The organism is Pseudomonas putida (assembly GCF_009883635.2).
In the GTDB taxonomy this organism is placed as follows: Bacteria; Pseudomonadota; Gammaproteobacteria; order Pseudomonadales; family Pseudomonadaceae; genus Aquipseudomonas; species Aquipseudomonas putida_W.
The window spans coordinates 4537767-4652590 of the sequence record NZ_CP026115.2 but is presented as its reverse complement, the minus strand read 5'-3'; the positions used below and the strand labels follow the sequence as shown (position 1 = coordinate 4652590).

At 64.0% G+C, this 114824-nt stretch carries 95 protein-coding genes and 1 tRNA gene (2 of these 96 cut by a window edge); 47 read left to right on the top strand and 49 right to left on the bottom strand.

Translation table 11 applies throughout. The annotated features are described in order from the left end of the window. On the bottom strand, positions 1-895 hold the 5' portion of the coding sequence (locus C2H86_RS21125) for a Zn-dependent hydrolase (protein WP_159409661.1). Its footprint begins 389 nt before the window's first position; the window shows 895 of its 1284 coding nt (coding positions 1-895); its start codon is at positions 893-895; its stop codon lies off the left edge, out of view. 11 nt (positions 896-906) lie between these two features. Continuing rightward, complete coding sequence (locus tag C2H86_RS21120; protein WP_159409660.1) at positions 907-2406, bottom strand: NCS1 family nucleobase:cation symporter-1; 1500 nt, start codon at positions 2404-2406, stop codon at positions 907-909. Positions 2407-2763: 357 nt separating this feature from the next. Here C2H86_RS21120 and hydA point away from each other — a divergent pair, with 357 nt between their 5' ends. The 3 genes from hydA to preA all read left to right on the top strand — a co-directional run bounded on the left by hydA (position 2764) and on the right by preA (position 6986). Next, a complete protein-coding gene (gene hydA, locus C2H86_RS21115; RefSeq protein WP_159409659.1) occupies positions 2764-4203 on the top strand; it encodes a dihydropyrimidinase in 1440 nt (479 codons plus the stop codon). Positions 4204-4343: 140 nt separating this feature from the next. After that, positions 4344-5711, top strand: coding sequence for an NAD(P)-dependent oxidoreductase (locus tag C2H86_RS21110; RefSeq protein ID WP_159409658.1), 1368 nt, complete (start codon positions 4344-4346; stop codon positions 5709-5711). Then, the gene (gene preA / locus C2H86_RS21105; protein WP_159409657.1) at positions 5712-6986 is read left to right on the top strand and encodes an NAD-dependent dihydropyrimidine dehydrogenase subunit PreA; all 1275 of its coding nucleotides are present in this window, start codon (positions 5712-5714) and stop codon (positions 6984-6986) included. Between the two features lie 163 nt (positions 6987-7149). Here the strand turns inward: preA and C2H86_RS21100 are convergent, their stop codons facing one another. The 4 genes from C2H86_RS21100 to gnd all read right to left on the bottom strand — a co-directional run bounded on the left by C2H86_RS21100 (position 7150) and on the right by gnd (position 12262). Then, the gene (locus C2H86_RS21100; protein ID WP_159409656.1) at positions 7150-7770 is read right to left on the bottom strand and encodes a TetR/AcrR family transcriptional regulator; all 621 of its coding nucleotides are present in this window, start codon (positions 7768-7770) and stop codon (positions 7150-7152) included. A gap of 148 nt (positions 7771-7918) precedes the next feature. Beyond that, positions 7919-9715, bottom strand: a complete 1797-nt coding sequence (locus C2H86_RS21095; RefSeq protein WP_159409655.1) for a glycoside hydrolase family 15 protein — start codon at positions 9713-9715, stop codon at positions 7919-7921. Between the two features lie 61 nt (positions 9716-9776). Further along, positions 9777-11282 (bottom strand): glucose-6-phosphate dehydrogenase, encoded by a 1506-nt coding sequence (gene zwf / locus C2H86_RS21090; RefSeq protein ID WP_159409654.1) that lies wholly within the window; start codon positions 11280-11282, stop codon positions 9777-9779. Beyond that, positions 11282-12262 carry a phosphogluconate dehydrogenase (NAD(+)-dependent, decarboxylating) gene (gnd, locus tag C2H86_RS21085; RefSeq protein ID WP_159409653.1) on the bottom strand — a complete coding sequence of 327 codons (981 nt, stop codon included), beginning with the start codon at positions 12260-12262 and terminating at the stop codon, positions 11282-11284. The genes zwf and gnd overlap by 1 nt, the downstream gene beginning before the upstream one ends. A gap of 204 nt (positions 12263-12466) precedes the next feature. Between gnd and C2H86_RS21080 the strand changes: the two genes are divergently transcribed. The 11 genes from C2H86_RS21080 to glgX all read left to right on the top strand — a co-directional run bounded on the left by C2H86_RS21080 (position 12467) and on the right by glgX (position 28768). Next, positions 12467-12634, top strand: coding sequence for a DUF6026 family protein (locus tag C2H86_RS21080; protein WP_240349617.1), 168 nt, complete (start codon positions 12467-12469; stop codon positions 12632-12634). Positions 12635-12766: 132 nt separating this feature from the next. Further along, positions 12767-13276, top strand: a complete 510-nt coding sequence (locus C2H86_RS21075; RefSeq protein ID WP_159409652.1) for a sigma-70 family RNA polymerase sigma factor — start codon at positions 12767-12769, stop codon at positions 13274-13276. Continuing rightward, entirely contained in the window at positions 13273-14199 is a 927-nt protein-coding gene (locus tag C2H86_RS21070) for a DUF4880 domain-containing protein (protein ID WP_159409651.1), read from the top strand. Before C2H86_RS21075 ends, C2H86_RS21070 begins: the two co-directional genes overlap by 4 nt. Positions 14200-14265: 66 nt before the next feature. Further along, positions 14266-16593, top strand: coding sequence for a TonB-dependent siderophore receptor (locus tag C2H86_RS21065; RefSeq protein ID WP_240349616.1), 2328 nt, complete (start codon positions 14266-14268; stop codon positions 16591-16593). Between the two features lie 10 nt (positions 16594-16603). Beyond that, the gene (locus tag C2H86_RS21060) at positions 16604-17437 is read left to right on the top strand and encodes an alpha/beta hydrolase (protein WP_159409649.1); all 834 of its coding nucleotides are present in this window, start codon (positions 16604-16606) and stop codon (positions 17435-17437) included. Positions 17438-18038: 601 nt separating this feature from the next. Then, positions 18039-19598: a glycogen synthase GlgA gene (gene glgA, locus C2H86_RS21055; RefSeq protein ID WP_159409648.1), complete on the top strand. Its 1560-nt coding sequence runs from the start codon at positions 18039-18041 to the stop codon at positions 19596-19598. 13 nt (positions 19599-19611) lie between these two features. Beyond that, on the top strand, positions 19612-21354 hold the full coding sequence (treZ, locus tag C2H86_RS21050) for a malto-oligosyltrehalose trehalohydrolase (protein ID WP_159409647.1): 1743 nt from the start codon (positions 19612-19614) through the stop codon (positions 21352-21354). Continuing rightward, entirely contained in the window at positions 21351-23420 is a 2070-nt protein-coding gene (malQ, locus tag C2H86_RS21045; RefSeq protein WP_159409646.1) for a 4-alpha-glucanotransferase, read from the top strand. Before treZ ends, malQ begins: the two co-directional genes overlap by 4 nt. After that, entirely contained in the window at positions 23417-26191 is a 2775-nt protein-coding gene (locus C2H86_RS21040; RefSeq protein ID WP_159409645.1) for a malto-oligosyltrehalose synthase, read from the top strand. The genes malQ and C2H86_RS21040 overlap by 4 nt, the downstream gene beginning before the upstream one ends. A 14-nt stretch (positions 26192-26205) precedes the next feature. Continuing rightward, the gene (locus tag C2H86_RS21035; RefSeq protein WP_159409644.1) at positions 26206-26472 is read left to right on the top strand and encodes a DUF2934 domain-containing protein; all 267 of its coding nucleotides are present in this window, start codon (positions 26206-26208) and stop codon (positions 26470-26472) included. Between the two features lie 142 nt (positions 26473-26614). Then, entirely contained in the window at positions 26615-28768 is a 2154-nt protein-coding gene (gene glgX / locus C2H86_RS21030; RefSeq protein WP_159409643.1) for a glycogen debranching protein GlgX, read from the top strand. Between the two features lie 116 nt (positions 28769-28884). On the opposite strand, the gene C2H86_RS21025 is transcribed toward glgX, so the two are convergent. Continuing rightward, a complete protein-coding gene (locus tag C2H86_RS21025) occupies positions 28885-31824 on the bottom strand; it encodes an RHS repeat-associated core domain-containing protein (protein WP_159409642.1) in 2940 nt (979 codons plus the stop codon). 203 nt (positions 31825-32027) lie between these two features. Here C2H86_RS21025 and C2H86_RS21020 point away from each other — a divergent pair, with 203 nt between their 5' ends. Further along, complete coding sequence (locus tag C2H86_RS21020) at positions 32028-32822, top strand: endonuclease/exonuclease/phosphatase family protein (RefSeq protein WP_159409641.1); 795 nt, start codon at positions 32028-32030, stop codon at positions 32820-32822. A gap of 320 nt (positions 32823-33142) precedes the next feature. Continuing rightward, a complete protein-coding gene (locus tag C2H86_RS21015) occupies positions 33143-34222 on the top strand; it encodes an autotransporter outer membrane beta-barrel domain-containing protein (RefSeq protein WP_159409640.1) in 1080 nt (359 codons plus the stop codon). A 101-nt stretch (positions 34223-34323) separates the two neighbouring features. Here the strand turns inward: C2H86_RS21015 and glgB are convergent, their stop codons facing one another. The 3 genes from glgB to C2H86_RS21000 all read right to left on the bottom strand — a co-directional run bounded on the left by glgB (position 34324) and on the right by C2H86_RS21000 (position 42043). Then, on the bottom strand, positions 34324-36534 hold the full coding sequence (gene glgB / locus C2H86_RS21010; RefSeq protein ID WP_159409639.1) for a 1,4-alpha-glucan branching protein GlgB: 2211 nt from the start codon (positions 36532-36534) through the stop codon (positions 34324-34326). Further along, positions 36531-39851 carry a maltose alpha-D-glucosyltransferase gene (gene treS, locus C2H86_RS21005; protein ID WP_159409638.1) on the bottom strand — a complete coding sequence of 1107 codons (3321 nt, stop codon included), beginning with the start codon at positions 39849-39851 and terminating at the stop codon, positions 36531-36533. The genes glgB and treS overlap by 4 nt, the downstream gene beginning before the upstream one ends. 173 nt (positions 39852-40024) lie before the next feature. Beyond that, positions 40025-42043: an alpha-1,4-glucan--maltose-1-phosphate maltosyltransferase gene (locus C2H86_RS21000; protein WP_159409637.1), complete on the bottom strand. Its 2019-nt coding sequence runs from the start codon at positions 42041-42043 to the stop codon at positions 40025-40027. A gap of 140 nt (positions 42044-42183) precedes the next feature. Here C2H86_RS21000 and C2H86_RS28225 point away from each other — a divergent pair, with 140 nt between their 5' ends. Further along, a complete protein-coding gene (locus C2H86_RS28225) occupies positions 42184-42345 on the top strand; it encodes a hypothetical protein (RefSeq protein ID WP_162838450.1) in 162 nt (53 codons plus the stop codon). A 95-nt stretch (positions 42346-42440) separates the two neighbouring features. Then, positions 42441-42677, top strand: a complete 237-nt coding sequence (locus tag C2H86_RS20995; RefSeq protein WP_159409636.1) for a hypothetical protein — start codon at positions 42441-42443, stop codon at positions 42675-42677. Positions 42678-42714: 37 nt separating this feature from the next. On the opposite strand, the gene C2H86_RS20990 is transcribed toward C2H86_RS20995, so the two are convergent. Then, complete coding sequence (locus C2H86_RS20990; protein WP_159409635.1) at positions 42715-44397, bottom strand: AMP-binding protein; 1683 nt, start codon at positions 44395-44397, stop codon at positions 42715-42717. 206 nt (positions 44398-44603) lie between these two features. On the opposite strand from C2H86_RS20990, the gene C2H86_RS20985 reads away from it, so the two are divergent. From C2H86_RS20985 to C2H86_RS20970, 4 genes are read left to right on the top strand one after another with little or no spacing between them, the layout of a single operon-like run. Then, entirely contained in the window at positions 44604-45767 is a 1164-nt protein-coding gene (locus C2H86_RS20985; RefSeq protein WP_159409634.1) for an isovaleryl-CoA dehydrogenase, read from the top strand. A 19-nt stretch (positions 45768-45786) separates the two neighbouring features. Beyond that, the gene (locus C2H86_RS20980) at positions 45787-47394 is read left to right on the top strand and encodes a carboxyl transferase domain-containing protein (protein ID WP_159409633.1); all 1608 of its coding nucleotides are present in this window, start codon (positions 45787-45789) and stop codon (positions 47392-47394) included. A gap of 3 nt (positions 47395-47397) precedes the next feature. Next, positions 47398-48213, top strand: a complete 816-nt coding sequence (locus C2H86_RS20975) for a gamma-carboxygeranoyl-CoA hydratase (protein ID WP_159409632.1) — start codon at positions 47398-47400, stop codon at positions 48211-48213. After that, entirely contained in the window at positions 48210-50162 is a 1953-nt protein-coding gene (locus C2H86_RS20970; RefSeq protein ID WP_159409631.1) for an acetyl/propionyl/methylcrotonyl-CoA carboxylase subunit alpha, read from the top strand. Before C2H86_RS20975 ends, C2H86_RS20970 begins: the two co-directional genes overlap by 4 nt. A 33-nt stretch (positions 50163-50195) precedes the next feature. On the opposite strand, the gene C2H86_RS20965 is transcribed toward C2H86_RS20970, so the two are convergent. After that, entirely contained in the window at positions 50196-50849 is a 654-nt protein-coding gene (locus C2H86_RS20965) for an XRE family transcriptional regulator (RefSeq protein ID WP_159409630.1), read from the bottom strand. Between the two features lie 130 nt (positions 50850-50979). On the opposite strand from C2H86_RS20965, the gene C2H86_RS20960 reads away from it, so the two are divergent. Both C2H86_RS20960 and C2H86_RS20955 read left to right on the top strand, forming a co-directional pair. Beyond that, the gene (locus C2H86_RS20960; protein WP_159409629.1) at positions 50980-51291 is read left to right on the top strand and encodes a DUF6124 family protein; all 312 of its coding nucleotides are present in this window, start codon (positions 50980-50982) and stop codon (positions 51289-51291) included. Between the two features lie 446 nt (positions 51292-51737). After that, positions 51738-52253: a DUF4880 domain-containing protein gene (locus C2H86_RS20955; protein ID WP_159409628.1), complete on the top strand. Its 516-nt coding sequence runs from the start codon at positions 51738-51740 to the stop codon at positions 52251-52253. On the opposite strand, the gene C2H86_RS20950 is transcribed toward C2H86_RS20955, so the two are convergent. After that, positions 52233-53447, bottom strand: coding sequence for an MFS transporter (locus C2H86_RS20950; RefSeq protein ID WP_159412967.1), 1215 nt, complete (start codon positions 53445-53447; stop codon positions 52233-52235). The two genes, C2H86_RS20955 and C2H86_RS20950, sit on opposite strands and share 21 nt — an antisense overlap. Before the next feature lie 196 nt (positions 53448-53643). Between C2H86_RS20950 and C2H86_RS20945 the strand changes: the two genes are divergently transcribed. After that, positions 53644-54792 carry a M14 family metallopeptidase gene (locus C2H86_RS20945; RefSeq protein WP_159409627.1) on the top strand — a complete coding sequence of 383 codons (1149 nt, stop codon included), beginning with the start codon at positions 53644-53646 and terminating at the stop codon, positions 54790-54792. 108 nt (positions 54793-54900) lie between these two features. Here the strand turns inward: C2H86_RS20945 and C2H86_RS20940 are convergent, their stop codons facing one another. Genes C2H86_RS20940 through C2H86_RS20910 form a run of 7 tightly spaced genes read right to left on the bottom strand, consistent with a single transcriptional unit; the run spans position 54901 to position 61246 of the window. Then, the gene (locus C2H86_RS20940) at positions 54901-55866 is read right to left on the bottom strand and encodes a Csu type fimbrial protein (protein ID WP_159409626.1); all 966 of its coding nucleotides are present in this window, start codon (positions 55864-55866) and stop codon (positions 54901-54903) included. Beyond that, on the bottom strand, positions 55857-58250 hold the full coding sequence (locus C2H86_RS20935) for a fimbria/pilus outer membrane usher protein (RefSeq protein ID WP_430738560.1): 2394 nt from the start codon (positions 58248-58250) through the stop codon (positions 55857-55859). Before C2H86_RS20935 ends, C2H86_RS20940 begins: the two co-directional genes overlap by 10 nt. Positions 58251-58262: 12 nt before the next feature. Then, positions 58263-59039: a fimbrial biogenesis chaperone gene (locus C2H86_RS20930; protein WP_159409625.1), complete on the bottom strand. Its 777-nt coding sequence runs from the start codon at positions 59037-59039 to the stop codon at positions 58263-58265. Positions 59040-59079: 40 nt separating this feature from the next. After that, positions 59080-59583, bottom strand: coding sequence for a Csu type fimbrial protein (locus C2H86_RS20925; protein ID WP_159409624.1), 504 nt, complete (start codon positions 59581-59583; stop codon positions 59080-59082). Between the two features lie 15 nt (positions 59584-59598). Continuing rightward, complete coding sequence (locus C2H86_RS20920; RefSeq protein WP_159409623.1) at positions 59599-60132, bottom strand: Csu type fimbrial protein; 534 nt, start codon at positions 60130-60132, stop codon at positions 59599-59601. Between the two features lie 19 nt (positions 60133-60151). Beyond that, positions 60152-60688 (bottom strand): Csu type fimbrial protein, encoded by a 537-nt coding sequence (locus C2H86_RS20915; RefSeq protein WP_159409622.1) that lies wholly within the window; start codon positions 60686-60688, stop codon positions 60152-60154. A gap of 30 nt (positions 60689-60718) precedes the next feature. After that, positions 60719-61246 (bottom strand): Csu type fimbrial protein, encoded by a 528-nt coding sequence (locus C2H86_RS20910; RefSeq protein ID WP_159409621.1) that lies wholly within the window; start codon positions 61244-61246, stop codon positions 60719-60721. 217 nt (positions 61247-61463) lie between these two features. On the opposite strand from C2H86_RS20910, the gene C2H86_RS20905 reads away from it, so the two are divergent. Genes C2H86_RS20905 through C2H86_RS20895 form a run of 3 tightly spaced genes read left to right on the top strand, consistent with a single transcriptional unit; the run spans position 61464 to position 66591 of the window. Then, a complete protein-coding gene (locus tag C2H86_RS20905; protein ID WP_159409620.1) occupies positions 61464-63713 on the top strand; it encodes an ATP-binding protein in 2250 nt (749 codons plus the stop codon). Positions 63714-63728: 15 nt separating this feature from the next. Beyond that, a complete protein-coding gene (locus C2H86_RS20900) occupies positions 63729-64190 on the top strand; it encodes a response regulator (protein ID WP_159409619.1) in 462 nt (153 codons plus the stop codon). Positions 64191-64203: 13 nt separating this feature from the next. Next, positions 64204-66591: a hybrid sensor histidine kinase/response regulator gene (locus C2H86_RS20895; protein WP_159409618.1), complete on the top strand. Its 2388-nt coding sequence runs from the start codon at positions 64204-64206 to the stop codon at positions 66589-66591. 111 nt (positions 66592-66702) lie between these two features. Here the strand turns inward: C2H86_RS20895 and C2H86_RS20890 are convergent. After that, a tRNA-Gln gene (locus C2H86_RS20890) sits at positions 66703-66777 on the bottom strand. 270 nt (positions 66778-67047) lie between these two features. Between C2H86_RS20890 and C2H86_RS20885 the strand changes: the two genes are divergently transcribed. Together C2H86_RS20885 and zapE are read left to right on the top strand one after the other, a co-directional pair. Further along, a complete protein-coding gene (locus C2H86_RS20885; RefSeq protein ID WP_159409617.1) occupies positions 67048-67290 on the top strand; it encodes a hypothetical protein in 243 nt (80 codons plus the stop codon). Positions 67291-67395: 105 nt separating this feature from the next. After that, positions 67396-68484, top strand: coding sequence for a cell division protein ZapE (gene zapE, locus C2H86_RS20880; protein ID WP_159409616.1), 1089 nt, complete (start codon positions 67396-67398; stop codon positions 68482-68484). 95 nt (positions 68485-68579) lie between these two features. Here zapE and C2H86_RS20875 read toward each other — a convergent pair whose 3' ends face one another. After that, positions 68580-70469: a propionyl-CoA synthetase gene (locus C2H86_RS20875; RefSeq protein ID WP_159409615.1), complete on the bottom strand. Its 1890-nt coding sequence runs from the start codon at positions 70467-70469 to the stop codon at positions 68580-68582. 180 nt (positions 70470-70649) lie between these two features. Here C2H86_RS20875 and C2H86_RS20870 point away from each other — a divergent pair, with 180 nt between their 5' ends. Next, positions 70650-71516 (top strand): LysR family transcriptional regulator, encoded by an 867-nt coding sequence (locus tag C2H86_RS20870; protein WP_103448131.1) that lies wholly within the window; start codon positions 70650-70652, stop codon positions 71514-71516. Here the strand turns inward: C2H86_RS20870 and C2H86_RS20865 are convergent. From C2H86_RS20865 to C2H86_RS20845, 5 genes are all read right to left on the bottom strand, one after another. Beyond that, positions 71490-72638, bottom strand: a complete 1149-nt coding sequence (locus C2H86_RS20865) for an HPP family protein (protein WP_159409614.1) — start codon at positions 72636-72638, stop codon at positions 71490-71492. The two genes, C2H86_RS20870 and C2H86_RS20865, sit on opposite strands and share 27 nt — an antisense overlap. 242 nt (positions 72639-72880) lie before the next feature. Further along, positions 72881-74200 carry an ATP-binding protein gene (locus tag C2H86_RS20860; protein ID WP_159409613.1) on the bottom strand — a complete coding sequence of 440 codons (1320 nt, stop codon included), beginning with the start codon at positions 74198-74200 and terminating at the stop codon, positions 72881-72883. Further along, positions 74197-74865: a response regulator transcription factor gene (locus tag C2H86_RS20855; RefSeq protein ID WP_159409612.1), complete on the bottom strand. Its 669-nt coding sequence runs from the start codon at positions 74863-74865 to the stop codon at positions 74197-74199. Before C2H86_RS20855 ends, C2H86_RS20860 begins: the two co-directional genes overlap by 4 nt. A 1-nt stretch (position 74866) precedes the next feature. Further along, positions 74867-75181 (bottom strand): PepSY domain-containing protein, encoded by a 315-nt coding sequence (locus C2H86_RS20850; protein WP_159409611.1) that lies wholly within the window; start codon positions 75179-75181, stop codon positions 74867-74869. Continuing rightward, positions 75181-75489, bottom strand: a complete 309-nt coding sequence (locus C2H86_RS20845) for a PepSY domain-containing protein (protein WP_159409610.1) — start codon at positions 75487-75489, stop codon at positions 75181-75183. Before C2H86_RS20845 ends, C2H86_RS20850 begins: the two co-directional genes overlap by 1 nt. Positions 75490-75641: 152 nt before the next feature. Here C2H86_RS20845 and C2H86_RS20840 point away from each other — a divergent pair, with 152 nt between their 5' ends. Both C2H86_RS20840 and queD read left to right on the top strand, forming a co-directional pair. Then, positions 75642-76721, top strand: a complete 1080-nt coding sequence (locus C2H86_RS20840; RefSeq protein WP_159409609.1) for a patatin-like phospholipase family protein — start codon at positions 75642-75644, stop codon at positions 76719-76721. A gap of 51 nt (positions 76722-76772) precedes the next feature. Further along, positions 76773-77129, top strand: coding sequence for a 6-carboxytetrahydropterin synthase QueD (queD, locus tag C2H86_RS20835; protein WP_012271598.1), 357 nt, complete (start codon positions 76773-76775; stop codon positions 77127-77129). Between the two features lie 3 nt (positions 77130-77132). Here the strand turns inward: queD and C2H86_RS20830 are convergent, their stop codons facing one another. Further along, positions 77133-77756 carry a hypothetical protein gene (locus C2H86_RS20830; protein ID WP_159409608.1) on the bottom strand — a complete coding sequence of 208 codons (624 nt, stop codon included), beginning with the start codon at positions 77754-77756 and terminating at the stop codon, positions 77133-77135. 73 nt (positions 77757-77829) lie between these two features. Further along, positions 77830-78297: a DUF1289 domain-containing protein gene (locus C2H86_RS20825; RefSeq protein WP_163986041.1), complete on the bottom strand. Its 468-nt coding sequence runs from the start codon at positions 78295-78297 to the stop codon at positions 77830-77832. A 404-nt stretch (positions 78298-78701) separates the two neighbouring features. On the opposite strand from C2H86_RS20825, the gene acnB reads away from it, so the two are divergent. Next, a complete protein-coding gene (gene acnB, locus C2H86_RS20820; RefSeq protein ID WP_159412965.1) occupies positions 78702-81311 on the top strand; it encodes a bifunctional aconitate hydratase 2/2-methylisocitrate dehydratase in 2610 nt (869 codons plus the stop codon). A gap of 72 nt (positions 81312-81383) precedes the next feature. Here the strand turns inward: acnB and prpD are convergent, their stop codons facing one another. From prpD to C2H86_RS20790, 6 genes are all read right to left on the bottom strand, one after another. Beyond that, positions 81384-82868: a 2-methylcitrate dehydratase gene (prpD, locus tag C2H86_RS20815; protein WP_159409606.1), complete on the bottom strand. Its 1485-nt coding sequence runs from the start codon at positions 82866-82868 to the stop codon at positions 81384-81386. A 72-nt stretch (positions 82869-82940) separates the two neighbouring features. Then, on the bottom strand, positions 82941-84131 hold the full coding sequence (prpF, locus tag C2H86_RS20810) for a 2-methylaconitate cis-trans isomerase PrpF (protein ID WP_159409605.1): 1191 nt from the start codon (positions 84129-84131) through the stop codon (positions 82941-82943). Positions 84132-84144: 13 nt separating this feature from the next. Further along, positions 84145-86733: a Fe/S-dependent 2-methylisocitrate dehydratase AcnD gene (gene acnD / locus C2H86_RS20805; protein ID WP_159409604.1), complete on the bottom strand. Its 2589-nt coding sequence runs from the start codon at positions 86731-86733 to the stop codon at positions 84145-84147. A 79-nt stretch (positions 86734-86812) separates the two neighbouring features. Next, positions 86813-87940 (bottom strand): bifunctional 2-methylcitrate synthase/citrate synthase, encoded by a 1128-nt coding sequence (prpC, locus tag C2H86_RS20800; protein WP_159409603.1) that lies wholly within the window; start codon positions 87938-87940, stop codon positions 86813-86815. A 62-nt stretch (positions 87941-88002) separates the two neighbouring features. Continuing rightward, complete coding sequence (gene prpB / locus C2H86_RS20795) at positions 88003-88893, bottom strand: methylisocitrate lyase (protein WP_027919649.1); 891 nt, start codon at positions 88891-88893, stop codon at positions 88003-88005. Next, positions 88890-89606, bottom strand: coding sequence for a GntR family transcriptional regulator (locus C2H86_RS20790; protein WP_103448145.1), 717 nt, complete (start codon positions 89604-89606; stop codon positions 88890-88892). Before C2H86_RS20790 ends, prpB begins: the two co-directional genes overlap by 4 nt. Before the next feature lie 299 nt (positions 89607-89905). Here C2H86_RS20790 and C2H86_RS20785 point away from each other — a divergent pair, with 299 nt between their 5' ends. The 5 genes from C2H86_RS20785 to C2H86_RS20765 all read left to right on the top strand — a co-directional run bounded on the left by C2H86_RS20785 (position 89906) and on the right by C2H86_RS20765 (position 95248). After that, the gene (locus tag C2H86_RS20785; protein ID WP_027919647.1) at positions 89906-90442 is read left to right on the top strand and encodes an ATP-dependent zinc protease family protein; all 537 of its coding nucleotides are present in this window, start codon (positions 89906-89908) and stop codon (positions 90440-90442) included. Between the two features lie 5 nt (positions 90443-90447). Next, complete coding sequence (locus C2H86_RS20780; RefSeq protein ID WP_159409602.1) at positions 90448-91983, top strand: inactive transglutaminase family protein; 1536 nt, start codon at positions 90448-90450, stop codon at positions 91981-91983. After that, a complete protein-coding gene (locus tag C2H86_RS20775) occupies positions 91983-92963 on the top strand; it encodes an alpha-L-glutamate ligase-like protein (protein ID WP_079227226.1) in 981 nt (326 codons plus the stop codon). Before C2H86_RS20780 ends, C2H86_RS20775 begins: the two co-directional genes overlap by 1 nt. A 116-nt stretch (positions 92964-93079) precedes the next feature. Further along, positions 93080-94423 (top strand): aminodeoxychorismate synthase component I, encoded by a 1344-nt coding sequence (pabB, locus tag C2H86_RS20770; protein WP_159409601.1) that lies wholly within the window; start codon positions 93080-93082, stop codon positions 94421-94423. A 90-nt stretch (positions 94424-94513) separates the two neighbouring features. Then, positions 94514-95248 (top strand): phosphoadenylyl-sulfate reductase, encoded by a 735-nt coding sequence (locus C2H86_RS20765; RefSeq protein ID WP_103448148.1) that lies wholly within the window; start codon positions 94514-94516, stop codon positions 95246-95248. Positions 95249-95302: 54 nt separating this feature from the next. On the opposite strand, the gene cysB is transcribed toward C2H86_RS20765, so the two are convergent. The 3 genes from cysB to C2H86_RS20750 form a co-directional block, all read right to left on the bottom strand. Further along, positions 95303-96277: an HTH-type transcriptional regulator CysB gene (cysB, locus tag C2H86_RS20760; protein ID WP_027593928.1), complete on the bottom strand. Its 975-nt coding sequence runs from the start codon at positions 96275-96277 to the stop codon at positions 95303-95305. A 129-nt stretch (positions 96278-96406) separates the two neighbouring features. Further along, complete coding sequence (locus tag C2H86_RS20755) at positions 96407-96904, bottom strand: universal stress protein (RefSeq protein WP_159409600.1); 498 nt, start codon at positions 96902-96904, stop codon at positions 96407-96409. Between the two features lie 104 nt (positions 96905-97008). Next, complete coding sequence (locus C2H86_RS20750; RefSeq protein WP_159409599.1) at positions 97009-97956, bottom strand: putative 2-dehydropantoate 2-reductase; 948 nt, start codon at positions 97954-97956, stop codon at positions 97009-97011. A 234-nt stretch (positions 97957-98190) separates the two neighbouring features. Between C2H86_RS20750 and C2H86_RS20745 the strand changes: the two genes are divergently transcribed. Beyond that, on the top strand, positions 98191-99267 hold the full coding sequence (locus C2H86_RS20745) for a 3-deoxy-7-phosphoheptulonate synthase (RefSeq protein WP_159409598.1): 1077 nt from the start codon (positions 98191-98193) through the stop codon (positions 99265-99267). A gap of 65 nt (positions 99268-99332) precedes the next feature. On the opposite strand, the gene C2H86_RS20740 is transcribed toward C2H86_RS20745, so the two are convergent. Next, a complete protein-coding gene (locus C2H86_RS20740) occupies positions 99333-99614 on the bottom strand; it encodes a GNAT family N-acetyltransferase (protein WP_008095521.1) in 282 nt (93 codons plus the stop codon). Positions 99615-100122: 508 nt separating this feature from the next. Here C2H86_RS20740 and C2H86_RS20735 point away from each other — a divergent pair. After that, positions 100123-100374, top strand: coding sequence for an Lpp/OprI family alanine-zipper lipoprotein (locus tag C2H86_RS20735; RefSeq protein ID WP_003250288.1), 252 nt, complete (start codon positions 100123-100125; stop codon positions 100372-100374). A 139-nt stretch (positions 100375-100513) separates the two neighbouring features. Here the strand turns inward: C2H86_RS20735 and C2H86_RS20730 are convergent, their stop codons facing one another. From C2H86_RS20730 to C2H86_RS20720, 3 genes are all read right to left on the bottom strand, one after another. Next, entirely contained in the window at positions 100514-101491 is a 978-nt protein-coding gene (locus tag C2H86_RS20730) for a L,D-transpeptidase family protein (protein ID WP_159409597.1), read from the bottom strand. Between the two features lie 131 nt (positions 101492-101622). Continuing rightward, a complete protein-coding gene (locus tag C2H86_RS20725; protein ID WP_027919636.1) occupies positions 101623-101904 on the bottom strand; it encodes a hypothetical protein in 282 nt (93 codons plus the stop codon). Positions 101905-101962: 58 nt separating this feature from the next. Then, a complete protein-coding gene (locus C2H86_RS20720; RefSeq protein ID WP_159409596.1) occupies positions 101963-102568 on the bottom strand; it encodes an arylesterase in 606 nt (201 codons plus the stop codon). A gap of 10 nt (positions 102569-102578) precedes the next feature. Here C2H86_RS20720 and C2H86_RS20715 point away from each other — a divergent pair, with 10 nt between their 5' ends. Together C2H86_RS20715 and C2H86_RS20710 are read left to right on the top strand one after the other, a co-directional pair. Then, positions 102579-103262: an ABC transporter ATP-binding protein gene (locus C2H86_RS20715; RefSeq protein WP_159409595.1), complete on the top strand. Its 684-nt coding sequence runs from the start codon at positions 102579-102581 to the stop codon at positions 103260-103262. Further along, positions 103262-105769: an ABC transporter permease gene (locus C2H86_RS20710; RefSeq protein ID WP_159409594.1), complete on the top strand. Its 2508-nt coding sequence runs from the start codon at positions 103262-103264 to the stop codon at positions 105767-105769. Before C2H86_RS20715 ends, C2H86_RS20710 begins: the two co-directional genes overlap by 1 nt. A gap of 109 nt (positions 105770-105878) precedes the next feature. On the opposite strand, the gene greB is transcribed toward C2H86_RS20710, so the two are convergent. From greB to C2H86_RS20690, 4 genes are all read right to left on the bottom strand, one after another. Beyond that, a complete protein-coding gene (gene greB, locus C2H86_RS20705) occupies positions 105879-106352 on the bottom strand; it encodes a transcription elongation factor GreB (RefSeq protein ID WP_159409593.1) in 474 nt (157 codons plus the stop codon). Between the two features lie 11 nt (positions 106353-106363). Further along, on the bottom strand, positions 106364-106672 hold the full coding sequence (locus C2H86_RS20700) for a hypothetical protein (protein WP_159409592.1): 309 nt from the start codon (positions 106670-106672) through the stop codon (positions 106364-106366). A gap of 226 nt (positions 106673-106898) precedes the next feature. Beyond that, on the bottom strand, positions 106899-107333 hold the full coding sequence (locus C2H86_RS20695) for a DoxX family protein (RefSeq protein ID WP_159409591.1): 435 nt from the start codon (positions 107331-107333) through the stop codon (positions 106899-106901). 113 nt (positions 107334-107446) lie between these two features. Beyond that, positions 107447-108853 (bottom strand): transglycosylase SLT domain-containing protein, encoded by a 1407-nt coding sequence (locus tag C2H86_RS20690; RefSeq protein ID WP_159409590.1) that lies wholly within the window; start codon positions 108851-108853, stop codon positions 107447-107449. A 158-nt stretch (positions 108854-109011) separates the two neighbouring features. Here C2H86_RS20690 and C2H86_RS20685 point away from each other — a divergent pair, with 158 nt between their 5' ends. The 3 genes from C2H86_RS20685 to C2H86_RS20675 all read left to right on the top strand — a co-directional run bounded on the left by C2H86_RS20685 (position 109012) and on the right by C2H86_RS20675 (position 111844). Next, on the top strand, positions 109012-109809 hold the full coding sequence (locus tag C2H86_RS20685) for a TatD family hydrolase (RefSeq protein WP_159409589.1): 798 nt from the start codon (positions 109012-109014) through the stop codon (positions 109807-109809). Positions 109810-109897: 88 nt separating this feature from the next. Continuing rightward, entirely contained in the window at positions 109898-111376 is a 1479-nt protein-coding gene (locus tag C2H86_RS20680; protein ID WP_159409588.1) for a methyl-accepting chemotaxis protein, read from the top strand. 99 nt (positions 111377-111475) lie between these two features. Beyond that, entirely contained in the window at positions 111476-111844 is a 369-nt protein-coding gene (locus C2H86_RS20675) for an Mpo1-like protein (protein ID WP_159409587.1), read from the top strand. 3 nt (positions 111845-111847) lie between these two features. On the opposite strand, the gene C2H86_RS20670 is transcribed toward C2H86_RS20675, so the two are convergent. The 3 genes from C2H86_RS20670 to C2H86_RS20660 all read right to left on the bottom strand — a co-directional run bounded on the left by C2H86_RS20670 (position 111848) and on the right by C2H86_RS20660 (position 113793). Next, the gene (locus tag C2H86_RS20670; RefSeq protein WP_159409586.1) at positions 111848-112645 is read right to left on the bottom strand and encodes an acyl-CoA thioesterase; all 798 of its coding nucleotides are present in this window, start codon (positions 112643-112645) and stop codon (positions 111848-111850) included. 75 nt (positions 112646-112720) lie between these two features. Further along, complete coding sequence (locus C2H86_RS20665; RefSeq protein WP_159409585.1) at positions 112721-113500, bottom strand: CHAD domain-containing protein; 780 nt, start codon at positions 113498-113500, stop codon at positions 112721-112723. A gap of 14 nt (positions 113501-113514) precedes the next feature. Next, complete coding sequence (locus C2H86_RS20660; protein ID WP_056800193.1) at positions 113515-113793, bottom strand: hypothetical protein; 279 nt, start codon at positions 113791-113793, stop codon at positions 113515-113517. A gap of 154 nt (positions 113794-113947) precedes the next feature. Between C2H86_RS20660 and C2H86_RS20655 the strand changes: the two genes are divergently transcribed. Continuing rightward, positions 113948-114824: the 5' portion of a patatin-like phospholipase family protein gene (locus C2H86_RS20655; protein ID WP_159409584.1), read on the top strand. The gene runs 164 nt beyond the window's last position; 877 of the gene's 1041 nt are visible here — the first part of the coding sequence; the start codon lies at positions 113948-113950; the stop codon falls past the right edge of the window.

Here is a 114824-nt window from a genome sequence, read left to right as displayed (position 1 = left end):
GGTGACGGAAGTCCAGGGTCATGCGCACCTCGCCCGGGATCACGTTGCGCGAGCCGGGGTAGGCTTGCAGGCAACCGACCGTGCCGCAGGCGTGTGGCTGATGCGCGTGGGCGGTGCGGTTGACTGCTTCGACGACGGCCGCGGCGCCTACCAGGGCGTCCTTGCGCAGGTGCATCGGCGTCGGCCCGGCGTGGGCTTCGACGCCGCGCAGGGTCAGGTCGAACCATTTCTGCCCCAGGGCGCCGAGCACTACGCCGATGGTCTTGGCCTGGTCTTCAAGGATCGGCCCCTGTTCGATATGCGCTTCGAAGTACGCACCCACCGGGTGGCCGAGCACCGCGCGCTGGCCGGCATAACCGATGGCGTTCAGCGCCTCGCCGACCGACACGCCTTGGGCATCGCGCTTGGCCAGGGTTTCTTCCAGGGTGAATTTGCCGGCGAACACGCCCGATCCCATCATGCAGGGCGCGAAGCGCGAGCCTTCTTCGTTGGTCCACACCACCACCTCCAGCGGTGCCTCGGTCTCGATGCCCAGGTCGTTGAGGGTGCGCAGCACCTCCAGCCCGGCCATTACGCCGAAACAGCCATCGAACTTGCCGCCGGTTGGCTGGGTGTCGATGTGGCTGCCGGTCATCACCGGTGGCAACTTGGGGTTACGCCCTGGGCGACGGGCGAAGATGTTGCCCATCGCATCGACGCTGACGGAGCAACCGGCGGCCTCGGTCCATTGTACGAACAGGTCGCGGGCCTGGCGGTCGAGGTCGGTCAATGCCAGCCGGCATACGCCACCCTTGGGCGTGGCGCCGAGACGGGCAAGGTCCATCAGCGATTGCCACAGGCGCTCGCTGTCGACATGGCGTTCGGTGGATTTCAGCACAGGCTGGGATGGGCTCATGGTGTTTCTCCTCAGGCATTTTTATTGGTTTGTACTGGCGCGATCGCCGGCCCGCGCACCGCCAGGCCACCCAGGGCGTAGTACAGCGCCCCGCCCAGCAGCGACCCGGTGAACCAGCCGTAGTCGTAGAACCAGCTGAAACGGCTGTTGCCGATGGCGAGCACGGTCAGCGCCACCGGCAAGGCAAAGGCGGCAAAACCCGCCCAGTTCCACGCCGGGTACACGTCGTCGCGGTACAGCCCGGCCAGGTCCAGGCCTTGACGGCGGATCAGGAAGTAGTCCACCACCATGATCCCGGCGATCGGCCCGAGCAGGCTGGAGTAGCCCAGCAACCAGTTGGAATAGACGCTCTCCAGGCTCAGGTCGGAAACGATCCAGCCGAGCTTCTTCAGCAGTTCGTGGCTCATCAACGCCAGGCCGATGAAACCGGTCAGCCACACCGCACGGCTGCGTCCGATCAGCCGCGGGGCGATGTTCTGGAAGTCATTGGTTGGCGAGACGATGTTGGCGGCGGTGTTGGTCGACAGGGTGGCGATCACGATCAGCGCCATGGCCAGCGCCACCCAGCCGGGGCTGTGGATCTTGCCGATCAGGCTGACCGGGTCGGACACCGTCTCGCCCACCAGCGAGGCGGAAGCCGCCGTCATGATCACGCCCAGCGAGGCGAACAGGAACATGGTCAGCGGCAGTCCGAAGATCTGCCCGAGAATCTGGTCCTTCTGGCTTTTCGCATAACGGCTGAAGTCCGGAATGTTCAGCGACAACGTGGCCCAGAAACCGACCATGGCCGTGAGCCCGGCGCAGAAGTAACCGACCACGCTGGCCCCTTCCGGGCGCTTGGGTGGCTGGGCCAGCAGCTCGGTCATCGACATGTGCGGCAAGGCCCAGAACAGCAGGCCGAAGCCGACCGCCACCAACAGCGGTGCCGACAGGGTTTCCAGCCACTTGATCGACTCGGCACCGCGCAGCACCACCCACAAGTTCAACGCCCAGAAGATCATGAAACCGATCACCTCGCCGGTACCGGCCAGTGCCTTCCAGCCGTCGAAGATCGAGCCAAGGAACAGGTGGATGGCCAGGCCGCCGAACATCGTCTGGATGCCGAACCAGCCACAGGCCACCACCGCGCGGATCAGGCACGGCACGTTGGAGCCAAGGATGCCGAACGACGAGCGCAGCAGCACCGGGAAAGGGATGCCGTACTTGGTGCCGGGGAACGCGTTGAGGGTCAGCGGGATCAGCACGATGAGGTTGGCCAGCAGAATCGCCAGCAGCGCCTCACCCACGCTCAGGCCGAAGTAGGCCGTGAGCACGCCGCCTAGGGTGTAGGTGGGCACGCAGATGGACATGCCCACCCATAGCGCGGTGATGTGCCACTTGTTCCAGGTGCGCTGGTGCACCTTGGTCGGTGCGATATCGTGGTTGTAGCGCGGGCTGTCGAGAACGTCACTGCCCGCAGACAGCTCGAACAGGCCTGCCTGCTCGATCACTTCCGATCTGCTCTGTTGCATGGGGCCTTCTCCAGATTTCTTGTATTTGTATGCTCATCGGGCTAATGCGATGGCCGGAGTAAACGCACGCTGGAAACTGCTGGATTCGCGTAGAAAATCTTGCTTATTTTTTGATCCTGTCAAGTCCGACAGCATGCATGGATGGCACCGCGCGCTTCACGTTTTTTTAATTTATTCATATTTATCAGCAACATAATGACCACAAGGTTTATCTGGAATATTTTCTTGCTCAAATACCAATCAGCAACTAGCCTCGATTCTTGTCAGGCCTGACAGGATTGAACCCGCCTTCAGGCACTGACCAATAAAACAATTCCAAGAACCGGCCAAGACCGGTCAGCCTGCGAGGAAGACGGCATGTCCCTGTTGATCCGTGGCGCCACCGTGGTTACCCATGAAGAGAGCTATCCCGCCGATGTCCTGTGTGTCGATGGCCAGATCCGCGCCATTGGCAAAGACCTCGAAGCCCCTACCGACTGCGAGATCCTCGACGGCAGCGGCCAGTACCTGATGCCCGGCGGCATCGACCCGCACACCCATATGCAGCTGCCCTTCATGGGCACGGTCGCCAGCGAGGACTTCTTCAGCGGCACCGCCGCAGGGCTGGCCGGTGGCACCACCTCGATCATCGACTTCGTCATCCCCAACCCGCAGCAGTCGTTGCTGGAGGCCTTCCACACCTGGCGCGGCTGGGCGCAGAAGAGTGCGTCCGACTATGGTTTCCACGTAGCCATCACCTGGTGGAGCGAGCAGGTCGCCGAGGAGATGGGCCAGCTGGTGAACGAGCATGGGGTCAACAGCTTCAAGCACTTCATGGCCTACAAGAACGCCATCATGGCGGCCGACGACACCCTGGTGGCCAGCTTCGAACGCTGCCTGCAGTTGGGCGCCGTGCCCACGGTGCATGCCGAGAACGGCGAGCTGGTCTACCACCTGCAACAGAAGCTGCTGGCCCAGGGCCTGACCGGGCCTGAGGCGCACCCGCTGTCGCGCCCGTCACAAGTCGAAGGCGAAGCCGCCAGCCGCGCCATCCGCATTGCCGAGACCATCGGCACGCCGTTGTACGTGGTGCACATCTCCAGCCGTGAAGCGCTGGACGAAATCACCTATGCCCGGGCCAAGGGCCAGCCGGTGTACGGCGAAGTGCTGCCGGGCCACCTGCTGATCGACGACAGCGTCTACCGCCACCCGGACTGGGCGACCGCCGCCGGTTACGTGATGAGCCCGCCGTTCCGCCCGCGCGAGCATCAGGAGGCGCTGTGGCGCGGCCTGCAATCGGGCAACCTGCACACCACCGCCACCGACCACTGCTGCTTCTGCGCCGAGCAGAAGGCCATGGGCCGCAACGATTTCAGCCGCATCCCCAACGGTACCGCCGGCATCGAGGACCGCATGGCGGTGCTGTGGGACGCCGGGGTCAATAGCGGGCGCCTGTCGATGCACGAGTTCGTCGCGCTGACCTCGACCAATACCGCGAAGATCTTCAACCTGTTCCCGCGCAAGGGCGCCATTCGCGTCGGCGCCGACGCCGACCTGGTGCTGTGGGACCCGCAGGGCACGCGCACCATTTCCGCCCAGACCCACCACCAGCGGGTCGACTTCAACATCTTCGAAGGCCGCACCGTGCGCGGCATCCCCAGCCACACCATCAGCCAAGGCAAGGTGCTCTGGGCCGATGGCGACCTGCGCGCCGAGCCTGGCGCTGGTCGTTACGTGGAGCGCCCGGCCTACCCCTCGGTGTACGAGGTGCTGGGCCGACGCGCCGAGCAACAGCGCCCGACACCCGTTCAGCGCTGAGGCTATCTGGGCTAAGCCAGCTTCCACAGGGACAGCATTTTCCTCAAGGACACCACCGTACCTGTGGGAGCCGGCTTGCCGGCGATAGGGCGCGCAGCGCCCTCGTTCCAAGCCCCATATAAAAAAGAGAGGCTACAACCGTGATCGATGCCCTGAACCATCTGCCGCGCCCGCGCGCCGGCAGCGACCAGCTGGCCGAGCGCTTCACCGACCTGGCCCCACCCCTCACCGCCCGCCAGGCGGCCGTCGAGAGCGCCCGCTGCCTGTACTGCTACGACGCCCCCTGCGTAAACGCCTGCCCGAGCGAAATCGACATCCCCTCGTTCATCCACCGCATCAGCGACGAGAACCTGCAAGGCGCCGCCGAGCGCATCCTGTCGGCCAACATCCTCGGCGGCAGCTGCGCCCGCGTGTGCCCTACCGAAATCCTCTGCCAGCAGGCCTGTGTGCGTAACAACGCCGAGGAATGCGCCCCGGTGCTGATCGGCCAGCTGCAGCGCTACGCCCTGGACAATGCCCATTTCAGCGAACACCCGTTCCAGCGCTCGCCCAGCACCGGCAAGCGCATCGCCGTGGTCGGTGCCGGCCCCGCCGGGCTGTCGTGCGCCCATCGGCTCGCCATGCACGGCCATGACGTGGTGGTGTTCGAGGCCTGCGAGAAAGCCGGTGGCCTCAATGAATACGGCATCGCCCGCTACAAACTGGTGGACGACTATGCCCAGCGCGAAGTGGAATTCCTGCTCGGCATCGGTGGTATCGAAATCCGTCAGGGCCAACGCCTGGGCGCCAACCTCGGCCTCGGCGAGTTGCGCGACCAGTTCGACGCGGTGTTCCTCGGCCTGGGCCTGAACGCCGTGCGCCAACTCGGCCTGCCAGACGAAGAAGCCCCCGGCCTGCTCGCCGCCACCGCGTACATCCGCGAATTGCGCCAGGCCGACGACCTGACGCAACTGCCGCTGGCCGACCGCTGCCTGGTGATCGGCGCCGGCAACACCGCCATCGACATGGCTGTGCAGATGAGCCGCCTGGGCGCCCGCGACGTCAACCTGGTGTACCGCCGCGGCCACGCCGACATGGGTGCCACCGGCCATGAGCAGGACATCGCCAAGGCCAACCAGGTACGCCTGCACACCTGGGCCCGCCCCGACGCCGTGTTGCTCGATGACGACGGCCGCGTACGCGGCATGCGCTTCATGCGCACCGAACTGGCCGACGGCCGCCTGCGCGACACTGGCGAAACGTTCGAGCTGCCCGCCGACGCCATCTTCAAGGCCATCGGCCAACGCTTCGACGATGCCAGCCTCGGCGACCCGGTCGCCGCGCAACTGGCCCGCGACGGCGAGCGTATCCGCGTCGACGACCACATGCGCACCAGCCTCCCGGGTGTGTACGCCGGTGGCGACTGTACCGCCCTGGGCCAGGACCTCACCGTCCAGGCCGTGCAACACGGCAAGCTGGCCGCCGAAGCCATCCATGCCCAACTCATGCTCAACGTGGAGGCAGCGTAAATGGCCGACTTGTCCATCGAATTCGCCGGCATCAAGGCGCCCAACCCTTTCTGGCTGGCCTCCGCGCCACCGACCGACAAGGCCTACAACGTGGTCCGTGCCTTCGAGGCGGGCTGGGGCGGCGTAGTCTGGAAGACCCTGGGCGAGGACCCGGCGGCAGTCAACGTGTCGTCACGTTATTCCGCGCACTACGGGCCCAATCGCCAGGTGCAGGGCATCAACAACATCGAGCTGATCACCGACCGTTCGCTGGAGATCAACCTGCGGGAAATCACCCAGGTGAAGAAGGACTGGCCCGACCGCGCACTGGTCGTGTCGCTGATGGTGCCGTGCGTGGAGGAGTCGTGGAAATTCATCCTGCCGCTGGTGGAAGCCACCGGCGCCGATGGCATCGAGCTGAACTTCGGCTGCCCCCACGGCATGCCTGAGCGTGGTATGGGTGCGGCGGTCGGCCAGGTGCCGGAGTACGTGGAGATGGTCACCCGCTGGTGCAAGCTGCACTGTTCGCTGCCGGTGATCGTCAAGCTCACGCCGAATATCACCGACATACGCCAGTCGGCCCGCGCGGCCCATCGCGGTGGTGCGGATGCGGTGTCACTGATCAACACCATCAACTCGATCACCAGCGTCGACCTGGACCGCATGGTCGCCCACCCCATCGTTGGCGACCAGAGCACCCACGGCGGTTACTGCGGCTCGGCGGTCAAGCCGATCGCCCTGAACATGGTTGCCGAAATCGCTCGCGACCCGGAAACCCGAGGCTTACCGATCTGCGGCATCGGCGGAATCGGCAACTGGCGCGATGCTGCCGAATTCATCGCCCTGGGCAGCGGTGCGGTGCAGGTGTGCACGGCGGCGATGCTGCATGGTTTTCGGATTGTCGAAGACATGAAAGATGGCCTGGAGCGCTGGATGGACCAGCGCGGCCACCGCAATCTGGAGGCCTTCCGCGGCCAGGCCGTGGGGCACACCACCGACTGGAAATACCTGGACATCAACTACAAGTCGGTGGCGCAGATCGACCAGGAGGCGTGCATCGGTTGCGGGCGTTGCCACATTGCCTGTGAGGATACCTCGCACCAGGCGATTGCCAGCACCTTGAAGGCTGACGGGACCCATGCCTACAGCGTGATCGAGGACGAATGCGTGGGCTGCAACCTGTGCCAGATTACCTGCCCGGTGGAGAACTGCATCGAAATGGTGGCGCAGGATACCGGCAAGCCTTACCTGAACTGGACCCAGGATCCGCGCAACCCCTACCGCGAGGCCAGCTGAGGAGTTTGCTGCCTGGCCTTGTGGGAGCGGCCTTGTGTCGCGAAAGGGCCGCAACGCGGCCCCAAGGTTCGGCGGTATCGCACAAATTGCCGGGGCCGCTCTGCGGCCCTTTCGCGACACAAGGCCGCTCCCACAAAAGATCGCGTCAGCCTGCAACACCGCTTCAGGGTTCCAGGCCTATTCCGCGCAAGATCACGCAGGTCACCGTCTGCACCGCACTTTCAAACGCCAGGTCCGACAAGGGCTCACCCTCGTTCAGCAACGTCACCTGATAACCAAAATCGGCATAGTGCTGGGTCGAGGCCCAGATCATGTAAAGCAGCGCCGAAGGCTCCACCGGCAGAATGCGCCCTTCCGCCACCCAACGACGAATCTTGTCTTCCTTGAGCTTCGCCCAAGGCACCAGGCTCTCAGCGAGGTTCACCCCCAGCACCGGCGCCCCATGCAGCATTTCCTCGGCCCAGATCTTCGAACCCAGCGGCCGTGACCGCGAATGGCCCATCTTGGCGCGGATGTAGCTGGTCAGCACCACCCTCGGGTCATCGAAGTTCTCGAAGCACAGCGCGTCCTGCTTCCACACATCCAGCAGGTCCTGCAGTACCGCGCGGAACAGTTCGTCCTTGGTGCTGAAGTAGTAATGCAGGTTGGAGCGCGGCAGCTCGGCCTGTTCGGCGATGTCGCCCATCGAGGTAGCGCCATAGCCCTTTTCGGCGAATACCTTTTCCGCAGCGACGAGGATCTTCTCGATATTGCGACGGCGGATTTCGATCTTGTGGTTGGCCATCAGGCTTGGGCCTTCCACATTTCCCGTCGTGCGATGTCGCGGACGTTGAACTCGATGTTGTCGATCTGCCGAACGTGGCCACGAAGGCTCATGCGTACTCCTTGCCGAATGGGGGTTGCCCTAGTCTACTCCGGTACTGGATGCGCCCCTAGCCACAACGTGCCCTGTCCCGCACCGGGCACTGCGCCCGGTGCAGGTTCAGCGCCGTGTTGATGATGCCGATATGGCTGAATGCCTGGGGGAAGTTGCCGAGCATGCGCTTGCCGGCAGGGTCGTACTGCTCGGCCAGCAGGCCGACGTCGTTGCACAGCCCGGTGAGCTTTTCGTACAGCGCCTGGGCCTCGGCCTCGCGCCCCAGCAGCACGTACACATCGGCCAGCCAGAACGAGCACACCAGGAACGTGCCCTCCCCCGGCGTCAGCCCGTCGCTGCAGCTGTCGCTGTCGTAGCGCAGCAGCAGGCCGTTCTTTAGCAGGCGCTGCTCGATCTGCGCCAGGGTGCGCTGAAAGCGCGGGTCTTCGGCCGGCAAGAAGCCGGTCAGGGCGATCTGCAACAGGCTGGCATCCATCTCGGCCGAGCCATAAGCCTGGACGAAGTGCTGGCCGCCGGCATCAAGGCCGCGCGCGCAGACCTCCCGATGAATCTCGTCAGCCACCTGCCGATAGTGGCGGCCATGCTCGCGGCCTTCCTCGGTGGTGTCGGCCAGCCCCGCCGCACGGTCGAAGGCGACCCAGGCCATGACTTTGGAATGGACGAAATGCTGACGGCCACCGCGTACTTCCCAGAGCCCTTCGTCAGGGTCGCGCCAGATGCGCTCGACATAAGGCAGGATCAGCCGGGAGATCGCCGCACTGCGTGGGTGGCGCGGCAGGCCACCCTTGATCGCCTGGGACATGGCGTCGGCCAGTTCGCCATAGATGTCCAGCTGCACCTGTTCCGACGCCGCATTACCGACCCGCACCGGCTGTGAGTGTTCGTAGCCGGCCAGCCAGGGCAAGGTGTACTCGGTGAGGTCGCGCTCGCCCGCCAGGCCATACATGATCTGCATCTGTTCAGGGTTGCCGGCCACCGAGCGCAGCAGCCATTCGCGCCAGGCCTGGGCTTCGTCGAAATAGCCAAGGTTCATGAACGCCAGCAAGGTCATGGTGGCGTCGCGCAGCCAGCAGAAGCGGTAGTCCCAGTTGCGCTCGTGGCCGATGCGTTCGGGCAGCGAGGTGGTGACCGCAGCGACGATGCCGCCGGTGGGCGCGTAGGTCATGGCCTTGAGGGTGAGCAGCGAGCGGCGCACCAGGGCGGTGTAGGGACCCACCTCAGGGCAGCGGTCGGCAAACGCCTGCCAGTGCGTGAGGGTGTGTTGCAGCGCCTGATCGATGTCGCAGTCGGGCTGCACCGGCAAGTGCGAGGGCTGGTGACGCAGGCTGAAGAGCTGGCGCTCACCAGCCCCCACGCGAAAACGGGCGACGGTGTGGTGGTCGAGGCCGTGGGGTACCACGCTGCTGCGCAGGATCACACGATCGGGGCCAGCCACCGCGCTGAGTGTCAGCGGGTCGATTTTCTCTACCCAAGGCACGCTGCGACCGTAGTCGAAGCGCAGCACCAAGTCCATTTCAAAGTTGGTTTCGCCCGACAGCCCCTCGACGATGCGCACCACCGAGTTGACCTCGTCCAGCGGCATGAAGTCGAGCACCCGAGCGCGGCCGCTGGCGGTGACCCAGGTGGTTTCCAGCACCAGGGTGTCACCCAGGTACTGGCGGCTGCAGTGCTCGACGGGGTCGCTGGGTGCCAGGCGCCAGCGGCCGTTCTCCTCGTTGCCCAGCAGCGCGGCGAACACGGCCGGGGCGTCGAAGCGCGGCAGGCATAACCAGTCGAGCGAACCATCGCGGCTGACCAGGGCGGCGCTGCGGCAGTTGCCGAGCAGGGCGTAGTCTTCGATGTGGGCGGGCATTCAACCTCCTTTATGAGGTTGCCTGTCCCGCGAAGAGGCCCGGGCAGGCAACAAAGCACTTTCATCCCAGCTTGTGCCACTCGCGCTTGTCGCGAGTCAGCAGCTCATTGCCTTCTTCGGGGCCGTCCTCACCTGCCCGGTATTCATGCACCTCACCCACCTGGGCCCAGGCATCGAGGAATGGCTGTACCGCACGCCAGCCGTTTTCGATGTTGTCGGCCCGCTGGAACAACGTCTGGTCGCCGGTCAGGCAGTCATAGATCAGCGTTTCGTAACCCGTGGCCGGGGTCATCTTGAAGAAGTCCTTGTAGGCAAAGCCCAGCTCGACGTTCTCCATCACCAGCTCCGGCCCTGGCCGCTTGGCCTGCAGGTCGAACCACATGCCTTCGTTGGGCTGGATCTGGATCTTCAGGTAATTGGGCTTGGGCCGTTCCAGCTCCGACTCGCGAAACTGCGCGTAGGGCGCCGGCTTGAAGCAGATGGCGATCTCGGTGTCACGCACGCTCATGCGCTTGCCGGTGCGCAAGTAAAACGGCACCCCGGCCCAGCGCCAGTTGTCGATCATCACCTTGAGCGCCACGTAGGTTTCGGTCTGGCTGTCGGCTGCGACGTTGCTTTCCTGGCGATACCCCGGCAGCGGCTTGCGGCCCTGCTTGCCCGCCACGTATTGGCCACGCACAGAGTTCTTCAGGGCCATCTTCGCCGACCAGGGGCGGATGGCACCGATCACCTTGGCCTTCTCGCCACGCACGGCATCGGCGGCAAACGCCGCCGGTGGTTCCATGGCCACCATCGCCAGCAGCTGGAACAGGTGGTTGGGTACCATGTCGCGCAGGGCACCGGTGGTGTCATAGAACGCGCCACGGGTTTCGACGCCGACTGTCTCGGCGGCGGTGATCTGCACATGGTCGATGTAGTGGTTGTTCCAGAATGACTCGAACAGGCCGTTGGAGAAACGGCTGACCAGAATGTTCTGCACCGTTTCCTTGCCCAGGTAATGGTCGATACGGTAGATCTGCCGCTCGCTCATCACCTTCAACAGGCAGGTATTGAGCGCCTCGGCACTGGCCAGGTCGGTGCCGAAGGGCTTTTCCACCACCACACGCCGGAAGCCACCGGCAGACTCGTCGAGCAGGCCGGCATCGCCCAGGCGCTGAGCCACCTCGGGGAAAAAGCGCGGCGAAGTGGCCAGGTAGAAGATGGCGTTGCCGTGGCTGGTTTTTTCGATGCGCTTGGCCAGGGCCGCATAGGTCGCAGGGTCGAGGAAGTCGCCAGTCTGGTAGTCCAGGCGCTTGGCCAGCCGTGCCCAGAGCTTTTCGTCCAGGCACTTGGCAGCGCCCTCGCCGCCTTTGTCGCGTTCCTGCATGAAGGCATGCAGGCGCCCGGCGAATTCATCGGCCGTGGCCGGGTTGTGGTCGACGCCGACGATGCGCAGGTTGCGGTCCAGCAAACCGTCACGGCTGAGGTTGTAAAGCGCCGGCATCAGCAGGCGCTTGACCAGGTCACCGTTGGCGCCAAACAGGAATAGCGTGCAGGGCGGAGCAGCAGGAATGGTCTGTTTGGTCATCAGTCTTTTTTCTCGACGTGGCCACCGAAGCCCAGGCGCATGGCCGACAGGATCTTGTCGCCATAGGTACCTTGCTGCTGGCGCGAGCGGAAGCGGGCGAACAGCGCGCTGGACAGCACGGGCACCGGCACCGCCTGTTCAACGGCGGCGTCGATGGTCCAGCGGCCCTCACCGCTGTCGGACACCGAGCCACTGAACTGCGCCAGCTGCGGGTCGGCCACCAGCGCATCGGCGGTGAGGTCGAGAAGCCACGAGGTAACCACGCTGCCACGGCGCCAGACCTCGGCGATCTCGGCCACGTTCAGGTCGAAACGCTGGTCTTCCGGCAGCTCGTTGCCGCCCTTGCTGCGCAGCAGGTCGAAGCCTTCGGCGTAGGCCTGCATCAGGCCGTACTCGATACCGTTGTGTACCATTTTCACGTAATGCCCGGCGCCCGGTGGGCCGGCATGGATGTAGCCGTGCTCGGCACGCTGATGCTCACCGTTGCGGCCGTGGGTACGCGGAATATCGCCGACACCCGGTGCCAGCGCCTTGAACAGCGGCTCCAGGCGCTCGAAGACCTCCTTCTCGCCACCGATCATCATGCAGTAGCCACGGTCCAGGCCCCAGACGCCGCCAGAGGTGCCGACGTCCAGGTAATGCAGGCCGCGCTTGCTCAGCTCGGCCGCACGGCGCATGTCGTCCTTATAGAAGGTGTTGCCGCCGTCGATGATGGCATCGCCCGGCTCCAGCAGTTCGGACAGCTGGGCGATGGTCTGCTCGGTCGGCTCGCCAGCCGGCAGCATCACCCACACCGCGCGCGGTGCCTTGAGCTTCTGTACCAGCGCACCGAGGTCATGGGCGCCCAGCGCGCCCTCGCGATGCAAGGTATCGACGGCATCACGGTTACGATCGTGCACTACGGTTTGGTGGCCGGCGCGCATCAGCCGCCTTGCGATATTGCCGCCCATGCGGCCCAGCCCGACGATTCCCAATTGCATGAGCCGTTGCTCCCCTTTCGAAATGGATGACAAACACAGTTCAACTTTTCAGATTAGTCCAGCACGACGCCCGAGGGTTCAGCGACGAACGGCGCGACAACGTTAAACAAAAAAGTTCCCATGAGCAGAGAAAGAATTCAAAATGCGCGCCGCGTGAAGCGTCTACGCTTTAACTGTCACCAGCCAAAACCGCGAGGTGTGCTCATGGGTACCTTGATGCCTGCTACTCCAACCCAGACCCTCTATGTCTCCATGCGCCGCGATGAGCTGCGTAAACTGAAGGACGAACGTGACCAGCTGCGCCAGCAGGTCGCTCAGTTGCACATGTTGCTGGAGCAGGCGCGTAGCGACGGCAAAACCGTCAGCCTCTGATTCATCCCCTCCTCTGGTGGGAGCTTCGCGCTCCCACATTGCTGCTCCCGGCGAAAGAAAAAGTTTGAATTGGGAACGATTCGCGTTTATGGTGCGCGCTTTTCTCCCACAACCTTGCTCCCGGGGCGCTGCATGGCCACGCCTGAAACCGATGCGATCATACCGCTCGAGGTGCTTTATCACACCGAGCGCAGCTGGCTGCACGCCTGGCTGAGGCGATCGCTGGGCTGCTCGCAGCAAGCGGCGGATCTGGCCCAGGACACCTTCGTGCGCCTGCTGGTGCGCAACCAGCCGATCAGCGCCCAGGCCCCTAGGGCCCTGCTGGCCCGCATCGCCCGAGGCCTGGTGGTCGACCACTGGCGCCGCGACGCCCTGCAGCGCGCCTACCTGCAAGCCCTGGCGCAGCTGCCCGCAGCCAGCTACCCCTCGCCGGAAGTGCGCCACGAGGCGTTGCAGTGCCTGGAGCGTATCGCACAGTTGCTCGAGGGCCTGAAACCTGCGGTCCGCGAAGCGTTTCTGCTTTATCAGCTGGCAGGCCTGAGCCACGGCCAGATCGCCGAACAGCTCGGCGTTTCCAGCCGCACGGTCGAGCGCCATGTCGCCAGTGCCCTGCTGCATTGCTACCGGGTCTGCTTCGAGTGACCGCCACGGCCGAGCGCCTGCCCGAAGCCATCGTGCGCATGGCCATCGAATGGCAGATGCGCCTGCGCGCCAACCCGGGCAATGTCGAACTGTTCAGCCAGTGTCAGGCGTGGCGCCTGCGTGATACCCGTCACGAACTGGCCTGGCAGCGCATGCAGCAGGTCAGTGGGCATTTCCATGACAACCACCTTCCCGACGCCACCCGCACCGCCGCCCTGCTGCGCCAGGCCGAGGTCGACCTGAACCGCCGTCGTACCCTCAAGCTGCTCGGCCTGGGGCTGGCCGCTGGCAGCGCCACACTGTTGATCGACAGCGCGCCGCCAGCCTGGCGCAGCGACCTTGCCACCGGCGTTGGCGAGCGCCGCCTGTGGAAGCTGGACGGCCTGCAGTTGCAACTGAATACCGACAGTGCCGTGGACGTGCACGGCCGCGAGGTCCTCCTGCGCAGTGGCGAAGTGCTGGTGGATGGCGCCGACTGGCAAGTGCGCTGCAAGCACGGCGTGTGCGACGCCAGCCAGGCGCGCGCGGTGCTGCGCGAACGCCACGGGTACAGCGAACTGCATGTCGAACGCGGTGAAGTGCGGGTCAGCGCCGCTGCAGGCACCCTGCGCGTGCAGGCGGGTAGCGGCCTGTCGCTTTACCCCGAGCAACTGTCAGCCCTGGCCGTCGGCGCCCTCGACCCGTTCGCCTGGGCACGCGGCCTGTTGATCGTCAATGACATGCGCCTGGCCGAGTTCCTTGCCGAGGCCGGCCGCTACCGCCGTGGCTGGCTGCGTTGCGACCCACAGATTGCCGACCTGCGGCTGTCCGGGGTGTTCCGCCTGGATGAACCCGCCACGCTGCTGGGCAACATCACTCATCTGCTGCCGGTGCGTATCGAACAGCACACCCGCTGGTGGGTCCGCGTCGTCGCCCAGGCTTGAAAAATTTTTGTCGGACTTTGCCATTTCATCCGGTTAGGGGTGATCACTCCCTGAATGGACCGCTCCATGTTGCCTGCCAGCCTGCCGTTGCCCTCCCGCCCCCTTTATCGCGCCGTGTGCCTGGCGCTGACCCTGCTCGCCACTGGCGCGCAGGCAGCCACCGCGACCGCCCCAAGCATTCCGGCCGGCCCGCTGGGGCAGGCCTTGAGCACCTTCGCCGAGCGCGCCGGGATCACCTTGTCGTTCTCGCCCGAAACCGTGCAAGGCTTGAACAGCCCAGGCCTGGCCGGCGGTGGCTCGCTGGAAGATGGGCTCACGCAGCTCCTGCGCGGCAGTGGCCTGGAACTGCACAAGACCAACGCTGGCTATGTGGTGTTACCCGGCCAGAGTGACACTGGCCTGCAACTGGACCCGACCAGCATCGATGCCAGCGCCGGGCAAAGCGCCTTTGCCCCGGTGCAGGGCTACTTCGCCAGCAATGCCAGCAGCGCTACCAAAACCGACCGGCCAATCCTGGAAACCGCGCAGAGCATCAGCGTGGTGACCGCCGACCAGATCGCCGACCGCAAGGTCGACCGTGTCGAGGATGCCGTGGCCTACACCGCCGGTGTGCGGGTCGGCGCATCTGGCCTGGACCCTCGGTTCGACATGATCAGCATCCGCGGCTTCGAAACCACCATCGGCGCCGACTTCCTCGATGGCCTGCGCCAGCCCGGCAGCGGCTGGCTGTCGCTGTACCAGACCGAAGCCTACACCCTGGAGCGCATCGAAGTGCTCAAGGGCCCGTCGTCGGTGATGTACGGCCAGATCAGCCCTGGCGGCATGGTCAATCGGGTGAGCAAGCGACCCAGTCTGCAGGCGAAGAACGAAGTGCAGGTGCAGGCCGGCAACTACGACCATCAGCAAGGCCAGTTCGACCTGGGTGGCAAGCTGGACGCGTCGGGGGACGTGCTGTATCGCGTGGTCGGTGTGTACCGCGATGCGGAAAACTACATCGAACAGTTGAACAACGATGTGCGCCTGATCGCCCCTTCGCTGAGCTGGCAGATCGACCCCGACACCAGCCTGACCCTGCTGGCGCAGTATCAGGAGCGTGAAACCGCCGCCTCGCCAATGCTCTACCAGCAAGGCGACCACCTGACCAGCTTCTGGCAGGGCGACGAATACTTCGACAAGCTGCAGCAACGCCAGTGGACGTTCGGCTACGAGTTCGAGCACAGGTTCAACGACACCTTCAGCTTCCAGCAGAACCTGCGCTACGGCCAGGTCGACACCACCAACCAGTACCTGCAGCCCTATCAGGAGCGCGAAGGGCACATCCTCGACCGGTACGCCGTGGGCGTCTACGAAGACATGTCGACGCTGTCGGCCGACACCCGCCTGGTCAGCCGCTTCGACACCGGCGCGCTGCATCACACCCTGCTCAGCGGCGTCGACTACGGCTGGATCGACACGTCGCTGCTGTATGCCAGCGGCCCGGCACCGTCGATCGACCGTTTCGCCCCCGACTACCATCAACCGGTGGCCAAGCCCGGCACACCGCTGGCTGACGAAGATGGCCTGGAGCAACGCACCGGGCTGTACCTGCAGGACCAGATCGACCTGGACCGCTGGCGCCTTTCGGCGGGCCTGCGCAGCGATTTCGTGCATGTGCGCCGCAGCGACAACCTCAGCGGCATCAACAGCAAGCGCAACGATTCAGCCACCACCGGCTCGGTCGGCGTGCTCTACCTGTTCGACAACGGCCTGGCGCCTTATGCCAGTTACGCCACTTCGTTCCAGCCGCAAAGTGGCACCGGCGACTACAAGCCCACCGAAGGCGAGCAGTACGAGGTGGGCCTGAAATATCAACCGCCCGGCACCGCGACGATGCTTACCGCCTCGCTGTACCACCTGACCCAGAAGAACGTGCTGACCCGCGACCTGGCCAACCCGATCAACAGCATCCCCACCGCCGAGCAGGTGTCCAAGGGCCTGGAACTGGAGGCGGTGTCCGACCTCAGCGACCGCTTGAAGATGACCGCCAGCTACAGCTTCAACGACCCGGAAGTGACCAAGAGCAACGACGGCAACGAAGGCAAGCAACCGCTCAACGTACCGCGTCACCTGGCCTCGCTGTGGCTCGACTACCGCCTGCCGATGGGCCTGGGGGTGTCCGGCGGTGCGCGCTATACCGGCAGCAACTATGGCGACGCGCAAAACACCGTGAAAAACGAAGCCTACACCCTGGTCGATGCGGGCGTGCACTACGACTTCGGCGGCAGCCTGGACGGCGTTCGCCTGGCCCTGAACGCCCGCAACCTGTTCGACAAACGCTACATCAACTGCCAGCAAGGCTATTGCTACCGGGGTGAAGCGCGCAGCGTGGTCACCAGCCTGAGCTACCGCTGGTAAGGAGCCGATGATGATACGCACGCTGCTTGCCTGGCTGGGCACCCTGCTGCTCGCCAACCTGGCCCATGCCGCCCCGGTGGCCCTGGACGGCACCGAGCAATGGACGATGAAAAGCGCCGAAGGGCGCGAGTACCGGCTCATGGTCAGCCTGCCGGAGGGCGATGTGCCCTGGACCGGGGGTTACCCGGTGATCTACCTGCTCGACGGCAATGCCTACTTCCCTGCCTTCCACGCTGCCAAGCGCGCGCAGGATCGCCTGCGCAGTTCGATCCTGGTCGCCATCGGCTACCCGAGCGACACACCGCTGGACTTTGAACGCCGAGCCTTCGACCTGTCGCCGCCACAACCGGCCGAACGCAACACGCCGCCGCAAGGCGGCCAGGACCTGTTCCTGGACTTCATCGAAAAGCGCCTGATGCCCAAGGTCAATGCTCGCTTCAAGGTCGACCAGGACCAGCGCAGCCTGGTCGGGCACTCGTTCGGTGGCATGTTCGGGGTTTATGCCCTGTTCACCCGGCCGCAGCTGTTCCAGCATGTGATCGCCATCAGCCCGAGCCTGTGGTGGCGTGACCGGTACCTGATGGAGCCTGAGCGGGCGTTCATCAAGAAGGCGCATGACGGGAAGCTGGACCTCACCCACAGCAGCCTCACGCTATTGATCGGCGCCCGCGAGATGCCGCAGGAGATTCAGGATGCGCGAGCGTTGCAGCTGCGCCTGGAGGCGCTGTCGCAGTATGGATTGCGCAGTGATTTCCAGGTCGAGCCTGGTGAGGACCACATGTCGATGCCGTTCCGTGTGCCGACCCGTGTACTGGACGAACTGATCAGTACACGCAGGTTCTAGGATCGCTGCCGCCGCTCTCCTGTCCCCCGCCATGCGCAAAGGGTGCGTGCGCCAATGGTTCAGGAGAGACTGGCCCGCCAACAGGGACCGCCTTGGAGCATGTCTGATGTCATGTGAGGTGGGATCAGGCGCACCATAAAAGTGCACGAAAACGCCGTTCGCCATCGTAAAGCACCCTATCGAATCACCTTCGCCCACACCCTCGGATACCCGGTTCACATTCGGTCACACACGCCAACGTTTGCGTCTATCTCGCGTCATAACGAAAGTGACCAGTGGGTCACCTTTTTATCTCCAGCTCTCCTACACTCAGGTTTCGGCCCGCCATTTGCTCAGAGGAAGAGCGACGTAAAAAAGTCGAACTTTTGGAAACGGTGGCGGGTCAGCAACTAAGTAGGCCAAACGCAAAAGGACTTCCTTCGCACGGCCCGCCTACCCCAACCAGTCCAATCGCCTTCGGCCGGAATGCTGATCGCGTTGTGCCTGCGCGCACGACTTCGGGGCATGGATAGCTTTACGCAACTACAGAATTCAGAGAGACCAACACGAAAGATCGCAATGGGTGCCAGCACCCAGCCAACACTTAGGGACGGAGAGAAGTATGATCAGTGCCGCTGTCGAGCCTCACGTAGATTCATTCAACCCGGACAACCGCGAGCCGCTCACCCCGGACTTCGCCAAGACAGGCACGGCACCCGGCGCCCAGCGCCAGCACAACCCGAACAAGCGCAAGATCCTGTTCGTCACCTCCGAAATCGCTGACCTGGTCAAGACCGGCGGCCTCGGCGACGTGTCTGCGGCGCTGCCCCGCGCGCTGGCGCACCTGCACGATGTGCGGGTGCTGATCCCCGGCTACCGCCAGGTGATGGAAAGCGATAACCCGATTCATATCGTCGGCGAACTCGGCGGCCACGCGGCCCTGCCGCCGTGCAAGATCGGCCGCATGGACATGGCCGACGGGCTGGTCATCTATGTGCTGATCTGCCCCGAGCTGTACCAGCGCGACGGCACCCCCTATGGCGCCAACAACGGCCGCGACTGGCCCGACAACCACATTCGTTTTGCCCGCCTGGGCCTGGCTGCCGCCGAGATCGCGGCCGGCGAAGGAAAGATCCACTGGAAGCCCGAAGTGGTGCATGCGCATGACTGGCCCGCCGGCCTGGCGCCGGCCTACATGCACTGGCGCGGGCTGAACACGCCGACCTTGTTCACCATTCACAACCTGGCCTACCAGGGCGTCTACAGCCGCGGTTGCAGCCCGGAGCTGGCGATCCCTGACCATGCCATGCAACAGGAAGGCATGGAGTTCTACGGCAAACTGTCGTTCCTCAAGGCCGGCTTGGCCTACTCCAGCCACATCACCACGGTCAGCGCCACCTACGCCCAGGAAATCACCACCCCGGAATTCGGCTGCGGGCTCGATGGCTTCCTGGCCAGCAAGGCCCAGCAAGGCCTGCTCGGCGGCATCCCCAACGGCATCGACGAAAGCTGGGACTCGGCCACCGACCAGCACCTGCAGCACAACTTCAGCATCAATGACTGGGACGGCAAGGCTCGCAATAGCGCCGAGGTGCGCAAACTGTTCGAACTGGAACCGACCGAAGGTCCGCTGTTCGCCGTGGTCTCGCGGCTGGTCTACCAGAAAGGCCTGGACCTGACCCTGGGCGTTGCCGACTACATCGTCGAGCAAGGCGGGCAGATCGCGATCATCGGCCGCGGTGAGCCGGAAGAAGAGCAGGCCATGCGCGAACTGGCCCTGCGCTACCCTGGCCGTATCGGCGTGCGCGTCGGCTTCAACGAAACCGACGCCCGGCGCATGTTCGCCGGCAGCGACTTCCTGCTGATGCCTTCGCGCTACGAGCCCTGCGGCCTGAGCCAGATGTACGCCCAGCGCTTTGGTTCGCTGCCGGTAGCACGCAACACCGGCGGCCTGGCTGACACCATCGAGAATGGCGTCACCGGTTTCCTGTTCGATGAGTCCACCGTCGAGAGCTACCGCGAAGCCCTCAGCCGTGCCTTCTATACCTATGGCAAGAAGGACCTGCTCAACGCCATGCGCTGCCTGTCGATGACCCAGCCGTTCAACTGGTGCCAGGCGGTGGAACCCTACGCGCGCCTTTACGAGGACCTGGTCAAGCAGGCACACCTGAGCCACTACTGAGCGAGGTTCGAAGATGCACAGGCATGGCGCACACCTGCTGGACGCCACGTCGGCGCGCTTCGCCCTGTGGGCGCCCGATGCGCGCAGCGTGAGTTTGGAACTGGAGCAGCAGCCCGCCATCGAGCTGCTGCCCGATGACGACGGCTGGTACACGGGAGTTGCCCCGTGCCAGGCCGGTGACCGATATCACTACCGCATCGACGGCAAGCTTCAGGTAGCCGACCCGGCGTCGCGCTACCAGCCCGAGGGCGTGCACGGGCCGAGCCAGGTAGTGGACACCGGCGCCTACCCCTGGCAGCACCCCTGGCAAGGCCGGCCCTGGCACGAAGCGGTAATTCAGGAACTGCACGTCGGTGTGCTCGAAGGCTATCAGGGCGTCGCCCGGCAGTTGCCGCGGCTGGCCGAACTGGGCATCAGCGCCATCGAGCTGATGCCGCTGGGCCAGTTCCCCGGCGAACGCAACTGGGGCTATGACGGTGTGCTGCCCTATGCGCCGCAGCACAGCTACGGCAGCCCCGAGCAACTGTGTGCGCTGGTGGACCGCGCCCATGGCCAGGGGCTGATGGTGCTGGTGGATGTGGTCTACAACCACTTCGGCCCGGACGGCAACTACCTGCACCAGTACGCCAGCCCGTTCTTCCGCGAAGACCGCCAGACGCCCTGGGGCGCAGCCATCGATTTTCGCCGCCGCGAGGTGCGCGAGTATTTCATCCAGAACGCCCTGATGTGGCTGTGCGACTACCGCTGCGACGGCCTGCGCCTGGATGCCGTGCACGCCATCGACCAGCCCGACTTCCTGGTCGAACTGGCCCAACGGGTGCGCGCCGCCGTCGAACCTGGCCGGCATGTGTGGCTGGTGCTGGAGAACGAGCATAACCAGGCCTCGTTGCTCGAACAGGGTTTCGATGCCCAGTGGAATGACGATGGCCACAACGCCCTGCATGTGCTGCTGACCGGGGAAACTGAAGGGTATTACGCCGACTACCAGGAAAAACCCATCGAAAAGCTGGCCCGCTGCCTGTCCGAAGGCTTCGTGTTCCAGGGCCAGGCCAACCGCCACGGCACACCACGCGGCGAACCCAGCGGGCACCTGGCGCCGAGTGCCTTCGTGCTGTTCCTGCAGAACCATGACCAGGTCGGCAACCGCGCCCTGGGCGAACGCCTGACCCGCCTGTGCCCGCCAGCGGCCTTGCGTGCAGCTACAGGCCTGTTGCTGCTGGCGCCAATGATCCCGTTGCTGTTCATGGGCGATGACGATGGCAGTTGCCGGCCGTTCCTGTTCTTCACCGACTTCCACGACGACCTGGCCGACGCCGTGCGCGAAGGTCGGCGCGGCGAATTCGCCCACTTCAAGGCATTCGCCGACCCCGAGCAACGCGAACACATACCCGACCCCAATGCCGAACAGACCTTTGCGGCTTCGCGACCGCAAAACAAGGAAGTCATCGCCGGCTGGCACGGCCTTTATCACCAGTTGCTCGACCTGCGCCGGCGCCACGTCATCCCCCACCTGCCCGGCAGCCGCGCCCTGGGCGCCGAGGTGCTGGGCGACAAGGCGCTCACTGCGCGCTGGCAGCTGGGCGATGGCAGCACCCTGCGCATCGACCTGAACCTGGCCGCCACGCCACAGGCGGTCGCACTGCCCGCTGCCGAACGGCGCCTGTTCGACAGCAGCGACACCACCCACCCCGACACTGCGCTGTCCGCCCACAGCTGTGTGGTCAGCTTGCTATCACCTGGCCAGGAGCGCCCATGAGCGAAACCGCCTTGCACCGACTGGCCGCCCGCGTCGGGCTGGTCCGTGACTGGATCGACGCCAGCAACCGGCCACAACAGGTCAGCGACGAGGTGCTGCGCAAGGTCCTCGACGGCCTGGGCCACCCCGCCGGCGACGAACCTGCCATCCAGGCCAGCCTGCGCGCCGTGGAGGCCGCCGAAGACGCCGAACACCTGCCACCGCTGATCACCGCCGACCTTGACCAGCCGTTGTCCCTGCAGCGCTACTTCCCACCGGGTAGCGCCGTGCGCTGTACCTTGGAAAGCAACCGCCTGCAATACCTGACCCTCGATGCCCAAGGCAACCTGCCCGGCGGCCTGCCGGTCGGCTACCACCTGCTGCAGATCAACGACCGCAGCTTCACCGTCGCTGTGGCACCGCCGCGCTGCCACAGCCTGGCAGACGCGGTCGCCGAACCGCCGCCGCGCTGCTGGGGCCTGGCAGTGCAACTCTACAGCCTGCGGCGCAGCGGCGATGGTGGCTTCGGTGACTGCCTGGCCCTGGAACAACTGGCGCGCAGCGCCGCCGAGCGCGGTGCCGATGCCCTTGCGATCAGCCCGATCCACGCGCTTTCGGCCGTCGATCAGCAGCACTACAGCCCCTACTCGCCATCCAGCCGCCTGTTGCTCAACACCCTGTACGCCAGCCCCTCCGCACTGCTGGGCGAACGCGCCGTGCGCATGGCGATCGAGGCGTGTGGCCTGGAGCAAGTGCTCGAAGACCTGGAGCAGCGCCCACTGGTGGACTGGCCACGCGCCGCCGACGCCCGCCTGCGCCTGCTCGAAGCGCTGTACCAGGATTTCAGCCAGGCCGACCACCCGCTGCGCAAGGACTTCGACAGCTTCCGTGAGGCCCGCGGCCAGGCCTTGGAGCATCACTGCCGCTTCGAAGTGCTGCAGGCGCAAGCCGTCGAACATGGCCTGGGCGCCGACTGGCGCAACTGGCCCAGTGCCTGGCACGACCCGTATCACCCGGAAGTAGAAGCCTTCGCCAACGCCTACCCGGCCAAGGTCGAGTTCCATGCGTTCTGCCAGTGGCTGACCGAACGCAGCCTGCAACGTGCCCAGCACGCCGCACGCAGCAACGGCATGGCGGTCGGCCTGATCGCCGACCTGGCCGTCGGTGCCGATGGCGCCGGCAGCCAGGCCTGGAGCCGCCAGGACGAGCTGCTGGCCAACCTCAAGGTCGGCGCGCCGCCCGACATCCTCAACCGCTCGGGCCAGGACTGGGGCATCTGCGCCTTCTCCCCCGAGGGCCTCAAGCGCAACGGCTACCGTGCCTTCATCGAAATGCTGCGGGCCAACCTGGCCCATGCCGGCGGCCTGCGCATCGACCATGTGATGGGCCTGCGCCGGCTGTGGCTGATCCCCCGAGGCTGCAAACCCGCCGAAGGCGCCTACCTCAACTACCCGCTGGAAGACCTGCTGCGCCTGTTGGCGTTGGAGTCGGTGCGCCACCAGGCGATCATCCTCGGCGAAGACCTCGGCACCGTGCCCGAGGGGCTGCGCGAACAGCTGGCGGCCAAAGCCGTACTGGGCATGCGCGTGCTGCCGTTCGAGCAGACCCAGCCCGGCCACTTCAAGCCGATTCTCGACTGGCCGGACGACGCCCTGGCCACCACCGGCACCCACGACCTGGCGCCGCTGGCCGGCTGGCTGCAAAGCCGCGACATCGACTGGAGCCAGCGCCTGCACCTGATCGACGCCGCCACCGAACTGCACTGGCGCCATACAAGGCAGAAGGAGTGCGAAGGCCTGCGCCGCACCTTGGAAGCCAACTATGGCCCGCAAAAGGACAATGACGCCTTGATCGATGCCGCCATCCGCTACGTCGGCCACACCCGCGCCCCATTGGTGCTGATCCCGCTGGAAGACCTGCTCGGCAGCGACGAGCAACCCAACCTGCCCGGCACCACCAGCGGCCACCCCAACTGGCGCCGGCGCTTCGCCGCGCCGGTGCGCGACCTGCTCGAAGACGAAGACGCCGCACGGCGCCTTGAACTGCTGGCCCAGGCCCGCGAACAAGCCTGGGAGCGTGACCGATGAAGTTACTGACAGCGACGCTGCGCCTGCAATTTCATAAAGACTTCAGCCTCGATAACGCCGTGCCACTGGTGCCGTATTTCGCCCAGCTGGGCATCAGCCACCTGTATGCATCGCCCATCCTCAAGGCACGCGCCGGCTCGCGCCACGGTTACGACGTGGTCGACCCGACCTGCGTCAACCCCGAACTGGGTGGCGAGGCAGCGCTGCAACGGCTGGTGGCCGCGCTGCGCCAGCATGGCATGGGGCTGATCCTCGACACCGTGTCCAACCACATGGCCGTGGGCGGCGCCGACAACCCTTGGTGGCAGAGCCTGCTGGCCTGGGGTCGGCGCAGCCCCTACGCGGAGTTCTTCGACATCCAGTGGCACTCCAGCGACCCGCTGCTGGCCGGGCAGTTGCTGCTGCCGTTCCTCGGCAGCGACTATGGCGCGGCGCTGAAGAACGGCGAAATCCCGCTGCAATTCGAACCGCAATCGGGCGTGTTGCAGATCGCCCACTACCAGCACCGCTTCCCGATCTGCCCACTGGACTATGGCTGGATCCTCGCGCAGAGCCCCGAGCCTGCGCTGAAGGCCCTGGCCGAGCATTTCACCGCACTGCGTGAAGCGTCTGAGCCACTGGCAGACGCCCTGCCCCTGCACGCCGAACTGGCGCGCCTGGTGCGCGATGGCGCAGACCTGGAGTCGACCCTGATCGCCTTCGACAGCCGCAGCGAAGAGGGCTTCAAACGCCTGCACCTGTTGCTCGAACGCCAGACCTACCGCCTGGCCAGCTGGCGCACCGCCGCCGATGACATCAACTGGCGGCGCTTCTTCGACATCAACGAACTCGGCGGCCTGCGGGTTGAGCGTGCCGTGGTGTTCGAGGCGACCCACGCCAAGCTGTTCGAGCTGATCGAGCGCGGCCTGGTGGACGGCCTGCGCATCGACCATATCGACGGCCTGGCCGACCCGCGCGGCTATTGCCGCAAGCTGCGTCGCCGGGTCGACAGCCTGCTCGCCAGGCGGCCGTTGCAGGCCGCGCTGGAGCACTTCCCGATCTACGTGGAAAAAATCCTCGGCGCCGACGAGCACCTGCACCGCGACTGGCTCACCGACGGCACCACCGGCTACGAGTTCATGAACCAGGTCTCGCAGCTGCAGCACGACCCGGCCGGCGAAGCGCCGCTGACCGAGCTGTGGGCCACCGTCAGCGAACGCCCCGACTTCGCCGAGGAAGTGCGCCTGGCGCGCCACCTGGTGCTCAATGCCAGCCTGGCCGGCGACTGCGAGTCGGTGGCCCAGGCCCTGCTGCAGGTCGCCCGCGACGACCTGATGACCCGCGACCTGACCCTCGGTGCCATTCGCCGCGCACTGCAGGCGCTGGTCGCGCATTACCCGGTCTATCGCACCTATTTCAACGCCTGTGGGCGCCCGGCCGAAGATGAGCGGTTCTTCCAGCAGGCCCTGACCCATGCCCGTCAGGACCTGAGCGAAGCCGACTGGCCGCTGCTCGACCAGCTCGAACAGTGGCTCGGCGGGCAGCCCTGGCGCCAGATGCCACCGGGCCGGCCGCGCAAGCACCTGCGCCATGCCTGTGTGCGCTTCCAGCAGCTCACCGCCCCCAGTGCCGCCAAGGCCGTGGAGGACACCGCCTTCTACCGCTCGGCACGGCTGCTATCGCGTAACGACGTCGGCTTCGAGGCCGAGCGTTTCAGCGCCGGCACCGAGCATTTCCATAACGAGGCCCAGCGCCGCCTGCGTGACTTCCCCGACAATCTGCTGGCCACCGCCACCCACGATCACAAGCGTGGCGAGGACAACCGCGCACGCCTGGCCGTGTTGAGTGAGCGCGCGCCCTGGTTCGCCAGCCGCGTGGAGCACTGGCGCGAGTTGGCCGCGCCGCTACGTGAGCAACTGGACGACGGCGTGGCGCCAAGCCCCGGCGACGAACTGCTGCTGTTGCAGACGCTGTTGGGCAGCTGGCCACTGACCCTCGACCTGCACGACGACAACGCGCTGCGCCAGTACGCCGAACGCATCCGCCAATGGCAACAGAAGGCGCTGCGCGAAGCCAAGCTGCGCAGCAGCTGGAGCGCGCCGAACGATGCCTATGAAGCGGCCTGCGCCGCCTATATCGACGGCCTGCTGCTGGATCGGGAAAACCAGCAGCTGCGCCAGTCATTGGCCGATGCCGCACAACTGATCGCCTGCCCCGGCGCCCTCAACGGCCTGGTCCAGAGCCTGCTGCGCATGACCGTGCCGGGCGTGCCCGATCTGTACCAGGGCAACGAGTACTGGGATTTCAGCCTGGTCGACCCGGACAACCGCCGCGCCGTGGACTACGCTTGCAGGCGCCGCACCCTGGACGATGCCGCCGCGCCCGCCGAGCTGCTGGCGCACTGGCGCGACGGCCGCATCAAGCAGGCCCTGATCGCCCGGGTGCTGGACTGCCGCCAGGCCAATGCCGAGCTGTTCCGCCGGGGCGCCTACCTGCCGCTGAACGTGCAAGGCCGGCATGCCGACCAGGTCATCGCCTTCGCCCGCCTGGGGGAAGGCCAACGCGCCATCGTCATCGCCCCGCGCCTGGCCAGCGGCCTGCTGGGCAGCGCAACTACACCGTTGATCCCGGCACAGAACTGGGACGACACCCGGGTGATCCTGCCGTTTGCCTTGTCGCCTGCCACTTGGACTGGACTTTTCGGCGCGGCCGCTGTCAGCCCTACAAAGGAGCTGATGTTGAGCGCGGTTCTGTCGCAATTTCCGGTCAACCTGTTGATTGAACATGCATAGCATTCAGGAGCGTCGTGATGAGTGTCGAAGAAAAACGAGTACGCGAATTCGCTTACCAGATCTGGGAATCGGAAGGTAAACCGGAGGGGCAAGAGGAGCGCCATTGGGACATGGCCCGCAAGCTTGCCGAAGCCGAGGCGCTGGCACCCAAGGCAGAGCCACGCAAGCGAGCACCGGCCAAGCCCAAGGCGCCTGCCGAGCCCAAGGTAACTGCCCTGCCTGCGGCGAAAACGCCTGCTGCCAAGAAGCCTCGCGCAGTGAAGAAGCCCACGGCCGGTTAAGCCTGTGCCGGCCCTTTCGCGGGGCAAGCCCGCTCCTACAGTGCCCCCGGGCGCTGTGAGATCCCTGGAGCGGGCTTGCCCGCGAAGAGGCCAGCACAAGTCCCCGCAACATCCCCTCCACCACGGCCAATCGAGGATCGCCATGAGCCCGCGCACCCCAAAGAAAACCCGCTCCGTCGCCCCGTCACGTATCCGCGAAGGCCTGCCTTTCCCCCTGGGCGCCACCTGGGACGGCCTGGGAGTCAACTTCGCCCTGTTCTCGGCCAACGCCACCAAGGTCGAGCTGTGCCTGTTCGACTCCACCGGCGAGCAGGAAATCGAGCGCATCGAACTGCCCGAGTACACCGACGAGATCTACCACGGCTACCTGCCCGATGCTCATCCCGGGCTGGTCTACGGTTACCGCGTGTACGGCCCTTACGAGCCGGAAAACGGCCACCGCTTCAACCCCAACAAATTGCTGATCGACCCCTATGCCAAGCAACTGGTCGGCAGCCTGAAATGGTCCGAGGCACTGTTCGGCTACACCATCGGCCACCCCGACGGCGACCTGTCGTTCGACGAACGTGACAGCGCGCCCTTCGTGCCCAAATGCAAGGTCATCGACCCGGCCTTCACCTGGGGCCGCGACCAACGTGTGCTGATCCCCTGGGAGCGCACGATCATCTATGAAGCCCACGCCCGCGGCATCAGCATGCGCCACCCGGCTGTGCCTGAAGAACTGCGCGGCACCTTCGCGGGCCTTGCCAACGACGAGCTGCTCAAGCACATCAAGGACTTGGGCGTGTCGAGTATCGAGCTGCTGCCGATCCACGCCTTCGTCAACGACCAGCATCTGCTGGACAAGGGCCTGAACAACTATTGGGGCTACAACAGCATCGCCTTTTTCGCGCCGCACCCGCGCTACCTCGCCAGCGGCAAGATCGCCGAGTTCAAGGAGATGGTCGCGCACCTGCACGACGCCGGCCTGGAAGTGATCCTCGACGTGGTCTACAACCACACCGCCGAAGGCAACGAGCGTGGCCCGACCCTGTCGATGCGTGGCATCGACAACGCCTCGTACTACCGGCTGATGCCCGACGACAAGCGCTACTACATCAACGATTCCGGTACCGGCAATACCCTCGACCTCAGCCACCCTTGCGTGCTGCAGCTGGTCACCGACTCGCTGCGCTATTGGGCCGGCGAGATGCACGTCGACGGCTTCCGCTTCGACCTGGCGACCATCCTCGGCCGCTATCACGATGGCTACAGTGAGCGCCATGGTTTCCTCGTCGCCTGCCGCCAGGACCCGATGCTCAGTCAGGTCAAGCTGATCGCTGAGCCTTGGGACTGCGGCCCAGGTGGCTATCAGGTCGGCAACTTCGCGCCAGGCTGGGCCGAGTGGAACGACCGCTTCCGCGATACCGCTCGGGCCTTCTGGAAAGGCGACGAAGGCCAGTTGGCGGACTTTGCCTCACGCATGACCGCCTCGGGTGATATGTTCAACAACCGCGGGCGCCGGCCGTATTCCTCGGTCAACTTCATCACCGCCCACGACGGCTTCACCCTGCGCGACCTGGTGTCGTACAACAGCAAGCACAACGAAGACAATGACGAGAACAACCAGGACGGTACCGACAACAACCTGTCGTGGAACTGCGGTGCCGAAGGCCCCACCGACGACCCTGAAATCAACGCCCTGCGCATGCGCCAGATGCGCAATTTCTTTGCCACGCTGTTACTGGCTCAGGGCACGCCGATGATCGTCGCCGGCGATGAATTCAGCCGCACCCAACATGGCAACAACAACGCCTACTGCCAGGACAGCGAGATCGGCTGGGTCAACTGGGACCTGGACGATGAAGGCAAGGAACTGCTGGCTTTCGTCAAGCGCCTGACCCGCCTGCGCCTGGCCTACCCGGTGTTGCGTCGCTCGCGGTTCCTGGTGGGCGATTACAATGAGGCGATCGGGGTCAAGGACGTCACCTGGCTGGCGCCGGATGGCAGCGAGATGAGCGTGGAGCAGTGGGAAGACCCGCACGGGCGCTGCCTGGGCATGCTCATCGATGGCCGTGCCCAAGTCAGTGGTATTGCACGGCCGGGGTCGGAGGCGACCATGCTGCTGATCGTCAACGCACACCATGATGTGGTGCCGTTCCTGCTGCCAGCAGTGCCCGAAGGCGAGTACTGGAGCTGCCTGGTCGACACTGATCGGCCAGAGATGCGCAAGCCGCAGAGTTTGCAGTTTGACAGTACTTTTGAGGTCAAGGGGCGGTCGCTGTTGTTGATGGTATTGCAGCGTGAGGACGAATAGCACAGTTTTTAAAGGGCCTGTCACACCCTGAAGCCAAATGACACCCGACAATTCGAATCTACTCATCTTTGTCATACAGCGGCAGCTTCGGACCCGGCTACCGCTGTATTCTTAAGTCACTGCTTGCCAAACACCCTTTTAGCGTGCGAGCGTCGACCCAGTTGACTAGCGATTTCGGCCACATGATGATCCGTATAGTTAATATACACCGCACCGTGATAACCTGTTACATTCAAACACCTAAACCCTACCTGCCGAGCATAGTTGTAAAAAAACTCCGCAAACGAGATTACATTCTGCCTACTTCTAGCTGCAGCAGCCAAATCTTCACTGCCAAAAGAGCGCGGCTCTCGAGCGTCAGCACTGTGGCAAGCAACAATACGGATATCATCAAAATCTTTGCGCATGCCCATCTGTTCCAAGTCTGAGAGCAATGCTCCTGCGTTATACCTCCCCTGAGACATTTCTCCCTGAAGCACAGATTGCCCAGCGGCACCATGAACCGAGCCTACATAAATTTTCGAACTACCAGGCTCAAGTGCTGGCAACACAGACGAACCCACCTCAAATTTCGTATGCCTCAATGCAGCAATTTCGTTAGTAAAAATCTCTATATCTTCAGTAGCACCAACTATCATCTGCTCGCTTGAGAGACCACTTATCTCATTGAGCTTTTTTGAAAACCCAGACAATAAAATATTAGGTGAACCATCCACTGAGGATGCATTTCCAACAGCACGAAGCGCTATTGACGCTATTGGCGCCCCCACACATATAGCTAATCTCATCATTGAGGAGATGCGCCCTCCCGCATCAAGTATAGCTTGTCGGAAAGCAATGCCACTCGTTAATTCACCTATACGGGCTTCTCTCAACTGCTCGAAATTTTTCCTTTCCCCCTCATCTCGAACAACGACCGTTCGAAATGATTTGCCATGATATCTGCGCTGCGCGTTAGCGTAACCAACATCCTCCATCGCCTGCTCATTCACAAAAGGTGAAAAGATGTAACCCCCCTTACGTTTTCCTGATTCTCTCCCATCAGGATCCTGCAACGATAGAGGATTGTTTTGCACCATATGATACAGATTCAACCCATCCACTGCCCCCGCAGGGTCCACACTCAACCATCGACCTGCCCAAGGCTGATAGTAGCGATAACCGTAGTAATACAGGCCTGTCACATCGCGCTCTTTCCCGGAATAACGAATGATCTTGTATTCTGCATCGATCTGACTGCGCGCCGCCCAGACGGACGTGCCGCCGAACGGGTAGTATTCCTCTTGGCTAATGACTGCCCCCTGCCCATCCAGCTCCAGCCCGGTGCTGCCAATCAGGTTGTGATAGCTGTAGCGGACCTGATCATTGTCCAGGCCTGCCGGCAAGCCACTGGCCCAGTGCAGCATTCGTACTTCTGCGCCCCCCCCTGCTGCGACCTTGATCACTTGCAGGCGTGTATCTTCGCCGGTGTCGCGCAATTCCAGGCCATCCAGATACAGCACTCGCTGAGATTGAGTAACACCCACTGCCTGCTGCTCGTTCACCTTGAGCAGGCGCATCCCGTCACCCCCATAGCGGTACCACTCGCGATCATCCGCGCCCGCCTCACGTTCGATCGGTTTCACCTGCGCCAACTCACCCCGCGCATTCCAGCGCAGGTCCTGTCCGGCCAGCAGCTCCAGTTGATGGCCACCGGCATCGAACAATTCATCCACCTGCTCAGGCAACAGGCCCTCATGCGCCAGCACCGCGCGGTTGCTGCGGTTGGAGACGGTCATTCGAGTGGTGTAGACGTTGTTGCTGGCCGGGGCTCTGTGTTGCATTTGGATGAGGTTGCCTGCGCGGTCGTAGCTGTAGCGGCGCGTGTAATTTGTGAGGGCGCTCTCGTCAGTTGGCAAGGGAACCATTACATCAGGCAACTGTGGCCCCTGAGCACCACATCCAACCATCTCCCTCCCCGTTGCCTGCACCAGTTGGTACAGGCTGTCGTAGGTGAAGGTGCTTTTTGCCGTTACCTTCTGATTGCGCCAGAAGCGGGTAGCTTCGGCGTCATTGCGCACACTCTGTACATTCCCCACTGGGTCGTAACGGTAGCGCAGGTCCTGCAGCGTCGTGGCAGCGGAGGTCTGTGTGCCTGGGCGCTGCGCACGAATGCCTGTCAGCCTTTGGGTCATTGGGTCGAGGCCGTAGTCCGTGATTACCCCATTACCATGGACTTCCTGCTGCTTGTGGCCCGATGGCGAATAACACAATGAAGCAACGATCACCTGCTCGGCCTGGCCTTGCAGGGTCAACCAACTGCCCTGCAACTGCCCGGCAACATCATAGGCCTGACGTTGCTGGTGGCCCCGCGCATCCGTCTGGGTCAACTGGACTCCCGTGGTATCAAGCGTACGCAACGTCACATAGCGCTCTGGCTCCAGTGTGCTCTGCCATGCTTGCTCGTCGTCACCCGCCCAGTCCGCCTCGTCTTCGCCTGCAAGCAGGCGCCGAGACTGGGCCAGCGCTGCGCCGCTCAGTGCGAGGTTTTGCAGTTCGATGAGGCCTGCGGTGTCGTAATGGCGCACACACTGACCCGCAAGGTTGCGGTGCTTTTCAACCGGGCTCAGGCCTGCCCAGCGATAGCGCTCTGCGACTCGCGGCAGCGCTTCGCCAGCGCCCTGCTCAGTCACGGCCAGCAGCCGGCCTGGTAGCGAAGGCGTTTCATGGAAGCAGGCCTGGCTGACGCCGGTCGCACTGACCGCCAGCAGCGGACGCCCGGCCACGTCAGGCAGGGCCATGCTCGAGCCGGCATCGATACTTTCGGTGTACAGAGTTCGCCCAGCCAGGTCGCTGTGCCAGCGAAAGTTCGGGGTCGCCGTATCGGCAAGACGGGGGTCAAGGCTTTTCGCAAGGTTGCCGCAGGCATCGTGCCAATGGCGGGTGATACGCAGCTCGACGGCTTCTGCTGCCTGCTCCCGATAGCACGCGAGTTCACCCACCGGGAAACCACGAGGGCAAAGCACTGCCAGGCTAGGAGTGCCTGCATGTAAAACAGAGGAATTGAAAGTCGCCATGGCGGAATTCCATTTCGCTGGTATGGATGCTTTGATCTACCCGGTAAGCATCAATACAAGCTCTACGACACATCAGCCATACGCCTCCCTTGTGGTAAGCGTAGACACACAAAGCAGTCCGCGCGAGGCAGACTGAACCTCGATAGCCAGTGCCTGTCCCTTGTAGGAGCAACAATCCTAGCAGCAGCCATTGAGGAGCCACCGTGAACCTCGAAGCCGGCAGCCCAGGTTTCGCTAGCACTAGCCAGGCACCCGCCGTGCATCGGCTGAGGGTGCTGACGGTGAACACCCACAAGGGCTTCACCGCCTTCAACCGGCGCTTCATCCTGCCTGAGCTGCGCGAGGCGGTGCGCAGCACCCAGGCCGATATCGTGTTCCTTCAGGAAGTGCTCGGCAGCCACGACCGCCATGCCGCGCGCTACCCTGGCTGGCCACAGACCTCGCAGTACGAATTCCTCGCCGACAGCATGTGGAGCGACTTCGCCTACGGCCGCAACGCCGTCTACCCCGACGGCCACCACGGCAATGCACTGCTGTCCAAATACCCGATCATCGAACACCGCAACCTCGACGTGTCGATCACCGGCCCCGAGCGTCGCGGTCTGTTGCACTGCATCCTCGACGTCCCCGGCCAGCACAAGGTGCATGCCATCTGCGTGCACCTGTCGCTGCTGGAAAGCCACCGGCAGAAGCAGCTGCAGCTGCTGCGCCAGTTGCTCGATGGGCTGCCTGCCGATGCACCGGTGATCATTGCCGGCGACTTCAACGACTGGCAGCAACACGGTAACCGCACCCTGCGCCTGCAGCGCGACCTGCATGAGGCCTTCGAGCGCCACCACGGCCTGCTCGCCCGCACCTATCCTGCCCGCCTGCCGCTGCTGCGCCTGGACCGCATCTACCTGCGCAACGCCGATAGCCATGCGCCGCAGATTCTGGGGCACAAACCTTGGACGCACCTTTCCGACCATCTGCCACTGGCCGTGGAGGTCAGGTTGTAACAATGATTCGGCATAGCCAGTCCCACAGAAATAGCGATCATCGCTATACCCGACAAATTAACTCAGACAATCAAAGGGTTAATGACAGTCACGGTGCTTGAATAGACCTTTCACGCTTTCTTGACGCAAGCGCCGGTCTCTCCTTAGCTGAACAGTATCACTAGACGTAAAAACTCGCGCCGGGCCTCTAGCTCGCGCCTTTGCTCGCGCCCGCGAAAGCTGGCGCGCTGGTTTGGGTCGCCCTCTGTTTTTGTCGTACAGCTCGTGACACGCAGGCCAGGTCCTTGGGCTGTACAACAAGAAAACAGAGGAGATCCGCCATGAAAACAACCTCGAATCCCTTGCGCTTCGATCGTATTTTCTACGCGGTTTCCACGTCGATGCTTCTGGCAACCCCGGTGGAAACTTTTGCATTCGAACTGCAGGAAGATCCGATCTCTCCCAGCTACCTGCAACAAGCGACGGTGCCGACGCTGTCGCTCGACCCGGTCAGCGCCAGCGGCGTGAACATGGGTACGCTGAACGCCTTCACCGAAAAGATGAGCGAGCGGCACAGCCTGCCGGCACCCGACCTGGTGGCAGGCCAATGGGCACAGTTCTTCCCTGGCGCCACACCACGCCCCGGAGCGCGGGCACCAGAACAGCTGGAAGCGCCCAGCCAGCAAATGATGATCGGCCCGGACCTGTTCGTGCGTGAAACCGCCGATGGCAACGTCCACCGTGCGGGGATTTTCGTGGGGCACAACAACCTGCAGAGCAGCTTCAACGGCGTACGGCCATTGCTGGGCGACAAACAGCGCAACGCGGTCAACCTCAGTGGCGAAAGCCTGGGGGTGTACTGGAGCATGACCCATGAGCAAGGCTGGCACCTGGATGCCGTGGCCATGGGCTCGCGCATCGAGGTGATGGGCCGCGGCGACAGTGGCCAGCGCCTGGACGACAGCGGCCATGCGATGACCTTCTCGCTGGAAGGCGGTTACCCGATCGGCCTGGGGGGTGGCTGGGTCATCGAGCCCCAGGCGCAATTGATCAACCAGCGGTTCTTCCCGGGCAATCAGGTGCAGGAAGAGACCTTGCAGGCGTTCGACAGCCAGCCCAGCTGGAGCGGTCGGGTCGGTGCCAAGTTGTCCGGGCGCTACGAGGTGAAAGGCATGCCGATCGAGCCCTATGTGCGGACCAACGTCTGGTATGACTTCAACGATGGCAACGATGTGAAGCTGGACGAGGTCGACAAGATCTCCAGCTCGCGCTATTCGACCACGGTGGAACTGGGCCTGGGGTTGGTGGCGCGGGTGACACCGACGGTGGCGCTGTTTGTCAGTGCCGATTACAGCAGTGATGTGGATGGCAACGACATCAATGGGTTGATTGGCAGCCTTGGGGTGCGGATGCGGTGGTAGGCAGGTCTGGCCCCTTCGCGGGACAAGCCCGCTCCTACAAGGATTGCATAACTCCTGTAGGAGCGGGCTTGACCCGCGAAGAGGCCAGCACAGGCAATAAATCAGGCCGGCTTCATCACCAGCACACCCAATGGCGGCAGGTTCAACGCCAGTGACAAAGGCTGCCCATGGCTGGCCACCTCATCACTCGCCACCGCTCCCAGGTTGCCGACATTCGACCCGGCATACAGCTCGGCATCGCTGTTGAGCAACTCTTGCCAACGCTCACCGAACGGCACGCCAATCCGGTAGCCCTCACGCGGCACCGGGGTGAAGTTGGCCACCACCAGCAGCGGCTCGCCCTGGCTGCTCCAGCGCAACCAGGCATACACGCTGTTGTGCGCGTCATCGCCGATCAGCCACTGGAAGCCCTGGGGCTGGCAGTCCTGCTCGTGCAGCGCCGGCAGTTCGCGGTACAGGCGGTTGAGGTCACCGACCAGGCGCTGCACACCCTGGTGCTCGGAGTATTGCAGCAGGTACCAGTCCAGCTGATGGTCGTGGTTCCACTCGCGCCACTGGCCGAACTCACAACCCATGAACAGCAGCTTCTTGCCCGGGTGGGTCCACATGAAGGTCAGGTAGGCGCGCAGGTTGGCGAACTTCTGCCACCGGTCACCGGGCATCTTGTCGATCAGCGAGTGCTTGCCATGCACCACCTCGTCGTGGGAGATCGGCAGGATGAAGTGCTCGGAATAGGCGTAGATCAGGCCGAAGCTCATCTCGTTGTGGTGATAGGTGCGGTGCACCGGGTCGTTCTGGATGTAGTGCAAGGTGTCGTGCATCCAGCCCATGTTCCACTTGTAGGCAAAGCCCAGGCCGCCCTGCTCGGTCGGCTGGCTCACGCCCGGCCAGGCGGTGGACTCTTCGGCAATGATCAGTGCGCCCGGTGCCTCGTGGGCGGCGATGCCGTTGAGGTGGCGGATGAAGTCGATGGCCTCGAGGTTTTCGCGACCGCCGTGGCGGTTGGGCACCCACTCACCGGCCTTGCGCGAGTAGTCGCGGTACAGCATCGAAGCCACCGCATCGACGCGCAAGCCGTCGATGTGGAAGTGCTTGAGCCAGTGCAGCGCCGACGCCATCATGAAGCCACGCACCTCGTTGCGGCCAAGGTTGTAGATCAGCGTGTTCCAGTCCTGGTGGTAGCCTTCCAGCGGGTTGTCGTACTCGTACAGTGCGGTACCGTCGAACCGGGCCAGGCCATGTTCGTCGGTAGGAAAATGCGCCGGCACCCAGTCGAGGATCACGCCGATGCCGCCTTGGTGGCAGGCATCGATGAATGCCGCGAAGTCTTCAGGGCTGCCATAGCGCGAGGTCGGTGCGAACATCGACAGCGGCTGGTAGCCCCACGAGCCACCGAACGGGTGTTCCATGATCGGCAGCAGCTCGATATGGGTGAAGCCCAGCTGCTGGACGTAAGGCACCAGGCGTTCGGCCAGTTCACGCCAGTTGTAGTAGCGCGACACTTCACCCAGCTCGTCGAGCTCGCATTGCCAGGAGCCGGGGTGCAGCTCGTAGATCGACAAGGGTGCGCTGTAGGCATGACGCTGGGCGCGATGCTCCATCCACTCGTGGTCCTGCCAGTCGTGGCTCAGTTCGGCGGCCACCTTCGATGCGGTGCTCGGCGGCAGCTCGGTGGCGCGGGCCAGCGGGTCAGCCTTCAGCGGCAGGATGCCGTCCTTGCCAAGCACTTCGAACTTGTAGGTTTCACCCACACCCAGGCGCGGCACGAACAGCTCCCACACGCCAGCGCTGTGGCGCAGGCGCATGGGGTGGCGGCGGCCGTCCCAGTTGTTGAAGTCACCCACCACCGACACCCGCCGCGCATTCGGCGCCCACACCGAGAAGCACACGCCATCGATGCCATCGACCTGGATCGGCTGGGCGCCAAAGCGCCCGGACAGGTCGCGGTGGTTGCCTTCGGCGAACAGGTAAAGGTCCATGTCGCCCAGTTGCGGGCCGAAGCTGTAGGGGTCTTCGGTCACCTGCTCGCCCCCGGCCCAGCCGATCTGCAGCAGGTACGGCTGTGCCTCATCGAGGTGCGCGCTGAACAGGCCAGGCAGGCTGCCCTGCACCATTTCGGCGAGGATGCGCCCATCATGGCGCGCCAGCACCCGCACGTTCAGGGCATTGGGCAGGAAGGCACGGACGAACAGGCCACCCTGCCCGTCACCGTGGGGGCCCAGTACGGCAAAAGGATCGGCGTGCTCGGCGCGGGCAAGGGCGTCCAGATCCCGTTGCCGAAGGCCACCGTTTTCACGCGTAGTAACGTTCATTCTGACTCTCCCCAGGTACTGATCAGTCCATGCAGGCCATGCAAAGGCACGGCCAGCCAACTCGGACGGTTCTCGGCTTCGTATGTGATTTCGTAGGCGGCTTTTTCCAGGCAGAACAACTCCAGTGCGGCGCGCTCGCCCTCGGCCTGTTGCCAGGCATGGGGCATGGCGGCGGTGGCCAGGCCATAGGCTTCGACGAAGGCATGCCGCGACTGGTGCAGGTACTGCCGGGCAACCCGTTGCCGGGCTTGCCGCGCCGGGTCGGAAAGGTCCACGGCAGACGCGCTGCGCAAGATCATCGCAGCAGCATAGTCGAAGGATCGCAACACGCCGCTGACATCCTTGTACGGGCTGTGCCTGGCCCGGCGTTCGTCCAGTGGACGGGACGGTTCGCCTTCGAAATCGATCAGGTAGGCATCGCCCTGCACCACCAGCACCTGCCCCAGGTGAAGGTCGCCATGCACGCGCATCAGCAGGCCGCCCTGGGCCTGTTCGGCGAGTTTGGCGATGTGCTGGGCAAGGCCTTCTCGCTGCTGTTGCAGGTCGTCGACCAGGGCCTGGCTGTCGGTGTCGAGGTGTTCGCGGTGCTGGGCCAGCAGATCGAGGGCGTGGTTCAGTTCGGCGCTGATCTGCACGCTCCAGCGTTGGCTGTCGTCGGCATCGCTGGGGCGTGGCTGGAAGGCTTCATCGCTGGTCGGTGCCGCCAGCAACAGGTGCATCTCGCCCAGGCGCTGGCCGAGCAAGGCGGCGAAACCATTCAGCTCAGCCAGCGCGTCGGTGTGCGCTTCGGCGTCGACGCTGGTCGGTTCCATCTCGTCGCGGATGGCCCGCTCCAGAGTATTCTGGGTCCAGGCCCAGGCATCACCCTGGTTGCTCAAGTAACCCTGGGCAATCATCAACAGGTGCGGCGTGCCCTGCTCGTCGACGCGGCTGACCCAGGCCAGCAACGGCGAGATGTTGGCAAAACCGGCGGCGGTGAGGTAGGCGCTCATTTCCAGCTCGGGGTGAATGCCCGGGTTGACCCGGCGAATCAGCTTGAGCACCACGCGATCGCCAATCACCACCGAGCTGTTGGACTGCTCGGCGCTGAGGTAGCGCACCGGGCTGCTCTCGTCCAGGCCCAGGCCGGCCAGTTGCCCCGTATGCTCGAAGCGCAGCTCACCCTGCCCGTTGCCACACGGCAGACTCGCCCCATCCTGGCAAGCCTTGAGCACAGCGCGGATGAAGGGTTCCAGCACGAAAGCGTCGGTGATCAGGCCAACCTGGTGTGCCCGGCGCACGCGGGACAGCGCCAGCTGCTGCGGCAAGGCCGTGCTGATCTGATCTTCCGGCAGCAGGCCGAGCGGCAGCTGGTAATGGGTCGCCACGCCTTCGCTGAGCACTTCTATTTCGCTCAGCAGAACCGGCGTGGTAGCCGTCGCCAGGCGTACGCCGTAGTTCAAGCGAACCTGATCGACCGGCCCTTCCTTGCCGGCGAACCAGCGCCGCTTCGGCAGATAGTGCGGCAGGATGGCGGTTTGCAGGGTTTCGCGGGAGGGCTCTTCGAGCAGCTCCTCCATGCGTTTGCGAAGCACGAGTGTGGTCAATTCCGGTAACCCCTCGGTGGGCTGGATATGCCAACTGGGCATGCGGTCGTGGGACGCCAGCAGGAACCAGTAGAAGCCATAGGGTGGCAAGGTCAGCAGGAACGGCAGTTGCCCGATCGGCGGGAAGGCGCTGCCTCCGAGCATCTCCACGGGCACTTTGTCAGCGTATTGCGACAGTTCGAGCTCGGCAGCATGGGCGGCACGCGAGACGTTGGCGACGCAGAGGATCACCTCGGTGTTGCCATCGGCGTCGGTGTACTCGCGCAGGTAGGCGAGGATGCGCCGGTTGCTCGGCGTCAGCGTGCGCAGGCTGCCGCGGCCAAAGGCCTTCTGCTGCTTGCGCACGGCCAGCAGGCGGCGGTTCCAGTTCAGCAGCGAGTGCGGGTCGTGGGCCTGGGCTTCGACGTTGACGGTCTGGTAGCCATACAACGGGTCCATGATCGGCGGCAGCACCAGGCGCTGCGGGTCGGCTCGGGAGAAACCGCCGTTGCGGTCCGGCGACCATTGCATCGGCGTGCGCACGCCGTCGCGGTCGCCGAGGTAGATGTTGTCGCCCATGCCCAGTTCATCGCCGTAGTACAGGGTGGGTGTGCCAGGCATCGACAGCAGCAGGCTGGTGAGCAGCTCGATGCGCCGCCGGTCACGCTGCAACAGCGGCGCCAGGCGCCGGCGAATGCCGAGGTTGATGCGGGCGCGGCGGTCTTCGGCGTAGTAGTTCCACAGGTAGTCGCGCTCGCGGTCGGTGACCATTTCCAGGGTCAGTTCATCGTGATTGCGCAGGAAGATCGCCCACTGGCAGTTGGCCGGGATTTCCGGGGTCTGGCGCAGGATGTCGGTGATCGGGAAGCGGTCTTCCATGGCCAGGGCCATGTACATGCGCGGCATCAGCGGAAAGTGGAAGGCCATGTGGCATTCGTCGCCATCGCCTTCGCCAAAGTACGGTCGGGTGTCCTCGGGCCACTGGTTGGCCTCGGCCAGCAGCATTCGGTCGGGGTAGTTGGCGTCGATCTCGGCGCGGATCGCCTTGAGCACCGTGTGGGTTTCGGGGAGGTTTTCGTTGTTGGTGCCGTCGCGCTCGATCAGGTACGGGATGGCGTCCAGGCGCAGGCCATCTACGCCCAGGTCGAGCCAGAAGCGCATCACCCCGATCACCGCCTTGAGCACCTGTGGGTTGTCGAAGTTGAGGTCCGGCTGGTGCGAATAGAAGCGGTGCCAGAAGTACTGGCCGGCGACCGGGTCCCAGGTCCAGTTGGACTTCTCGGTGTCGAGGAAGATGATCCGCGTGCCGTCGTACTTCTGGTCATCATCCGACCACACGTAGAAGTCCCGCGACTTGCTGCCGCGCTTGGCATGGCGGGCACGCTGGAACCACGGGTGCTGGTCGCTGGTGTGGTTGATGACCAGCTCGGTGATCACCCGCAGGCCGCGCTTGTGCGCCTCGGCGATGAAGCGGCGGGCGTCGGCCATGCTGCCGTAGTCCGGGTGCACGGCTTTGTATTCGGCGATGTCGTAGCCGTCGTCGCGCCGTGGCGAGGGGTAGAACGGCAGCAGCCACAGGGTGTTGACGCCGAGTTCGGCGATGTAGTCGAGCTTGCTGATCAGGCCGGCGAAATCGCCAATGCCGTCGTTGTTGGCATCGAAGAACGACTTGATGTGCAGCTGGTAGATCACGGCGTCCTTGTACCACAGCGGGTCATCGATGAAGGCTGCCGGGCGGGAACGCTTGGCCATGGGTGACTCCTTTCTGTCCTCGGTTGCGCGCGATCCCTGTAGGAGCGAGCGCAGCTCGCGATGGGCTGCAAGGCAGCCCCGGCAATAGTAGATGCGAAGCTGAAAAACTGGGGCCGCTGTGCGCCCCATCGCGAGCTACGCTCGCTCCTACCAGAGGTAATAACGTGCTGCCGTTAACGGGCCTTTTCGATGCGCCAGATACCAAACGGCTGGTGCCAGGGCTCGATGCGCATCCACTGGGTCTTGCCATGCCAGGTCCAGCGGTGGCCGTTCATCAGGTCCTCGCCCAAGGTGTCGGCATTGTCGTCCAGCCCCAGCTCCCACAACGGCAGCTCGAAACTGGCCTCCTGGGCGTTGTGCGGGTCAAGGCTGATCGCCACCAGGATGTAGTTGTCGCGCTCGGGCGTGCGCTTGGCGAAGTACAGGATGTTGTCGTTCCAGCAGTTGAAGAACGCCACGCCCAGGTGCGTCTGCAACGCCCGGTTCTGCCGACGGATACGATTGAGCTGGGCAATCTCGGCGACGATGTTGCCAGGCTGGTTGAAGTCGCGCGGGCGGATCTCGTACTTCTCCGAATCCAGGTACTCCTCCTTGCCCGGCAGCGGCGTGCTTTCGCACAGCTCGAAGCCCGAATACATGCCCCACAACCCCGAACCCATGGTCGCCAGCGCAGCACGGATGAGGAACCCGGCGCGGCCCGAGGTGTGCAGGAAATAGGGGTTGATGTCCGGCGTGTTGACGAAGAAGTTCGGCCGATAGCAGTGGCGCCACGGCGGCTGGTTGAGTTCCTCGAAGTACTCGCGCAGCTCCTGCTTGCTGTTGCGCCAGGTGAAGTAGGTATAGCTCTGCGCATACCCCACCTTGCCCAGGCGCGCCATCATCGCAGGCTTGGTGAAGGCCTCGGCGAGGAAGATCACCTCGGGGTACTGGCTGCGAACATTGGCGATCAACCATTGCCAGAACGGCAGCGGCTTGGTGTGCGGGTTGTCGACGCGGAAGGTCTTCACGCCCTCCTCGACCCAGCCGACCACCACGTCACGCAGGGCCAGCCACAGGCTCGGTACCGCGTCGGCGGCGTAGAAGTCGACGTTGACGATGTCCTGGTACTTTTTCGGCGGGTTCTCGGCGTAGCGAATGGTGCCGTCGGGGCGCCAGCTGAACCAGCCGGGGTGCTCTTTCAGCCAGGGGTGGTCCTGGGAGCACTGGATGGCGAAGTCCAGGGCGATTTCCAGGCCGTGCTCGGCCGCAGCGGCGACCAGCCGACGGAAGTCCTCGCGCGTGCCCAACTGCGGGTGGATGGCCTCATGGCCGCCCTCCGGGCTGCCAATCGCGTAGGGGCTGCCGGGGTCGCCGGGCTCGGCACGCAAAGCGTTGTTGCGGCCCTTGCGGTGCTGGGTGCCGATCGGGTGGATTGGCGGGAAGTACAGCACGTCGAAGCCCATGTCGCGGATCATCGGCAGGCGTTCGTGCACGTCGTTGAAGGTGCCGTGGCGCTCGGGGCTGTCGGTGACCGAGCGCGGGAACAGCTCGTACCAGCTGGCGAACAAAGCTGCCGGCCGATCGACATCGACGGGGAATTCGCCGCTGCGGGTCTGGTAGCTGCGGTGCTCGGCTTCGGCCATCAGCCGTGCGGTGTCAGGGTGCAGCAGCAACGCCACCTGGTCATCGGCCTTGAGCGAAACCAGCTGCTGCTGCAAGGCGCTGAGCTCCTCGCGCAACGCGCCTTCGCTGAGGTCGATACCCTGGCCGAGCATCAGCCGGCCCTCTTCCAGCTCCAGCTTGACCTCGACCCCGGCGTGGTACTTCTTCTCCAGGTCGTGGCAGTAGGTGGCGAACGGGTCGATCCAGGCCTCGATGCTGAACAGGTGCGGGCCCAGTTCAATGGGGGTGAACTCGGCCAGCCACAGGTCGTTGCCCGGCGACTGCATCGGCACGCAGTGCCAGCGACGGCTGTGGGCCTGGCGCCAGTTGAGCACCACCGCCAGGCGGTCGTGGCCGTCGCCGTAGACCTTGCTGCTGACAGCCACCGGCTGGCCGCTGACGGCCTTGGCGGCGAAGGTGCCGGCATCGAGCACGGGTTGGGTGTCTTCGATCACGATGCGCGGTGCCAGCAGCGCCTGGGACAGGCTGATGGCCTGGTCCGGGTGATCGTTCGCCATGGGCACGCTTTCAAAGGGCTCGTTTCGTGACATCGACCTTGCTCCCTCAGGCTGGTGGCGGTAAGGGTTCAGAGCCGGGCACAGGCGTGGGGTTCAAAAAAATTGAGCGAACGGCAGCTGCCAGCGGTCAGAGCCTGCAGTACCTCTTCAAACCACCCATGCGAGGTCAGGCCATGAACATTCCGATTCCACCGGAAACACCCGATCCCAACATCGACGACCCGAGCTTGCCGCCGCCCGTGCCGGAGGAAGATCCGGACGAGTTGCCGATCAAGCCAACCATGCCGCCGACGGTGGGGGATCCGCCGAGCCAGGAGCCACCGGTGAAGGCTTAAGGGTAGACGACGGCGCCTGATATTTTTGCCAGTAGCGCAGATTGGCGGCGGTATTGAAGATTAGGGCTCCCGATTTATGCCAAGGAGCCCCTATCGTGCATATCGCAACCCGTTGGCTGCGCATGGAATTCGAGCGACAAGTAATCGACTATTTACAGGATGCCGGGGTGGTCGATCCATGGCTGGGGACCTTGCTGGCGCATCAGGACAGGGACAAATGCGAATTTGCGCTGATGGGGCTGGAGGCTCGTTACGGCGTGCACTTGCGCCGTGATTACCAGACCGTTGCCGAGCTTGCCGCAGGGCTTTGCAAGGCAATGGATCTGCGCTGACCTTTCCGGCCCGCGAAAGGGCCGAACAAGCCACACATCAACCGGCAGTTACAGTGGTAATTTCCGCCACACTGATCTCGCGCATCCTGAACTTCTGCACCTTGCCGGTCACCGTCATCGGGAACTCGTCAACGAAGCGGAAATACCGTGGCACCTTGAAGTGCGCAATGCGCGCCTTGCACCAGCCCTGCAATTCCTCGACCGTGGCGCTATGCCCTGGGTGCAGCTTGATCCAGGCGACGATCTCCTCGCCATAGCGGCTGCACGGAATGCCGACTACCTGCGCATCGGCCACCGCCGGATGGGTGTAGAAGAACTCTTCCAGTTCTCGTGGATAGATGTTCTCACCGCCACGAATGATCATGTCCTTGTTGCGCCCGACGATGCGCACGTGACCCTGCTCGTCCATCACCGCCAAGTCGCCCGAGTGCATCCAGCCGGCCGGGTCGATGGCGTCCGCCGTGGCCTGGGGGTTGTCCCAGTAGCCGAGCATCACGCTGTAGCCACGGGTGCACAGTTCGCCAATTTCGCCTCGGCCGACGATGCAGCCATCGGCGTCCACCAGCTTGGTCTCCAGCTGTGGCTGGGTGCGGCCGACGGTGGTCACGCGCAGTTCCAGTTCGTCGTCCGGGCCGGTCTGCAGCGATACCGGACTGGTTTCGGTCATGCCGTAGGCGATCTGCACTTCAGCCATGTGCATCTGGTCGATCACCCGGCGCATCACCTCGATCGGGCAGGTGGCGCCGGCCATGATGCCGCTGCGCAGGGTCGTCAGGTCCAGTTGCGTGCGCGACGGGTGGTCGAGCATGGCGATGAACATGGTCGGCACACCATAGAGGATGCTGGCGCGCTCCTCGGCCACCGCGCGCAGGGTCAGCTCGGCGTCGAAGGCATCGTTGGGGTAGACCATTGTGCTGCCGTGGGTGATGCAGCCGAGGTTGGCCATGACCATGCCGAAGCAGTGGTACAGCGGCACCGGGATCACCATGCGGTCGCGCTCGCTCAGGCCCAGGCTCTCGCCGACCATGAAGCCGTTGTTGAGGATGTTGTAGTGGCTGAGCGTGGCCCCCTTGGGCGCACCAGTGGTGCCGGAGGTGTACTGGATATTCACCGGCTGGTCGAACTGCAGGCCCTGCTGACGCGCCGCATAGGCTTCGGTCGAGACCTGCCCTGCCCGTTCGGCCAATGCCGGCCAGGGCAGGAAGCCGCTGGGCGGCTTGGCCGCCAGGCTGATCACCCCGCGCAGTTCGGGCAGGCGTTGACTGGCCAGCTCACCGATGTGGCTGGTCGCCAACTCCGGTACCAGCTCCTGAACCATGGCATGGTAATCGGAGCTCTTGAACGCATCGGCACACACCAGCCAGCGGCAGCCGGACTGGCGTAGTACGTACTCCAGTTCACCCACGCGATAGGCCGGGTTGATGTTGACCAGGATCGCGCCGACCTTGGCGCTGGCCACCTGCAAAATGCACCACTGGGCGCAGTTGGGCGACCAGATGCCGACCCGGTCGCCGGTGTTCACGCCCAGGGCCATCAGGGCACGGGCATGCTGGTCGACCTGTTCAGCCAGCTGCCGCCAGCTGTAGCGCAGGCCCTGGTGGCGCACCACTAGCGCTTCGCCGTCGGCGCAGCGGGCCACGGTGGCATCGAAGGCCTGGCCGATGGTCAGGGTCAGCAGCGGTTGGTCCTGGCGGCCGCGGGAATAGCTTGGTTGACTCATGGGTGTCCCTTCTTGTGGTTGTTCTGGGCACGGCTGAAGCGAGCTGCGAATACTTTGGCGCATATTTACGTTTACGTAAAGGTGACGGGCCGATTGACAGTGACAGATAGCAGGTTTACGTTAACGTAAAGGTGATCAATGACACCGGCGCCAGTTCCGCGAGCTACGGTGTTACCCATATTTCAAGAACAACAAGGTGCCCCAGCATGCATTACCCCACCCTGAACTTCGCCCTAGGCGAAACCATCGACATGCTCCGCGACCAGGTGCGCACCTTCGTTGCCGCCGAACTGGCCCCGCGCGCCGCGCAGATCGACCATGACAACCTGTTCCCCGCCGACATGTGGCGCAAGTTCGGCGACATGGGGCTGCTGGGTATCACCGTGTCGGAAGAATACGGTGGCGCCGGCCTGGGCTACCTGGCCCACGTGGTGTCGATGGAAGAGATCAGCCGTGGCTCAGCCTCGGTCGCGCTGTCCTACGGCGCCCACTCCAACCTCTGCGTCAACCAGATCAACCGCAACGGCACCCACGAGCAGAAACTCAAGTACCTGCCCAAGCTGATCAGCGGCGAACACATCGGCGCCCTGGCGATGAGCGAGCCCAACGCCGGTTCCGACGTGGTGTCGATGAAACTGCGTGCGGAAAAGCGCGGCGACCACTATGTGCTCAACGGCAGCAAGACCTGGATCACCAACGGCCCCGACGCCAACACCTACGTGATCTACGCCAAGACCGACCTGGACAAGGGCGCCCACGGCATCACCGCGTTCATCGTCGAGCGTGACTGGAAGGGCTTCAGCCGCAGCAACAAGTTCGACAAGCTGGGCATGCGCGGTTCCAACACCTGCGAGTTGTTCTTCGACGGCGTCGAAGTGCCGGCAGAAAACATCCTCGGCCAGCTCAACGGCGGTGTGCGTGTGCTGATGAGCGGCCTGGACTACGAGCGCGTGGTGCTGTCCGGCGGCCCGACCGGCATCATGCAAAGCTGCATGGACCTGGTGGTGCCGTACATCCATGACCGCAAGCAGTTCGGCCAGAGCATCGGCGAGTTCCAGCTGATCCAGGGCAAGATCGCCGACATGTACACCCAGCTCAATGCCAGCCGCGCCTACCTGTATGCCGTGGCCCAGGCCTGCGACCGTGGCGAGACTACCCGCAAGGACGCCGCCGGAGTGATCCTCTACACCGCCGAACGCGCCACGCAAATGGCCCTGGAAGCGATCCAGATCCTCGGCGGCAACGGCTATATCAACGAATTCCCGGCTGGCCGCCTGCTGCGCGACGCCAAGCTGTACGAAATCGGTGCCGGCACCAGCGAAATCCGCCGGATGCTGATCGGCCGCGAACTGTTCAACGAAACCCGCTGAGCACAAGGGACGGGCGCACATGGCTACCTTGCACACCCAGATCAACCCGCGTTCGGCAGAGTTCGCCGGCAACAGCGCGGCCATGCTCGAACAGGTCCAGGCCCTGCGCGGCCTGCTCGCCCAGGTGGCCCAGGGCGGCGGGCCCAAGGCTCAGGAGCGGCATACCTCGCGTGGCAAGCTGCTGCCGCGCGAGCGCATCGACCGCCTGCTCGACCCAGGCTCGCCGTTTCTCGAGATCGGCCAGCTGGCCGCCCATGAGGTGTACGGCGAAGACGTACCGGCTGCGGGCGTGATCGCCGGCATCGGCCGCGTCGAAGGCGTGGAATGCATGATCGTGGCCAACGACGCCACGGTCAAAGGCGGCTCCTACTACCCGCTGACGGTGAAGAAGCACCTGCGCGCACAGACCATCGCCCTGCAGAACCGCCTGCCGTGCATCTACCTGGTGGATTCCGGCGGCGCCAACCTGCCGCGCCAGGACGAAGTGTTTCCCGACCGCGAGCACTTCGGGCGGATCTTCTTCAACCAGGCCAACATGAGCGCGCTGGGCATCCCGCAGATCGCCGTGGTGATGGGCTCGTGCACCGCAGGCGGCGCCTATGTGCCGGCCATGGCCGACGAAGCGATCATGGTGCGCCAGCAGGCGACCATCTTCCTCGCCGGGCCGCCGCTGGTGAAGGCGGCAACCGGTGAGGTGGTGAGCGCCGAGGACCTCGGCGGCGCCGATGTGCATTGCCGCACCAGTGGCGTCGCCGACCACTACGCCGACAACGACGAACACGCCCTGGCCATCGCCCGGCGCAGCGTGGCCAACCTCAACTGGCACAAGCTCGGCAAGTTGCAGCGCCAGGCGCCGGTTGCACCGCTGTACAACGCCGACGAGCTGTATGGCGTGGTGCCTGCCGATGCCAAGCAGCCGTTCGACGTGCGCGAGGTTATCGCGCGGCTGGTCGACGGTTCGGCGTTCGATGAATTCAAGGCGCTGTTCGGCACCACCCTGGTGTGTGGCTTCGCCCACCTGCACGGCTACCCGGTGGCGATCCTCGCCAACAACGGCATCCTCTTCGCCGAGGCCGCGCAAAAAGGCGCGCACTTCATCGAACTGGCCTGCCAGCGCGGCATCCCGCTGCTGTTCCTGCAGAACATCACCGGCTTCATGGTCGGCAAGAAGTACGAAGAAGGCGGCATCGCCAAGCACGGCGCCAAGCTGGTCACCGCCGTGGCCTGCGCCCAGGTGCCCAAGTTCACGGTGATCATCGGTGGCAGCTTCGGCGCCGGCAACTACGGCATGTGCGGCCGTGCCTACGACCCACGCTTCCTGTGGATGTGGCCCAATGCGCGCATTGGCGTGATGGGCGCCGAGCAGGCCGCCGGGGTGCTGGCCCAGGTCAAGCGCGAGCAGAACGAGCGCAGCGGCCAGGCCTTCAGCGCCGAGGATGAGGCCAAGCTCAAGCAGCCGATCCTCGACCAGTACGAGCACCAGGGCCACCCCTATTACTCCAGCGCCCGGCTGTGGGACGACGGTGTCATCGACCCGGCACAGACCCGCGACGTGCTCGGCCTGGCGTTGTCCGCCGCGCTGAACGCCCCGATCGAACAGAGCCGCTTCGGCATTTTCCGGATGTGACCCATGAGCGATTTCAGCACCCTCGAAGTGATTCGCGACCCACGCGGCTTCGCCACCCTGTGGCTGAGCCGCGAGGACAAGAACAACGCCTTCAACGCGCTGATGATCCGCGAGCTGATCGTCGCCCTCGACCAGCTCGCCGAAGACCCCGGCCTGCGTTTCCTGCTGCTGCGTGGCCGCGGCCGGCACTTCAGCGCCGGTGCCGACCTGGCCTGGATGCAGCAGTCGGCGCAACTGGACTTCAACACCAACCTCGATGACGCCCGCGAGCTCGGCGAGCTGATGTATGCCCTGCACCGCCTCAAAGCGCCGACCCTGGCCGTGGTGCAAGGCGCGGCCTTCGGCGGCGCGCTGGGCCTGATCAGCTGCTGTGACATGGCCATCGGCGCCGAAGACGCCCAGCTGTGCCTGTCGGAAGTGCGCATCGGCCTGGCCCCGGCAGTGATCAGCCCGTTCGTGGTCAAGGCCATCGGCGAACGCGCCGCGCGCCGCTACGCCCTGAGCGCCGAGCGTTTCAGCGGCGTGCGGGCCCGCGAGCTGGGCCTGTTGGCCGAGGTGTACCCGGCCAGCGAACTGGACACACAGGTCGAGGCCTGGGTGAGCAATATGCTGCAGAACAGCCCGCAAGCGCTGCGTGCCACCAAGGACCTGCTGCGCGAAGTGGACGACGGCGAACTCAGCCCGGCCCTGCGCCGCTACTGTGAAAACACCATCGCCCGCATCCGCGTCAGCGCCGAAGGCCAAGAGGGCCTGCGTGCCTTCCTGGAAAAGCGCCGCCCTGCCTGGCAAACCGACGACAAGAAGGAGCCGCGCCCATGAGCCGCCCCGCTTTGACCACCCTGCTGGTCGCCAACCGTGGCGAAATCGCCTGCCGGGTGATGCGCACCGCCAAGGCCATGGGCCTGACCACTGTCGCCGTGCACAGCGCCACCGACCGCGATGCCCGCCACAGCCGCGGAGCGGATATTCGCGTCGACCTGGGCGGCAGCAAGGCCGCCGACAGCTACCTGGTAATCGACAAGATTCTCGCCGCGGCCAAGGCCAGCGGCGCCCAGGCCATCCACCCGGGCTACGGCTTTTTGTCCGAGAACGCCGGTTTTGCCCGCGCCATCGAACAGGCCGGGCTGATCTTCCTCGGCCCACCGGCCAGCGCCATCGATGCCATGGGCAGCAAGTCGGCGGCCAAGGCACTGATGGAAGATGCCGGCGTGCCGCTGGTGCCCGGCTACCACGGCGAAGCGCAAGACCTGGATACCTTCCGCGCCGCCGCCGAACGCATTGGTTACCCGGTGCTGCTCAAGGCCAGCGCCGGTGGTGGTGGCAAGGGCATGAAAGTGGTCGAGGACGAAAGCCAGCTGGCCGACGCCCTGGCCTCGGCCCAGCGTGAGGCGCAGTCGTCGTTCGGCGATGCGCGCATGCTGGTGGAAAAGTACGTGCTCAAGCCACGCCATGTGGAAATCCAGGTGTTCGCCGACCAGCACGGCAACTGCCTGTACCTCAACGAGCGTGACTGCTCGATCCAGCGTCGGCACCAGAAGGTGGTCGAGGAAGCGCCAGCGCCAGGCCTGTCCGCCGAACTGCGCCAGGCCATGGGCGAGGCAGCGGTACGCGCGGCCCAGGCCATCGGCTACGTCGGTGCCGGCACCGTCGAGTTTCTGCTCGACGCCCGTGGCGAGTTCTTCTTCATGGAGATGAACACCCGCCTGCAGGTCGAGCACCCGGTCACCGAAGCCATCACCGGCCTCGACCTGGTGGCCTGGCAGATTCGCGTGGCCTGCGGCGAGCCGCTGCCGATCACCCAGGCGCAGGTGCCGCTGAACGGCCATGCCATCGAGGTGCGGCTGTATGCCGAAGACCCGGCCAATGAATTCCTGCCGGCCACTGGCACGCTCACGCTGTACCGCGAGTCGGCACCGGGCGAAGGCCGCCGGGTGGACAGCGGAGTCAGCGAGGGCGATGTGGTGTCGCCGTTCTACGACCCAATGCTGGGCAAACTGATCGCCTGGGGCCAGGACCGCGAGCAGGCGCGCCTGCGCTTGCTGGCGATGCTCGATGAATTCGCCATCGGCGGGCTGAAGACCAACATCGCCTTCCTGCGCCGCATCCTGGCCCACCCGTCCTTTGCCGCAGCAGAGCTGGATACTGGCTTCATTCCCCGGCATCAGGACGTGCTGCTGCCAGCCCCACAGGCACTGCCTGCGGGCTTCTGGGAGGCCGCCGCAGAAGCCTGGCTGCAAGGCCAGGCGCCGCATCAGCGGGCTGACGATGCACGCTCGCCATGGGCCGAGCGCAATGGCCTGCGCCTGGGTCTGCCGGCGCGCAGCAGCCTGCACCTGGTGAGAGGCGGCGAAAGCCAGGCGGTTGCCCTGGAGCGCAGCGCCGCTTCGGCCTGGCAGCTGGATGGTGAACAGCTGGGCCATGATGAAGACGGTGTCCGCCGCCGCTATCTGGCGGTACGTCGCGGGGGCACGCTGTTCCTGCGCTGGGATGGCGAGATGCATGCCGTCGAAGCCTTCGACCCGATCGCCGAGGCCGAGGCCAGCCACAGTCATCAAGGCGGGCTCGGTGCGCCCATGAACGGCAGTATTGTGCGGGTGTTGGTGGAGCCCGGCCAGGTAGTGGAGGCCGGCACCGCTCTGGTGGTGCTGGAAGCGATGAAGATGGAGCACAGCATTCGTGCGCCCCATGGCGGGACGGTGAAGGCGCTGTTCTGCCAGGAAGGGGATATGGTCAGCGAAGGGACGGTGCTGGTCGAACTGGCTGAGTGAGGCATACAGGGGCCGCTGTGCGGCCCCAACAATCTAGAAGGTCCCGTGCACCCGCACGACCACCCCGAGAAACTCGCAGCATTCCTCGCACAAGACCGTCGGATAACGGGTATTGAGCGGCTTCAACATGCGCTCCCCGCCCTCCTCGATCAATTGCCTCAGAACCGCCGAGCGCCCAGGCTGACGAGCAATGACCAACCTGCCCGGCTCCGCCGGCAGCCCGGTATCAACCAAGATGCGCATACCCTCCGGCACACTCTTGCCACTGGCCGCATTCATCGAATCGTTTTCCACCGCCAGCCAGAAAGCATTACCCGCCGGCATATAGTCGGTCTGCTCGCTGATTTCGCTGGTCTCTGGTAATGGCCCCTGCAGATCTGCCCACGTCAGCACCGGGAAACGAAAACTCGCATAGCGCAACGCCTCTGCTGACAAAGGCCTCTCGGCAGCATAGGCAGCCTGAGGTTCGCGCACCATGTCGCGCTCCACCACCATCACCTGGGCCTCCAGATACACCAGCCCGAGCTTGTCCAGCTTTTCATTGATGGTCGCCAGCGTCGGCCGTCGGGTTCCGCGCAGCCAGTGGCCGACGCCGCCTTGGGTCATGGCCAGGCGCTCCGCAAGCTTTAGCTGGCTGAGGTTGTGTTCGCGCTTGTAGCGCTTGAGAAATGCGTTCCAGTTTTCCATGAGCGCAAACAATACGGACTGTATTAGCCGCTTCAATACACATCCTGAATTATCTCAATCAAGATAAATAGTACAGATTGACCTACCCTGTGGATTCATTGTGTTGGAAAGGAACTCAGCAGGTATCGCGATGAAACCAACGAAAAACGACGTAACAGATCTCGACAGCGAAGCGGCCCGCCGCGCCCTCGATTACTACCTGAACCCCAACCCCACGCGCCCCAGCGCGCACAACCGGATCTGGACCCTGCACGAAGGCGTCACCGCCGAACAGGCCCAGGACCACGCCATCGAATTGCTCCGCTGTGCCGCCGCCACCGCCCATGAAACCGCCACCCATCAGGAAGGCAGCACCCGCGAGCTGACGTTCGCGCTGATGCACATGATCGACATGGCCAGGGCACTGCTAGAGCACAGGCGGGCCCTGCAAAACGGGCTGTAGGCACAAGAAGAAGGGAGAAACGTGATGGCCAGCTAGCCAGGAAAGGCACCGGCGAAAGGCCCCGATTGCCGGGACGAGGAAGCGCACCGGTAAAACTTTTTTACCGGATAAGTGAAAAATCATTTGACTGGCAAATGATAACGATTATTATTGCACTCAGCTGATCGCAAGATCTGCTGGATAACCCGGAGCTTAGGTCGCTCCAGATTATCTCCTCATCAGGCTAATCACGGTTTTTGACCCGGCTTTTTGCCGGGTCATTTTTTTTGGCTCTTCAGGCTAATGAAGATCGTTGATGGCGCGCATGATAGCAAAAGTGTTTCAGAGCGTGAATGCTCATTACAAATCTTTGCGGAATCAGCACTTGAGAATCAATCTCGTTTTTACTACGCTGTTTCTGCATCAAGGACGATGCCCCCACCCCTATCCCGAGCAAGGAGCTGTCCATGAGCCGTCTGCTGCTGCCCCTTGAGCACCCCACGTCGTCCAGCGGACATGCTGCCGAGACTGAGCTGCTGTTCGCACTCAAGCGCCTGCCCCGCCGCGTGCAGCAAGTGTTCCTGCTCAACCGCCTCGATCAGCTGGACTTTGCCAGCATCGCCAAACGCCTCGACCTCCCGCTGCTCAGCATCGAACGCAACATGAACCAGGCCCTGCAGGTGGTACAACCGCGCGGGGATGCGCTGGCCAGTGTGGCCGGGCAATGGTATGTGCGGCTGCAGAGCCCTGACGTGACATCGTGCGAGCGCATCGATTTTCGCCGCTGGCTGGATGCGGCACCTGCGCACCTGCAAGCGTTTCATGACACCGAACTGCGCTGGCGCAGCCTGCTCGCTCCGGCGCGGGAGCTGGGGCAGGATGGCTGGTACCGGCAAGGGCGTGCAGCGATTTCGGTAGGTGGGTGTTCGGTGGCGGTTGGTTTGGGCCTGGCTGCGCTACTGTTATTTGGGTATTGGGCCTGAGTCACGAACCAGCTGGCTCTGCTCCAGACCTTTCAGATAGATAGTCAAGTACCAGCCCGCAAGGCTGCAGGCGATAAAGCCCAGCGCCAGGCTCATCGGCAAGCTGCTCCTCATAGATGCCACCAGCATGCTGGCGCCCCCTCCGAATGCAAACAGCATCGTATTGTTGAGCGAGGCCGCAGCACCTGCACGCTGCGGATGTAACCCCAGCGCATGGCTGGTTGCAGCTGGCCGCACAATGGTTGTACCGATGGTGCACAGCACCAATGGAAGCAGAAGGCTGAAAACCCCAAGCTCATGCAGGGTGACAACCAGGCAAAGAGCAAGCCCAGCCAGACCGATGAGTGCGAATCCCCAAACCACCAGCACATGCATCGCGATGCGGCAATTCAGCCAACTGGCAATGAAGCCGCCGATCAGGTAAGCCAGCCCATACCCGAGAAAGACCATGGAGAAGGCGAACTCCGTCAGGCCAAGTTGCTCGATGAGCAACAATGGGGAGACGACCACAAATGAAAAATGGCAAGCGAACGCCAAGCAAGAAAATAGCGAGCTTATGAGAAACGGGCGGTCCTTGAGCAAAACCTGATAACTGCTCAATACACCTGCACTGCCAGGTGATGTCGGTTTCTCTTGCAATAACTTCAAGGCAAGCACCAGCACAACAACGGCTAGCACCACAAACACCTGAAAGCTGCCTGCCCACCCGAGATACTGCTGGAGCACGCTACCTGCAAGAGGCGACAAAGAAATAAATACACCACTTGCGCTGGTCATGAGGATACGCATCGCATTGCGCTGATGACCATTGAACTTATCCTGCACCAAAGCCTGGCTGAGCACGAAGCACCCGCAGCCCACCGCCTGTAATAAACGAAAGACCATGAAGCCTTCGTAACTGGTTGCGAAGATGCATCCCATCGCCCCCACAACGGAAACCACCAGACCAGCAATCAGCAGTCGCTTTCGTCCCATCCAGTCAGAAAGCGGACCGATGATGGTTTGCGAAATGGCCACACCGATAGCGAACAGGCTGATCGAGTACGCAATGTACTGTGCATCAACACCAAAGTCCTGGGCCAACAAAGGTACAGAGGGCAAAATGACATCTAGCGGGAATACACCCAAGAGACTGATGAGGAGGAGCAATAAACCATAACAACTAGTGGACTGCGAAGCGTCTCGCCTATTCATATAGCCAACCCTCAATTCAAACGGAGTAGCTGAGATGTATTCGAGCAAGATGCACAAGGCAAAATACAGAGCGAATATCCCTAAATATCTGTAGGAAACTTCCACCACCCCAGTTTCGTGAGCCTGATACTCACCCGCACACGCTCCTCTCAAGCGGTGTACAGTACCCCCACAACAAATCCCAAGGAGCCCGCCCATGACCGTGACGCTGTCCCCCCTGCAAATCGACTGCGATTTCGATTCCGGCAACATCCAGGTGCTGGATGCCAGCAACCCGGACCAGGTACACCTGGCCATCCGCCCGGACACAAACAGCGGCCACTTCCAGTGGTTCCATTTCAAGGTCAGCGGCCTCACCCCGGGTCAGGTCCATCGCTTCAGCCTGGACAACGCCAGTGAGTCTTCCTACAAGAACGCCTGGAGCGGCTACAACGCCGTGGCCTCCTACGACCAGCAGACCTGGTTCCGCGTGCCGAGCCAGTTCGATGGCAAGGCGCTGTCGTTCGAGCTCAAGGCCGAGCATGAGCAGGTCTGGTTCGCCTACTTCGAGCCTTACCCGCGCGCCCGCCACAACCAGCTGATCGAACGCGCCCAGCAGATCCCTGGCGTCGAGCTGCTGGCCCACGGCCGCAGCGTGCAAGGCCGGGACATCCCGCTGCTGCGCGCAGGCGATGGCGCGGCGGGCAAGCGCAAGCTGTGGCTGATTGCCCAGCAGCACCCGGGCGAGCACATGGCCGAGTGGTTCATGGAAGGGGTGATCGACCGGTTGCAAGCCAATGACCCAACCGTTCAGAAACTGCTGGAAAAGGCCGACCTGTACCTGATCCCGAATATGAACCCGGACGGCGCCTTCCTCGGCCACCTGCGCACCAACTTCAAGGGCAAGGACCTGAACCGGGCCTGGCAGGATGCCAGTGTCGAGTTCAGCCCGGAGGTGTTCTTCGCCCAGGCGCAGATGAAGCAATACGGGGTGGATGCGTTCATCGATGTGCATGGGGACGAGGAAATTCCCCATGTGTTCACGGCGGCCTGTGAGGGCAACCCAGGGTACACGCCGCGGCTGGCCAAGCTGGAGGAGCAGTTCCGCACGACCTTGTGCAGCGTGACCAAAGACTTCCAGACGGTGCATGGCTACACGCGGGACGAACCGGGCCAGGCGAACACCACGCTGGCGTGCAATGCGGTGGGGATGGCCCATGACTGCCTGTCGCTGACCCTGGAGATGCCGTTCAAGGACCATGACGATGCGCCGGAGCCGGTGGCCCAGTGGTCAGGGGCACGGTCCAAGGCGTTGGCCGGGGCGGTGCTGGAGACCCTGTTGAAAGTGGTCGACGATCTGCGCTGAGCAGGTTCGGCCTCTTCGCGGGGCAAGCCCGCTCCTACAGGGACCGCGCAGCGCTGCTCTTGTAGGAGCGGGCTTGTCCCGCGAAGAGGCCAGCACAGGACTGCCCCCTCAGAACTGCACATCCAGAATCACATTGTCGAGGTAACTCGCCGCCGGTGGTGTCGCTTGGTCGGTATAGACCTTGGCGTTGTAGTTGAACACCTGGCTCCCGGTCCCGGTCCCGTTTCCGGGGTTCACGTCGGCATCGCTGCTGGAGCGCCGGGCCGTGGTCAGCGAGCCCCAGCGCACGGTGCCTGCGCTCTTGAAGATGTCATAGGCCAGGTAGTTGCCGGCCGTGGACTTCATCCGCCGCCGCCCACCCGACACATTCTCCCCATCATTCAAGCCCACCGTGTAGGCACTGCCCTTGGTGCACGACAGGTTCACGCTCTGGCTTACCGTGCCAAACCCGGCCACCACCGGCGCGCTGCCGAAGCTGATGTTGGGCGTGGTGATCTGGCAGTCGTTGCTCACGGTCAGGCTAACGTTCAATGTCCGGCTGCCGGCGCCTATGTCACGCCCCAGGCAGATGCTGCCAATTCCGATCCCGGAGCAGTAGTCCCAGCTCCAGGCGATGGTCAGGGTCTCCTGATACACACCCGCGGCGACATTGCTGCCAATCTGGGTCTTCATGTACAGCGGCACGGATTTGGGTGTAGTGCCATTGAGCAACCCCAGCAGATCGAGGATGCCATTGCGCGCGAAGTCAAAGGCAACGCCGCGGGTGATCGGATAGCTGGTGCTGTTGTCGGCGTACAGGGTGTATGGAATCACGTCGCCTGTAGGGCCGACCAATCCACTGGTGGTGGATGTGATGGTGGCGTAGAAGTGGTCGTTGGAGCTGAGCAGGCTCAATAGCGAGCCGGTGCACTGCAAGCCGGAATTGGTGCTTGAAGCGCTCTGTACCGTGGTACGCACCAGGGTCGAGTTGACCGTGCCGAATCCCGCTGGCTGGGTTGCCACCGACGAGCACAGCGCCCAGGCCGAACCGGCTGGCAACAGCAGCAGGCTGCACAACAGGCCTTTCATCTGCATACCAGCGGACCAATCAGCGGAATCGAGCCTGCCGATTCCGGCAGGTCGAATTCGACCTGGCACTGCCCGCCCCCCTCCAACGCCACTTGCAGGCGGTTGTGCGGCGACAGGTTCTCCAGGTACACCAGGCCGTCCCAGCCGACCACCGCCTGGCTGCCGCTTTCCTGGTGGGTGACCGTGCTGCCGAGCTTCAGCGGTTGCTGATGGCTATCGACCAACTCGATGCTCGCCGCCAGCACGCGCTTGAGCGGGAACTCCAGCAGGTAGCCGCTGCCACGGCGCACCGCCACCCGTTGCTCTACCTCGGCAGCCAACACATCGGGCGGAAGGTTCATCGGGTCGATCTCGTACTTGCCGCGGTAATAGCCGCTGCTGTATGGCACCAGCAAGTGACCGCTACGGTCGGTGCGGCCGATTTCCTGGTTTTCGTAACGCACCGGCACGTCGGCGTAGCCACTGGTGCTGACCACCACGAAGGCATCGTCGATGCGGTTGGCGGCGAATATCCCGGCGTCCATCCACACCAACGAACCACTGGCGTCGGCCCAACGGGTCATCTCGCCGCTGCTGCCGTACACCCCGGCCTGCAACTGCACCGATTGCAGGCGCCAGGTGACGTCGGCCTGGCGGTAGGCATCGCGGTCGCTGCCGCCGGCATAGCCGAGGTTGTAGCCGACGCCACCGCCCACCGGCACGGCGCGGCTGTAGTTGACCCGTTGCAGGCTTTCGCCATCCCTGCTGCGTTCGGTGCTCACCGCCAGGGTGCTGCCGAAGTCGAACGGAATCACCACCTGCGCCTGCACCGCCCAGCTGCTGTCGCCGACCTCGCGGTTGGCCGACAGGTACAGGCTGCTGTTGCCCCACAGCGGCTTGCTCCAGCTCAGGTTGATCAGCCGGGTGCGCGTGTCGTCGCCGGCACGCACATCGAAATAGCCGGCGCCGAGGCTGCCGTATTGATCGAGGTTGACGCTCAGGGTCACCTGCTCGCTGCGCTGGCTCAGTTGCATGTCGGGGAGGTCGACCCGGGTCAGGTCCGAGTACTCGCCATACCGCTGCAGGCGCTGATAGCTGAAGCCGATGCGCTGGCTGTTGTACTGGTAGCCGAGGGCGACCTGGTGGCCCTGCTCCCCCTCGAACTGGCTCTGCGCAAAGGCCGCATTGAGCACGCCGAACGTGCCCAGGCGCATGTTGCCGCCCAGGCCACCGAGCAGCAGCGACTCGGCGGCTTCGACGTGGGTTTCCAGGGTGAAGCTGTCGCTGACGCCGTGGCGCAGGCTGGCCGACGCGACACCGGTTCCGTAGCCGAAATCTTCCACGGCATAGTCACGGCGCAGGCTGCCGGCCGCCACCGAGAAGTCCGACAGGCCTTTCTGCAACAGGCTGCTGGTCACATAGAACGGCAAGGTAGTGGACACCTGCCGGCCCAGGGCATCGGTGGTCACCACCACCGCCTCACCCGCGCCGTTGATGAACGGCACGTTGGTCAGGGTGTACGGGCCGGGCTGCAATTCGGTGGTGCTGGACTTGTAGCCATTGATGAACAAGTCCAGCGAGGTTGGCACTGCCGCTTCGCCGGCAAAGGCCGGCAAGGGATAGGTCACCAGGTCCGGACGTGCGCCAAAGTCACGAGACAATTGAACGCCGCCGACCCGCACCGAGCTGGTCCAGGGTAATGCCCCGGTGACGAAGTCACCGGCCTCATAGGTCAGCAGGCGCTGCTCGTCGGTAAAGCGCCAGGTGGTGTCATAGCGCAGGAAGCCCTGGCGGTTGGCATCGCTCTGCGCGCCATTGAACGACTGGCGCCACTGGCCGGTGGTCGAGAACGTGCCCCAGCTGTCGAACAGGCGCAGTTCGTTCCAGGCGGCCAGGTAGGAGCCGCCGTCATCGGTATCGTTGAGGTACAGGTCGTAGTTGAACAAGGCACCGAAGCTGCTGCGCGCCTCGCTGGCCGGGTACAGGCCGCGGTCGCCGACCTGCTGGTCCGGCAGCCAGGCCGGTGGCACTTGCAGCAGCAAACGCTGGTTCTGGCTGTCGTAATCGGTGTGCAGGCCGGCCACAGCGTCCAACGCCACTTCACCTTGCGGGTCGCCCGGCAGCTTGACGCCCAGGCCGCGCAGCACCTCGCTGTCCAGGAACAGGCGGCCGGCACGCTGCTGCACCGGCACCAGCTCAGCCCTGGGCATCTGGTTCACCAGCAGGTCGAGGTACAGCGTGGCGTCGCCGATGGCAGTGGTTTCGCTGGGCGGTGGTGGCAGGTCGTCGGCCAGCGCCAGGCTGGGGCCGAACAAGGTCAGCCCCAGGCACCAGCAACGCGAAGCCCGCGACAGCCATCTCACACACGGATTCCGACCATTGCCAGGTCCTCCATGGCCCTTGCCCTTCATTGCGCAGCGGGCTCATTGCCCTTGCCGGATCACTTCGGCCGTTTCCTGACCGTTCACCCTCCCCTTGATCACGCTGCCAGCGTTGGGCGTAGCCGGTGCCGGCCAGCGCATGCTGGCACCGGGCAACACATAGCCAAGCAGGCCTTCGGCCAACGGCTTGGCCTGGCCACCGTGCTGCACCACCACATCGGTCAGGCGCGCATGCACAGGGCCGGTATTGCGCATTTCCACATAGGGCTTGCCCTGCACCGTCACCGGGCGCCAGCTGAGTTGCGGCTTGCCGACGCCGTCGGCATTGCGCTTGCCTTGCGGGTCGGCCTTGCCCCACAGCCCTTCGCCATAGACGAACAACGGCACCGAATAGCGCATCTGCAGGCGGATCGCCGCCGTGGTGCCCTGGCTGGCGGCATCGGTCGGCAACGGCGAAGGGATTTCATCGATGATGATGCGGTAGGCCTGCTCCTGGCCGACCGGCGAGCTGCCAGTGCGGGTCAGGCGGATCAGTTGCTTCTGCCCAGGGGGAATGTTGGCCACCGGCGGGCTGCCGATGATTTCGCGTTGGGCCTGGAACTGCTCCTGGTAGTCGCCCTGGCGCCAGGCGAACACCCGTACCTGCAAGCTGGCCGGAGCCGTGCCACGATTCTCCAGCCACAGTGCACCGGCTTTCTGATCAGCCTCCAGCACCGGGTCGATCGGCCAGATCAGCACCGAGGTGGCCGCCCCCGCCGGCAGGCTCGCCAACAACAACATACCGATCACACCTTGCGCCCACTTCGCGCCTACCCACATGCCGCTCTCCTTGGTCTCTTTTTCTTGGGTGCTGGTGTGTTCACCAGGTCACCGATACTTGCACCACATCGGTGTAGGTCCCGGCCGGCAAGGTGCCGGGCAACTGGGTACGGCCATACACCGGCAACTTGATGGCCGTGGCGTCGGTGTAGCTCACCGCCACGCTCTGGCCAATACCCAGGACCTGGCTGTAGGCCGCGTCCCGGTACAACTGGTAGGCCAGCACCTGCGTGCCGCCCGTGCGCTTGAGGTTACGTGTACCACTGGCGCTGTTCTGGCCACCGTCCAGGCTCATGCTCAGGGTCACGCCGGGGGTGCACTGGAAGGTCACCGTGGTTCCGCCCAACGAGGTACTGAGAATGCCGGTGGACAGCGCCGACTGGGTGCCGAAGTCGAGCGCGCCATAGCTGGTCACCCCGCCCACCACCAGGCAACCGGCAACGATCTGCGCACTCACCTGGAAGGTGCTGGAGGTCGCCGCATCCAGGGGCGTGGCCAGCAACAGGCCGAACCCCGTCAGGCAACCACCGAACCAGGCGCGCATGGCGGCGAACCGGGCTCAGAACGACAGCTCGACCGCCACCGTGTCGGTATACGTCCCAGCCGGCAGGCCGGCCTTGCCACGCGCCTGGCCATACAGGTTGACGGTCTGCGCCACGCCGGTGCTGGTCGGCAAGGTGATGGTGCCGTCGATGGCCAGCAACGTGGTGCGCCCGGAATCGGTGTAGAAGTCGTAGGGCACGAAATTGCCGGCGCCGTCGGCCAGCGCACGCGTACCGCCAGTCGACTGGCCATCGTGGGACCCAGCACGCACGCGGATCGCCGGTACCGTGCCGGCCGAGCAGAGGATGCTCATGGCGCCACCGCCGCCACCCAGCACCTGGGCGTTGGCCGTGGTGAACAGGGCTTCCTGGGTGCCGAAGTTCAGGGCACCGAAGTTCAACCCTGAGGTGCCGCCAGCGCCATTGACCTGGCATGCCGAGGTCAGGGTCAAGGTCGAGGTGATGGTCCCGGTCACCGTGGCGGCCTGGGCGTGAGCGGCCATGGCCAGGCCGAGGCCGGCGAGCATGCAATGGGTGAAAGTCGTTCGCATCGGAGTCTCCTTGCGTCGTTTACCAGTCCAGGGTCACTCTCAGGGTGTCGCGATACAGCCCGGCCGGCAGCGCGCGCGGTTGCGCCACCACTACGCCGTAGATGGGAATCGGAATCTGCTCGGTGCTGCTGACGGTGAACGCACGGGCCTGGCCGATGCCGTAGCGGCTGTTGCCACCAGGGTCGACCGCCAGTTGATAAGGGATCATTACGCGGCCATTGCTGAGCCGGCGCACGCCATCGTCGCCATTCTGGCCAGCATTGATGCGCACGTTGAAAGCCCGCACTTCGGGCGTGCAACTGATCTGCAGGCTGCCTTCGCCGCCCGCCTCGTCGACCCGGCTGCGCAGCGGTGTATCCCAGTTCGGGCCGCGCTGGCCGAAGTCCATCAGGCCAGGGTTGCCCAGGGTGGCAGGCGGCTGGTCGCCGCTGTTGATCTGGCAGGCGGCGCTGATCACCAGGCGCGCCTGGATGAAACCGGTGGTGGTACCATGTGCCGCGCCACTGGGCAGCAGCAGCGGGCCGAGGCTGAGCAGCAGGATCGATGTGCGGTTCATGGCGTGACGTCCTTGTGCATGGCGGCCTCGCTACCAGGTGACGGTGATTTTGAGCAGGTCGGCGTACTGCCCTGCGCGCGGCACCCAGGCCAGTTTGTCGATGCGGGCATAAAGCGGCAGCACAACCGAACCGCTGTCCGGTACGCGAGCGGCATGGGCCTCACCGACGACAACCGGCTCACGCCAGGCAGCATCGCGGTACAGCCGGTACGGGATCGGCCTGGCCTTGCCATCGTCGCTGCCAAGAAACCGCAGTTCGCCGACGCCGCCGTGCTGGCCGCCGTCGACCCGCACCTGGTAAGGCGTGTCGGGGTTGCACTCGAGGCGCGGTGGGCGCTGGTTGATCAGCACGCCACTCAATGGCGCGCCGGGCCCATCCAGGCGTGCGGCAGTGCCCAGGTCGATCACGCCCAGGGCCTGTGCACCCGCATCACGCTGTTGGTGGGTCAGCATGCAGCCACGCTCTACCAGGACCCGCACTTCCACGAGGAAATCCGCCGCCCCGGCCATACCGCTCAAAAACAGGCCCAACAGCACGGCCAGAAAGCGTTCCGTCACTGGGTTATCCTTGTTGTTCTACCGTACATTTTGAGCGTAGCAGCAGGTGGACGAATCGTGATGGCGGGGTGCCATTCTTTTGTGTTAACGACAAAGCCCTAGGGAAGCGGGCAGAAATTTCCCCGCCAAAGCGAACCCTTGGGCATCCTATGCCTCAAATGGCCAAGGGCCGGTAACGCGGCACGCATGGACGAACATCACAGGAGCCTTGCCATTGATGACTGCAGACAACGCGCTCGCCGCCGCCGTGGAGCGCTGCGCCGAGGAGCCGATCCAGGTCCCCGGCAGCATCCGGCCGCACGGCTTCCTGCTGGTGCTGGATGAGCACGACCTGCGCATCCTCCAGGCCAGCGAGAATGTCGAACAGTGGCTGGGCCTGCCAGCACGTGAGTTGATTGGCTGCACCTTCGCCGACGTGGTCAGCGAAATCTTCGACCTGCGCGCCAGGCTCGAACGCCTGCCCAACGACGAGGCCTTCCCGTTCCACATCGGTGATGTACGCTTGCGTCAGGGTGCACCCTGCACAGACATGCTGCGCCTGCTGACGCACCGCCACGACGAAGTGCTGATCGCCGAGTTCGAGCCCTTCCGCCAGCCTGCAGACCTGGCCGACCAGGGCGACTATTACCCGCTGGTGCGGGGATTCGTCAGCAGCCTGCACAATGCCGACAGCCTCGAAGAGTTACTTCAGCAGTGCGTGGTGCAGGTCAAGCGCATCACCGGCTTCGGCCGGGTCAAGGCCTACCGCTTCGACGCCGAGGGCAATGGCGAGGTGCTCGCCGAGCAGGCCGACGCCGGTTACCCGCGCTACCTCGGCCTGCGCTTCCCCGCTGCGGACATCCCGCGCCAGGCCCGCGACCTGTACCGCGTCAACCGCATCCGCGTGATCGAAGATGCCAACTATCAGGCCTCACCCCTGCTGCCCGCCATCAACCCGCGCACCGGCAAGCCCCTGGACATGAGTTTCGCCGCCCTGCGCAGCGTGTCACCTGTGCACCTGCAGTACATGCGCAACATGGGCACCTTGGCCTCGATGTCGCTGTCGATCATGGTCGATGGCCAGCTCTGGGGCCTGATCTCCTGCCACCACGCCCAGCCGCGCGTGGTCGAGTTCCGTACCCGCACCGCCTGCGAACTGCTGGCCAGCGTGCTGTCGCTGCAGATCGAGACCCGCGAGTCGCACGCCAGGACCCGCCAGTTGCTTGACCTGCGCCAGCACATCGTGCGCATGATCTCGTCGATGGCCGACCACGACAGCGTCAGCGAGGGCCTGCGCGACTTGCCCGAGGTGCTGCTGGCATTCGCCGGGGCCAGTGGCGCGGCGGTCATCTCCGCCGAGCGCTGCGACCTGATCGGCCTGACCCCGCCTGCGGCGCAAGTCACGGCCCTGGTGCACTGGCTGGAGCAACGCGGTGACGAGGCGGTGTTCCACAGCGACAACCTGCGCCATGACATCGATGAGCTGCCAGAGCTGGCTGCCCATGCCGGCGGCGTGCTGGCAGTGGCCATCTCGCAGATCCACTCGCATTACCTGCTGTGGTTCCGCCCCGAGCAGGTGCGCACGGTCGACTGGGCCGGGCGCCCCGACAAGCAGATCGGCGCCCAGGGTGCGCTCAACCCGCGACACAGCTTTGATCGCTGGCAGGAACAGATCAGCGGCTACTGCCAACCCTGGGACTCGCTGGTCATCGAAGGCGTACTCGAGCTGCGCACGGCAGTGCTGGGGATCGTGCTGCGCAAGGCCGAGGAGCTGGCGCAGTTGGCCAACGAGCTGCGCCGCTCGAACAAGGAACTCGAAGCCTTTTCCTATAGCGTGTCCCACGACCTGCGCGCCCCGTTGCGCCATATCGCCGGCTACACCGAGCTGCTCGGCGAAATCGAGGGCCAGGGCCTGAGCGAACGCGGCAAGCGCTTCCTGCAGCACATCGATGAAGCCGCGCACTTCGCCGGCAGCCTGGTCGACAACCTGCTCAATTTCTCGCAGATGGGCCGCTCGGCCTTGCGCCTGTCGGATGTCGACCTCAACACGCTGGTCGACAGCATCCGCCAGGAGCTGGCCCCCGATTATGAAGGCCGCGACATCGTCTGGGACATTGCGCCACTGCCCAAGGTGATTGCCGACCCGGCGTTCATCAACATGGCCTTGCACAACCTGATCGCCAATGCCATCAAATACACCCGTGGCCGTGAACCCGCCCACATCGCGATCCACGCCCGCCAGCACCGGGACGAGACCGAAGTGTACATCCGTGACAATGGTGTAGGCTTCGACATGGCCTACGCCAATAAACTGTTCGGGGTGTTCCAGCGCCTGCACCGCATGGAAGACTTCGAAGGCACCGGCATCGGCCTGGCCAGCGTGCGGCGGATCATCGAGCGCCATGATGGACGAGTCTGGGCCGAAGGCCAGGTCGACCAAGGCGCCAGCTTCCACTTCACCCTGCCCCGTCAACCAGCAACCAACTGAGGTACCCGTATCACCATGCTCAAGCCCATCCTGCTGGTCGAAGACAACCCCCGGGACCTGGAGCTGACGCTGCTGGCGCTGGAGCGCAGCCAGCTGGCCAATGAGGTCATCGTCCTGCGCGACGGCGCCGAAGCCCTCGACTACCTGCTGCGGCGCAACGCTTATGCCAATCGCGACGATGGCAACCCGGCCGTGCTGTTGCTGGACCTGAAGCTGCCCAAGGTCGATGGCCTGGAAGTGCTCAAGGAAGTCCGCGCCACCGCAGAGCTGCGCAGCATCCCGACGGTGATGCTGACCTCTTCCCGTGAAGAGCCCGACCTGCTGCGCGCCTATGAGTTGGGGGTCAATGCCTACGTGGTCAAGCCCGTGGAGTTCAAGGAGTTCGTCGCGGCGATCTCCGACCTGGGGGTATTCTGGGCGGTACTCAACGAGCCGCCACCCGGCTCGCTGCGCCTGAACCGTCGCGCCAGCAACTGAGGCCCCCGCAAAGATGTTGCCGACACCGCTCAAATTGTTGATGGTCGAAGACAGCTCGATGGATGCCGAGCTGACCCTGATGCGCCTGGAGCGCAGCGGGTTGCAGGTGCAATCACGACTGGTGTTCGACCATATCGGCGTCGAGCACGCGCTGCACCAGGCCAGCTTCGACCTGATCCTTTGCGACTGCGTGCTGCCGGGTTCTTCCGGCACCGATGTGCTGGCCATTGCCCAGCGCCTGGCACCCGACACGCCGTTCATCTTTCTTTCGGGCATCTACGGTGAAGAACATGCGGTGGAAATGGTCCGCCTGGGCGCCACCGATTATGTGTTGAAGAAGAACCTGCCGCTGCTGCCCAAGGCCGTGCGCCGGGCCCTCACCGAAGTGCAGGAGCGTCAGCGCCGGCGCCGCGCGGAAGAAGCCCTGGCCGATGTCGAGGCCCGCGCGCGCATTGCCATCGATGCCGCCGGCATGGGCACCTGGGACTTCCGGCCACAACAGGGCCAGCTGCTCTGGGACGACCGTTGCAAGACCCTGTTCGGCCTGCCGGTCGAGACCGAGATGAGCCTGCAGGTGTTCTATGCCGGCATCTACCCCGACGACCAGGCCAAGGTGCGCGAAGCCGTCGAGCAGGCCATGCGCCCGGACAGCGATGGGCTGTACCGGGTCGAGTTTCGCATTGCCCAGCCCAATGGCCTGGAGCCGCGCTGGCTGCTCAGCAGCGGCCAGTGCCAGTTCGTCGACGGCCAGTGCACGCGGTTTTCCGGGGTATTGCAGGACATCCATACCCAGCGCCAGGCGACCCAGGCGCTAAGGCAGCTCAACGAAATGCTCGGTGAACGGGTCGAGCGCCGCACCCGTGAGCGGGACCGTGCCTGGGAGCTGTCCCAGGACTTGCTCGCGGTGCTCAACAAGGACCTGACCCCGGTGGCCCTCAACCCGGCCTGGGAGGCCAGCCTGGGCTTCTCCCGCGAGCGCCTGAGCCAGACCTCGCTGCTGCACCTGCTGCCCGAGGTGGATCAGGAGGCGTTGCTCACCGAGCTGGCGGCCCTCGCCCATGGCCGCACCAGCGCCCGCTTCGTCGGCCGCATCCAGCATGCCGGTGGTCAGTTGCGCTGGTTGTCCTGGGTGGTGGTGCCGGAAGACACCTTGCTCTACGTGGTGGCGCGGGACATCACCAGCGAGCGCGAAACTGCCCTGGGCCTGGCCGAAGCCAACACCCGCCTGCGCGAACAGATCACCGAACGCGAACGCATCGAGGCGGCGCTGCAGCAGATGCAGCGGCTGGAGGCCGTCGGCCAGCTCACTGCCGGCGTCGCCCACGACTTCAACAACCTGCTCACGGTCATCCTCACCGGCGCCAGCTTCCTTGAACGCGACCTGGACAAGGGTAACCTGGACAAGGCCCGCAGCCGCCTGACGCATATCCGCGAAGCCGGTGAGCGCGGGGCCAAGCTGACCTCGCAATTGCTCGCCTTCTCCCGCCGCCAGCGCCTGGAGCCGGTGCCGCTGAACCTGAACCGCACCCTCACTGGCCTGGAGGAATTGTTGCGCCGCACCCTTGGCGGCAACATCCTGGTGCGCCTGGATCTGGACCATGGCCTGTGGCAGGCACTGACCGATCCGACCCAGACCGAGATGATCATTCTCAACCTGGCCATCAACGCTCGCGACGCCATGGCCGAAGGCGGCCAGCTGACCCTGTCGACCCGCAACACCCGCATCAAGGCCCGCCCGCAGCGCCCGGAAGATCCCGAGCCCGGCGAGTACGTGATGCTGAGCATTCGTGACACCGGCTGCGGCATGAGCGAAGAGGTGCTGGCCAAGGTGTTCGAGCCGTTCTTCACCACCAAGGACATCGGCAAAGGCTCCGGCCTGGGCTTGGCCCAGGTGTTCGGTTTCGCCAAGCAGTCCGGCGGTGGTGTGCGCATCGATACCGAGCCTGGGCATGGCACCCAGGTGGCGGTGTACCTGCCGGCGGTGAAGCAGATGATGGCCATCGATCCTGTAGCACCGACAGCCACCCTGCCGAGCGATGACAGTGGCCGGGACCGCACGGTGCTGCTGGTGGATGACGATCACCTGGTACGCGACATGCTCGGTGACGTGCTGCGCCAGTATGGCTACCAGGTGCGCCAGGCGCACAGCGGGGAGCAGGCGCTGGCCCTGCTGGACGACGATGTCGACCTGCTGCTGACTGACTTTGCCATGCCCGAATTCAACGGTGGGCAGCTGGCCCTGGCGGCGCGCGACCGCTACCCACGGCTGCCGGTGGTGTTCCTGACCGGGTATGCGGAGCTGGAAGGGCTGGAGGTGCCAGGGAGCCTGGTGATGCAGAAGCCCGTGCAGGCGGATGAGCTGGCCAGGGTGCTGAATGAACTGCTGCGGGTGGCCGGCTAGACCTGCTTTTACAGCCCCGCGAAAGGGCCGGCGCAGGAAACAGAAACGGCAAAATCCAGCGCCGACGTTCGCCTGCACTGACTGAGAAATTTTGTTTTTGAAGAGAGAAAATGGCAGGGGCGGCTGGATTCGAACCAACGCATGGCAGGATCAAAACCTGCTGCCTTACCGCTTGGCGACGCCCCTGTATCGGATGCAGCTGATGCTGCTCTGACAATTCCAACTGAGTGACAACTGGGTTGTTGTCTTGGAATGCGCGGCACTTTAACACATAGATTCGCCTTGTAAACCCCCCAACGTGAAAAAAATGCCTTAAAACAGCAAGTTAGTGCTTCCGAGCCGTTTTCATGACCTGCCAGGGCAACCACCCGTCGTTTTTCCACCGCCTCGCTTCAACACAATCGCATTCCTCCCTTCCAATCAGATAAGCGAACTGCATTGACCAAGGAGGACCCCATGCCCGTATCCCACGACCTCTACCAGGACCTGCACTACCCGCGCGAAATCGTTCAGCAGCGGCGCCAGCAGGACAAAGCCCTGGACCGCCTGCTCGACGAGTACATGGACATCGACAACCAGGTGCTGGCCGCCGAAGCGATCTCGGCCGGCAATTTCGTCGACGAAGACCTTCGCCACCTGAAAGAACGTCGGTTGACCGTGAAGTACATGATCGAGCGCCAGCTGGAGCGCAAGGCCTGAAAGATCGTGCCAGGCGATAGATGCCTGGCACTTTTTGCATTGGTCAAAACCGCTCGCCTCGGGCAAGCTGCGCGCAGCCCCACATTTGCCCAAGGAGGCTTCGCCTTGTCCGCCTGGATCCCTGCCCCGCTGCGCCAACTCAGCCAGCGCCTGCGCACTGTCGCGCCTCAACAGAGCGAGCTGCTCAGCTGGTTCGAAGACAAGGCCGCCAGCCGCGGCTACCAGCTCAGCGATGGCCAGCGCCGGGTCATCGCCAGCATGGCCGGGCAACTTGCGCAAGTGCTAGAGGGGGGCCAACCTCACAGCCTCTATCTGCATGGCTCGGTCGGCCGTGGCAAGAGCTGGCTGCTCGATGGCTTCTTCCAGGCCGTGCCGGTCGAGGCCAAAAGGCGCCTGCACTTCCACGATTTTTTCGCCCGCCTGCACCAGGGCATGCACCTGCACCGCCTGCTGGACGATGCATTGGGCGCCACCCTGGACGAGCTGCTGGGTGACTGCCAGGTACTGTGCTTCGATGAATTCCACGTGCATGACATCGGCGATGCCATGCTGCTGACCCGGCTGTTCAACGCCCTGTTCGCCCGCGGCATCTTCCTGTTGGTGACCTCCAACTACGCACCTGAGGGTCTGCTGCCCAACCCGCTGTACCACGAACGCTTCCTGCCGGTGATCCGCCTGATCAACAGCTCGATGGAAGTGCTTGAAGTGGGCGGCGACACGGACTTTCGCAGCCTGCCGGCCAACCGCGAGCACCAGCGCTTCACCCAGGGGCACTATGTGTGGCCGGGGGATGCGGCGCAGCGCAAGGCGCTGAAGGTGCCGGAGGAGCAACCGGTGATGCTGGAGGTGAACAAGCGGCCGTTGCGCGCCCTGGCCATCGATGGCCGGCGGGTGGTGCTGGCCTTTGACGACTTGTGCGAGAAGGCCACGGCGGTGATCGACTACCTGGTGCTGGCCGGGCAGTACGACGAGTGGATCATCGACGGGCTGGATGATCTGGCGGAGTGTTCGCTGGCGGCGCAGCAGCGCTTCGTCAACCTGGTGGATGTGCTGTATGACCAGGATCGGCAGGTGACCGTGATCGGGCGCAGGCCACTGGAAGAAAGCCTCGGCGGGCCGTTGGCCGACCTGATGCGGACCCGCAGCCGCCTGGGGCAGTTGCACCAGATCGGGCCCGATAGTTCTATTGCCTGATCGGGCCTCTTCGCGGCTAAAGCCGCTCCTACAGGAATAGCGCCGTACCTGTGGGAGCGGCTTTAGCCGCGAAGAGGCCGGAACAGGTCAACCCATCAGCCAGCCCTGGGCAGATCCGCCAGCACCACCTCGATCTCCCCCAGCACAGCCGGGTCATCCAGGGTCGAAGGCGGCACATACGCCTGCCCATCGGCAATCTTGCGCAGCACCGCCCGCAGGATTTTCCCCGAGCGCGTCTTGGGCAAGCGCTTCACCAGCCGCACCCGGTTGAAGCACGCCAGCGCGCCGATTTCCTCACGCACGCTGCCCACCAATTCCACCAGCAACTGTGCCTCGGCAATGCCCTCGCCATCCTTGAGCACCACCAGCGCCAGCGGCACCTGGCCCTTGATCTCGTCATGCACGCCGATCACCGCGCATTCGGCCACTGCCGGATGGCGGGCGACCAGGTCTTCCATTTCACCCGTGGACAGCCGATGCCCTGAGACGTTTATCACGTCGTCGGTGCGGCCCATGATATAGACGAAGCCCTCTTCATCCAGGTAGCCGCCGTCACCGGTGTGGTAGTAACCCGGGTAGGTCTGCAAGTACGCCTGCAGGTAGCGATCATGATCGCCCCACAGGGTCTGGCTGCACCCGGGCGGCAGCGGCAGGGCGATGACGATGGAGCCTTGCTGATCAGGGCCCAGCAGATGCCCGTCATCATCCAGCACGCGCACGTGATAACCCGGCACCGCGCGGTTGCTCGATCCCGGCCGCGCAGCACTGCCCTCCAGCCCCACGCAAGGCGCGGTGACCGGCCAGCCGGTTTCGGTCTGCCACCAGTGGTCGTGCACCGGTTTGCCGGTGACCCGTTCCAGCCATTCATGGGTGCTGGAATCGAGCTTTTCCCCAGCCAGGAACAACTGGCGCAACGAGCTCAGGTCATGCTTGCGGATCAGCTCGCCATCCGGGTCTTCCTTGCGGATCGCTCGCATGGCGGTCGGCGCGCAGAACAAGGCATTGACCTGATACTGCTCGACTACCCGCCAGTACGCCGAAGCGTCCGGCGTGCGGATCGGCTTGCCTTCATAGAACACCGTGGTGCAGCCGCTCATCAGCGGCCCGTAGACGATCAGCGAATGGCCGACCACCCAGCCGACATCGGAAATGCCCCACCACACATCCCCAGCCTGCATGCCGTAGATATGACGCATCGCGTAGCACAGCGCGACCGCGTTGCCACCATTTTCGCGGACGATGCCCTTGGGTTTGCCGGTGGTTCCGGAGGTATACATGATGTACAGCGGGTCGCCGGCATCCAGCTCGACGGGTGCCACCGGCTCGGCACTGGCCAGCGCCTGCTGCCAGTCCAGGTCACGGCCTGCCTGCAGCTGCGCACGGGCCTGGGGCCGTTGCAGCACCAGCACGTTGCGGGGCTGATGGCGGGCCACCTGCAGGGCGCGGTCAACCAGCGGCTTGTACTCGATCACCCGGTCGAACTCCAGGCCACAGGACGCGGTGAGCAACAACGCCGGCCGGGCATCATCGATGCGCAGTGCCAGCTCGTTGGCGGCAAAGCCACCGAACACCACTGAGTGCACCGCGCCGATCCGCGCGCAGGCGAGCATGGCCATGGCCGCCTGGGGCACCATCGGCATGTAGATGATCACCCCGTCGCCCTTGCCCACGCCCAGCTGCCGCAGCAGGCCGGCCAGGCGTGCCACTTCGTCGCGCAGCTGATGGTAGGTGAAGGCCTGCTGCACACCGGTCACGGGGGAGTCGTAGATCAGCGCCAGCTGCTCGCCGCGGCCCAGTTCGATCTGCCGATCGAGGGCCAGGTAACAGCTGTTCAGGCGGCCGTCGGCAAACCAGCGGTGGGTGCCGTCGGGGTTGTCCTGCAGGGTCAGCGAGGGCTTGCGGTACCAGGCCAGGGATTCGGCCTGTTCGGCCCAGAAGGCAGCAGGGTCGGCAATGGATTGGGCGTAGCTGTGCTGATAGGTCATGTCGATGAAAACCCGGTACTTGTTGTTATTGAAGGGCGAATAGTGAGTATGGCCCGCCACACCGGGGCCGCCATGGGACTAAAGTCACAACGGACCTGCAAATTTGCAGACAAGGCAAAAATGCCCCACAACAGTGCAAAGCCTCTAGAATAGGCCGCCCTTCCCGCCACAGAGCAGCTCATGGACATCGATCAGGCCCGAACCTTCCTGGAAATCGTGCGTTGCGGCAGCCTGGTCGCCGCCGCCGAACGCCTGTTCGTGTCGCAGACCGCCATCACCGCCCGCGTGCAACGCCTGGAGCAGCAACTGGGCTGCCAACTGTTCGTGCGCAGCCGCAACGGGGCCAGCCTGACCAGTGACGGTGAGGCCTTCGTCAGCTACGCCAACCAGCTGGTGCAGACCTGGGAAGCGGCACGTCGCGACCTGCCACTGCCCGAAGGCTGCCAGCAGGTGTTGCATGTGGGCGCGGAGGTGAGCCTGGGCAACCCGATGTTGCTCGACTGGGTCGGTGCCCTGCACCGCGAGCTGCCCAGCCATGCCATCCGCAGCGAGGTGAGCGATGGCGAGTCGTTGCTGCGCAAGGTGGAGATGGGCCTGCTCGACGCCGCACTGGTGTACCAGCCCACCTACGGCCCAGGGCTGCAGGTGGAGCAGTTGATGGAAGAGAAGCTGATCCGCGTGCGCCGGGTCGATCAACCCGAGCCGTACATCTACATCGACTGGGGCGAAGCCTTCCGCCGCCAGCATGACGCCGCCCTGCCCGACTGCGCACGCCCGGCGCTCAGCTTCAACCTCGGGCCGTTGGCCCTGCAGTTCATCCTCGACCAGGGTGGCAGCGGCTATTTTCGTACCCGCGTGGTGCAGGCCTACCTGGAGACCGGCGTGTTCGAGCGCGTGCCACAGGCGCCGGAATTCACCTACCCGACCTACCTGGTCTACCCGCGCAAGCGCGACAGCGAAGCCCTGCAGCAGGCCTTCGCGGTGTTGCGCCAACTGGTAGCAGCTGGCGCCAGCGATTGGTCACAACGCTGGGACCCGGTTATCTGAGGCAGCACTGAGCAACTGGCGCTTGAGGCCGGCAATCAGGTCGGTCTGGGTGACCACGCCTACCAATTGCTCGCCATCGAGCACCGGCAGGCAGTGCAGTCCCTGCTCGCACAGCAGCGGCAGCAGGCGCTCGAGCGGATGCTGGCTGCTGACGCTGACCACCCGCCGGCTCATCACCTGTTCCATGCGCACCGCCTTGCGGCCGAACAGGCCACGCCAGCTGAACTGGCCGCGCTGCATCGCCGGGCCGACCAGGTCACTGAGGCTGACAATGCCTACCAGCCTGCCCTGCTGCAGCACCGGCAAGGTTTTCAGGTGGTGGTCGGCGAGCATTTTCCAGGCCTGCTCCAGGGTGGTCTGCGGCGAAGCGAACTGTACGTCGCGGGACATCACCGCCCCGGCAGTGATGCCGCCGAGGCTGCGCTGCAGCGCGTGCTGCTCGGTGGCTAGGATGATGCGCTCCAACTCGTCGCGGGTGACGTCGACAAATTCACCCAGCTCTTCCAGAGCCTGATCCAGGTCGGCGCCACTGACGCCCACGCGCTCGCTGGGCAGCGGGTCGTGGGTGTGGTGCAAGTCTTTGCGCGGTGCCACGCCTTTCGGATAGTGCACGCCGGTGAGGCGGTTGTAGATCACGGCCACGGCCACCAGGATCAGTGCGTTGAGCAGCACCGGTTCAAGCAGATGATCACCCATGGCCGTCAGCCCCGGGTCTGCCAGTACCGCGCTCACCGCCACACCACCTCCGGGTGGGTGCAGGCAACGCAGCAGGCACATCACCAGGATCGAAACCCCTAGGGCAGCGGCCGCCACCCACAGTTCAGGGCCGAAGCCCTGGCGCATGGCCAGGCCGACCGCAGTTGCCAGGGCATAACTGCCGAGCACGGGCCACGGCTGCGCCAAGGGCCCGGAATGCACGGCGAACACCAGCACCGCCGAGGCAGCCAACGGGCCGAGCAAGTGCAGGGCAATGCCCGGGCCATAGGCCAGGCTGGTCAGCCAGCCGGCGAGGAAAAGGCCAAGCAACGCGCCGATACCGGCACGCAACCATTGTTTGGGGGGGATATTCAGGGGCGCTGGCAACAGCCGCTGCAGACGACTTTCGGAACGCATGGCAGACATTTAGGTAATCGGGATCTGTAGTTTTTTTGATTAAAAAGAAAGCCCAGCCGAAGTGGCCTGGGCCTCGCATTGCGGATGCAATAGCTCAAGGGGCTCCGTCCGTGGAGAGATGGAAACCGCAGGGTTTCGTGCGGGGATTGTGCCGGGCGGGGGAAGATAGGGCTAATTCAAAAAAATGCGGCTGTACTGCAATTTTTTTGCAGTGCTGATCTGGCCATGAGGGGCGCGAAGCGGCCCCGGCGCTAGCGAGCCTTGCGCGGTAGCTCGATGCTTACCCGCAACCCGCCCAAGGCACTTTCCAACAATGTCAGCTGCCCGCCCCAGGCCTCGACGATGTCGCGCACGATCCCCAGCCCCAGCCCATGCCCATCGACCTGCTCATCCAGCCGCGAGCCACGCTCCAGCACCTGCAGGCGCCGGTTTTCGGGAATGCCAGGACCATCATCATCGACCCACAACCGATACCCCTCGGCCGTCGGCGCAATCCCCAGCCGCACTTCGCTGTCGGCCCATTTGCAGGCGTTGTCCAGCAGGTTGCCGAGCAGCTCCAGCACGTCTTCGCGATCCCACGGCAGCAGCAGCCCCGGCGGCATATCGCGCGCGAGCAGCAAGCCTTCGCCATGGATCATGCCCAAGGTCGCCAGCAAGCCCGGCAGCTCGGCATCACAATCGAACTGTGCCCCCGGCAAGGCATCGCCCGCCAGGCGCGCCCGGTTCAGCTCACGGGCCAGGCGCTGCTGGATCTGCTCCAGCTGCTCACGCAGCTGCGCCTGCACCTCTGGAAGGTCTTGCAAGCGTTCGCTGGATGCCAGGCTGAGCAGCACCGCCAGCGGTGTCTTCAGTGCATGGCCGAGGTTGCCCAGGGCATTGCGCGAGCGGCGCAGGCTGTCTTCGGTGTGGCTGAGCAAGTGGTTGATCTGGTCCACCAGCGGTGCCAGCTCGCTGGGCACCTCGGCATCGAGCTGAGAGCGCTGGCCTTGTTGCAACTGGGCGATCTGCTGGCGCGCGCGCTCCAGCGGGCGCAGCGAACGGGTCACGGTGAAGCGCTGCAGCACCAGCACGATCAGCAACGCCACCAGGCCCATGCCCAGGCCGATCTGCTGCAGACGACGAAAGCCCTCACGCACTGGCGAGTAGTCTTGCGCCACGCTGATCGAGATGTCCTGGCCCAAACGCCGGTAATCGGCGCGCAGGGCCAGCAGTTGCTGCCCTTCCGGGCCCAGCTCGTGGCTATCTGACAAGCCAGGCGCAGCCGGCCTGGGCATGTCCAGATCCCACAGCGAGCGCGAGCGCCAGGTGCCCTGCTCGAAATCGATACGGAAGTAGTAACCCGAGAAAGGCCGCTGGTAAGCAGCGGAGATGCGCCGCTCATCCAGTTGCAGGCCGTTAGGCCCGCGCACCAAGGCCACCAGCAGGTTCTCGCTCTCCTTGCGCAGGCCGTTTTCCAGGTAACGTTGCAAACCCGCTTCGAACAGCCACAACGTGAGCTGCGCAAGCACCACGCCGACCACCACCAGCACGGCGACCAGGCCCAGGCTCAGGCGCGCCTGGATGGACTTCATCCACCGCTCCCGGCATAGAGGTAGCCCTGCCCGCGGCGCGTCTCGATGACGCTGCGGCCCAGCTTGCGCCGCAGGTGATTGACGTGCACCTCCAGCACATTGGAATCGCGTTCGGTCTCGCCGTCGTACAGGTGCTCGGCCAGGTGGCTCTTGGACAGGATCTGCTGCGGGTGCAGCATGAAATAGCGCAACAGGCGAAATTCCGCCGCCGTCAGCTGGACGTCGACACCATCGCGGTTCACGCACTGGCGGCTTTCATCCAGGTGCAGGCCTGCAGCTTCCAGCGTGGGTTGATTGGCCAGGCCCCGGGCGCGACGCAGCAGCGCCTGAATGCGCAGCTGCAATTCCTCGGGGTGAAAGGGCTTGCTCAGGTAGTCGTCGGCCCCGGCTTTCAGGCCTTCGATCCGTTCTGCCCACGACCCGCGCGCCGTCAGGATCAGCACTGGCGTGGCCAGGCCGCCCCCACGCCACTGCGCCAGCACTTCCAGGCCCGGCAAGCCCGGCAGGCCGAGGTCGAGGATGATCAGGTCATAGGGTTCGCTCTGGCCCTGATACACCGCGTCTCGGCCATCGGCCAGCCAGTCTACGGCATAGCCCTGGCGCTGCAGGCTGGTGGTCAGTTCGTCGGCCAGGGGCACGTTGTCTTCGACAAGCAGCAGGCGCATGTCAGTCGTCTTCCTCGTCTTTGAGCAGGGCACCGCTGCTGGCATCGAGCTTGATCTCGCGCACCACGCCGTCGTCAGTCAGCAGCTCGACTTCATATTCGTAGCGGCCGTCGTCTTCTTCCAGCTCGGCCTCCAGCAGACGCGCCCCGGGGTAACGCCCCAGGGCGGTTTCCAGCAGTTGCTCGAGCGGCAGGATGACGCCCTTCTGGCGCAGTTTCAGGGCTTCGTCCTGGTCCAGGTCGCGGGCAACGGCCAGGGAACACACGGCCAGCAACGACAGCGCCAGGTATCGTGCCGGCCGGGGTAAATGGATCATCAGCTGTCCCGCGCGTCCTTCAGCACTTCGCCGGTCTTGGCATCCAGGTCGACATCCCACTCGACATTCTGCGTGTCGCGCAGTTCGACCTTGTAGATGTAGCGGCCGTACTCGTCTTCCAGCTCCGAATCGGTGACGGTGGCACCAGGGTGCTTGGCCACGGCGGTGGCCTTGAGTTCGTCCAGCGACTTGATGGTCTTGGCATTGACCAGTTTGACCACTTCGTCGGGCTGGACGTCCTTGGCGAAAGCGGCATTGGCGCCCAAGGCAAGGGCAGCGGCGGTGAACAGGGCAGTCAAGGTTTTCATGGTGGCTCTCCTGAGCGAGGTTCAAGTTGTCTACGGGGTTAAGACTAACCAGCGGTCCTTAATTCAACCTGAAAACAGCTGGCGCCATGATAGCGCAGCTGCAGCGCTATCAAGCCCCTATAATGACCGCCTTGTTACTTGCGAGATCCGTCATGAGCGCCATTCACATCAAATTCCCTGCACTCACCTTCAAGGCTGGCCAGCGCGCGCTGCAGCGGATTCGCGAGCGTGGCCTGCAGGCGGCCGATGTGGGCGTGCTGCCAGGTGCGGCGGGCGGGCCCAAGCCTTTAGGCATCCAGGGCCTGGACCTGGCACTGTTCGGCGAATGGCTGCCTTCGGCACCGCGGCAACGCGCACTGATCGGCGCCTCGATCGGCTCCTGGCGCTTCGCCAGCGCTTGCCTAGACGAACCGGTCGCCGGCATCCGCCGCCTGGGCGAACTGTATACCGAACAGGACTTCGCCAAGGGCGTCACTCCCGCCGAGATCAGCCGCAGTTGCCAGCGCATGCTTGACGACCTGCTGCAGGGCCGCGACGGGCAGATCCTCGCCAACCCGCACTACCGCCTGAACATCCTGGTGGTGAAGAGCCACGGCCAGCTCGCGCACGACCACCGTGGCCGCCTGGGCATGGGCCTGGGCTCGGTTATCGCCAGCAACTTGCTGGGGCGCTCGCGCCTTGCCCGGCATTTTGAACGGATCATCCTGCATGATGAGCGCAGCGCGCCGCCGCTTGATGCGCTGACCGATTTCCCTTCACGCTGCCTGCCACTGGACCTGGCCAACTTGCGCCAGGCCCTGCTCGCCTCGGGCTCGATCCCGATGGTGATGGAAGGCGTGCGTGACATCCCCGGCGCCGGTGCTGGCACCTATCGCGACGGCGGCCTGCTCGACTACCATCTCGACCTGCCCTACCGTGGCGACGACCTGGTGCTGTACCCGCACTTTACCGACAAGGTGGTGCCCGGCTGGTTCGACAAGGCGCTGCCCTGGCGCAAGGGCGATGCCACGCGCCTGCAGAACGTGCTGCTGATGACCCCCTCGCCGCAGTACCTGGCCGCGCTGCCCTTCGGCAAGCTGCCGGACCGCAACGACTTCAAGCGCTTCATGGGCGATGCGCCGAGCCGCAAGCGCTACTGGTACAAGGCCATTGCCGAAAGCCAGCGGCTGGGTGACGAGTTGCTCGAACTGATCGCCACCGGGCGGTTGCACGAACGCCTGCAAGCCTTGTAGCGGCCATGCTGGTAGACTGCGCGCATTATTGATTCACGCAGAGTTATGACAGTGGAAATCTTCAAGGAATTTACATTCGAATCGGCCCACCGCCTGCCCCACGTCCCTGAAGGGCACAAGTGCGGCCGCCTGCACGGCCACTCGTTCAAGGTCGGCCTGCACCTTACCGGCCCGCTTGACCCGCACACTGGCTGGATCCGCGACTTCGCCGAGGTCAAGGCGATCTTCAAGCCGATCTACGAGCAGTTGGACCATAACTACCTGAACGACATCCCAGGCCTGGAAAACCCCACCAGCGAAGTGATCGCCAAGTGGATCTGGGATCAGGTCAAACCACTGATGCCGGAACTGTCGAAAGTGCGCATCCACGAAACCTGCACCAGCGGTTGCGAATATACCGGCGACTGATACTCAAGGGCGTGGGCCTTTGTGGATGATTTTCATGGAGACCCGTCCTGGTGTGCCACCACCGGTATACAAGTAGGGGCGACCGAACTGCTTGTAACGGTTCATCGGGTAGCCGCTAGGTGCAATGAAGCGCAAATTGCACACGAGTTGATTCTGTACCAGCCCCAAAGAGGACAACCCCTCGATGCGCCACATCCGGGAACGGTGATACCAGTTTTCGATCACCCGTTCCTGCCCGGCATCGTGGGCACAGTCATACATCCCGACGTATCCCGCAAGGTTGTCATCCTCCATGAGAAACTGCCGTCTCTGGAACTTATCGTCCACGGGGCGAATTTCGTAGTATTCCTGGACCCCTCTGCGGTACAGGCCAAACCATAGCATCACGCAACGGACGTGCGTTGCCAGGCTCCTTATCGGAGCCTTGGACGAGGCAATTTTCGCGCCCTCGGGCTCAGTGCGCACCCAGCCATCCTCACCATCGCCACTGTAGAACTGCACCCAGATCGGCGCCAGCTGCGGCGTGGCGAAGTCCCAACTTTCCAGGCTCAGGGGCGTGCTCGATAGCTGCCACCAGCATTCAGCATAGAAGGAAGAGTCAGGGTCATGGACATAGACGTTTTTCATGGCTCGCTACCTGGCAATGATCAAGCGAATACGCTATGCCAGGGCAGCCACCTGCAAGCAGAGGGAAAGCAATCTAGAGCAGGTCGCCCTTGAGAAAGGCCGGTGCGATGTAGCGCTGATAATGGGCTTCGGACAGCAGGAAGAACTCACGGTCGATGGCGTCACGCAGCTGCGGCAACTCCCAATCGCGAAACTCCGGCAGCAGCACCATGCCGTAGGCTTCCAGATCACGGATCATCCGCGCCCCACGGGCGATCAGCTGGTAGGCCCAGCAGTATTCCGACTGCTGCTCGACGAAGCGGATCGAGCGCTGCTGCAGCTGCTGGCGCAGCAGGCTTTTGTCGAACACTTCCAATTTGGCCATCATCACCTGGACCAGCAGTTGCTCCAGGCGCAGCCAGACGGCGCGCTTCTGTTCGTCGTCGTAACCGTTCCAGTTGATCACTTCGTGGTGAAAACGCTTGCAGCCACGGCACACGGTGTCCCCGTAAACAGTGGAACAGAGGCCGACACAAGGGGTCTTGATGGACTGGTTGGACATTGAAAACAACGGCTTGGCGGTGGAACACGGGGTCATGTTAGCCCTTTGTCTAACCAGGGTCACCCGTTAAAGTCATGATCGCTGCCTTACCTTCGGGCTTTTTTTGCCGTAGAATCATCCCGCCTTTTCAAGGCAACAATGTCCGTTGGAAGCTGTTTTCAAAGCGTCACGAGCACAGTTCATCCGGTAGAACGGCGTTGGCCCGGGCCATGCAACCCTCGCATGCCCGCGCCAGCCCTCATCAGCTCCCGTTCTGCAGGCGTAAAACTTTGAAAGCAGCTTCTGTAAGGATTCTCTGCGACTCTGGCTGGGCGGCCCACAAAGCCGTGGCAGCGCATGGGTGCATTGAATGCTGGATGAGCGTCCCGGACTCCCTTTAGGGACCACTGATGAGGGTAATAACTGTGCTTGAAGCCTACCGCAAACACATCGAAGAGCGTGCCGCCCTGGGTATCGTGCCCCAGCCGCTGAACGCCGAACAAACTGCAGGCCTGGTCGAGCTGCTGAAAAACCCGCCAGCCGGCGAAGAAGCCTTCCTCGTAGACCTGATCACCAACCGCGTTCCGCCAGGAGTCGACGAAGCTGCCTACGTCAAGGCCGCTTTCCTCTCCGCCGTGGCCAAGGGCGAAGCCAAGTCGCCACTGATCGACCGCAAGCACGCTGCTGAACTGCTGGGCACCATGCAGGGCGGCTACAACATCGAGACGCTGGTTGCGCTGCTGGACGACGCCGAACTGGGCGCCGTCGCGGCCGAACAGCTCAAGCACACCCTGCTGATGTTCGATGCCTTCCACGACGTGGCCGAAAAGGCCAAGGCCGGCAACGTTCACGCCAAGGCCGTGCTGGACTCCTGGGCTGCTGGCGAGTGGTTCACCTCGCGTCCGGCCATCGCCGACAAATACACCCTGACCGTGTTCAAGGTGCCTGGCGAAACCAACACCGACGACCTGTCCCCTGCTCCGGACGCCTGGTCGCGCCCTGACATCCCGCTGCACGCCCTGGCCATGCTGAAGATGGCCCGTGACGGCATCGAGCCATCGCAGCCTGGTTCGGTCGGCCCGCTGGCACAGATCGAAGCAGTCAAGGCCAAGGGCTTCCCGGTGGCCTACGTCGGTGACGTGGTCGGTACCGGTTCCTCGCGTAAATCCGCCACCAACTCGGTGCTGTGGTTCTTCGGCGACGACATCCCGTACGTGCCGAACAAGCGCGCTGGTGGCTTCTGCTTCGGCACCAAGATCGCCCCGATCTTCTACAACACCATGGAAGACGCCGGCGCCCTGCCGATCGAATTCGACTGCACCAACTTGGCCATGGGCGACGTCATCGACGTTTACCCGTTCAAAGGTGAAGTGCGCCGTCACGGCAGCGACGAGCTGGTCACCGAGTTCGCCCTGAAAACCGAAGTACTGCTGGACGAAGTCCGCGCTGGCGGCCGTATCCCGCTGATCGTCGGCCGTGGCCTGACCGAAAAAGCCCGCGCCGAACTGGGCCTGGGTGCTTCCGACCTGTTCAAGAAGCCAGAGCAGCCTGCCGACACCGGCAAGGGCTTCACCCTGGCGCAGAAAATGGTCGGCCGTGCCTGCGGCCTGGCAGAAGGCCAGGGCGTGCGCCCAGGTGCGTACTGCGAGCCGAAGATGACCACCGTCGGTTCCCAGGACACCACTGGTCCGATGACCCGCGACGAGCTGAAAGACCTGGCGTGCCTGGGCTTCTCCGCTGACCTGGTGATGCAGTCTTTCTGCCACACCGCGGCCTATCCGAAGCCGATCGACGTCAACACCCACCACACCCTGCCAGACTTCATCCGCACCCGTGGCGGCGTGTCGCTGCGCCCAGGCGACGGCATCATCCACAGCTGGCTGAACCGCATGCTGATGCCTGACACCGTAGGTACCGGTGGCGACTCGCACACCCGCTTCCCGATCGGCATCTCGTTCCCGGCCGGCTCCGGCCTGGTGGCCTTCGCCGCCGCCACCGGCGTCATGCCGCTGGACATGCCAGAATCGATCCTGGTGCGCTTCAAGGGCAAACTGCAACCAGGCATCACCCTGCGTGACCTGGTCCACGCCATCCCTTACTACGCCATCCAGAAGGGCCTGCTGACCGTCGAGAAGAAAGGCAAGAAAAACGCCTTCTCCGGCCGCATCCTGGAAATCGAAGGCCTGGACGAGCTGACCGTCGAGCAAGCCTTCGAGCTGTCCGACGCCTCGGCCGAGCGTTCCGCTGCGGGCTGCACCATCAAGCTGCCGGAAAAGGCCATCGCCGAGTACCTGCAGTCCAACATCACCCTGCTGCGCTGGATGATCGGCGAAGGCTACGGCGATGCCCGCACCCTGGAGCGCCGCGCCCAGGCCATGGAAGCCTGGCTGGCCAAGCCTGAGCTGCTGTCGGCCGATGCCGATGCCGAATACGCCGAAATCATCGAGATCGACCTGGCCGACGTGAAAGAGCCTGTGCTCTGCGCGCCGAACGACCCGGACGATGCCCGCCTGCTGTCCTCGGTACAGGGCGAGAAGATCGACGAAGTGTTCATCGGTTCGTGCATGACCAACATCGGTCACTTCCGCGCTGCCGGCAAGCTGCTGGACAAGGTCAAGGGCGGTATCCCGACCCGTCTGTGGCTGGCCCCGCCAACCAAGATGGACGCCCACCAGCTGACCGAAGAAGGCTACTACGGCATCTACGGCAAGGCCGGTGCGCGCATGGAAATGCCAGGCTGCTCGCTGTGCATGGGTAACCAGGCACGCGTGCAGACCGGTTCGACCGTGGTCTCCACGTCGACCCGTAACTTCCCGAACCGTCTGGGCGACGCCACCAACGTGTACCTGGCCTCGGCCGAGCTGGCTGCGGTCGCTTCGATCATCGGCAAGCTGCCGACCGTCGAAGAGTACATGCAGTACGCCAAGGACATCGACAGCATGGCTGCCGACGTTTACCGCTACCTGAGCTTCGACCAGATCGCCGAGTTCCGCGAAGCGGCTGCCAACGCCAAGATCCCGGTGGTTCAGGCGTAAGCATCGGTTGTAGGCTGTAAGACAAAGCCCCGGCAGAAATGCCGGGGCTTTTTTATTCATCCTGTGCTGGCCTCAGATAGCGAACAGATCCACAAACCGGTGCACCGCCATCTGCTCCAGCTGCTGCTGGTCCTTGCACAGTTCGAAAATCTGCTGACAGCGTTGCCGCACAAAGCGCGTCGCCAGGTTTTCCCTGAACTTGGCCTCCAGCAACGGTATCCCCTCCTCCCGCCGCCGCCGATGCCCGATCGGATACTCCACCGACACCTGCTCGGTGCTGCTGCCGTCCTTGAAGAACACCTGCACGGCATTGGCAATCGAACGCTTGTCCGCCTCCAGGTATTCCCGGCTGAAGCGCGGGTCTTCAACCACCTCCATCTTCTCGCGCAGGCGATCGATGCTCGGGTGGTTGGCATGGAAGGCATCTTCATAATACTCGGCCACCAGGTGACCGAAGATCAGCGGCACCGCCACCATGTATTGCAGGCAATGGTCACGGTCAGCGGCGTTGGCCAACGGGCCACTCTTGGAAATGATGCGAATCGCCGACTCCTGGGTGGTAATGACGATGCGGTCGATTTCATGTAGGCGGTTACGCACCAGCGGGTGCAGGGTGACCGCCGCCTCGCAGGCCGTCTGGGCGTGGAACTCGGCCGGGAAGCTGACCTTGAACAGCACATTCTCCATCACGTAACTGGCCAAGGCTTGCGGCAGGCGCAGCTCGTACTGGCCGGCCGGCTTCACCGCCAGGTCCTTGTTGGTGTGACTGAACAAGACGTCATGGAAACCCCACTGCGCTGCCGTCAGCACCCCGGGCACGCCCATTTCGCCACGTAGCGCGATATCGGCCAGGCGTACGCCGCGGCTGGAGGCGTCGCCGGCCGCCCAGGACTTGCGCGAGCCGGCGTTGGGCGCATGGCGGTAAGTGCGCAACGCCTGGCCATCGACGAAAGCATGGGACAAGGCTGAAAGCATCTGCTCGCGGTTGGCCCCCATCAGCCTGGCGCACACGGCGGTCGAGGCCACCTTGACCAGTATCACGTGATCGAGGCCCACCCGATTGAACGAGTTCTCCAGCGCCAGCACGCCCTGGATCTCATGGGCCATGACCATGGCTTCGAGCACGTCGCGCATCAGCAGCGGTGCTTCACCGCTGGCCACACGCTTCTGTGACAGGTGATCGGCAACCGCCAGGATGCCGCCAAGGTTGTCCGAGGGGTGCGCCCATTCTGCGGCCAGCCAGGTGTCGTTGTAGTCCAGCCAGCGCACGGTGCAGCCGATGTCCCAGGCGGCTTTGACCGGGTCGAGGCGATAGGCGGTTCCGGGAACGCGCGCGCCATTGGGCACCACGGTGCCTTCCACCAGCGGGCCGAGGAGCTTGGTGCATTCAGGGAAGCGCAGGGCCAGCAGGCCGCAGCCGAGGGTGTCCATCAGGCAGTTGCGTGCGGTGTCCAGGGCTTCAGGGGATTCGACCCGGTATGTGAGGGCGTAGTCGGCGAGGGTTTGCAGCACCCGGTCGTAATCCGGGCGGTCGTTCAGGTCCACGTTGGCGCTCATAGCCAGCTCCCTTCAGAATTGCCGGGGCTGCAACGCAGCCCCTGCGAACTAAAGCCGAGCGCCAGTGGTGCGTTAGAAGCTATCGCCAGGCACGCGAACCCAGCCCTCCATCAGCACGCGAGCACTGCGGCTCATGATTGCCTTGGTCACCGTCCACTGGCCATCCACCTGGCGCGCCTCGGCCCCGACCCGCAAAGTGCCGGACGGATGACCGAAACGCACGGCACTGCGCTCGCCCCCGCCCGCAGCGAGGTTGACCAGCGTGCCCGGAATGGCCGCGGCGGTGCCGATGGCCACGGCTGCGGTACCCATCATCGCGTGGTGCAGCTTGCCCATGGACAACGCACGCACCAGCAGGTCGATGTCACCGGCCGCAACCACCTTGCCACTGGACGCAGTGTAGGTGCTCGGCGGCGCAACGAAAGCCACCTTTGGCGTGTGCTGACGCCCGGCAGCCTGATCGACATGCTCGATCAGGCCCATGCGCACGGCGCCGTAGGCGCGGATGGTCTCGAAACGCAGCAGCGCCTGTGGGTCGCCGTTGATCGCATCCTGCAATTCGGTACCGGTGTAGCCGATGTCGGCGGCATTGACGAACACGGTCGGGATGCCAGCGTTGATCAAGGTCGCCTTGAAGGTGCCGACACCCGGCACTTCCAGGTCGTCCACCAGGTTGCCGGTGGGGAACATCGCCCCACCATCGCCATCCTCGTCGGCGGCCGGATCAAGGAACTCCAGCTGCACTTCGGCGGCCGGGAAAGTCACGCCGTCCAGTTCGAAGTCGCCGGTTTCCTGCACTTCACCTTCGGTGATCGGCACATGGGCGATGATGGTCTTGCCGATGTTGGCCTGCCAGATGCGCACGGTGGCGATGCCGTTGCGCGGAATGCGCGCCGGGTCGACCAGGCCGTTGCTGATGGCGAACGAGCCGACTGCGGCAGACAGATTGCCGCAGTTGCCGCTCCAGTCGACGAAGGCCTTGTCGATGGCGACCTGGCCGAACAGGTAATCGACATCGTGCCCGGGCTTGATGCTCTTCGACAGGATGACCGTCTTGCTGGTGCTCGACGTAGCGCCGCCCATGCCGTCGATCTGCTTGGCATAAGGGTCGGGGCTGCCGATCACCCGCAACAGCAAGGCATCGCGAGCTGGGCCCGGGACCTGGGCCGATTCCGGCAGGTCTTGCAGGCGGAAGAACACGCCCTTGCTGGTACCGCCACGGATGTACGTGGCGGGGATTCTCACTTGCGCTACATGTGCCATGTTCAACTCCTGTTCAAGCGGTCGCTTCGAGGAAGTCCTGGGCAAAGCGCTGCAGCACCCCGCCCGCCTCATAGATCGACACTTCCTCGGCAGTGTCCAGGCGGCAGGTGACCGGCACTTCGACACGCTCGCCATTGCGCCGCGTGACCACCAGGGTCAGCGTCGCCCGAGGCTTGCGCTGGCCGAGCACGTCATAGGTCTCGCTGCCGTCCAGGCCCAGGGTCTTGCGGTCGGTGCCCGGTTTGAACTCCAGCGGCAACACGCCCATGCCCACCAGGTTGGTGCGGTGAATGCGCTCGAAGCCCTCGGCGACGATCGCTTCGACACCGGCCAGGCGCACACCCTTGGCCGCCCAGTCACGGGACGAACCCTGGCCATAGTCGCCACCGGCAACGATGATCAGCGGCTGCTTGCGCTCCATATAGGTTTCGATGGCCTCCCACATGCGGGTGACCTTGCCTTCCGGTTCGATGCGCGCCAGCGAGCCTTGCTTCACGCTGCCGTCGTCCTTGCGCACCATTTCGTTGAAGAGCTTGGGGTTGGCGAAGGTGGCACGCTGCGCGGTCAGGTGGTCACCGCGGTGGGTGGCGTAGGAGTTGAAGTCCTCTTCCGGCAGGCCCATCTTCGCCAGGTATTCACCTGCGGCGCTGTCGAGCAGGATGGCGTTGGACGGCGACAGGTGGTCGGTGGTGATGTTGTCCGGCAGCACCGCCAGCGGGCGCATGCCGCGCAGGGTGCGTTCACCGGCCAGGGCGCCTTCCCAGTATGGCGGGCGGCGGATATAGGTGCTCATCGGGCGCCAGTCGTACAGCGGCGCAACTTTTGGCCCGCGGTCTTCCTCGATGGCGAACATCGGGATGTAGACCTTGCGGAACTGCTCCGGCTTGACCGCCGCACGCACGACTGCGTCGATTTCCTCGTCGCTCGGCCAGATGTCCTTGAGGCGGATTTCCTTGCCATCGACCACGCCCAGCACGTCCTTTTCGATGTCGAAGCGGATGGTGCCGGCAATCGCGTAGGCCACCACCAGCGGCGGCGAGGCGAGGAACGCCTGCTTGGCATAAGGGTGGATACGCCCGTCGAAGTTGCGGTTGCCCGACAGCACGGCGGTGGCATACAGGTCACGGTCGATGATTTCCTGCTGGATCACCGGGTCCAGTGCGCCGGACATGCCGTTGCAGGTGGTACAGGCGAAGGCGACGATGCCGAAGCCCAGTTGCTCCAGCTCCTTTTCCAGCCCCGCTTCTTCCAGGTACAGCTGCACGGCCTTGGAGCCGGGTGCCAGCGACGACTTGACCCATGGCTTGCGGTTGAGGCCGAGCTTGTTGGCGTTGCGCGCCAGCAGGCCGGCGGCAATCACGTTGCGCGGGTTGCTGGTGTTGGTGCAGCTGGTGATGGCGGCGATGATCACCGCACCGTCGGGCATCTGCCCCGGCACTTCTTCCCAGGCACCGGCGATGCCCTTTGCCGCCAGGTCACTGGTAGCGACGCGGGCGTGCGGGTTGGACGGGCCGGCCATGTTGCGCACCACACTCGACAGGTCGAAGCTCAGGGTGCGCTCGTATTCGGCCTTGGCCAGGCTGTCGGCCCACAGGCCGGCGACCTTGGCGTAAGTTTCCACCAGCTGCACCTGCTGGTCGTCGCGGCCGGTCAGCTTGAGGTAGTCGATGGTCTGCTGGTCGATGGCGAACATCGCAGCGGTGGCGCCGTATTCCGGGGCCATGTTGGAGATGGTGGCACGGTCGCCCAGGGTCAGGGCGCGTGCGCCTTCGCCATGGAACTCGAGGTAGGCGCCGACGACTTTCTGCTTGCGCAGGAATTCGGTCAGGGCCAGCACCAGGTCGGTGGCGGTGATGTTCGGTGCCAGCTTGCCGGTCAGCTCGACGCCGACGATTTCCGGCAGGCGCATCCACGAGGCGCGGCCCAGCATGACGTTTTCGGCTTCCAGGCCGCCGACACCAATGGCGATCACGCCCAGGGCATCGACATGCGGGGTGTGGCTGTCGGTGCCAACGCAGGTGTCCGGGTAGGCCACGCCGCGGTCGCTGTGGATGACCGGCGACATCTTCTCCAGGTTGATCTGGTGCATGATGCCGTTGCCAGGCTGGATCACATCGACGTTCTTGAACGCCTTCTTGGTCCAGTTGATGAAATGGAAACGGTCTTCGTTACGGCGGTCTTCGATGGCGCGGTTCTTCTCGAACGCCTGCGGGTCGAAACCACCGCACTCCACGGCCAGGGAGTGGTCGACAATCAGCTGCACCGGTACCACCGGGTTGACCTGGGCCGGGTCACCGCCCTTGTCGGCGATGGCATCACGCAGGCCGGCGAGGTCGACCAGGGCGGTCTGGCCGAGGATGTCATGGCACACCACCCGGGCCGGGAACCATGGGAAGTCGAGATCGCGCTTGCGCTCGATCAGCTGGCCCAGCGAGGCGTCGAGGGTGGCCGGGTCGCAGCGGCGCACCAGGTTTTCGGCCAGCACGCGGGAGGTATACGGCAGGCTGTCGTAGGCACCGGGCTTGATGGCCTCGACGGCAGCGCGGGCATCGAAGTAGTCCAGGGCTGTGCCTGGCAGGTTCTTGCGGAATGCAGTATTCATCTTGGAATCAGGCTCGGTCACAGGATTCGGAAGGTTGCCCCGCCTCCACACGGGAAGCGGGTTGCCTCTCTTTATCTATTCAGCGCTGCTCGATCGGCACGAACTGGCGCTGTTCGACGCCGACGTATTCGGCACTCGGGCGGATGATGCGGTTGTTGGCGCGCTGTTCGAACACGTGCGCGGCCCAGCCAGTCAGGCGCGAGCAGACGAAGATCGGGGTGAACAGCTTGGTCGGGATGCCCATGAAGTGGTACGCCGAGGCATGGTAGAAGTCGGCGTTGGGGAACAGGCGCTTCTGCTCCCACATGGTCTTGTCGATGGCTTCGGAAACCGGGTACAGGACCGTGTCACCGACCTGGTCGGCCAGCTGTTTCGACCAGCCTTTGATCACCTCGTTGCGCGGGTCGGACTCTTTGTAGATCGCGTGGCCGAAGCCCATGATCTTGTCCTTGCGCTCGAGCATGCGCAGCAGTTCGGCAGTGGCCTCCTGCGGGCTCTGGAAGCGTTCGATCAGTTCCATCGCCGCTTCGTTGGCACCGCCGTGCAGCGGGCCGCGCAGCGAACCGATGGCAGCGGTGACGCAGGAATACAGGTCAGACAGGGTCGAGGCGCACACCCGCGCGGTGAAGGTCGAGGCGTTGAACTCGTGCTCGGCGTAGAGAATCAGCGACACGTTCATCACCTTGACGTGCAGCTCGCTCGGCTTCTTGCCATGCAGCAGGTGCAGGAAGTGGCCACCGAGGGTGTCTTCATCACTGGTGCAGTCGATGCGCACACCGTGGTGGGTGAAGCGGTACCAATAGCACATCACTGCCGGGAACAGCGCCAGCAGGCGGTCGGTTTTCTCGCGTTGGGCTTCGAAGGTAAGCTCCGGCTCCAGGGTACCCAGCACCGAGCAACCGGTGCGCATCACGTCCATCGGGTGAGCATCGCGCGGAATGCGCTCGAGCACTTCCTTCAGCGCCTGCGGCAGGTCACGCAGGCCCTTGAGCTTGCGCTTGTAGTCGGCCAGTTCGGCCTTGCTCGGCAGCTCGCCGTACAGCAGCAGGTAGGCGACTTCTTCGAATTCGGCACCGGCGGCCAAGTCACGGACGTCGTAGCCACGGTAGGTCAGGCCGGCACCGGCCTGGCCCACGGTCGACAGTGCGGTCTGGCCAGCCACCTGGCCACGCAGGCCAGCGCCACTGAGTACTTTTGCTTCGGCCATGGTGTTTCTCCTTTCTTGAATTTGTTATAGGAAGCGATCTGGCTAATTCGGGAACGGTGCGCTCAACCTTTCTTCTGGGCAAACAGCGCGTCGAGGCTCTGCTCGAAGGCGTGGTAGCCAATGGCATCGTAGAGCTCCATGCGGGTCTGCATGGTGTCGATCACGTTCTTCTGCGTGCCGTCGCGGCGCAGTGCGGTGTAGACGTTTTCAGCCGCCTTGTTCATGGCGCGGAACGCCGACAGCGGATAAAGCACCAGCGACACATCGACCGAGGCCAGCTCTTCGGTGGTGTACAGCGGCGTGGCGCCGAATTCGGTGATGTTGGCCAGGATCGGTGCCTGCACCCGATCAGCGAAGGTCTTGTACATCGACAGTTCGGTGATGGCTTCCGGGAAGATCATGTCGGCGCCCGCCTCGATGCAGGCGGCAGCGCGGTCCAGGGCAGCGTTCAGGCCTTCCACCGCCAGGGCGTCGGTACGCGCCATGATCACGAAGCTGTCATCGGTGCGGGCATCCACCGCGGCCTTGATGCGGTCGACCATCTCCTGCTGGGTGACGATTTCCTTGTTCGGGCGGTGGCCGCAGCGCTTGGCGCCAACCTGGTCCTCGATGTGGATCGCCGCTGCTCCGAACTTGCACATCGAGCGCACGGTGCGGGCGACGTTGAAGGCCGACGCGCCGAAACCGGTGTCGACGTCCACCAGCAAGGGCACGTCGCAGACATCGGTGATGCGGCGCACATCGGTCAGCACGTCATCCAGGCCACTGATACCCAGGTCAGGCAGGCCCAGGGAGCCAGCGGCAACGCCGCCACCGGACAGATAGATGGCCTTGAAACCGGCACGCTTGGCCAGCAGCGCATGGTTGGCGTTGATCGCGCCGACCACTTGCAGGGGGTGTTCGGCGGCAACGGCGTCGCGGAAACGTTGACCGGGGGTGCTCTTCACAGTCATTTCTCACCTCGTGGGCTATTGTTGTTGGCGTCCAGGTAGTGACGCTCGATGTTGCGCTTGGACGCGCCGATGTGGCGGCGCATCAGGAGTTCGGCCAGTTCACCGTCACGGTCGGCGATGGCATCGAGAATGCGGTGGTGTTCGGCAAAGGCCTGGCGCGGCCGGTTGGGCGTGGCGGAAAACTGGATGCGGTACATGCGCACCAGTTGATACAGCTCGCCGCAAAGCATCTTGACCAGGGTCTGGTTGCCGCTGCCCTGGATGATCCGGTAGTGGAAGTCGTAGTCGCCTTCCTGCTGGTAATAGCCAAGCCCGGCCTGGAACGCAGCATCGCGCTCATGGGTATCGAGCACCCGGCGCAGCTCGTCGATGTCGGCCTGGCTCATGCGCTCGGCCGCCAGGCGGCAGGCCATGCCTTCGAGTGATTCGCGGATTTCGTACAGTTCGATCAGCTCGGCATGATTGAGCGACACCACCCGCGCGCCGACATGCGGCACACGCACCAGCAGACGCTGGCCCTCCAACCGATGGATGGCCTCGCGCAGCGGGCCGCGGCTGATGCCATAGGTGCGCGCCAGCTCCGGTTCGGAGATCTTGCTGCCCGGGGCGATGTCGCCCTTGACGATCGCCGCCTGGATACGCCGGAAGACATTCTCGGACAAGGTTTCCGTTTCGTCTGACTCGACGGGGCTTGGGGTGGTGAGGTCCAGCATATTGTCGACACCTTGCTAATCGCTTGAGCAAAAACTAGCGAATCAGAGGCGAACAGTCAAAGACAAAATGAACATTGTCGACAATCGTCTAAGAACGAACTTACCCAGTGATGGCGTTGTCAGATCGCGGCACGCTGGCGTCAAGACGTCGGCGTGATAGAATGCCGCGCCTCCAACGGAGTATCGATAGTGTGTTTGTCTTCAATTCATGTTGATGACAGATGAACGAGGAAGCTTGTGCAGTCGTTGCCAGTCAACTTAGCCCCGAACCCCGCACAGCTAAGCACCGCGCCAGGATTATGAGACTTACACCCGTATTATTGCTGTTATGCCTCACCCTGCTGCCGGCCCTTGGCCAGGCGGCGGGCAAGACCGTGTACGGTCTGAACGAATACGCCCGGCTCGGCGACCTTGACCTGGAAGTGGCCGCCAAGCTCGACACCGGGGCCAAGACCGCGTCGCTCAGCGCCCGCGACATCAAGCGCTTCAAGCGCAACGGCGAAAGCTGGGTGCGCTTCTACCTGGCCATCGACGCCGCCCATTCGCACCCCATCGAACGCCCCCTGGCGCGCGTGAGCAAGATCAAGCGCCGCGCCGGCGACTATGATGCGGAATCCGGCAAGGCCTACACTGCCCGCCCGGTCATCGAACTTGAAATCTGCATGGGCCAGGCCCGGCGCACCATCGAAGTCAACCTCACCGACCGCAGCGCCTTCCAGTTCCCGCTGCTGATCGGCTCCGAGGCGCTCAAGCACTTCGACGCGCTGGTCGACCCAAGCCTTAAATACGCGGCCGGCAAACCTGCCTGTGCCACCGACGCTCCCAAAGCAGAGTAACCCCGATGCGCTCTCTTACCCTCCATCTGAAAGTCCTGATCACCGTGCTGGTGCTGCTCGGCGTGGCGGTCACGGCCTATCAGATCTTCGTGCTCGGCATCCCGGTGACCGAGGACGAGACCGACGACTTGTGGAACATCGACGCCAAGGTCGAGTTCGTCGCCAGTTCCAAGGACCCGGTCAAGATCCAGATGTTCGTGCCGCCGCTGAACCGTGACTACGTCAGCCTCAACGAGAGCTTCATCTCCAACAACTACGGCGTCAGCGTCAACCGCGTCGACGGCAACCGCAAGGTGACCTGGTCGGCGCGCCGCGTCAGCGGCAACCAGACCCTGTACTACCGCCTGGTGCTGACCAAGCGCTACAGCAACGAAAAGTCCGCCATCAAGGGCCCGACCTTCCGTGACAGCCTGGCCATCGACGGCCCCGAGAAGATCGCCGCCGAAGCCCTGATGGCACCGATCCGCCAGCACTCGGCCGACGTCGAGACCTTCGTCAGCGAGACCATCAAGCGGGTCAACAACCTCAACGACGACAACGTCAAGCTGCTGCTGGCCGGCGACACCTCGCCGATGAAGAAGGCCCAGGTCATCGACCTGCTGCTGTCGATTGCCCACGTGCCGATGGAAAAGGTCCACACCATCCGGCTGGTTGCCGACACCCCGCAAACACCTGAACTGTGGCTGCGCAGTTTCAACGGCAACGACTGGCTGTACTTCAACCCGGACACCGGCGAACAGGGCCTGCCATCCGACCGCCTGCTGTGGTGGACCGGTGACGACAACCTGATCACCGTCGATGGCGGCAAGAAGGCCAACGTCACCTTCAGCATGAACAACAGCGAGATGAACGCCATCCGCCTGGCCAAGCTGACCGACGAGAACACCGACGCCGACTTCCTCGAATACTCGCTGTACGGCCTGCCACTGCAGACCCAACAGACCTTCATGATCATGGTGATGATCCCGATCGGCGTGCTGGTGATCCTGATCCTGCGCAACCTGATCGGCATCCAGACCCTGGGTACCTTCACCCCGGTGCTGATCGCCCTGGCCTTCCGCGAGACTCAGCTGGGCTTCGGCATCGTACTGTTCACGGTGATCACCGCGCTGGGCCTGTCGCTACGCTCGTACCTGGAACACCTGAAGCTGCAGATGCTGCCGCGCCTGTCGGTGGTGCTGACCTTCGTTGTGGTCCTGATTGCCGCCATCAGCCTGTTCAGCCACAAGCTGGGCCTGGAGCGCGGCCTGTCGGTGGCGCTGTTCCCGATGGTGATCCTGACCATGACCATCGAACGCCTGTCGATCACCTGGGAAGAGCGCGGTGGTGGCCATGCCATGAAAGTGGCGATCGGCACGCTGTTCGCCGCCTCCCTGGCACACCTGCTGATGATGGTGCCGGAGCTGGTGTACTTCGTCTTCACCTTCCCTGCCGTGCTGTTGGTCCTGGTGGGCTTCATGCTGGCGATGGGTCGCTATCGCGGCTACCGCCTGACCGAGCTCGTGCGTTTCAAGGCATTCCTGAAGAAGGCTGACGCCTGATGTTTGGCCTGATCAAGACGTGGAAAGCCCTGGAGGCCCGGGGCATCATGGGGATCAACCGGCGTAACGCGGACTACGTACTGAAGTACAACAAGCGCAGCCTGTACCCGATCGTCGACGACAAGATCATCACCAAGGAGCGTGCGCTCGCTGCTGGCATCCATGTGCCGGAGATGTACGGCATCATCGAGACCGAGAAGCAGATCGAAAAGCTTCACGAGATCATCGGCGGGCGCAACGATTTCGTCATCAAGCCGGCGCAGGGCGCCGGCGGTGACGGCATCCTGGTGATCGCAGACCGCTTCGAGGACCGCTATCGCACGGTGTCCGGCAAGATCATCAGCCACGAGGAAATCGAGCACCAGGTGTCGAGCATCCTCACCGGCCTTTACTCGCTCGGCGGCCACCGTGACCGTGCGCTGATCGAGTACCGGGTGACCCCGGACCAGATCTTCAAGAGCATCAGCTACGAGGGCGTACCGGACATCCGCATCATCGTGCTGATGGGCTACCCGGTAATGGCCATGCTGCGCCTGCCGACCCGTCAGTCCGGCGGCAAGGCCAACCTGCACCAGGGCGCCATCGGTGTGGGTGTGGACCTGGCCACCGGCGTGACCCTGCGCGGCACCTGGCTGAACAACATCATCAGCAAGCACCCGGACACCACCAACGCGGTGGACGGCGTGCAATTGCCGAACTGGGACGGCTTCATGAAGCTGGCTGCCGGCTGCTACGAGCTGTGCGGGTTGGGGTACATCGGCGTGGACATGGTGCTGGACCAGGACAAGGGGCCGCTGATTCTCGAACTCAACGCCCGCCCCGGCCTGAACATCCAGATCGCCAACGACACCGGGCTGACCCAGCGTACCCATGCCATCGAGGCGCACATCGAAGCGCTGGCCAAGGAAGGGATCACCGAAGACGCCGAACAGCGTGTGCGGGTGACCCAGAATCTGTTCGGGCACGTGCATCCGCGTTAAGCCCCCTGGGGCCGCTTTGCGGCCCCTCACAATGTTTAATGTCGCGCCCAGTGCTAGGCGCATTTCCTACACAGGTCTACAATCGCCCCCTCGCTTTTACATCGCCGTCCACACTGATGCCGACCTGTACGCTCCACCCCCTGCCCTATCAGCCCGACCCCGCTGCCTATTTCGCCCGCCTGCGCCAGGCCCCCGGCGCGATCCTGCTCGACAGCGCACGCCCCGGCGCCCAGCGCGGCCGCTTCGACCTGCTCAGCGCCTGGCCCGTGCAACACCTGCAGGCCCAGCCCGACGAGGACGGCCGCGCCTTCCTCGAACGCCTGCGCGCCAGCCTGGCGCAACTCGGTGAAGCACAGCTGCCCGCCGGCATCGAGCTCCCCTTCGCCGGCGGCCTGATCGGCTACCTGAGCTACGACTTCGGTCGCCGCCTGGAACAGCTGCCCAGCCTTGCGAGCGACGACCTGGCTTTGCCCGATGCACAGCTGGGCCTGTACGCCTGGGCAGTGGTGACCGACCACCAGCTTGGCACCAGCCAACTGGTGCTCCACCCGAGCCTGGCGCCTGAAGAGCGGGCTCGCCTGACGGCATTGTTCGAGAGTGTCGACACTTCGACGTGCGGCGATTTCCAACTGCTTGCCCCGATGCGGGGCGACTTGCAGCCCGAACAGTACCAGGCCGCCTTCGACCAGGTGCAGCGCTACATCCAGGCCGGAGACTGCTATCAGATCAACCTCACCCAGCGTTTCCGCGCCCCCTGCCAGGGCGACCCGTGGCACGCCTACCAGGCCCTGCGCAAAGCCTGCCCGACGCCGTTCTCCGGCTACCAGCAACTGGCTGACGGCAGTGCACTGCTGAGCTTTTCCCCGGAGCGCTTCATCCGTGTCAGCCAGGGCCAGGTGGAGACCCGCCCGATCAAGGGCACCCGCCCGCGCTCGGCCGATCCTGCCGAAGACGCCCGCAATGCCGAAGAGTTGCGCCACAGCGCCAAGGATCGCTCGGAAAACCTGATGATCGTCGACCTGCTGCGCAACGACCTGGGGCGCACCTGCGAAATCGGCTCGGTGAAGGTGCCGGAGCTGTTCAGCCTGGAAAGCTACCCCAACGTCCACCACCTGGTCAGCAGCGTCACCGGCCAGCTGGCCCGCGACAAGGATGCCCTGGACCTGATCGGCGACAGCTTCCCGGGCGGCTCGATCACCGGTGCGCCGAAGATTCGCGCCATGCAGATCATCGACGAGCTGGAACCCACCCGCCGCGCGCTGTACTGCGGCTCGCTGCTGTACGTGGACGTGCGCGGCGAGATGGACAGCTCCATCGCTATCCGCAGCCTGCTGGTCAAGGACGGCCAGGTCAGTTGCTGGGGCGGCGGCGCTGTGGTGGCCGACTCGAACTGGCAGGCCGAATACGAGGAATCGATTGCCAAGGTGCGGGTGCTGATGGAAACGCTGCAGAGCCTTTGAGGCTCATCGCCAGGCGTCTACCCCGCCATTTTTTGTTACCATCACCCCATTACGAGCGCACAGCGCCACAGCCAAGATGGAAACCGCCTGATGAGCCAACCCTTCGACGTCGCCGCCCTGGCCGCGACCTATGCCAACAAGTCCCCGCAGGACATCCTCAAGCTCGCCTTCGAGCACTTTGGCGACGACCTGTGGATCTCCTTCAGCGGCGCCGAGGATGTGGTGCTGGTCGATATGGCCTGGAAGCTGAACAAGCAGGTCAAGGTGTTCAGCCTCGACACCGGCCGCCTGCACCCGGAGACCTACCGCTTCATCGACCAGGTGCGCGAGCAGTACAACCTGCCGATCGAAATCCTCAGCCCGGATCGCGCCAAGCTCGACCCGTTCGTCAAGGAAAAAGGCCTGTTCAGCTTCTACAAGGACGGCCACGGCGAATGCTGCGGCATCCGCAAGATCGAACCGCTGCGGCGCAAGCTCGCCACCGTCAGCGCCTGGGCCACAGGCCAGCGTCGCGACCAGAGCCCAGGCACCCGCAGCCAAGTGGCAGCGCTGGAAATCGACGGCGCGTTCTCCACGCCCGAGCGCACCCTGTACAAGTTCAACCCGCTGGCGCAGATGACCAGTGAGGAAGTGTGGGGTTACATCCGCATGCTCGAACTGCCGTACAACAGCCTGCACGAACGCGGCTTCATCAGCATCGGTTGCGAGCCTTGCACGCGCCCGGTGCTGCCGAACCAGCATGAGCGCGAAGGCCGCTGGTGGTGGGAAGAGTCGACCCAGAAGGAATGCGGGCTGCATGCCGGCAACCTGATCAGCAAGGCCTGATTCGCAGGCAAAGAAAAACCGGCTCAAGGGCCGGTTTTTCCGTTTCTGCAATACTCAGTGCACCGGCAATTCGACGCCTTCGAACAGCTCTTCGAGCTCCTGCTTGTTGTGGCACTGGATGGCCTTGGCCATCACCTCACGGGTCAGGTGCGGTGCAAACTTCTCGATGAAGTCGCACATGAAGCCACGCAGGAAGGTGCCGCGGCGGAAGCCGATCTTGGTGATGCTGGCTTCGAACAGCTCGCTGGCATCCAGCGCCACCAGATCGCTGTCGAGCTTGGTGTCGACCGCCATCTTGGCCACAATACCCACACCCAGCCCCAGGCGCACATACGTCTTGATCACGTCGGCGTCAGCAGCGGTAAACACCACTTTTGGCGTCAGGCCACGGTGGTTGAAAGCTTCGTCCAACTTTGAACGGCCAGTGAAACCGAACACGTAGGTGACGATCGGGTATTCCGCAACCGCTTCCAGAGTCAGCTTCGGCAGCTTGGTCAGCGGGTGACCTTGCGGCACCACCACGCAACGGTTCCACTTGTAGCACGGCATCATGATCAGGTCGCCGAACAGCTCCAGCGCCTCGGTGGCGATGGCGAAATCGACGGTGCCGTCGGCCGCCATTTCCGCAATCTGCATGGGCGAGCCCTGATGCATGTGCAAGGCAACTTCCGGGTACTGCTTGATGAAGCTGCTGATCACCGGGGGCAGCGCGTAGCGTGCCTGGGTGTGGGTGGTGGCGATGGACAGCGTGCCCTTCTTCTCGTTGGAGAATTCCTGGGCGATCTGCTTGATGCTCTCGACCTTGCGCAGGATCTCGCCAGCGGTGTTGATGATGCGCTCACCGGCCGGGGTTACGCGGGTCAGGTGCTTGCCGCTGCGGGCAAAGACTTCAACACCCAGTTCGTCCTCGAGCAGGCGGATCTGCTTGCTGATCCCCGGCTGCGAGGTGTACAGGCTCTGCGCCGTCGCGGAGACGTTGAGGTCATGGTGCGCTACTTCCCAGATGTAGCGCAGTTGTTGAAGCTTCATAGGTTTCCCTCGAATCGGCGATAAGTCAGCGGCAGCAGGCAGCGACGAGATATAACTATATTAGTGGTTCTCGAAATAAAACTAGAACTATTTTGTTACACGCGCCTCCGAACTAACCTACCGTCAGCTTCACGATTTCCTACGCCCAAGGTGCTGCGAGAGCGGCACCATGTACACCGGCACCGGCGACAGTTGCAGCAAGCGCACTGCCGTTCGGCCAATCGGCACATCCACCCCGGCACCGGCCGTGTGGCTGCCGAAGATCAGCAGGTCGACGCTCAGCCGCTGCGCCTGCTCGAGAATGACCTGCGCCGGGTCACCCTGGCGCACCCGTACCGCCTTGATCAGTGCCAGGTCTGCATCCTCGCCCAATTCGTCACGAAAGTTTTCCAGCACCCGCTGTTCGATATTGGCCATCACCGTGTTGACGCCTTCGCTGTGCAATTCATCCAGCGTCTGCTCATCAAGGTAACTCTGCAGCAGCGACTCGGCGAACTGCCCCATGGGCTCCACCGCATGAATCACGTAGAGCTCCGCGCTGAAGGCGCGAGCCAGGGTCAGGGCGTGCTGCATGACAAAAGGTGCGTAGACACCGAGGTCGGTGGCGTACAGCATGGAGCGGATCATTCGACCTCCTCGACTGCCGTTGCGGCAGAGCAAGCTTCAGCTTAGCAGCGCACCGGACCCGCGCTTTGCCGTCCGGCGCACTGCTGATGCGGCCTGCAGAGGATTCAGCCAGCCCGGCTGGTGCGGTCGATGAAGGCCAGGGCCTGATGCAGCATGTGCATCCGCGGCAGGCTGCAGCCGGCCGCCTGAGCCCGAGCAATCGGCTCGGCATAGATCGCCTGCAGCTCCAGCGGGCGATGCTGGACATGGTCGTGGTACATGCTCGGCCAGTAATCGGGCATCTGTTCAGTCATGCGGAACAGCTGTTCGGCGTAGCCCGCCGGCAACTCATGCCCGCACGCGGCGGCACCCTGCACCACTTCAGCCATCAGCGCCTGGATCAGTTCGCGGCTGTCGACATCGGCCATCAGCGGCGCGGTACTGGCCCCCAACAACACCGAAAGGCCGTTGTACGGCACGTTCCATACCAGTTTCTGCCAGCGCGCCTGGTCGAGATTGGCCATGGCCTGGGAGTCGATGCCCGCCGCACGGAACAACCCGGCGCCCGCTTCGACGATCGCCGCACCGCCATCTTCGGCCGGACCGCTGTGATAGCCAAGGTTGACCGCACCCAGCGCCTGGTGACGAATCACCCCTGGGGCCTGGCGATTGACGCAGATGAAACACAGGCCTCCCAGTAAATGCAGGTTGCCCGGCAAGGCCGCCCTCAACTGCTCCTCGACGCCGAGGCCATTCTGCAACAGCACCACCTTGGCATCGGCAGCGGCAGCCTGGACGATCAGCGGCGCGAGCTCTGCATTGCGGGTTGCCTTGGCACCCACCAGCAGCCAGTCGCAGGGCGGCATGTCGGCAGCGCTGGCATAGGCATTGACCGGCATCTGCAGCGCGCCATGCACCGCATGCTCGAGCTTCAGGCCCTGTTCGCGCACCACGTCATATTCGCTACGCAGCAAGAAATGCACATCGAAACCGGCGCGTGCCAGCATCAGCCCATAAAAGCCACCGATAGCACCGCTGCCGATGATGCCGATACGCAGTTTGCGAGGGTTCATGCTGCTCTCCATCTCTGATTCTGGTGCGCTTTTTTACACCGTTTGCGGCTTTGTGCGCACCCTGAATGCAGTTCAAGCCCCTTGCGCCAGGGAAAAACCCTGCACTGCGTGGCTCAGGCCATTGTCGCGCCCCCAGTAACGCGCTAAGGTTCTGCTCCCCGCTGCGAACATTATTGCTGCTGGGCCGCACGGGGATTGCTGGCGGCCGGCACCCGTGACCTGACGAGTAACACGATGGCTGATTTACCGATCGACGACCTTAACGTTGCTTCCAACGAGACCTTGATCACCCCCGATCAGCTCAAGAAGGAAATCCCCCTCAGCGCCAAGGCCCTGCAGACCGTGACTGCCGGCCGCGAAGTGGTGCGCAATATCCTCGACGGCAAGGACCATCGCCTGTTCGTGGTGGTCGGCCCCTGCTCCATCCATGACATCAAGGCCGCCCACGAATACGCCGAGCGCCTCAAGGTGCTGGCCGAGGAAGTGTCCGATACGCTGTACCTGGTCATGCGTGTGTACTTTGAAAAACCACGCACCACCGTCGGCTGGAAAGGCCTGATCAACGACCCGTACCTGGATGACTCGTTCAAGATCCAGGACGGCCTGCACATTGGCCGCCAGCTGCTGCTGGACTTGGCCGAAATGGGCCTGCCGACCGCCACCGAAGCACTCGACCCGATCTCCCCGCAGTACCTGCAGGACCTGATCAGCTGGTCGGCCATCGGCGCCCGCACCACCGAATCGCAGACCCACCGCGAGATGGCCTCGGGCCTGTCCTCGGCGGTCGGCTTCAAGAACGGCACCGATGGCGGCCTGACCGTGGCCATCAACGCCCTGCAGTCGGTGTCCAAGCCGCACCGCTTCCTTGGTATCAACCAGGAAGGCGGCGTGTCGATCGTCACCACCAAAGGCAACCCGTATGGCCACGTGGTGCTGCGTGGCGGCAACGGCAAGCCGAACTACGATTCGGTCAGCGTCGCCCTGTGCGAACAGGACCTGGCCAAGGCCAGGATCAAGGCCAACATCATGGTCGACTGCAGCCACGCCAACTCCAACAAGGACCCGGCCCTGCAGCCGCTGGTCATGGAGAACGTCGCCAACCAGATCCTCGAAGGCAACCAGTCGATCATCGGCCTGATGGTCGAAAGCCACCTGAACTGGGGCTGCCAGTCGATCCCGAAAAACCTCGACGAACTGCAGTACGGCGTGTCGGTCACCGATGCCTGCATCGACTGGTCGGCCACCGAGAAAACCCTGCGCAGCATGCACGCCAAGCTCAAGGATGTGCTGCCCCAGCGCACGCGCGGCTGAGCTTCAGCGCAATGAAGAACGCCGGGCATTGCCCGGCGTTCTTGTATCTGGCGCTTGTCGCCCGTTCAGGCTTTGCTCGAATGGCGCTGCTGACGCTCCATGTAGCGCTCCACGTACGAACAGGAAGGGATCACCGTGTAACCCATCTGGTCGGCGTACTCGAGGGCCTTCTCGGTCAACGCTGCTGCAATCCCGCGGCCACGCAGGGCGTTAGGTACGAAAGTGCGATAGATGTCCAGCGTCTGCTTGCCCAGGTCCATGTACGTCAGGTAGGCACGATGACCGTCCACGTTGGTTTCGAACTGATGACCGGCCTGGTCATGGTGGATGGTCAGCGCTTCACTCATCACTACTCCTCGCAGGTCTTTCTGGCAGACCCTTACCTTAACCGATGTGGTATATCCGGCGGAGGAACCTCAACGCCACTCTTGCCCCTTGGACCCCCAGCCGACAGCAATCGTTCGACCGGATCGGGCACCCCCAAATAGTAGGCGCCGCAAGCCGGATTTCTCAAGGTGGCCAGCGTTAAAAAGTAGCAGGAAGCCACGCCAGGACCTTGCCTTGGCGCACCCTGCAACAGCAACCGGATGTTGTTGAGCTTAAGACGCTGAGGGACAGTTAAAGTCACCCTTAGTTCAACAAAAAAGTTCCTGTTCTACAATCGGTTGCGCCCGCTACACGGTTTTTTCACAAATCCCCCGCAAATCTTGTCGGCGCGACCCCGTGCAACATTTTTTTTGCAGTTCTTGCGCTCTGTCAGTTTACTTACTACAAGTAATGGGTACTATGTACGCCGGCCAGTTTCTCTTTTCCGAGAGATGGCTATTTAATAGAAAGTCCTTGAAGGGGAACACGATGAACAACGTTCTGAAATTCTCTGCTCTGGCTCTGGCCGCAGTTCTGGCTACCGGTTGCAGCAGCGTATCCAAAGAAACCGAAGCTCGTCTGACTGCGACTGAAGACGCAGCAGCTCGCGCTCAAGCCCGTGCTGACGAAGCCTACCGTAAGGCTGACGACGCAATGGCAGCCGCTCAGAAGGCTCAGCAGACTGCTGACGAAGCCAACGAGCGCGCTCTGCGTATGCTGGACAAAGCCAGCCGCAAGTAATAGTCCTCACGGATTGTTATGGAGCCGACCCACTTGTGGGTCGGCTTTTTTATTGCTTGCACGAAAGCCCTGCCCCGGAAACGAAGAGGCCCGCTTCAGGTTGTTAACCTGAGCGGGCCCCGGAGGTGCTGCAAAAGCGTTACTGCAGTTCTGGCGGAATGCTCGTCACCATGGGTGCGGCACCCTGGTTATTGACGGGCACGGCAATTTCCACAGGCATACCGTCTTCCGCCGCAACCACGTCACGCACCATGTCCCAGTTCATGCGCAGGTTGTTGGCCAGGTCTTCACGCTTGAGCAAGGCATTGATGACCGCCGTGTGCTTGTCGACCACAGACGGATTGCCATGATCGTCCAGCGGTGTGTGCGCCTCGAGGTAAACCTTGCCGCCACTGATACCGAACTTGTAAGGCTCGTTGATGATACGCACCGGCGTGCCCACCGGCACCATCTTCGACAGTTCCAGAACGTTGTTGTTGAGCATGCGGAAGCAGCCATGGCTGGTGCGCATGCCAATACCGAACTTCTTGTTCGAACCGTGGATCAGGTAGCCCGGCACACCCAGGGTAAACTTGAACGGCCCGAGCGGGTTGTCCGGGCCGGCAGGCACGACGGTCGGCAGGATATCACCGTCCGCAGCGTGCTCGGCACGGATCGAAGCGGGTGGAGTCCAGGTCGGGTTCGGCGTCTTCGCGGTGATCTTGGTCATCGCTACAGGCGAACCCCAGCCCTCACGGCCGATACCCAGCGGGAAGGTATGCACCACATTCTGCCCTTTCGGGAAGTAGTACATGCGGTACTCGGCCAGGTTGATGACGATACCTTCACGCGGCCCCGGCGGCAGGATGTAGCGGGTCGGCAGGACGATTTCGGTGCCAGCGCCCGGCAGCCACGGGTCGACACCCGGGTTGGCGGCGATCATTTCCAGGTAACCGAGGTCGTTGGCAGTGCCGATGTCGGCAAAGGTGTCTTCATACTTGGCCTTGATCGTCTGGACCTGGCCAACGACGTCTTCACCGGGTGGTGGCAGTGGCAGTTCCAGCGCAGCAGCAGGGCCCGCTACCAGCAGGGCGGCCAGGGACAGGCAACGGGTGACGGCGGGAAAGCGCGGCAACATCCGGTAAATCCTTCGAAAGGTAGTCAAGAAGCACGATTGTACACCCGCCTCGCTGCAAGCGGGAGGCATTGGCGCCTTGCAAGCGCTTCAGATGATGAAAGGCGCACGCAGTCGCGCACCCGCAATTCACCTCAGAGCTCAGGCCAGACCGGCCGCATGCCGCGGCGCTGGGCATCGAGAATCGCGCGGCACAGGTCGCAGAGACGCCCGTCACGGTAGATGCTACGAGGCACACCGGACCAGCGCGGCTGCGCAGGCAGCAGGCCGCCGCACAAGGTACGGTCGACCGGCACGCCGAGTTCGAGTTGACGGGCCACGAGGTGGACGCGGATTTCCTGGCAAGCGAACAGGTCGAGCTGTTCATCGGGCTCGATCAGTTGGTAGGCAAACAAGGACCAGGCAGGGCGCGGCATCGGGGGCTCTCGAAACGGGGGGCGCAACATTAGCCGAAAGCCGGCCCCGTTTAAAGCGTCACAACAAGGGTTTTATCGCCGGCCAGGCATTTTCCAGCAAACGCTGCTGGGCACCCTGCGCCGGATGGATGCCATCGGCCTGCATCATCTCTGGCACACCGCCAACCCCTTCGAGGAAGAACGGCACCAGCGCCACCTGTTTTTCCGTTGCCAGCTGTTCATAGACATTGGCGAAGGCCGTGGTATAGCGCACGCCATAGTTCGGTGGCAGGCGCATGCCCAGCAGCAGCACCTTGGCCCCTGCCTTGCGGGCACTCTCGATCATCGACGCAAGATTTTGTTGCAATTGCTGCGGAGGCTGCCCGCGCAGGCCATCATTGCCCCCCAGCTCCAGTACAACCAGGCTCGGCTTGTGTGCTGCAAGCAGCGCCGGCAGCCGCGCCTGGCCACCTGCACTGGTGTCGCCACTGATCGACGCGTTGACCACCTGATCGTCGAAACCTTCGTCCTTGAGCCGGGTCTGCAACAAAGAGACCCATCCCTGGCGGGTATCCAGGCCAAAACCGGCGCTGATACTATCGCCGACAACCAGCAATGTTCCCGCCGCCGCGCTCTGGGCCAGGCAATACAGGGCCAGACCGGCACTCAACCACCACATTCGCATCGGATTCTCCATGGGCCCCAGCATTCTCGTTGCGCAGAACCTTAGCAAAGTGGTCCCCAGCGCGGAAGGTGACCTGACAATCCTCCACACCCTCTCCCTCGACCTCGCCCAGGGCGACAGCCTGGCCATCGTCGGTGCCTCTGGCTCGGGCAAGTCGACCCTGCTCGGGCTGCTCGCCGGCCTCGACCGCCCAAGCGCCGGCCAGGTCATCCTCGCCGGTCACGAGCTCGGCCCGCTGGACGAGGATCAGCGCGCCAGGGTGCGGGCCGAGCATGTCGGTTTCGTCTTTCAATCGTTCCAGCTGCTCGACAGCCTCAACGCCCTGGAAAACGTGATGCTGCCGCTGGAGCTGGACGGTCGGCGCGACGCCCGCGAGCACGCGCGCACCCTGCTGGAGCGGGTCGGCCTTGGCAAGCGCCTGACCCACACCCCGCGCCAGCTTTCCGGTGGCGAGCAGCAGCGGGTCGCCATCGCCCGCGCCTTCGCCGCACAACCGGCAGTGCTGTTCGCCGACGAACCCACCGGCAACCTCGACAGCCATACCGGCGAGCGCATCAGTGACCTGCTGTTCGAGCTGAACAAGGAACGCGGCACCACTCTGGTGTTGGTCACCCATGACGAGCGCCTGGCCCGGCGCTGCCGGCGTCAGATCCGCCTGGACGCAGGCCGCCTGGTGGCGCCGGTGGAGGCCTGATGAAGCATATGCCGCTGTCCCGCCTGTGCGGCCTGGCCTTGCGCCAGCTGCTGCGCGACATCCGCGCCAGCGAAGTGCGCGTACTGTTCTTTGCCCTGCTGGTGGCAGTCGCCGCCAGTACCGCCATCGGCTATTTCGGCGCCCGCCTGAATGGCGCGATGCAACTGCGCGCCAGCGAGTTCCTCGGCGCCGACCTGGTATTGCAAGGCAGCGCACCGGCCCGTGAAGAACAGCTCAGCGAGGGCCAGGCGCTGGGGCTGCGGCATGCCCAGGTCGTGGAGTTCACCAGCGTGGTGGGCGGCGATGCCGGCATCCAGCTTTCGAGCATCAAGGCGGTCGATGGCGCCTATCCCTTGCGCGGCCAGGTGCGCAGTGCCGCCGCGCCCTATGCCGAGGAAACACCTGGCGGCGGCCCGGCACCTGGAGAAGCCTGGGTCGAACCTCGCCTGCTAGCGGCCCTGGGGCTGAAGGTTGGCGATAGCATCGACGTCGGCATGAAGAGCTTGCGCATGAGCCGCGTGCTGACCTACGAGCCAGACCGTGCCAACAACTTCTACAGCCTGACGCCCCGCGTGATGATGAACCTGGTCGACCTGCAGGCTACCGGGGTCATCCAGCCCGGCAGCCGGGTCACCTACCGCGACCTTTGGCGCGGCGATGCCGAAGCACTCGCGCAGTACCACAACGGCGTGGACAAACACCTCGCCGCCAACCAGCGCCTGCTAGACACCCGCGATGGTAACCGGCAGATCGGCGGCGCCCTGGGCAAAGCCGAACGCTACCTGAACATGGCCAGCCTGGTCGCTGTGCTGCTGGCGGGCGTCGCCGTGGCCCTGTCGGCCAGCCGCTACGCTGCGCGCCGCCTGGATGCCAGCGCCTTGCTGCGCTGCCTGGGGCTGTCGCGGTACCAGGCGCTGGGTTTGTATTGCCTGCAGCTGGCGATGCTTGGCCTGGTCGCCGCACTGGTTGGCGCCCTGCTCGGCTGGCTGGCACAGCTGGGCCTGTTCCGCCTGCTGCATGGCCTGCTGCCCAACGAAGTGCCGGCCGGAAGCATGGTTCCGGCACTGGCCGGCATCGCCACCGGCCTGGTGGCCCTGGCCGGTTTTGCCTTGCCTCCGCTCGCCGCACTGGGCCAGGTGCCACCGCTGCGCGTACTGCGCCGCGATCTTCTGCCCGTGCCACCGAGCAGCTGGCTGGTGTATGGCGCCGCCCTGCTCGCCCTGGGCCTGATCATGTGGCGCCTGAGCCTTGACCTGCTACTGACCTTCGCCCTGCTGGGCGGCGGCCTGATCGCCGCGCTGCTGCTGGGCGGGCTGCTTCTGCTCGGCTTGCAGAGCCTGCGCAAGGCGCTCGTCGGCGCACCACTGGCCTGGCGCCTGGGCCTCGGCCAGTTGCTGCGCCACCCGATGGCCGCTGCCGGGCAAGCTCTGGCCTTTGGCCTGATCCTGTTGGCCATGGCCCTGGTTGCGCTGCTGCGGGCAGAGTTGCTCGACAACTGGCAGGCCCAACTGCCCAAGGACGCCCCCAACCATTTTGCCCTGAACATCCTGCCCGCTGACCGCGAGCCGTTCGCCCAGCGTCTGCACGATGTGAATGCCCACTCGGCACCGCTGTATCCGGTGACCCCCGGCCGACTGATTCAGATCAACGACCAACCAGTGCAGCAGATCGTCAGCAAGGATTCCGCTGGCGAGCGAGCCGTGCAACGCGACCTCAGCCTGACCTGGGCGGCCGAGCTGCCTCAGGGCAACGTGCTGAGCGCAGGCGGCTGGTGGCAAGCGTTACCTGGCAGCGATGAAGTCCCCGGCGTGTCGGTCGAGGCCGAACTGGCTGCCAGCCTCAAGCTGCAACTGGGCGACCTGCTGACCTTCGACATCGGCGGCGAGCAACGCCAGGCGCGGGTCAGCAGCCTGCGCAGCGTGCATTGGGACAGCTTTCAGCCGAACTTCTACATGATCTTCCAGCCGGGCACCCTGCAGGGGCTGCCAACCACCTACCTGACCAGCTTCTACCTGGCCCCAGGCCATGACCTGGATGTGGTGGCGCTGTCGCGGGCGTTTCCGGCGGTGACCATCCTTCAGGTCGATGCCTTGCTCGAGCAGCTACGCAGCATCCTCGCCCAGGTCACCCTGGCGGTCGAATATGTGTTGCTGTTTGTGCTGGCGGCGGGGCTTGCCGTGTTGTTCGCCGGGTTGCAGGCGACGCTCGACGAGCGGATTCGCCAAGGTGCCTTGCTGCGCGCACTGGGCGCCGCTCGCCCCCTGCTGGTCAAGGCACGGCGCATCGAGTTCGGCTTGCTGGGTGCGGCCAGTGGTGCCTTGGCGGCGCTGGGCTGCGAGCTGATTACCTGGGTGCTGTATCGCTATGCATTCGACCTGCAGTGGAGCCCGCATCCGTGGTTGCTGGTGTTGCCGCTGGTCGGGGCGTTGCTGGTGGGTGGGGCAGGTGTGCTGGGGACTCAGCGAGCCCTGAATGCGAGCCCGCTGGCGGTACTACGGGAAAGTTGATAGCGCCTGTACCGGCCCTTTCGCGGGACAAGCCCGCTCCTACAAGGAATCGCGTACTCCTGTAGGAGCGGGCTTGTCCCGCGAAGAGGCCGGAACAGTTAATACTGATTCATTGCCCGTAGTGGATACTGTTCACATACCAGGTGGCCTGACCGGTCGGTGTATTCACTACCACTTCATCGCCCTCCTCCTTCTTGAGCAGGGCCCGGGCCATGGGCGAGTCGATCGAGATATAGTCGTTACGGCCATAGATCTCGTCATACCCGACAATGCGAAACTTCATGGTCTCGCCGTCATCGTTCTCGATTTCGACCCAGGCACCGAAGAACACCTTGCCTTCCTGCTGCGGCGAGTAGGCAACCACCTTCACGTCCTCAAGGCGCTTGCGCAGATAGCGGACCCGGCGGTCGATCTCGCGCAGCAGCTTCTTGTTGTACTGGTAGTCAGCGTTCTCGCTGCGGTCACCCAGCGAAGCGGCCCAGGTCACTTTCTGGGTGATTTCCGGGCGATACACCCGCCACAGGTGATCCAGCTCCTTCTTCAGGGCCTCGTGACCTTCCGTGGTGATGATGTTGGTGCTCAACGGCGCGCTCCTCAGCGTCGGGTAATCAGGCCCTGACGCGCGATGCGGGTAAGCTGGCCAATGACTTCGGCCGCGTCTTCCCGTGCGGGTGCCTGGATCACCGCCAGGTCGAAGCGGTCGTTGCCGAACTGTTCCAGGTGGCAGGCATCTTCGGCGAACTGGATGAGGAAGGCGCGGGCCTGCCCCTTGCGGCGCGACAAGCCTTCAAGGTGACGCAAGAGCGTGGGCTGATGCTGGCCACCGAGCAGGATGCGCGGTGTGCGGGACGCCTGGCTGGCAGGCAATGGGCTCAAACAGACACTGGTACGTGGGCAACTCATGGAGTTTCTCTCCGCCTCGCGAATCCCGCTGGGCAGCGGTGGGAGGCGTCACCGAACCAGCGCTTTAGCGGTATTTCGGATGACCCGGAGAGGGGGCCAGTCCTGCGCCCCGCAAGTAGCTGTTTAAATCGGCGCAGGCGGTATGCTAGAGCGACAAGCCGCAAGCTGCAAGCCCCAAGCTGAAATGCGTTCGGCTTGGGGCTTGCAGCTTGCAGTTTGTGAACTGTCAGCGGGCGATCAGGCGGTCGAGGGACAAGCGTCCCGCGCCTTCGATCAGTACCGCCACAGTGCCGGCCAGCAGCGCCAGGGCGAACTCATAGCCGTTGTTGGACATGAACAGGCCGTTGTTGATGTGCACCGAGAAGATCGCCACCACCAGGGTCACCGTCAGTGCCAGTGCTGCCGGGCGGGCCAGCAGGCCGATCACCAGAGCCAGGCCGCCGAAGAACTCGGCGCTACCCGACAACAGCGCCATCAGGTAGCCCGGCGCCAGGCCGATGCTTTCCATCCATTGGCCGGTGCCTTCCAGGCCGTAGCCGCCAAACAGGCCGAACAGTTTCTGCGCACCGTGTGCCATGAAGATCACACCGACCAGGATGCGGATCACGCTCAGGCCCAGGCCAGCGCGGGTGGAGAGCAGTTTGCTGATTGCGTTGTTCATTTCGAAGCGTCCTTGAAACTGGGATGTTGTGTTGGGATGGGCGCCATCATAATCAATTCATCTGATATGAAAATCGCAAAAAACCCAACATAACAATCGACAAAATCGATTTGTCAGCGACTGACCACACGCTCCAGTGCCAGACGTTCGCGATTGAACGCCAGGAAGTACTTGTTGACGCTGTTGACGAAATTGACCGGCCCCATGCCGACCTGCTCCATGGCGATGCGCTCGGTCTGGAAGAACCACTGATTACCGTTGAGGCCGCGCTTGCGGGCCTCGGCGCGCATGGCCTGGACCCGCTCCGGGCCAAGGTTGTAGGCCGCCAGCACAAACGCCATGCGCTCGCGCTCGTTGATCTGCGGGCTGGCGAAGAACTTGCGGCGGATCAGCGCCAGATAGCGCGCGCTGGCCTGGACATTGCCATCGACCGAGCCGGTGTCGCTGACTCCCACCCGTTGCGCTGCCGACGGGGTGATCTGCATCAGGCCGTGTGCCCCGCCGCTACCGCGTGCCGCAGGGTTCAGGGTGGATTCCTTGAAGGCCAGGGCCGCCAGGTTCAACCAGTCGATCTGCTGCGCTTCACCATGCTTCTGCAACACTGGGCGCAGTGCGCTCAAGCGCTGGCGATCCTTGCGCGCCAACGGGTTGTGCACACGGTACTGGCGCCGGTAGATGCGCTCGAAGGCCGCATCCTGGTTTTCCGGCGCGCGATAACCCTGCAGAAAGCGATCAACCGTGGCCAGCAGCATGGTTGCATCACGCCGCACATACCAACGCATGGCCTGCGCCTGCCCCAGTTGCACCCGGGTGTCCAGGCGCAGGTTCGGCATGACCCTGGCCCAGCGCTGGGCGATCGGGCGCTCTACCATGGTCAATGGATAGATACCGGCCTGGACCATCTCCAGCACATCTTCCACCGCCAGGGTCGAATCGACCCATTCGATCTTGATCGGCGCCCGCTTGCGCAGTGCCAGCTGCTGATTGAGCTGCTGAATCACTGCCCCTGCCGCGCTGGCGCTGGTCAATGCCACCGTACGCCCAGACAGCTGATCGGCACGGGTGTAGCTGCGCTCACCCTTGCGCCCGACCAGCAGCAACGCCACGTGATCCAGCACCGGCGCACTGCTGTTGACCCCACCCGTCACGGCCGGGTCCAGCAGTTCGCCCGGTGCGGCCAGGTCACCCTCACCGCGCTGCAAGGCACCCAGCAGTTGCTCCTTGGCCCGTGGAATGATTTTCAGGCGGATCTGCTGGCCATCGCCGGCACGGGCATTGAGATAATGTTCAAGGCCACGCAGGCGGTAATACTCGATACCCACCGGCTCGCCCTTGATCTCACCCGAGCTGTTGCGGCTCTGGTTGACCAGCACGCGCAGCACCTTGGTACTGCGGATCTGCTGCAGGTCACGGGCCGTGTTCGCCGGCACGTTCTGCTGTGGCCCCGGCAGCCGTGCATAGGCCGGACCGACCGTGGTCAGCCCGAGCATCAGCAACAGGGTCAGCAGGTATCGCAGCATGCGAATTCGTGTCCGTGGTCGGTGGGCGGCAGCCATGGTGGTATGCGCGGTCGTGAGAAATGACGGTAAAAGACCACGGCAAACGCCTGAAGTTCTTGGTTTTTTCCGAATATCACGCTTTTTGCTATGCTGGCCGCCCCGCGGCACGAGGTAGCACCATGCAACTGATCGATATCGGCGTCAACCTGACCAACAGCAGTTTCCACGACCAGCAGGCCGCCATCGTCGAGCGCGCCATCGAGGCCGGCGTGGTCCAGATGGTCCTGACCGGCACCAGCCTGGAGGTCAGCGAGCAGGCGCTGGAGCTCTGCCAGCAGCTCGATGGTGACAGCCAGCACCTGTTCGCCACGGCCGGCGTGCACCCGCACGATGCCAAGTCCTGGGATGGCAACAGCGAGCGGCAACTGCGCCAGCTGTTGGCTGAAGCACGGGTACGTGCCGTGGGTGAATGCGGGCTGGATTTCAACCGTGATTTCTCCCCTCGCCCACTGCAGGAGAAAGCCCTGGAAGCCCAGCTGGCAATGGCGGCGGAACTGCGCCTTCCGGTGTTCCTGCACGAACGCGATGCCAGCGAGCGCCTGCTGGCCATCCTCAAGGATTACCGCGACCACCTGCCAGCCGCCGTGGTGCATTGCTTCACCGGTGAGCGCGAAGCCCTGTTCGCCTACCTGGACATGGACCTGCACATCGGCATCACCGGCTGGATCTGTGACGAGCGTCGCGGCACCCACCTGCATCCGCTGGTGGGCAATATTGCCGAAGGCCGGCTGATGCTGGAAAGCGACGCGCCCTACCTGCTGCCACGCAGCCTGCGGCCGAAGCCTAAGAACGGCCGCAACGAGCCAGCGTTCCTGACCGAGGTGCTGCGCGAAGTGGCATTGCACCGCAACGAGAGCATCGAGCACTGCGCCCGGCACACCAGCGCTACGGCCAAAGCCTTCTTTCAACTTCCTTGACTCATGTCATAAGCGATTCTCGAGTGAGTGGGCACAATGATGGCACCTTGCCAATAATGTTTCCGCTCAACTCAGAGAAGACCTACCCATGGGTGCCTGGCTTAGCAATATTTCCCTGAAGTACAAATTCTGGGCCGTCAACGCGGTGGCCTTCGTCACGACCTTGCTGCTGGTGCTGTATGCAGTGCATCTGGAGCAACGCGCCCGCGCCGATGCCGCCCAGGCCCAGGCGCAAGCCCAGGCCGAACTGCTGGCCGCCTGGCCCACCGCGCAGCCCCTGCCCCGCCAGGCCAACCTGATCACCTGGCAACCCGGCCAGACTCCCACTTACGCGGGTGAAGATCTCGAAGCCCTGGCCAATGCACAAGGCTGGGTAGCCCTGCCGGCCGGGTGGATCCTCGGCGATAACCCGCTGCGCGGCGCCCAGGTGATACGCCATGGCGACCAGCAACTGGCCGTGTTGGCAGCCGCGCCAAGCCTGCGCCAGGTGTTCTTCGACCGCTTCAGCAACTACGCTTTCTGCGTGCTGATCCTGATGCTGGCGATGCTCGGTGCCTCGCAGCTGCTGATCCGCTTCCTGCTCAGCCAGCTCAATACCCTCAAGGACGTGATGCTGCACGTCGAGAAGACCGGCGACCTGTCGGCCCGCGTGCCCCTGGCCTGCGGTGACGAAGTCGGCCAGATGGCCGGCGCCTTCAACGCCATGCAGGCCACTTACCACCGCGTGGTCAGCACCGTCGCCCACACAGCCGCGCAGCTGGACTCCGGGGCCGCGCGCCTGGCCGCGAGCATGAACGACGTGCGCCATGGCATGCTCGGCCAGCAGAGCGAGACCGACCAGGCGGCCACGGCGATCAACGAAATGACAGCCACTGTGCACCACATTGCCCAGCATGCTGGCGCCACCCGCGACTTGTCGCAGACCGCCGATACCCTTGCCGGCAGTGGCAAGGCAGTGGTCAGCCGGGTGCAGGATTCGATCGCCGGGCTTTCCAGCGGCGTTCAGCAAACCGCCGAAATGATTCGTCAGCTTGCCGACGACAGCCAGAAGATCAACAGCGTGGTCGGGGTCATTCACAGCATTGCCGAGCAGACCAACCTGCTGGCACTCAACGCCGCCATCGAAGCCGCCCGCGCTGGCGACCTGGGCCGTGGTTTTGCCGTGGTTGCCGATGAAGTGCGCAACCTGGCCAAGCGCGTGCAGACCTCCACCGACGAAATCACCCGAATGGTTGCCGACCTGCAAGCCGGCACCCGCGACGCCGTGGAGTTCATGCAGGAAAGTTCTTACAAGGCCGACGACTGCGTCCGCCAGGCCCAGGAGGCTGGCGCGGCACTGGCCGAGATTACCGGCGCGGTCGCCCAGATGCGCGAGAGCAACACGCAGATTGCCGTCGCCGCCGAGCAACAAAGCCAGGTGGCCGAAGAAATGAACCGCGCGGTGGTGAGCATCCGCGATGTCACCGAAGAGACCGTGCAGCAGACCGTCGGTTCGGCCACCACCAGCAGCCAGCTGGCGACCCTGGCCGGCGAACTGAGCAAGGCCATTGGCCAGCTCAAGCTATAGTCGCCATAGCCAGCCTCGATTGGCCCCGTAACCGGGGCCGCACTAAGCTTTGGGCATGCCTGTAACGAATAGCGCGACGAACATCGCGAGGACCTGCCCATGAGCAAACGACTGCCCAACCTGCACGCCTGGCAATGGCGTGGCTACCACCACAATCACCGGCACCCGACCAACCTGGTGTTGCACCTGATCGCGGTGCCGTTGTTCATCCTCGGTGTCCTGCTGGTGCTGTCAGGCCTGTTCGCCCTGGACCTGGGCCAGATCGCCGTCGGCGTCATTGCCCTGATCGCCGGCCTGGGCCTGCAACGCCACGGGCATCGCCTGGAAGCTGAACAGCCGGAACCGTTCGCCAACCGCAAGGACGCCGTGCAGCGGCTACTGACCGAGCAATTCGTCACCTTCCCGCGCTTCGTCCTCAGCGGCGCCTGGTGGAAGGCCTGGCGCGAACGGCACAAGCACCGGCGCTGAAGATCAGGCGAACACCGTGACCGTTTGCCGGCTCAAGGCCAGCAGCTGCCCTTCTGCACTCCACAATGCTGCCGCTGCATGGCCATAGCCGTCACGCGCATGTTCGGTCTCGACACGGTAATAGCACCAGTCCAACGTGGACAGTTTCGCCGTCGGCTGGATGAATTCGATGGTCCAGGTCAGCGTACTGCCTGCCGCAGGCTGCTTGAGGAACGGCATCAGGCTCGGAGGCCAAGCATCCACCAAGGCCAGCAGATGCGCCTCGTTGACCTGCTCTTCGGCAACATCGCGCAAGCGCACCCAGCCGCCCATGTAACGCGACTGATTGCCACTGAACGGCAGGCCGCCCACCGCCCAACGCAAGGCGACATGGCGCATGAACTCTGGAGTGACGCCCTTGATGTAGGGCAACTCCGGCGCCGCCTGCTCAAGTGGTTTCATCTCCACGGCGGGTGCAGCCGCAACATCGACCACCGATGGCCGACCCGCACCGAAATTACCCTGCACCAGCGTCACCACCTGACCATTCTGAATGGCGCGGCCCAGCAGCGTGCTGACCGCCTTGCCCTCACGCAGCACCTCGACCTCGAAACGAATGGGCATATCCGCTGCCGCCGGGCTGACGAAGCTGATGGCCAGCGAGCGCACCGGGCGGTCATCAGCCAGCTTCAGGCGCATGCTTTCATGAACGAGGGCAGCCATCAGGCCGCCGAACACGGCCCGCCCCTGAGCCCAGCTGGGCGGAATGCTGACCGCGCCAGGGTTTTCCCGCACGGCGTCGAGCAATTGGTTGAAATTCATCGGCCGGCTCCTGCCTGTAACGAAAGGTCCGCCAATACTAGCCAGCAAACCCCGGCCGATCAGCCCGCATATCGGTCATTTGCCGGGCTGACGCCGCTTTAGCGCGGCCTGCAGCGCATCAAGGGTGACATCGGAGGTGCGCTCTGCCTCGTGCAGCTCCTGCTCCCAGTCGACCGTGCAAGGCGCCAGGTCGGGGTGGTCCTTGGCCTGCAGCAACCACTGCAGGCGGTCATGCCAATCACCCAGATCCCCTTGGGCCTTCTTCAACAGGCGCTGCAGTTTCTTGCCGGCATGGTCGAGCTGCGGATAGGCCTCGTCGCCATAGCGCACCCGCTTGATCAGCAGGCGCAAGCGATGGCGATCATGGGCTGGGTCCTGCAGGGCCCCGCGCAGTTTGTGCCACTGTTTGAGCAGGCGCTTGTCGATACGCTTGCCCAGCGACTTGGCCAGCCCCTCGCGATCCGCTGCCCGCAAGAACAGCGGAAACGCATCGACGATCGCCAGCACCCGGGTCAACTGCGGGCTGGCGGCAACGCTGGCGAAGGTCCTGTCGCGCCCTGCCAGGCGCCGCTGCCCGGCTTCGACATGGCCGCGCCCGATCAGCTCGGCGGCCAGCACCTCACGATCACGCAGGGGCGTGGTCAAAGTGCCCAATGACTTGGCCGCCTCCTCCAGTTGCTCCACCCCCGGCAGCCCCTTCAGTGGCCGCAGCAGGCTGCGCAGGCGCCGCAGAGTGGTCCGCAGGTCGTGCAGGGCCTCGCTGTCGGTATTGGCGTCCAGGCGCTCGCGACAGGCCAGCAGACGCACCTGCAAGGCCAGCAACTGGGCAACGAGATGATCGAGCATGGCGGACATGTGACGCTCCTTGGTCAGCGCCCGGCGCGCGACTCACGAATGTAGAATCGGGCCTTTTCGGCTTTGTTGGTGCAGCTCTCGTAACCTTCGAACTGCTGCTGAGTCTTGGCGCCGGTCAACAGCGACAGCGCCTTGGAGTAGCTTACGGCGCCGGCGAAGCCTTCGGCCTTGGCCAGGTCAAGTTCCTTCCAGGCGGCATCGAGCTGTGTCGCGCAGCTTTCACGATAAGCCGTCTTACCCGCGCAACCGGCCAGCGCCAGGGCAATCAGTGGAAGGCAGATCCAGGCTTTCATCGGTGTTACCTCAACGGTTGAAATAGAGTGGCTGTTCGACGCCCGGCCGGATGAAAAGTGCCGCGCCTGACATGCTTTGCCTAGAGTGTTTATTGAAGCACAGGCAACGCTCGGTGCATTGTAGGACCATGGTTGCACAAGCCGGGGAAAGCTCATGAGCAAACGCGTGGCATTGGTGTTGGGATCGGGAGGCGCTCGTGGGTATGCCCATATCGGCGTGATCGAGGAAATCGAACGGCGCGGCTACGATATCGCCTGTATCGCCGGCTGCTCCATGGGCGCAGTGATTGGCGGCATCTACGCGGCAGGCAAACTAGAGGAATACCGCAACTGGATCGAAAGCCTGGACTACCTGGACGTGCTGCGCCTGGTCGACGTCAGCTTTCGCCTTGGTGCCATCCGCGGTGACAAGGTGTTTGGCCAGATTCGCAAGATCGTTGGCGACATGAACATCGAGCAGCTGCGCATCCCTTACACGGCGGTAGCGGCCGACCTTACCAACCAGCAGGAAATCTGGTTCCAGGAGGGCTGCCTGCATCAGGCCATGCGTGCTTCGGCGGCGATTCCGAGCCTGTTCACGCCAGTGATGCAAGGCAACCGCATGCTGGTCGACGGCGGCATTCTCAACCCCTTGCCAATCGTACCGGTGGTGTCCAGCCATTGTGATCTGATCATCGCGGTCAACCTCAACGCCACCAACCAGAAGCAGTACCAGCTGCCGGTGATCGAGCGGCCCGCAGCCTTCAAGATGCGCTTCGACGCCCTGCTCAGCTCACTCGGCTCACGCCTGCCGTTTCGGCGCAAGCCTGCCGAAGAGCTGATTCGCATCGAGCAAGAGATCGTCGCCGAAGGGCTGGCGCCGCCCAACCCGTGGCTGGCCGACACGGCCGACCCTGAATCTCAGCAACCCGCCGCAGCGCCCGAACGTGAAGGCGCACCGAAGTCGGCGACCGGCTCGTTCATCATCGACAACGTCGGGCCGGCCTCGCTGCTCGACCTGATCAACCAGAGCTTCGAGGTGATGCAGACTT

Excerpts from the sequence above, each read along its gene's own strand:
- C2H86_RS20700 (WP_159409592.1), bottom strand. The coding sequence starts at position 106,672 with ATGAGTTGCCCACGTACCAGTGTCTGTTTGAGCCCATTGCCTGCCAGC.
- C2H86_RS20955 (WP_159409628.1), top strand. The coding sequence starts at position 51,738 with ATGAGCCGTCTGCTGCTGCCCCTTGAGCACCCCACGTCGTCCAGCGGA.
- C2H86_RS21015 (WP_159409640.1), top strand. The coding sequence starts at position 33,143 with ATGAAAACAACCTCGAATCCCTTGCGCTTCGATCGTATTTTCTACGCG.
- C2H86_RS20895 (WP_159409618.1), top strand. The coding sequence starts at position 64,204 with ATGTTGCCGACACCGCTCAAATTGTTGATGGTCGAAGACAGCTCGATG.
- glgA (WP_159409648.1), top strand. The coding sequence starts at position 18,039 with ATGATCAGTGCCGCTGTCGAGCCTCACGTAGATTCATTCAACCCGGAC.
- C2H86_RS20680 (WP_159409588.1), top strand. The coding sequence starts at position 109,898 with ATGGGTGCCTGGCTTAGCAATATTTCCCTGAAGTACAAATTCTGGGCC.
- C2H86_RS20855 (WP_159409612.1), bottom strand. The coding sequence starts at position 74,865 with ATGCGCCTGCTGCTTGTCGAAGACAACGTGCCCCTGGCCGACGAACTG.
- gnd (WP_159409653.1), bottom strand. The coding sequence starts at position 12,262 with ATGCAATTGGGAATCGTCGGGCTGGGCCGCATGGGCGGCAATATCGCA.
- C2H86_RS20745 (WP_159409598.1), top strand. The coding sequence starts at position 98,191 with ATGGCTGATTTACCGATCGACGACCTTAACGTTGCTTCCAACGAGACC.
- cysB (WP_027593928.1), bottom strand. The coding sequence starts at position 96,277 with ATGAAGCTTCAACAACTGCGCTACATCTGGGAAGTAGCGCACCATGAC.
- hydA (WP_159409659.1), top strand. The coding sequence starts at position 2,764 with ATGTCCCTGTTGATCCGTGGCGCCACCGTGGTTACCCATGAAGAGAGC.
- C2H86_RS20985 (WP_159409634.1), top strand. The coding sequence starts at position 44,604 with ATGCATTACCCCACCCTGAACTTCGCCCTAGGCGAAACCATCGACATG.
- prpC (WP_159409603.1), bottom strand. The coding sequence starts at position 87,940 with ATGGCCGAAGCAAAAGTACTCAGTGGCGCTGGCCTGCGTGGCCAGGTG.
- C2H86_RS20980 (WP_159409633.1), top strand. The coding sequence starts at position 45,787 with ATGGCTACCTTGCACACCCAGATCAACCCGCGTTCGGCAGAGTTCGCC.
- C2H86_RS20790 (WP_103448145.1), bottom strand. The coding sequence starts at position 89,606 with ATGCTGGACCTCACCACCCCAAGCCCCGTCGAGTCAGACGAAACGGAA.
- C2H86_RS20685 (WP_159409589.1), top strand. The coding sequence starts at position 109,012 with ATGCAACTGATCGATATCGGCGTCAACCTGACCAACAGCAGTTTCCAC.
- C2H86_RS20735 (WP_003250288.1), top strand. The coding sequence starts at position 100,123 with ATGAACAACGTTCTGAAATTCTCTGCTCTGGCTCTGGCCGCAGTTCTG.
- C2H86_RS20970 (WP_159409631.1), top strand. The coding sequence starts at position 48,210 with ATGAGCCGCCCCGCTTTGACCACCCTGCTGGTCGCCAACCGTGGCGAA.
- C2H86_RS20750 (WP_159409599.1), bottom strand. The coding sequence starts at position 97,956 with ATGAACCCTCGCAAACTGCGTATCGGCATCATCGGCAGCGGTGCTATC.
- C2H86_RS21120 (WP_159409660.1), bottom strand. The coding sequence starts at position 2,406 with ATGCAACAGAGCAGATCGGAAGTGATCGAGCAGGCAGGCCTGTTCGAG.
- C2H86_RS21080 (WP_240349617.1), top strand. The coding sequence starts at position 12,467 with ATGGGTACCTTGATGCCTGCTACTCCAACCCAGACCCTCTATGTCTCC.
- C2H86_RS20695 (WP_159409591.1), bottom strand. The coding sequence starts at position 107,333 with ATGAACAACGCAATCAGCAAACTGCTCTCCACCCGCGCTGGCCTGGGC.
- C2H86_RS20875 (WP_159409615.1), bottom strand. The coding sequence starts at position 70,469 with ATGACCTATCAGCACAGCTACGCCCAATCCATTGCCGACCCTGCTGCC.
- C2H86_RS20765 (WP_103448148.1), top strand. The coding sequence starts at position 94,514 with ATGAGCCAACCCTTCGACGTCGCCGCCCTGGCCGCGACCTATGCCAAC.
- C2H86_RS20740 (WP_008095521.1), bottom strand. The coding sequence starts at position 99,614 with ATGAGTGAAGCGCTGACCATCCACCATGACCAGGCCGGTCATCAGTTC.
- prpD (WP_159409606.1), bottom strand. The coding sequence starts at position 82,868 with ATGAGCGCCAACGTGGACCTGAACGACCGCCCGGATTACGACCGGGTG.
- pabB (WP_159409601.1), top strand. The coding sequence starts at position 93,080 with ATGCCGACCTGTACGCTCCACCCCCTGCCCTATCAGCCCGACCCCGCT.
- C2H86_RS20965 (WP_159409630.1), bottom strand. The coding sequence starts at position 50,849 with ATGGAAAACTGGAACGCATTTCTCAAGCGCTACAAGCGCGAACACAAC.
- C2H86_RS20905 (WP_159409620.1), top strand. The coding sequence starts at position 61,464 with ATGACTGCAGACAACGCGCTCGCCGCCGCCGTGGAGCGCTGCGCCGAG.
- C2H86_RS20850 (WP_159409611.1), bottom strand. The coding sequence starts at position 75,181 with ATGATCCATTTACCCCGGCCGGCACGATACCTGGCGCTGTCGTTGCTG.
- C2H86_RS21100 (WP_159409656.1), bottom strand. The coding sequence starts at position 7,770 with ATGGCCAACCACAAGATCGAAATCCGCCGTCGCAATATCGAGAAGATC.
- C2H86_RS20925 (WP_159409624.1), bottom strand. The coding sequence starts at position 59,583 with ATGCGCGCCTGGTTCGGTGGTTGCCTGACGGGGTTCGGCCTGTTGCTG.
- glgB (WP_159409639.1), bottom strand. The coding sequence starts at position 36,534 with ATGAACGTTACTACGCGTGAAAACGGTGGCCTTCGGCAACGGGATCTG.
- C2H86_RS20975 (WP_159409632.1), top strand. The coding sequence starts at position 47,398 with ATGAGCGATTTCAGCACCCTCGAAGTGATTCGCGACCCACGCGGCTTC.
- C2H86_RS20990 (WP_159409635.1), bottom strand. The coding sequence starts at position 44,397 with ATGAGTCAACCAAGCTATTCCCGCGGCCGCCAGGACCAACCGCTGCTG.
- zwf (WP_159409654.1), bottom strand. The coding sequence starts at position 11,282 with ATGACCAAACAGACCATTCCTGCTGCTCCGCCCTGCACGCTATTCCTG.
- malQ (WP_159409646.1), top strand. The coding sequence starts at position 21,351 with ATGAGCGAAACCGCCTTGCACCGACTGGCCGCCCGCGTCGGGCTGGTC.
- C2H86_RS20715 (WP_159409595.1), top strand. The coding sequence starts at position 102,579 with ATGGGCCCCAGCATTCTCGTTGCGCAGAACCTTAGCAAAGTGGTCCCC.
- C2H86_RS20945 (WP_159409627.1), top strand. The coding sequence starts at position 53,644 with ATGACCGTGACGCTGTCCCCCCTGCAAATCGACTGCGATTTCGATTCC.
- C2H86_RS20730 (WP_159409597.1), bottom strand. The coding sequence starts at position 101,491 with ATGTTGCCGCGCTTTCCCGCCGTCACCCGTTGCCTGTCCCTGGCCGCC.
- C2H86_RS20920 (WP_159409623.1), bottom strand. The coding sequence starts at position 60,132 with ATGCGAACGACTTTCACCCATTGCATGCTCGCCGGCCTCGGCCTGGCC.
- C2H86_RS20720 (WP_159409596.1), bottom strand. The coding sequence starts at position 102,568 with ATGCGAATGTGGTGGTTGAGTGCCGGTCTGGCCCTGTATTGCCTGGCC.
- C2H86_RS20780 (WP_159409602.1), top strand. The coding sequence starts at position 90,448 with ATGCGCTCTCTTACCCTCCATCTGAAAGTCCTGATCACCGTGCTGGTG.
- C2H86_RS20940 (WP_159409626.1), bottom strand. The coding sequence starts at position 55,866 with ATGCAGATGAAAGGCCTGTTGTGCAGCCTGCTGCTGTTGCCAGCCGGT.
- C2H86_RS20775 (WP_079227226.1), top strand. The coding sequence starts at position 91,983 with ATGTTTGGCCTGATCAAGACGTGGAAAGCCCTGGAGGCCCGGGGCATC.
- C2H86_RS20785 (WP_027919647.1), top strand. The coding sequence starts at position 89,906 with ATGAGACTTACACCCGTATTATTGCTGTTATGCCTCACCCTGCTGCCG.
- C2H86_RS20865 (WP_159409614.1), bottom strand. The coding sequence starts at position 72,638 with ATGTCTGCCATGCGTTCCGAAAGTCGTCTGCAGCGGCTGTTGCCAGCG.
- C2H86_RS21040 (WP_159409645.1), top strand. The coding sequence starts at position 23,417 with ATGAAGTTACTGACAGCGACGCTGCGCCTGCAATTTCATAAAGACTTC.
- treZ (WP_159409647.1), top strand. The coding sequence starts at position 19,612 with ATGCACAGGCATGGCGCACACCTGCTGGACGCCACGTCGGCGCGCTTC.
- C2H86_RS20915 (WP_159409622.1), bottom strand. The coding sequence starts at position 60,688 with ATGAACCGCACATCGATCCTGCTGCTCAGCCTCGGCCCGCTGCTGCTG.
- C2H86_RS20690 (WP_159409590.1), bottom strand. The coding sequence starts at position 108,853 with ATGCTGCGATACCTGCTGACCCTGTTGCTGATGCTCGGGCTGACCACG.
- C2H86_RS20930 (WP_159409625.1), bottom strand. The coding sequence starts at position 59,039 with ATGTGGGTAGGCGCGAAGTGGGCGCAAGGTGTGATCGGTATGTTGTTG.
- C2H86_RS28225 (WP_162838450.1), top strand. The coding sequence starts at position 42,184 with ATGAACATTCCGATTCCACCGGAAACACCCGATCCCAACATCGACGAC.
- C2H86_RS20665 (WP_159409585.1), bottom strand. The coding sequence starts at position 113,500 with ATGTCCGCCATGCTCGATCATCTCGTTGCCCAGTTGCTGGCCTTGCAG.
- C2H86_RS20755 (WP_159409600.1), bottom strand. The coding sequence starts at position 96,904 with ATGATCCGCTCCATGCTGTACGCCACCGACCTCGGTGTCTACGCACCT.
- C2H86_RS20870 (WP_103448131.1), top strand. The coding sequence starts at position 70,650 with ATGGACATCGATCAGGCCCGAACCTTCCTGGAAATCGTGCGTTGCGGC.
- C2H86_RS20845 (WP_159409610.1), bottom strand. The coding sequence starts at position 75,489 with ATGAAAACCTTGACTGCCCTGTTCACCGCCGCTGCCCTTGCCTTGGGC.
- treS (WP_159409638.1), bottom strand. The coding sequence starts at position 39,851 with ATGGCCAAGCGTTCCCGCCCGGCAGCCTTCATCGATGACCCGCTGTGG.
- C2H86_RS20900 (WP_159409619.1), top strand. The coding sequence starts at position 63,729 with ATGCTCAAGCCCATCCTGCTGGTCGAAGACAACCCCCGGGACCTGGAG.
- C2H86_RS20710 (WP_159409594.1), top strand. The coding sequence starts at position 103,262 with ATGAAGCATATGCCGCTGTCCCGCCTGTGCGGCCTGGCCTTGCGCCAG.
- C2H86_RS20660 (WP_056800193.1), bottom strand. The coding sequence starts at position 113,793 with ATGAAAGCCTGGATCTGCCTTCCACTGATTGCCCTGGCGCTGGCCGGT.
- preA (WP_159409657.1), top strand. The coding sequence starts at position 5,712 with ATGGCCGACTTGTCCATCGAATTCGCCGGCATCAAGGCGCCCAACCCT.
- C2H86_RS21060 (WP_159409649.1), top strand. The coding sequence starts at position 16,604 with ATGATACGCACGCTGCTTGCCTGGCTGGGCACCCTGCTGCTCGCCAAC.
- prpB (WP_027919649.1), bottom strand. The coding sequence starts at position 88,893 with ATGACTGTGAAGAGCACCCCCGGTCAACGTTTCCGCGACGCCGTTGCC.
- C2H86_RS20885 (WP_159409617.1), top strand. The coding sequence starts at position 67,048 with ATGCCCGTATCCCACGACCTCTACCAGGACCTGCACTACCCGCGCGAA.
- C2H86_RS21065 (WP_240349616.1), top strand. The coding sequence starts at position 14,266 with ATGTTGCCTGCCAGCCTGCCGTTGCCCTCCCGCCCCCTTTATCGCGCC.
- acnD (WP_159409604.1), bottom strand. The coding sequence starts at position 86,733 with ATGAATACTGCATTCCGCAAGAACCTGCCAGGCACAGCCCTGGACTAC.
- glgX (WP_159409643.1), top strand. The coding sequence starts at position 26,615 with ATGAGCCCGCGCACCCCAAAGAAAACCCGCTCCGTCGCCCCGTCACGT.
- C2H86_RS20725 (WP_027919636.1), bottom strand. The coding sequence starts at position 101,904 with ATGCCGCGCCCTGCCTGGTCCTTGTTTGCCTACCAACTGATCGAGCCC.
- C2H86_RS21095 (WP_159409655.1), bottom strand. The coding sequence starts at position 9,715 with ATGCCCGCCCACATCGAAGACTACGCCCTGCTCGGCAACTGCCGCAGC.
- C2H86_RS20860 (WP_159409613.1), bottom strand. The coding sequence starts at position 74,200 with ATGAAGTCCATCCAGGCGCGCCTGAGCCTGGGCCTGGTCGCCGTGCTG.
- C2H86_RS20830 (WP_159409608.1), bottom strand. The coding sequence starts at position 77,756 with ATGAAAAACGTCTATGTCCATGACCCTGACTCTTCCTTCTATGCTGAA.
- C2H86_RS21000 (WP_159409637.1), bottom strand. The coding sequence starts at position 42,043 with ATGTCACGAAACGAGCCCTTTGAAAGCGTGCCCATGGCGAACGATCAC.
- C2H86_RS21025 (WP_159409642.1), bottom strand. The coding sequence starts at position 31,824 with ATGGCGACTTTCAATTCCTCTGTTTTACATGCAGGCACTCCTAGCCTG.
- C2H86_RS20960 (WP_159409629.1), top strand. The coding sequence starts at position 50,980 with ATGAAACCAACGAAAAACGACGTAACAGATCTCGACAGCGAAGCGGCC.
- C2H86_RS20840 (WP_159409609.1), top strand. The coding sequence starts at position 75,642 with ATGAGCGCCATTCACATCAAATTCCCTGCACTCACCTTCAAGGCTGGC.
- prpF (WP_159409605.1), bottom strand. The coding sequence starts at position 84,131 with ATGGCACATGTAGCGCAAGTGAGAATCCCCGCCACGTACATCCGTGGC.
- C2H86_RS20950 (WP_159412967.1), bottom strand. The coding sequence starts at position 53,447 with ATGAATAGGCGAGACGCTTCGCAGTCCACTAGTTGTTATGGTTTATTG.
- C2H86_RS21075 (WP_159409652.1), top strand. The coding sequence starts at position 12,767 with ATGGCCACGCCTGAAACCGATGCGATCATACCGCTCGAGGTGCTTTAT.
- C2H86_RS20675 (WP_159409587.1), top strand. The coding sequence starts at position 111,476 with ATGAGCAAACGACTGCCCAACCTGCACGCCTGGCAATGGCGTGGCTAC.
- C2H86_RS20825 (WP_163986041.1), bottom strand. The coding sequence starts at position 78,297 with ATGTCCAACCAGTCCATCAAGACCCCTTGTGTCGGCCTCTGTTCCACT.
- C2H86_RS20670 (WP_159409586.1), bottom strand. The coding sequence starts at position 112,645 with ATGAATTTCAACCAATTGCTCGACGCCGTGCGGGAAAACCCTGGCGCG.
- C2H86_RS20935 (WP_430738560.1), bottom strand. The coding sequence starts at position 58,250 with ATGAAGGGCAAGGGCCATGGAGGACCTGGCAATGGTCGGAATCCGTGT.